General features: G+C 73.2%; 98 protein-coding genes, 1 pseudogene and 1 riboswitch (1 of these 100 only partly in view). Of the genes and pseudogenes, 52 read left to right on the forward strand and 47 right to left on the reverse strand.

Annotated features, from left to right (window positions below; all coding sequences use genetic code 11):
• The 11 genes from ABZ915_RS03015 to ABZ915_RS03065 all read left to right on the forward strand — a co-directional run.
• A protein-coding gene (locus tag ABZ915_RS03015; RefSeq protein ID WP_361794769.1) for a M1 family aminopeptidase crosses the window boundary here: on the forward strand, positions 1–969 show its 3' portion. 888 nt of this gene lie to the left of the window's left edge; only the last 969 of its 1857 coding nucleotides appear in the window; its start codon lies off the left edge, out of view; it ends in the stop codon at positions 967–969.
• 103 nt (positions 970–1072) lie between these two features.
• Positions 1073–1483: a hypothetical protein gene (locus ABZ915_RS03020; RefSeq protein ID WP_361794772.1), complete on the forward strand. Its 411-nt coding sequence runs from the start codon at positions 1073–1075 to the stop codon at positions 1481–1483.
• On the forward strand, positions 1480–3396 hold the full coding sequence (locus ABZ915_RS03025; RefSeq protein WP_361794775.1) for a GMC oxidoreductase: 1917 nt from the start codon (positions 1480–1482) through the stop codon (positions 3394–3396). The genes ABZ915_RS03020 and ABZ915_RS03025 overlap by 4 nt, the downstream gene beginning before the upstream one ends.
• Entirely contained in the window at positions 3393–5225 is a 1833-nt protein-coding gene (locus tag ABZ915_RS03030; RefSeq protein WP_361794778.1) for a peroxidase family protein, read from the forward strand. Before ABZ915_RS03025 ends, ABZ915_RS03030 begins: the two co-directional genes overlap by 4 nt.
• Position 5226: 1 nt before the next feature.
• Positions 5227–7257: a serine protease gene (locus tag ABZ915_RS03035; protein ID WP_361794781.1), complete on the forward strand. Its 2031-nt coding sequence runs from the start codon at positions 5227–5229 to the stop codon at positions 7255–7257.
• Between the two features lie 208 nt (positions 7258–7465).
• Positions 7466–9004: an acyl-CoA carboxylase subunit beta gene (locus ABZ915_RS03040; protein WP_361794784.1), complete on the forward strand. Its 1539-nt coding sequence runs from the start codon at positions 7466–7468 to the stop codon at positions 9002–9004.
• Between the two features lie 48 nt (positions 9005–9052).
• Positions 9053–10801, forward strand: a complete 1749-nt coding sequence (locus ABZ915_RS03045; protein ID WP_361794787.1) for a fatty acyl-AMP ligase — start codon at positions 9053–9055, stop codon at positions 10799–10801.
• Positions 10798–14835, forward strand: coding sequence for a type I polyketide synthase (locus tag ABZ915_RS03050; protein WP_361794790.1), 4038 nt, complete (start codon positions 10798–10800; stop codon positions 14833–14835). The genes ABZ915_RS03045 and ABZ915_RS03050 overlap by 4 nt, the downstream gene beginning before the upstream one ends.
• 19 nt (positions 14836–14854) lie before the next feature.
• A complete protein-coding gene (locus ABZ915_RS03055; protein WP_361794793.1) occupies positions 14855–15796 on the forward strand; it encodes an alpha/beta hydrolase family protein in 942 nt (313 codons plus the stop codon).
• Between the two features lie 122 nt (positions 15797–15918).
• Positions 15919–17184, forward strand: coding sequence for a helix-turn-helix domain-containing protein (locus ABZ915_RS03060; protein WP_361794796.1), 1266 nt, complete (start codon positions 15919–15921; stop codon positions 17182–17184).
• An 82-nt stretch (positions 17185–17266) separates the two neighbouring features.
• Complete coding sequence (locus tag ABZ915_RS03065) at positions 17267–17908, forward strand: cutinase family protein (protein ID WP_361794799.1); 642 nt, start codon at positions 17267–17269, stop codon at positions 17906–17908.
• Between the two features lie 72 nt (positions 17909–17980).
• Here the strand turns inward: ABZ915_RS03065 and ABZ915_RS03070 are convergent, their stop codons facing one another.
• Positions 17981–19651, reverse strand: coding sequence for a hypothetical protein (locus tag ABZ915_RS03070; RefSeq protein ID WP_361795780.1), 1671 nt, complete (start codon positions 19649–19651; stop codon positions 17981–17983).
• Positions 19652–19827: 176 nt separating this feature from the next.
• Positions 19828–20706 carry an alpha/beta hydrolase gene (locus ABZ915_RS03075; protein WP_361794802.1) on the reverse strand — a complete coding sequence of 293 codons (879 nt, stop codon included), beginning with the start codon at positions 20704–20706 and terminating at the stop codon, positions 19828–19830.
• A gap of 110 nt (positions 20707–20816) precedes the next feature.
• On the opposite strand from ABZ915_RS03075, the gene ABZ915_RS03080 reads away from it, so the two are divergent.
• The 3 genes from ABZ915_RS03080 to ABZ915_RS03090 all read left to right on the forward strand — a co-directional run bounded on the left by ABZ915_RS03080 (position 20817) and on the right by ABZ915_RS03090 (position 24124).
• Positions 20817–22754, forward strand: coding sequence for an AfsR/SARP family transcriptional regulator (locus ABZ915_RS03080; RefSeq protein ID WP_361794805.1), 1938 nt, complete (start codon positions 20817–20819; stop codon positions 22752–22754).
• 220 nt (positions 22755–22974) lie between these two features.
• Entirely contained in the window at positions 22975–23121 is a 147-nt protein-coding gene (locus tag ABZ915_RS03085; RefSeq protein WP_361794808.1) for a hypothetical protein, read from the forward strand.
• Between the two features lies 1 nt (position 23122).
• Complete coding sequence (locus tag ABZ915_RS03090) at positions 23123–24124, forward strand: peptidoglycan-binding protein (protein WP_361794811.1); 1002 nt, start codon at positions 23123–23125, stop codon at positions 24122–24124.
• A 46-nt stretch (positions 24125–24170) separates the two neighbouring features.
• Here ABZ915_RS03090 and ABZ915_RS03095 read toward each other — a convergent pair whose 3' ends face one another.
• Both ABZ915_RS03095 and ABZ915_RS03100 read right to left on the reverse strand, forming a co-directional pair.
• Positions 24171–25052, reverse strand: coding sequence for a YegS/Rv2252/BmrU family lipid kinase (locus ABZ915_RS03095; RefSeq protein WP_361794814.1), 882 nt, complete (start codon positions 25050–25052; stop codon positions 24171–24173).
• Positions 25053–25109: 57 nt separating this feature from the next.
• Positions 25110–26705, reverse strand: coding sequence for an FAD-binding oxidoreductase (locus ABZ915_RS03100; protein WP_361794817.1), 1596 nt, complete (start codon positions 26703–26705; stop codon positions 25110–25112).
• A gap of 48 nt (positions 26706–26753) precedes the next feature.
• Between ABZ915_RS03100 and ABZ915_RS03105 the strand changes: the two genes are divergently transcribed.
• From ABZ915_RS03105 to ABZ915_RS03115, 3 genes are all read left to right on the forward strand, one after another.
• Entirely contained in the window at positions 26754–27353 is a 600-nt protein-coding gene (locus ABZ915_RS03105) for a TetR/AcrR family transcriptional regulator (protein ID WP_361794820.1), read from the forward strand.
• Positions 27350–28936: a glycerol-3-phosphate dehydrogenase/oxidase gene (locus ABZ915_RS03110; protein WP_361794823.1), complete on the forward strand. Its 1587-nt coding sequence runs from the start codon at positions 27350–27352 to the stop codon at positions 28934–28936. Before ABZ915_RS03105 ends, ABZ915_RS03110 begins: the two co-directional genes overlap by 4 nt.
• 116 nt (positions 28937–29052) lie before the next feature.
• On the forward strand, positions 29053–29544 hold the full coding sequence (locus ABZ915_RS03115) for a MarR family transcriptional regulator (RefSeq protein ID WP_361794826.1): 492 nt from the start codon (positions 29053–29055) through the stop codon (positions 29542–29544).
• A 171-nt stretch (positions 29545–29715) separates the two neighbouring features.
• On the opposite strand, the gene ABZ915_RS03120 is transcribed toward ABZ915_RS03115, so the two are convergent.
• The 6 genes from ABZ915_RS03120 to ABZ915_RS03145 form a co-directional block, all read right to left on the reverse strand.
• Entirely contained in the window at positions 29716–31443 is a 1728-nt protein-coding gene (locus tag ABZ915_RS03120) for a GAF domain-containing SpoIIE family protein phosphatase (protein ID WP_361794829.1), read from the reverse strand.
• Positions 31440–32501: a SpoIIE family protein phosphatase gene (locus ABZ915_RS03125; RefSeq protein WP_361794832.1), complete on the reverse strand. Its 1062-nt coding sequence runs from the start codon at positions 32499–32501 to the stop codon at positions 31440–31442. The genes ABZ915_RS03120 and ABZ915_RS03125 overlap by 4 nt, the downstream gene beginning before the upstream one ends.
• On the reverse strand, positions 32498–32947 hold the full coding sequence (locus tag ABZ915_RS03130) for an ATP-binding protein (protein ID WP_361794835.1): 450 nt from the start codon (positions 32945–32947) through the stop codon (positions 32498–32500). Before ABZ915_RS03130 ends, ABZ915_RS03125 begins: the two co-directional genes overlap by 4 nt.
• Positions 32944–33357 carry an STAS domain-containing protein gene (locus ABZ915_RS03135; RefSeq protein ID WP_361794838.1) on the reverse strand — a complete coding sequence of 138 codons (414 nt, stop codon included), beginning with the start codon at positions 33355–33357 and terminating at the stop codon, positions 32944–32946. Before ABZ915_RS03135 ends, ABZ915_RS03130 begins: the two co-directional genes overlap by 4 nt.
• Positions 33354–34253 carry an STAS domain-containing protein gene (locus tag ABZ915_RS03140; RefSeq protein WP_361794841.1) on the reverse strand — a complete coding sequence of 300 codons (900 nt, stop codon included), beginning with the start codon at positions 34251–34253 and terminating at the stop codon, positions 33354–33356. Before ABZ915_RS03140 ends, ABZ915_RS03135 begins: the two co-directional genes overlap by 4 nt.
• A gap of 148 nt (positions 34254–34401) precedes the next feature.
• On the reverse strand, positions 34402–35562 hold the full coding sequence (locus tag ABZ915_RS03145) for a PP2C family protein-serine/threonine phosphatase (protein WP_361794844.1): 1161 nt from the start codon (positions 35560–35562) through the stop codon (positions 34402–34404).
• Positions 35563–35707: 145 nt separating this feature from the next.
• Here ABZ915_RS03145 and ABZ915_RS03150 point away from each other — a divergent pair, with 145 nt between their 5' ends.
• Positions 35708–36193 (forward strand): MarR family transcriptional regulator, encoded by a 486-nt coding sequence (locus ABZ915_RS03150; RefSeq protein ID WP_361794846.1) that lies wholly within the window; start codon positions 35708–35710, stop codon positions 36191–36193.
• Positions 36194–36341: 148 nt separating this feature from the next.
• Here ABZ915_RS03150 and ABZ915_RS03155 read toward each other — a convergent pair whose 3' ends face one another.
• The 4 genes from ABZ915_RS03155 to ABZ915_RS03170 form a co-directional block, all read right to left on the reverse strand.
• Entirely contained in the window at positions 36342–37520 is a 1179-nt protein-coding gene (locus ABZ915_RS03155; protein WP_361794849.1) for an SGNH/GDSL hydrolase family protein, read from the reverse strand.
• Between the two features lie 17 nt (positions 37521–37537).
• Positions 37538–38131, reverse strand: coding sequence for a WHG domain-containing protein (locus ABZ915_RS03160; protein WP_361794852.1), 594 nt, complete (start codon positions 38129–38131; stop codon positions 37538–37540).
• 70 nt (positions 38132–38201) lie between these two features.
• On the reverse strand, positions 38202–38789 hold the full coding sequence (locus tag ABZ915_RS03165; protein WP_361794855.1) for a class I SAM-dependent methyltransferase: 588 nt from the start codon (positions 38787–38789) through the stop codon (positions 38202–38204).
• A gap of 48 nt (positions 38790–38837) precedes the next feature.
• A complete protein-coding gene (locus ABZ915_RS03170) occupies positions 38838–39425 on the reverse strand; it encodes a 3'-5' exonuclease (protein ID WP_361794858.1) in 588 nt (195 codons plus the stop codon).
• Positions 39426–39533: 108 nt separating this feature from the next.
• Here ABZ915_RS03170 and ABZ915_RS03175 point away from each other — a divergent pair, with 108 nt between their 5' ends.
• The 3 genes from ABZ915_RS03175 to ABZ915_RS03185 all read left to right on the forward strand — a co-directional run bounded on the left by ABZ915_RS03175 (position 39534) and on the right by ABZ915_RS03185 (position 43355).
• Positions 39534–40265: a response regulator transcription factor gene (locus ABZ915_RS03175; RefSeq protein WP_361794861.1), complete on the forward strand. Its 732-nt coding sequence runs from the start codon at positions 39534–39536 to the stop codon at positions 40263–40265.
• Positions 40266–40369: 104 nt separating this feature from the next.
• Positions 40370–41809, forward strand: a complete 1440-nt coding sequence (locus ABZ915_RS03180) for an ATP-binding protein (protein ID WP_361795783.1) — start codon at positions 40370–40372, stop codon at positions 41807–41809.
• 193 nt (positions 41810–42002) lie between these two features.
• Positions 42003–43355 carry a DUF3500 domain-containing protein gene (locus ABZ915_RS03185; RefSeq protein ID WP_361794864.1) on the forward strand — a complete coding sequence of 451 codons (1353 nt, stop codon included), beginning with the start codon at positions 42003–42005 and terminating at the stop codon, positions 43353–43355.
• A gap of 24 nt (positions 43356–43379) precedes the next feature.
• Here ABZ915_RS03185 and ABZ915_RS03190 read toward each other — a convergent pair whose 3' ends face one another.
• From ABZ915_RS03190 to ABZ915_RS03200, 3 genes are all read right to left on the reverse strand, one after another.
• Positions 43380–43814, reverse strand: a complete 435-nt coding sequence (locus ABZ915_RS03190) for a hypothetical protein (protein WP_361794867.1) — start codon at positions 43812–43814, stop codon at positions 43380–43382.
• A gap of 384 nt (positions 43815–44198) precedes the next feature.
• The gene (locus ABZ915_RS03195; protein ID WP_361794870.1) at positions 44199–45158 is read right to left on the reverse strand and encodes an SMI1/KNR4 family protein; all 960 of its coding nucleotides are present in this window, start codon (positions 45156–45158) and stop codon (positions 44199–44201) included.
• Between the two features lie 28 nt (positions 45159–45186).
• A complete protein-coding gene (locus ABZ915_RS03200; RefSeq protein WP_361794873.1) occupies positions 45187–46125 on the reverse strand; it encodes a helix-turn-helix domain-containing protein in 939 nt (312 codons plus the stop codon).
• A 133-nt stretch (positions 46126–46258) separates the two neighbouring features.
• Here ABZ915_RS03200 and ABZ915_RS03205 point away from each other — a divergent pair, with 133 nt between their 5' ends.
• Positions 46259–46570 carry a DUF3817 domain-containing protein gene (locus tag ABZ915_RS03205; protein ID WP_361794876.1) on the forward strand — a complete coding sequence of 104 codons (312 nt, stop codon included), beginning with the start codon at positions 46259–46261 and terminating at the stop codon, positions 46568–46570.
• The gene (locus ABZ915_RS03210) at positions 46567–46983 is read left to right on the forward strand and encodes a DUF6010 family protein (protein ID WP_361794879.1); all 417 of its coding nucleotides are present in this window, start codon (positions 46567–46569) and stop codon (positions 46981–46983) included. Before ABZ915_RS03205 ends, ABZ915_RS03210 begins: the two co-directional genes overlap by 4 nt.
• On the opposite strand, the gene ABZ915_RS03215 is transcribed toward ABZ915_RS03210, so the two are convergent.
• From ABZ915_RS03215 to ABZ915_RS03240, 6 genes are all read right to left on the reverse strand, one after another.
• Positions 46977–48539, reverse strand: coding sequence for a hypothetical protein (locus ABZ915_RS03215; RefSeq protein WP_361794882.1), 1563 nt, complete (start codon positions 48537–48539; stop codon positions 46977–46979). The genes ABZ915_RS03210 and ABZ915_RS03215 overlap by 7 nt on opposite strands.
• Positions 48540–48657: 118 nt before the next feature.
• On the reverse strand, positions 48658–49359 hold the full coding sequence (locus ABZ915_RS03220) for a ferritin-like domain-containing protein (RefSeq protein WP_361794885.1): 702 nt from the start codon (positions 49357–49359) through the stop codon (positions 48658–48660).
• A gap of 101 nt (positions 49360–49460) precedes the next feature.
• Positions 49461–50474 carry an MASE1 domain-containing protein gene (locus ABZ915_RS03225; RefSeq protein WP_361794888.1) on the reverse strand — a complete coding sequence of 338 codons (1014 nt, stop codon included), beginning with the start codon at positions 50472–50474 and terminating at the stop codon, positions 49461–49463.
• A 72-nt stretch (positions 50475–50546) separates the two neighbouring features.
• On the reverse strand, positions 50547–51377 hold the full coding sequence (locus ABZ915_RS03230) for a PP2C family protein-serine/threonine phosphatase (RefSeq protein ID WP_361794891.1): 831 nt from the start codon (positions 51375–51377) through the stop codon (positions 50547–50549).
• 91 nt (positions 51378–51468) lie between these two features.
• Positions 51469–51789, reverse strand: coding sequence for a hypothetical protein (locus tag ABZ915_RS03235; RefSeq protein WP_361794894.1), 321 nt, complete (start codon positions 51787–51789; stop codon positions 51469–51471).
• 29 nt (positions 51790–51818) lie between these two features.
• Positions 51819–52724: an NAD(P)H-binding protein gene (locus ABZ915_RS03240; RefSeq protein ID WP_361794897.1), complete on the reverse strand. Its 906-nt coding sequence runs from the start codon at positions 52722–52724 to the stop codon at positions 51819–51821.
• Between the two features lie 141 nt (positions 52725–52865).
• Here ABZ915_RS03240 and ABZ915_RS03245 point away from each other — a divergent pair, with 141 nt between their 5' ends.
• Positions 52866–53738 (forward strand): LysR family transcriptional regulator, encoded by an 873-nt coding sequence (locus ABZ915_RS03245; RefSeq protein WP_361794900.1) that lies wholly within the window; start codon positions 52866–52868, stop codon positions 53736–53738.
• Here ABZ915_RS03245 and ABZ915_RS03250 read toward each other — a convergent pair.
• The 3 genes from ABZ915_RS03250 to ABZ915_RS03260 all read right to left on the reverse strand — a co-directional run bounded on the left by ABZ915_RS03250 (position 53714) and on the right by ABZ915_RS03260 (position 56862).
• Positions 53714–54442: a VCBS repeat-containing protein gene (locus ABZ915_RS03250; RefSeq protein WP_361794903.1), complete on the reverse strand. Its 729-nt coding sequence runs from the start codon at positions 54440–54442 to the stop codon at positions 53714–53716. The genes ABZ915_RS03245 and ABZ915_RS03250 overlap by 25 nt on opposite strands.
• Before the next feature lie 17 nt (positions 54443–54459).
• Positions 54460–55221 (reverse strand): lysozyme, encoded by a 762-nt coding sequence (locus tag ABZ915_RS03255; protein WP_361795786.1) that lies wholly within the window; start codon positions 55219–55221, stop codon positions 54460–54462.
• Between the two features lie 159 nt (positions 55222–55380).
• Entirely contained in the window at positions 55381–56862 is a 1482-nt protein-coding gene (locus tag ABZ915_RS03260) for an MFS transporter (RefSeq protein ID WP_361794906.1), read from the reverse strand.
• Between the two features lie 185 nt (positions 56863–57047).
• Between ABZ915_RS03260 and ABZ915_RS03265 the strand changes: the two genes are divergently transcribed.
• Genes ABZ915_RS03265 through ABZ915_RS03290 form a run of 6 tightly spaced genes read left to right on the forward strand, consistent with a single transcriptional unit; the run spans position 57048 to position 62467 of the window.
• Positions 57048–58652, forward strand: coding sequence for an ATP-binding protein (locus ABZ915_RS03265; RefSeq protein ID WP_361794909.1), 1605 nt, complete (start codon positions 57048–57050; stop codon positions 58650–58652).
• Positions 58649–59056, forward strand: a complete 408-nt coding sequence (locus tag ABZ915_RS03270; RefSeq protein WP_361445394.1) for a roadblock/LC7 domain-containing protein — start codon at positions 58649–58651, stop codon at positions 59054–59056. The genes ABZ915_RS03265 and ABZ915_RS03270 overlap by 4 nt, the downstream gene beginning before the upstream one ends.
• On the forward strand, positions 59053–59400 hold the full coding sequence (locus tag ABZ915_RS03275) for a DUF742 domain-containing protein (RefSeq protein WP_361794912.1): 348 nt from the start codon (positions 59053–59055) through the stop codon (positions 59398–59400). Before ABZ915_RS03270 ends, ABZ915_RS03275 begins: the two co-directional genes overlap by 4 nt.
• A 13-nt stretch (positions 59401–59413) precedes the next feature.
• Positions 59414–60007: an ATP/GTP-binding protein gene (locus ABZ915_RS03280; RefSeq protein WP_361795789.1), complete on the forward strand. Its 594-nt coding sequence runs from the start codon at positions 59414–59416 to the stop codon at positions 60005–60007.
• A complete protein-coding gene (locus tag ABZ915_RS03285; protein ID WP_361794915.1) occupies positions 60004–61212 on the forward strand; it encodes a cytochrome P450 in 1209 nt (402 codons plus the stop codon). Before ABZ915_RS03280 ends, ABZ915_RS03285 begins: the two co-directional genes overlap by 4 nt.
• Positions 61213–61240: 28 nt before the next feature.
• Positions 61241–62467 (forward strand): cytochrome P450, encoded by a 1227-nt coding sequence (locus ABZ915_RS03290; protein ID WP_361794918.1) that lies wholly within the window; start codon positions 61241–61243, stop codon positions 62465–62467.
• Between the two features lie 6 nt (positions 62468–62473).
• On the opposite strand, the gene ABZ915_RS03295 is transcribed toward ABZ915_RS03290, so the two are convergent.
• The 3 genes from ABZ915_RS03295 to pgm all read right to left on the reverse strand — a co-directional run bounded on the left by ABZ915_RS03295 (position 62474) and on the right by pgm (position 66534).
• The gene (locus ABZ915_RS03295; RefSeq protein ID WP_361794921.1) at positions 62474–64177 is read right to left on the reverse strand and encodes an FAD-dependent monooxygenase; all 1704 of its coding nucleotides are present in this window, start codon (positions 64175–64177) and stop codon (positions 62474–62476) included.
• Between the two features lie 218 nt (positions 64178–64395).
• The gene (locus tag ABZ915_RS03300) at positions 64396–64842 is read right to left on the reverse strand and encodes a hypothetical protein (protein WP_361794924.1); all 447 of its coding nucleotides are present in this window, start codon (positions 64840–64842) and stop codon (positions 64396–64398) included.
• 51 nt (positions 64843–64893) lie between these two features.
• A complete protein-coding gene (gene pgm / locus ABZ915_RS03305; protein WP_361794927.1) occupies positions 64894–66534 on the reverse strand; it encodes a phosphoglucomutase (alpha-D-glucose-1,6-bisphosphate-dependent) in 1641 nt (546 codons plus the stop codon).
• 120 nt (positions 66535–66654) lie between these two features.
• Here pgm and ABZ915_RS03310 point away from each other — a divergent pair, with 120 nt between their 5' ends.
• Positions 66655–67629: a MerR family transcriptional regulator gene (locus ABZ915_RS03310; RefSeq protein ID WP_361794930.1), complete on the forward strand. Its 975-nt coding sequence runs from the start codon at positions 66655–66657 to the stop codon at positions 67627–67629.
• On the opposite strand, the gene ABZ915_RS03315 is transcribed toward ABZ915_RS03310, so the two are convergent.
• Both ABZ915_RS03315 and ABZ915_RS03320 read right to left on the reverse strand, forming a co-directional pair.
• The gene (locus ABZ915_RS03315; protein ID WP_361795792.1) at positions 67571–68362 is read right to left on the reverse strand and encodes a hypothetical protein; all 792 of its coding nucleotides are present in this window, start codon (positions 68360–68362) and stop codon (positions 67571–67573) included. The genes ABZ915_RS03310 and ABZ915_RS03315 overlap by 59 nt on opposite strands.
• Before the next feature lie 131 nt (positions 68363–68493).
• Positions 68494–69375 carry a helix-turn-helix transcriptional regulator gene (locus ABZ915_RS03320; RefSeq protein ID WP_361794933.1) on the reverse strand — a complete coding sequence of 294 codons (882 nt, stop codon included), beginning with the start codon at positions 69373–69375 and terminating at the stop codon, positions 68494–68496.
• A 134-nt stretch (positions 69376–69509) separates the two neighbouring features.
• Between ABZ915_RS03320 and ABZ915_RS03325 the strand changes: the two genes are divergently transcribed.
• From ABZ915_RS03325 to ABZ915_RS03370, 10 genes are all read left to right on the forward strand, one after another.
• Complete coding sequence (locus tag ABZ915_RS03325; RefSeq protein WP_361794936.1) at positions 69510–70292, forward strand: SDR family oxidoreductase; 783 nt, start codon at positions 69510–69512, stop codon at positions 70290–70292.
• A gap of 46 nt (positions 70293–70338) precedes the next feature.
• The gene (locus tag ABZ915_RS03330; RefSeq protein WP_361794938.1) at positions 70339–70554 is read left to right on the forward strand and encodes a tautomerase family protein; all 216 of its coding nucleotides are present in this window, start codon (positions 70339–70341) and stop codon (positions 70552–70554) included.
• Between the two features lie 54 nt (positions 70555–70608).
• Complete coding sequence (locus ABZ915_RS03335) at positions 70609–71499, forward strand: hypothetical protein (protein WP_361794940.1); 891 nt, start codon at positions 70609–70611, stop codon at positions 71497–71499.
• Between the two features lie 217 nt (positions 71500–71716).
• The gene (locus ABZ915_RS03340) at positions 71717–72853 is read left to right on the forward strand and encodes a SchA/CurD-like domain-containing protein (protein WP_361794943.1); all 1137 of its coding nucleotides are present in this window, start codon (positions 71717–71719) and stop codon (positions 72851–72853) included.
• 30 nt (positions 72854–72883) lie between these two features.
• Complete coding sequence (locus tag ABZ915_RS03345; protein ID WP_361794946.1) at positions 72884–73321, forward strand: cupin domain-containing protein; 438 nt, start codon at positions 72884–72886, stop codon at positions 73319–73321.
• Positions 73318–74586 carry a beta-ketoacyl-[acyl-carrier-protein] synthase family protein gene (locus ABZ915_RS03350; RefSeq protein WP_361794949.1) on the forward strand — a complete coding sequence of 423 codons (1269 nt, stop codon included), beginning with the start codon at positions 73318–73320 and terminating at the stop codon, positions 74584–74586. The genes ABZ915_RS03345 and ABZ915_RS03350 overlap by 4 nt, the downstream gene beginning before the upstream one ends.
• Positions 74583–75833 carry a ketosynthase chain-length factor gene (locus ABZ915_RS03355; protein WP_361794952.1) on the forward strand — a complete coding sequence of 417 codons (1251 nt, stop codon included), beginning with the start codon at positions 74583–74585 and terminating at the stop codon, positions 75831–75833. The genes ABZ915_RS03350 and ABZ915_RS03355 overlap by 4 nt, the downstream gene beginning before the upstream one ends.
• 44 nt (positions 75834–75877) lie before the next feature.
• Positions 75878–76135 carry an acyl carrier protein gene (locus ABZ915_RS03360; RefSeq protein ID WP_361794955.1) on the forward strand — a complete coding sequence of 86 codons (258 nt, stop codon included), beginning with the start codon at positions 75878–75880 and terminating at the stop codon, positions 76133–76135.
• A gap of 1 nt (position 76136) precedes the next feature.
• Positions 76137–76616: an SRPBCC family protein gene (locus ABZ915_RS03365; RefSeq protein ID WP_361794959.1), complete on the forward strand. Its 480-nt coding sequence runs from the start codon at positions 76137–76139 to the stop codon at positions 76614–76616.
• 19 nt (positions 76617–76635) lie between these two features.
• Entirely contained in the window at positions 76636–76968 is a 333-nt protein-coding gene (locus ABZ915_RS03370; protein ID WP_361794962.1) for a TcmI family type II polyketide cyclase, read from the forward strand.
• 91 nt (positions 76969–77059) lie between these two features.
• Here the strand turns inward: ABZ915_RS03370 and ABZ915_RS03375 are convergent, their stop codons facing one another.
• The 6 genes from ABZ915_RS03375 to ABZ915_RS03400 form a co-directional block, all read right to left on the reverse strand.
• Positions 77060–78088, reverse strand: a complete 1029-nt coding sequence (locus ABZ915_RS03375; RefSeq protein WP_361794965.1) for a methyltransferase — start codon at positions 78086–78088, stop codon at positions 77060–77062.
• A gap of 41 nt (positions 78089–78129) precedes the next feature.
• Positions 78130–79194, reverse strand: a complete 1065-nt coding sequence (locus ABZ915_RS03380) for a right-handed parallel beta-helix repeat-containing protein (RefSeq protein ID WP_361794968.1) — start codon at positions 79192–79194, stop codon at positions 78130–78132.
• Positions 79195–79315: 121 nt separating this feature from the next.
• Positions 79316–80389 (reverse strand): LacI family DNA-binding transcriptional regulator, encoded by a 1074-nt coding sequence (locus ABZ915_RS03385; protein ID WP_361794971.1) that lies wholly within the window; start codon positions 80387–80389, stop codon positions 79316–79318.
• Positions 80390–80465: 76 nt separating this feature from the next.
• Complete coding sequence (locus ABZ915_RS03390; RefSeq protein ID WP_361794974.1) at positions 80466–81713, reverse strand: MFS transporter; 1248 nt, start codon at positions 81711–81713, stop codon at positions 80466–80468.
• Positions 81714–81797: 84 nt separating this feature from the next.
• Entirely contained in the window at positions 81798–82007 is a 210-nt protein-coding gene (locus tag ABZ915_RS03395; RefSeq protein ID WP_361794977.1) for a DUF6417 family protein, read from the reverse strand.
• A 68-nt stretch (positions 82008–82075) separates the two neighbouring features.
• Entirely contained in the window at positions 82076–83218 is a 1143-nt protein-coding gene (locus ABZ915_RS03400; RefSeq protein ID WP_361794980.1) for a low temperature requirement protein A, read from the reverse strand.
• 240 nt (positions 83219–83458) lie between these two features.
• Here ABZ915_RS03400 and ABZ915_RS03405 point away from each other — a divergent pair, with 240 nt between their 5' ends.
• Positions 83459–84037 carry a DNA starvation/stationary phase protection protein gene (locus ABZ915_RS03405; protein WP_361794983.1) on the forward strand — a complete coding sequence of 193 codons (579 nt, stop codon included), beginning with the start codon at positions 83459–83461 and terminating at the stop codon, positions 84035–84037.
• A gap of 38 nt (positions 84038–84075) precedes the next feature.
• Here ABZ915_RS03405 and ABZ915_RS03410 read toward each other — a convergent pair whose 3' ends face one another.
• Positions 84076–84444, reverse strand: coding sequence for a MerR family transcriptional regulator (locus ABZ915_RS03410; RefSeq protein WP_361794986.1), 369 nt, complete (start codon positions 84442–84444; stop codon positions 84076–84078).
• 99 nt (positions 84445–84543) lie between these two features.
• On the opposite strand from ABZ915_RS03410, the gene ABZ915_RS03415 reads away from it, so the two are divergent.
• From ABZ915_RS03415 to ABZ915_RS03425, 3 genes are all read left to right on the forward strand, one after another.
• Positions 84544–84978, forward strand: a complete 435-nt coding sequence (locus tag ABZ915_RS03415) for a hypothetical protein (protein ID WP_361794989.1) — start codon at positions 84544–84546, stop codon at positions 84976–84978.
• A gap of 102 nt (positions 84979–85080) precedes the next feature.
• Positions 85081–85371, forward strand: coding sequence for a DUF3040 domain-containing protein (locus ABZ915_RS03420; protein WP_361794992.1), 291 nt, complete (start codon positions 85081–85083; stop codon positions 85369–85371).
• A 63-nt stretch (positions 85372–85434) separates the two neighbouring features.
• Positions 85435–85902 (forward strand): pyridoxamine 5'-phosphate oxidase family protein, encoded by a 468-nt coding sequence (locus tag ABZ915_RS03425; protein ID WP_361794995.1) that lies wholly within the window; start codon positions 85435–85437, stop codon positions 85900–85902.
• A gap of 2 nt (positions 85903–85904) precedes the next feature.
• On the opposite strand, the gene ABZ915_RS03430 is transcribed toward ABZ915_RS03425, so the two are convergent.
• Positions 85905–86852 (reverse strand): DUF1731 domain-containing protein, encoded by a 948-nt coding sequence (locus ABZ915_RS03430; RefSeq protein ID WP_361794998.1) that lies wholly within the window; start codon positions 86850–86852, stop codon positions 85905–85907.
• Positions 86853–86947: 95 nt separating this feature from the next.
• Between ABZ915_RS03430 and ABZ915_RS03435 the strand changes: the two genes are divergently transcribed.
• Positions 86948–87589 carry a GNAT family N-acetyltransferase gene (locus ABZ915_RS03435; RefSeq protein ID WP_361795001.1) on the forward strand — a complete coding sequence of 214 codons (642 nt, stop codon included), beginning with the start codon at positions 86948–86950 and terminating at the stop codon, positions 87587–87589.
• Positions 87590–87634: 45 nt separating this feature from the next.
• On the opposite strand, the gene ABZ915_RS03440 is transcribed toward ABZ915_RS03435, so the two are convergent.
• From ABZ915_RS03440 to ABZ915_RS03450, 3 genes are all read right to left on the reverse strand, one after another.
• The gene (locus ABZ915_RS03440; RefSeq protein ID WP_361795003.1) at positions 87635–88450 is read right to left on the reverse strand and encodes an SAM-dependent methyltransferase; all 816 of its coding nucleotides are present in this window, start codon (positions 88448–88450) and stop codon (positions 87635–87637) included.
• Between the two features lie 99 nt (positions 88451–88549).
• Positions 88550–88762, reverse strand: a complete 213-nt coding sequence (locus ABZ915_RS03445) for a DUF397 domain-containing protein (protein ID WP_361795795.1) — start codon at positions 88760–88762, stop codon at positions 88550–88552.
• A 25-nt stretch (positions 88763–88787) separates the two neighbouring features.
• Positions 88788–89663: a helix-turn-helix transcriptional regulator gene (locus ABZ915_RS03450; RefSeq protein ID WP_361795006.1), complete on the reverse strand. Its 876-nt coding sequence runs from the start codon at positions 89661–89663 to the stop codon at positions 88788–88790.
• 322 nt (positions 89664–89985) lie between these two features.
• On the opposite strand from ABZ915_RS03450, the gene ABZ915_RS03455 reads away from it, so the two are divergent.
• The 3 genes from ABZ915_RS03455 to ABZ915_RS03465 all read left to right on the forward strand — a co-directional run bounded on the left by ABZ915_RS03455 (position 89986) and on the right by ABZ915_RS03465 (position 94386).
• Positions 89986–90585, forward strand: a complete 600-nt coding sequence (locus ABZ915_RS03455; protein ID WP_361795009.1) for an ATP-binding protein — start codon at positions 89986–89988, stop codon at positions 90583–90585.
• Between the two features lie 321 nt (positions 90586–90906).
• Complete coding sequence (locus ABZ915_RS03460) at positions 90907–91533, forward strand: DedA family protein (protein WP_361795012.1); 627 nt, start codon at positions 90907–90909, stop codon at positions 91531–91533.
• A gap of 384 nt (positions 91534–91917) precedes the next feature.
• Entirely contained in the window at positions 91918–94386 is a 2469-nt protein-coding gene (locus ABZ915_RS03465) for a Helicase associated domain protein (protein WP_361795015.1), read from the forward strand.
• 82 nt (positions 94387–94468) lie between these two features.
• Here ABZ915_RS03465 and ABZ915_RS03470 read toward each other — a convergent pair whose 3' ends face one another.
• On the reverse strand, positions 94469–94927 hold the full coding sequence (locus ABZ915_RS03470) for an NAD(P)H-dependent oxidoreductase (protein WP_361795018.1): 459 nt from the start codon (positions 94925–94927) through the stop codon (positions 94469–94471).
• A gap of 49 nt (positions 94928–94976) precedes the next feature.
• Positions 94977–96302, reverse strand: coding sequence for a lipase family protein (locus ABZ915_RS03475; protein ID WP_361795021.1), 1326 nt, complete (start codon positions 96300–96302; stop codon positions 94977–94979).
• A 237-nt stretch (positions 96303–96539) separates the two neighbouring features.
• On the opposite strand from ABZ915_RS03475, the gene ABZ915_RS03480 reads away from it, so the two are divergent.
• The gene (locus tag ABZ915_RS03480) at positions 96540–97292 is read left to right on the forward strand and encodes a lipoprotein (protein ID WP_361795798.1); all 753 of its coding nucleotides are present in this window, start codon (positions 96540–96542) and stop codon (positions 97290–97292) included.
• Positions 97293–97308: 16 nt separating this feature from the next.
• On the opposite strand, the gene ABZ915_RS03485 is transcribed toward ABZ915_RS03480, so the two are convergent.
• The 3 genes from ABZ915_RS03485 to ABZ915_RS03495 all read right to left on the reverse strand — a co-directional run bounded on the left by ABZ915_RS03485 (position 97309) and on the right by ABZ915_RS03495 (position 101383).
• Positions 97309–97932, reverse strand: coding sequence for a GNAT family N-acetyltransferase (locus ABZ915_RS03485; RefSeq protein ID WP_361795024.1), 624 nt, complete (start codon positions 97930–97932; stop codon positions 97309–97311).
• 113 nt (positions 97933–98045) lie between these two features.
• Positions 98046–100064, reverse strand: a complete 2019-nt coding sequence (locus tag ABZ915_RS03490; RefSeq protein WP_361795801.1) for a DUF1996 domain-containing protein — start codon at positions 100062–100064, stop codon at positions 98046–98048.
• Between the two features lie 251 nt (positions 100065–100315).
• Positions 100316–101383: a hypothetical protein gene (locus ABZ915_RS03495; protein WP_361795027.1), complete on the reverse strand. Its 1068-nt coding sequence runs from the start codon at positions 101381–101383 to the stop codon at positions 100316–100318.
• 143 nt (positions 101384–101526) lie between these two features.
• On the opposite strand from ABZ915_RS03495, the gene ABZ915_RS03500 reads away from it, so the two are divergent.
• The gene (locus ABZ915_RS03500; RefSeq protein ID WP_361795030.1) at positions 101527–102756 is read left to right on the forward strand and encodes a SpoIIE family protein phosphatase; all 1230 of its coding nucleotides are present in this window, start codon (positions 101527–101529) and stop codon (positions 102754–102756) included.
• Between the two features lie 193 nt (positions 102757–102949).
• A riboswitch (cyclic di-AMP (ydaO/yuaA leader) is annotated at positions 102950–103120 on the forward strand.
• 8 nt (positions 103121–103128) lie between these two features.
• Positions 103129–104345 (forward strand): annotated as a pseudogene (locus tag ABZ915_RS03505) (hypothetical protein); the annotation flags it as partial.

Here is a 104345-nt window from a genome sequence, read left to right on the forward strand (position 1 = left end):
TTCGACCTGGGCATCACCGTGCCCAGCGGCGCCGACCGTTTCGGCTACGACGGGGCCTTCAGCTTCATCGGCAACGCCCTGCCCGTGCTCGCCGTCAAGGACGGGGCCGGCTGGCACCTGGACCCGTACACCAACAACGGCGAGTCGTTCTACTCGCTGGCCGCCGACTTCCGGGTGACCCTCGACCACCCCACCGCCCTGCTGGTGCCCGCCACGGGTACCTCGGTCGACACCCCCGGCTCCAGCGGACGCACCGTCACCACCGCGACCGCCGCCAAGGTCCGTGACTTCGCCTGGGCCGCCGGACCCTTCACCAAGATCTCCGGCACCTCGGCGACCGGTGTCCCGGTGAACGTCTACTCCGTCTCCGGCATCAGCTCCTCCAGCGCCCAGTCGATGCTCACCACCGCGAAGTCGGCCGTGGACGCCCATGCGGGGAGGTTCGGCGCCTACCCGTACGGCGAGCTGGACGCGGTGCTCGACAACAACTTCTGGTTCGGCGGCATGGAGTACCCCGGCTTCGTGCTGGACCTGGTCAGCACCACCGCGCTCACCCACGAGACCGGCCACCAGTGGTGGTACGGCATCGTCGGCGACGACGAGTACAACAGCCCCTGGCTGGACGAGGCGTTCACCGACTACGCCACCGACCTGGCGCAGGGCAAGACCGGCACCGGCTGCTGGAGCAGCGTCTCCTGGGCCTCGTCGGCGGAGAAGATCACCAACTCGATGGCCTACTGGGACGCCCACTCCTCCCGGTACTCCACCGTCGTCTACGGCTACGGCAAGTGCGCCCTGCACGACCTCCGCCGCGTCCTGGGCGACACCGCCATGGCGAAACTCCTGAAGGACTACGCCAGTTCGCACTGGTACGGGGTCTCGACCACCGCCGAGTTCAAGGCGGCCGCGCAAGCCGCCACGACCACGGACCTGACCTCGTTCTGGTCCACCCACCGCATCGACGGCTGACCCGGCACCGGACGGGCGCGTGGCCCGAGGTGCGAGGGAGGATTCATGACCATATCGTGGTATTTGGAGTGCTTCCAGGGTGTTCCTCTCCCCAGGAGCCGTCATGGCCACGAAATCCGCCTCCCCTCGTTCCGCCTCGGTCTACGCGCTCGCCGGAATCCGGCTGTTCAACGGCGCGACCGGACTGCTCGCACCCGATCTGCTGATCCGGCGCCTCGACCCCGACCGTGAGCCGCCCAGCCCGGCGGCCATCTACGCCTTCCGGCTGTTCGGGATCCGTACGATCCTGCTCGGCCTCGACCTGCTGACCAACCGCGGCGAACGGCTGCGGGAGGACCTGCGCGAGGGCATCCTCATCCATGGCAGCGACACCGCGACGGCGGCCTCCCTCGGGCTCGGCGGCCGGCTGCCGCCGCGTACGGCGGTGCTGACCACCCTCATCTCGGCCGTCAACACCGCCCTGGCCGCCACCGCGGCCGACTCCTTCGGAGAACCGAAGGGCAAGCGGAAGTGACCGCGGAGCCGCTTTCCGCCGGTCCGGCCGAGACGGGCTTCGACTACGTCGTCGTCGGTGCCGGTGCGGGCGGCGGCCCGCTCGCGGCCAACCTCGCCGCCGCCGGGTTCCGCACCCTGCTGCTCGACGCGGGCGGCGCCGAGGACGACGACAACTACGCGGTCCCGGCCTTCCACGCGGACGCCTCCGAGGACCCGGTCCAGTGCTGGAACTACTTCGTCCGGCACTACGCCGACGAGCAGCAGCAGCGGCGCGACAGCAAACTCGTCCCGGACCGGGGCATCCTCTACCCGCGCGCCGCGGCCGTCGGCGGCTGCACCGCGCACCACGCGCTGATCACCGTCTACCCGTACAACCGCGACTGGGACGCCATCGCGGAGGAGACCGGCGACGCCACCTGGCACAGCACTCCCATGCGCCGGTACTTCGAGCGGCTGGAACGGTGCACGTACCGGCCGAGACCCAAGGAACCACCGCGCAACGCCCTGCTGGCGGCACTGCTGAAGGCCCTGCCCGCCACCGGCGCCCGTTACCGCAACGACGCCCGGCACGGCTTCGACGGCTGGCTGCCCACCGCGCTCGCCGACCCCGGACTGGCGGTCACCGACACGCAGTTGCTGAAGGTGGTGCTCTCCGCCGCCGAGGACACGCTCGCCGGCTTCCTCGACCGGCCGCTGTCCCCGCTGGAGGGGTTCGGGTCCTTCGTCGACCCCAACGACTGGCGGGTGCAGCAGCGGGCGCTGCAAGGTCTGTGGCAGATCCCGCTCTCCACGGCCGGCGGACGGCGCAGCGCCGTACGCGAGCGCGTCCAGGCCGTGCGGCGCGAGCACCCGGACCGTCTGGTGGTCCGTACGCACGCCCTGGCGGCCCGGGTCGTACTCGACGAGGGCGGCGCGGCGACCGGAGTCGACTACCTGGACGAGGCCCACGCCTACCGGGCCGACCCCCGCAGCCGGCCGGCCGCCGGGCCGCCGGTCACCCACCGGGTCCTCGCCTCCCGCGAGGTGATCCTGGCCGCCGGCGCCTTCAACACGCCCCAGCTGCTGATGCTTTCGGGCATCGGACCGCGTGAGGAGCTGCAACGGCACGGCATTCCGGTGGAGGCCGACCTCCAGGGTGTGGGAGCCCATCTCCAGGACCGCTACGAGGTCGGTGTGGTCAGCCGGACGGAGCGTCCGTTCCGGATCGTCGAGGACTGCGGCTTCCACGCCCCGGCGCCCGGAGCCGAACCGGATCCCTGCTACCGGGCCTGGCGGCGCGGCGAGGGCCTCTACACGACCAACGGCGCCGTCGTCGGCATCACCCGCAAGTCCCGCCCCGAGCTGGACGCCCCCGACCTGTTCATCTTCGGCGGCCCCTTCGACTTCCGCGGCTACCGCCCCGGATACTCCCTCGAACTGACCCGCCACCGGGACCGCTTCACCTGGGCCATCCTCAAGAGCCGCACCCACAACACCGGGGGCCGGGTGCGGCTGCGCTCCACCGACCCCCGTGACACGCCCCTGGTGAACTTCCACTCCTTCACCGAAGGGACCGACAAGGACGGCGTGGACCTCGAAGCGATGGCGGGTGCCGTGGAGTTCGTGCGCGGGATGAACCGCAAGGCCTCGCCCGTGATCCGCGAGGAGCTGTGGCCCGGCGAGCAGGTCCGGGGCCATGACGCGATCCGCCGTTTCGTCCAGGACGAGGCCTGGGGTCACCACGCGTCCTGCACCTGCCGGATGGGACGGGCGGACGACCCGTCGGCCGTCGTCGACAGCCGTTTCCGGGTACGCGGTGTGGACCGCCTGCGGATCGTCGACGCCTCGGTGTTCCCCCGTATTCCCGGCTTCTTCGTCGCCGCGCCCATCTACATGATCAGCGAGAAGGCGAGCGACGTGATCCTCGAATCCGCACAAGGAGTACCACGATGAGCACGCAACGAGCCGGCTACCGTACCTCACTGCCCTGGCGGATCCTCACCACCGTCGCCGAGAAGGTCGACCGGCGGATCGGCTGGGACAAGCTGCCCGTCATCGCGGGCCTGCTCACGCTGTTCGGCCTGCGGGTCAGGCTGCGGCAGAAGAACCTCCAGGACACCAGCCACCTGCCCTCGGTCAACCTGCCGGACCCCGCTCCCCCGTCCGCGAGCAACAAGGTCAACCGCACTGCCAACGGCAGCCACAACGACCTCGGCGAACCCCGGATGGGCATGGCGGGCAGCCGCTTCGGCCGCAACATCCCGCTCGAGAAGATCGCCCCGGCCACGCCCGCGGACGTACTGTCCACTCCGAACCCGCGCGAGGTCAGCCGGGCCGTGCTCACCCGCCGGGAGCTGGTCCCGGCCGAGTCGGTCAACTCGCTGGTCTCCGCCTGGCTCCAGTTCATGATCCGGGACTGGTTCAGCCACGGGACCAGCCCCGCCGACCGCCCCTGGGAGGTCCCGCTCATGGACGACGACCCGTGGCCGGAGCACCCCATGCGGATCATGCGGACCCCGGACGACCCGACCCGCGACCCCCAGGCACCGCCCGGAACGCCCGACACCCGCGTCAACGTCTCCTCCCACTGGTGGGACGCCTCCCAGATCTACGGCTCGAACGAGACGGAACAGCGGCTGATGCGCACCGGCGAGCTGGGCAGGCTGCACCTGTGGGACGACGAGCAGTCCCCCATCCCCTCGGACCCCTCCCGCGACCCCTCGCAGGTTCCCGGCTTCTGGCTGGGCCTCGCCATGATGCACGACCTGTTCACCCGGGAGCACAACGCGATCTGCGACCATCTGCACGCCGCGTACCCGTCCTGGGGCGACGAGGAGCTGTTCCAGCGGGCCCGGCTCGTCAACGCCGCCCTCCTCGCCAAGATCCACACGGTGGAGTGGACCCCGGCCGTGATCAGCCACCCCACCACCGTGAAGGCGCTGCGCGCCAACTGGTGGGGTGTCGCGGGCGAGCGCGTCCACAACCTGTTCGGCCGGATCAGCGACAGCGAGGTCCTCAGCGGCATACCCGGTGGCGAGACCGACCACTACGGCGTCCCCTACGCCCTCACCGAGGAGTTCGTGGCCGTCTACCGCATGCACCCGCTCATCCGCGACGAGTGGCATCTGCGCTCGGCCGCCGACGACTCGACGCTGCGCCACTGCACCCTCCGCGACATCTCGGGCCCCGGGGCGCTGAAGTTCCTGGAGACCACGGAGATGACCGATCTGCTCTACAGCTTCGGCACGCTCCACCCCGGGCTGGTCACCCTGCACAACTTCCCCAAGTTCCTCCAGGAGTTCGAGCGTCCCGACGGTCATCTCCAGGACCTCGCCGCCACCGACATCCTGCGCTCCAGGGAACTCGGCGTACCCCGCTACAACGAGTTCCGCCGGCTGCTGCGGCTGAAGCCCGCGGAGAGCTTCACCGAGCTGACGTACGACCCGCAGTGGGCGAAGGAGATCGAGCGGCTCTACGACGGTGACATCGAGAAGGTCGACCTGTCGGTCGGGCTGTACGCGGAGAAGCTGCCGCGCGGATTCGCCTTCAGCGACACCGCGTTCCGCATCTTCATCCTGATGGCCTCGCGCCGGCTGAACAGCGACCGCTTCTTCACCGAGTACTACACCCCCGAGGTGTACTCGAAGGCCGGCCTGGCCTGGATCGACGACAACAGCATGGTGACCGTGCTGCTGCGCCACCACCCCGAGCTGCGCACGGCCCTCGCCGGACTGGACAACGCCTTCGTGCCGTGGCACACCGCGGCGAGGGCGGCGAGCTGACATGGGGGCCGCGGACAGGTCCCGCGAGGAGTTGCGGCGCCACATCGCGGCGGCCGCCGACCGGTACCGGGAGACCAGCGACGAGCGGCAGGCGGTCGAACAGCAGCAGGACGCCGGGGTGGAGTTCCCGGACTCGCAGGAGCACCTCGCCGCGCGCGCCGCGCGCCTGCTCGACCGGCAGGCGGTACCCGCCGCCCTGGTGGTCGAGGCCGTACGCGCCGAACCGCTGGCCCCGCCCGCCGCGTACGAACGCATCCTCGGCGCGTCCAAGGACCTTCAGGCGTGGAGCTTCCTGCCGCGCGGCGCCCGGGCGGCGCGTACCGTCGCCCGGATCTCGGTGCGGGACGGTGGCCGTGAACTGCCGCTCGGGACCGGATTCCTGGTGTCACCGAGCCTGCTGATGACCAACCACCACGTACTCTTCGACGCGGCGGCGGCCCGGCAGTGCTTCGTGGAGTTCGACGCCCAGGTGACCGTCGACAACGCGCCGCAGGCCCCGGCACGGCTGGAACTCGACCCCGACGGGTTCTTCCTGGCGGACCAGGGCCTCGACTTCGCCCTCGTCCTGGTCGCCGCCGGCCCGGACGGGCGGCCGCCGGGGGAGACGTTCGGCTGGAACCGGCTCAGCGCCCAGCCGGGAAAGCTGGTCATCGGCGAGCCCGTCAACGTCGTCGGGCACCCGATGGGGCGGCTGAAGGAGATCGCCGTCCGCGACAACACGCTCCAGGTCCGGCTCGACGACTTCCTCCACTACAAGACGGACACCGAGCCGGGCAATTCGGGTTCCCCGGTCTTCAACGACCAGTGGGAGGTCGTCGCGCTCCACCACAGCGGTGTGCCCAGAACCGACGACCAGGGCCGGATCCTGCGTACGGACGGACAGCTGTGGCAGCCCGGTGACGGCGACGACGCGATCGACTGGGTGTCCAACGAGGGCGTACGCGTCAGCTCGATCCTCCGACACCTCGCCGCCCTGCCCCTGACCCCGCGGCAGCGGTCGCTGCTGGCGGAGACGGGACCGGAGTCCGGCCTCCAGGCGGTCCAGGCCCCCGCCGGTCCCACGGTGACCGCCGCCGTCACCGTGCCGCCCCCGGCCCCCGAGCGGGCCGCCACAGGTGCGGCGGGCCTGCCCGCGCGGGCCGGCGCGTTCGGCGGCGACCGGCATCTGGTCTTCCTGCACGGCCGCTCCCAGGAGGGCAAGGACCCGGAGAAGCTGCGCCGCGAATGGGCGGCAGGACTCAACCAGGGACTCGTCGGCGCGGGACTCCCGCCGGTCGATCCGGCCGACGTCTGGTTCCCCTTCTACGGCGACCGACTGGTGCAGGCCCTCGCCCCGCACGAGGCCGCCCCCCGCGCCGTGGAGGCCACGGCCCTCGCGGCCGCGGAGGCGGTCGCGCCCGCCGATCCCTACGCGCACGCGGCGTACGAGGACATCCTCGGCGAGGCCGCCGCCAAGTGGGACATCCCGCGGGAGGGGCTGCCGGTCGCGGAACGGATCGGCCTGCCGGACGTGGTCGGGGCCCTGCAACGGCAGCTCAGCTGGCTGGCCGCCAGGAGCGACCTCGACGCGCTGACCATCAGCCTGGTCTTCCATGACGTGGCCGCCTACCTGGAGGAACCACGCGTCCGCAAGGACGTCCTGGACTGCGTGCTGGAGACGATGCCGGACGCGGGAGAGGTGGTGCTCGTCAGCCACAGCCTCGGCACGGTCGTCGGCATGGACCTCACCACCCGGCTGTCCCCCGGCGTGAAGGCGATCCACCTCACCACCGCGGGAAGTCCGCTGGGCCTGGACAGCGTGTACAGCAGGCTGCTCATCGGCGGGCCGAAGCGTCCGGACAAGGTGGTGGACTGGCTCAACGCCTGGTGTCCGACGGACGCGGTGGCCATCGGCTGCCCGCTGGCCGACGACTGGGCGGACGGCCTGATGGACCTCGCCGTCCTCAACGCCCGTGACCGGGCGCACAGCATCGTGGAGTACCTGTCGCACGCCGAGGTCGCCTCGGGGATCGGCAAGCACCTTCTCGGCTGAATCCGCACATCAGGGGCCGCCGCCGGGCGGCCCCTTGTCACGCCAGGACGAACCCAGCTCCCCCGGGACTCACATCCGGCACACAGAAAGGCGTTCCTCTCGGCCAATTCCTGAGTCGCTGCCATATTCGAAAGCCACTTCGGAGGTGGCTGTGACGACCGAGGCAACGACATCCGAGGCGCGGGACACGCGGGAGACGGAGCCCCACGTGTCCGACCGCACCGCCGACCGCACCGCCGACCGCATCACCGAGCTGGAACACCGCCGAACACGCGCGGTGGCGGCGGGCGGGCCGCGAAGACGGGGGGAGTTCACCGCCCGGGAGCGGATCGGCCTGCTGCTCGACGCCGGTTCCTTCACCGAGACCGGCCTGTTCGTCCGGGCCCGGCCCACCGGGGACGGAGCCCGCCGCCCGTACGGCGACGGGGTGGTCACCGGGCACGGCACGGTGGACGGACGCCCGGTGTGCGTCTTCGCCCAGGACGCCACCGTCTTCGGCGGCAGCATGGGCGAGGCCTTCGGGGAGAAGGCCGTCGCGCTGATGGAGCTGGCCCTGAAGACCGGCTGTCCGGTCGTCGGGCTCAACGACGGAGGCGGCGCCCGCATCCAGGAGGGCGTCGCCTCGCTCGCCCTGTACGCCGAGCTGGTGCACCGCAACGTGCAGGCGTCCGGCGTGATCCCGCAGATCTCCGTCGTCCTGGGACCGTGCGCCGGCGGGGCCGCGTACTCACCCGCCATCACCGACTTCACCGTGATGGTGGACGGCGCCTCGCACATGTTCGTCACCGGGCCCGACGTCATCGAGACGGTCACCGGCGAGCGCACCAGCGCCGAGGACCTGGGCGGCGCCCGCACCAGCAACACCGTCAACGGCAACGCGCACTTCCTCGCCGCCGACGAGGAGGACGCCCTCGACACCGTACGCGACCTGCTGTCGTACCTGCCCGCCAACAACCTCGAACCGCCACCGCGGTACGCCCCGGGCGCGTCGCCCGGCGACGGGCGGCTCGACGGAATCGTCCCGGACCGGCTCGGGCGGGCCTACGACATGCGCGAGATCCTGCGCGCGGTCGTCGACGACGGCGAACTGCTGGAGATCCAGGAGCTGTTCGCGCCGAACATCGTCTGCGCGCTGGCCCGGATCGAGGGCGGTTCGGTCGGCGTCGTCGCCAACCAGCCGCTGCACGCCGCCGGCGTCCTCGACATCGACGCCTCCGAGAAGGCGGCGCGCTTCGTGCGGTTCTGCGACGCGTTCGGCATCCCGCTGCTGACCTTCGCGGACGTCCCCGGCTATCTGTCCGGTGTGCGCCAGGAGCAGGGCGGGATCATCCGGCGCGGCGCCAAGCTGCTGTACGCCTACGCCGAGGCGACCGTACCGAAGGTCACCGTCGTGGTCCGCAAGGCGTACGGCGGCGGGTACGCGGTGATGGGCTCCAAGCACCTGGGCGCCGACATCAACCTGGCCTGGCCCACCGCCCGGATCGCCGTGATGGGCGCCGAGGGCGCGGTGGGCGTCCTGCACCGGCGGGAACTCGCCGCCGCCGAGGACCCCGAGGCGCTGCGCGCCCGCCTCGTCGCCGCGTACGAGAGCACCCACGGGACGCCCTACCTCGCCGCAGAACGCGGATACGTGGACGCCGTCATCGCCCCGCGCGAGACCCGCGCCCAGGTGTGCCGGGCGCTGCGGGCGCTGCGCGGCAAGCGTGCCCCGATGCCGGAGCGCCGGCACGGCAACATCCCGCTCTGACCGCCCCGCCCCGCAAGCCCGTTCCCGTGACGTGAGGAGCCACGCCCGATGGACAGCCGCCGCCCCCCGCTCGCGCCCGCGTACCGGACCCTGCCGGAGTACGTGCGGCACTGGGCCGAGACCACCCCGGACCGCCGGGCGTTCACCTTCGTCGACCATCCCGCCCCGCACTCGCGGGGTGTCCACCGCACCCTGACGTGGCGGCGCCTGGACCTCAGGGTGCGGGCGCTGGCCGCCCGGCTCGCCGAGGAGGCCGGGCCGGGGTCGCGGGTCGCGCTGCTGTGCCCGCAGGGGACGGAGTACGTGACCGCCTTCCTCGCGGCGCTCGCCGCCGGCCTGGTCGCCGTGCCGCTGTATCCGCCCGGTCTGCCCGGGCAGGGCGACCGGCTCTCGGCGGTCCTGGCCGACGCGCGTCCGGCGGCCGTCGTGACGACGAGCCCGGTCCTGGAGGAGGTACGGGAGGTCTGCGCGGGCGCACCGGTGCGGATCGTCGTCGCGGACCAGGTGCCCGACGACGCCGCCGGCACGTGGCGGCCCGGCCCGCCCGACGAGACGGCGATCGCCTACCTCCAGTACACCTCCGGCTCGACCCGCACCCCGGCCGGCGTGGAGATCGGCCACGCCAACGTCGTCGCCAACGCCCGGCAGGCGCTGACCGCCTACGGCGCCGACGACCGTCCGGTCACCTGCGTGGGCTGGCTGCCGCTCTACCACGACATGGGACTGGTGCTGAGCGTCGCCGCCCCGGCGGTGCGGGGTCTGCTGTCGGTGCTCATGGATCCGGTCGCGTTCCTGCACGAGCCGGCGCGCTGGCTGCGGCTGCTCGGGGCGCATCCGCGTGCGCTGAGTGCCGCGCCGAACTTCGCCTACGACTACTGCGCCTCGGCCGTCACCGACGCGCAGAAGACCGGTCTGCGGCTGGACGGCGTCGCCGCGCTGATCAACGGCAGCGAGCCGGTCCGCCCGGCCACCGCCGACCGCTTCCACGAGGCCTTCGCCGCGCAGGGTCTCGCGGCGGACACCCACTGCCCGTCGTACGGGCTCGCCGAGGCGACGGTCTTCGTCAGCGCCGCCCGGCCCGGGGAGCCGCTCCGCCGGTTCGCGCTGGACCGCGACGCCCTCGCCGCCGGAAAGGCGCTGCCCGCGCGGCCCGACGACGCCACGGCCGTCCTGCTGGCGGGCTGCGGCACATCGGCGGGCCAACGGGTCGGTATCGCCGATCCCGTGTCCCGGGCCGCGCTGGCGGAGGGGGCGGTGGGGGAGATCTGGGTGCGGGGGCCGAACGTCGGGCGCGGTTACTGGCACCAGCCGGAGCAGACCCGGCGGGTCTTCGGCGCCGCCCTCGCCGGCGAGGCGGCCGGTGGGGGCGGCTGGCTGCGCACCGGCGACCTCGGGACGGTCCTGGACGGGCAGTTGATCGTCACCGGCCGGCTGAAGGACCTGATCGTCGTCGACGGCCGCAACCACTACCCGCAGGACGTGGAGGCCACGGCCCAGGAGGCGCATCCCGCCGTGCGGCGCGACCGGCTCGCCGCCTTCGGTGTGCCGGGCCCCGACGGGGAGCGGGTGGTCGTGGTGGCCGAGCGCGTGCGGACCGCGAGCCACACCGGGATCGACGTGCCGGAGCTGGTGCGGGCCGTGCGCGCGGCCGTCTCCGCCCGGCACGGGCTGCGGCTCGCCGATGTCGTCCTCGTCGCGCCGGGCACCGTTCCCCGGACGTCCAGCGGGAAGGTGTCGCGGGCGCGGGCCCGTGCGCGGTACCTGGAGGGCGGCTACGCGGCGGAGGGCGCACGGTGAGCGCCGTCGACGAGAGCGCCCTGCGCCGCCTGATCGCGCGGCGGGTGGCCGCCTGGAACGGCGGCGCCGTCGAGGACGTCCCCATGGACCGGCCGCTGGCGGACCTCGGCATGGCCTCGCGCGACGCGGTGGTCCTGGCCGGGGAGCTGTCCCGGCTGACGGGCCGTGAGCTGCCGTCGACCCTGCTGTGGGAGGCGCCCACCGGAGACGCCCTGGTGGCACACCTGTGCGGCCCGGCAGGACCGGCAGGTTCGGCAGTCCCGGCGCAGGACGTCGCACCGGCGGCGCCGGAGCTCCCGGCCGTCCCGCCGGCCCCCGGTGAGCCGGTCGCGGTCATCGGGATCGGCTGCCGGCTGCCGGGAGGGGTGCACGGCCCGGACGACTACTGGCGGCTGCTGAGCGAGGGCGTCGACGCGATCCGGCGGGTCCCCGAGGACCGGTGGCGGGACTTCACCGCGTTCCCGCCCGCGGACGCGCCCCGCCACGGCGGCTATCTGGACGACATCGCCGGGTTCGACGCGGACTTCTTCCGCATCACCCCGCGCGAGGCCGCCGTGATGGATCCGCAGCAGCGGATCCTCCTGGAGGTCGTCCACGAGGCCCTCGACCACGCCGCCGTCCCGGCCGCCTCCCTCGCCGGCACCGCCACCGGCGTGTTCGTCGGCGTCTCCGCCCCGGAGTACGGCCGGCTGACCGTCGCCGACCCGGCCGGCGTCGACCCGTGGGCCCCGGCCGGGGCGGCGCTCGGTGTCACCGCGGGCCGACTGGCGTACGTCCTCGACACGCGCGGGCCGAGCATGGCCGTCGACACCGCCTGTTCGTCGTCGCTGGTCGCCGTGCACCAGGCGTGCGTGAGCCTGCGTACGGGCGAGAGCGACATGGCGATCGCCGCCGGGGTCAACGTGCTGCTCTCCCCCGCGGTCACCGTCGCGTTCCGGCGTGCGGGGGCCCTCGCACCGGACGGGCGGTGCAAGCCGTTCTCGGCGGCGGCCGACGGCATCGGGCGCGGCGAGGGCTGCGCGGCCGTACTCCTCAAGCGGCTGTCCGACGCCGAACGGGACGGCGACCGCGTCCTGGCCGTGGTCCGGGCCACCGCCGTCAACTCCGACGGCCGCTCCAACGGCCTCCTGGCGCCCAGTCCGGCCGCCCAGCAGGCCCTGCTGAGGACCGCGTACGCGCGGGCCGGACTCGTCCCCGCGCATGTCGACCTCGTCGAGGCGCACGGCACCGGCACCCCGCTCGGCGACCCGATCGAGGCGGGCGCGCTCGGGGCCGTGCTCGGTCCGGGCCGCGACCCGGACCAGCCGCTGCTGCTCGGCTCGGTCAAGGGCAACCTCGGCCACCTGGAGTCGGCCGCGGGCATCGCCGGGCTGGTGAAGACGGTGCTGGCGCTGCACCACGACCTCGTTCCGCCGTCCCTGCACTGCGCCGAGGGCAGTTCCCCGGTCGACGCGCGGCTGCGGGTGGTGACCGAGCCGGAGCCGTGGCCCCGCTACGGCGGCACCGCCATCGCCGGGGTCTCGGGGTTCGGCTTCGGCGGCACCAACGCCCATGCGGTACTGGAGGAATGGCGGCCCGGCACCCTGGCGCCGGCCCCGGCCGAGGGGCCGGCCGCCCGGCTGCACCCGCTCTCCGACATCGACGCGGAACGTGTCCGGGACACCGCCGCCCGGCTCGCCGACTGGCTCCTCACCCCCGACGGAGGCGCCGCGCACCCCGCCGACGTGGCGCGTACGCTCGCGGGGCGTACCGGGCGCGGACCGGTGCGTGCCGCCGTCGTCGCCCGTGACCGGGAGGAACTCGCTGAGGGGCTGGTCGCGTTGGCGGGCGGCCGGCCGCACGCGCGCGTGGTGACCGACGACCGCGAACTCGTCGGGCGCGGGCCGGTGTGGGTGTTCTCCGGGTACGGCAGCCAGTGGCCCGGCATGGGGCGCCGGCTGCTGGCGGAGGAGCCCGCCTTCGCCGCCGCCGTGGAGAAGCTCGACGCGCAACTCGCCGCGGAGTGCGGCCTGTCCCTGTACGACCAGCTGGCGTCCGGAGCCGTCCTCGACCGGCTGGAGGTGGCCCAGCCCGTCCTGTTCGGCGTCCAGGTGGCGCTCGCCGAGCTGTGGCGGTCCTACGGGGTGGAGCCCGGCGCCGTCATCGGTCACTCCATGGGCGAGGTGGCCGCCGCGGTGTGCGCGGGCGCCCTGGAGGTGTCGGACGCGGCCCGGGTCATCGCCGTACGGGCCCGGCTGCTCAGCGGGCTGCGCGGGGGCGCGATGGCCGTGGTCGACCTCGACGACGGCGAACTGGACACCCTGGAACGGGACTTCCCGGGCGTGCACGTCGCCGTCCACTCCTCGCCCGGCCAGAAGGTGGTCACCGGCGAGGAGCCCGCGGTGGCCCGGCTGGTACGGCGGTTGGAGCGGGAGGGCCGGGCGGCGCGGGCCATGCGGGTCGTCGGCGCGGGGCATTCGCCACAAGTAGACGAACTGCTACCGGAGTTGACGGATGCGCTGGCCGACGTCCGGGGCACGGCGCCGCGCGTGCCCGTCTACTCCACCGTCCTCGACGACCCGCGCGGCACCTGCGCGTTCGACGCCGCCCACTGGGCCGCGAACCTGCGGCGGCCCGTGCGCCTGGACCGGGCCGTGGCGGCAGCGGCGGCCGACGGGCACACCGCGTTCGTCGAGATCTCCCCCCATCCGGTGCTGACCCGGCCCGTCGCGGACACCGCGCCCGGCGCGCTCGCCGTCGGCACACTGCGCCGCGATGCGGACGGCGGGGCCGACTTCCTGACCCGACTGGGTGCCCTGTACGCGGCGGGGGCACGCCTGCCGCTGCCGGCCGGCCGGGTCGTCGACCTGCCCGGACCGCGCTGGCGTCATGTCCGGCACTGGTGGACGGACGGCCGCCCGGCCGCCGCGGCCGGGCCCGCCCCCGCCCCGGCCCCCGCCCCGGCCGCTGCGCTCGCGGAGGAGTCCACCGGGGCGGACGACACCTCCGTCCTCGCGCGCCTGTGCCACCACATCGCCGCCGTCACCGGCCATCCGGCGGCCCGTGTCACCCCCGCCACCGCGCTCGCCGACCTCGGGCTGGACTCGCTGATGGCGGTCCGTATCCGGGCTGCCGTGGAACGCGAGTTCCGGGTCGGGCTCCCCCTGCGCGACCTGCTCGGCGCAACGACGGTCGAGGAGGCGGCCGTCCGCATCCGACAGGCCCTCCCCCAGGCCCTCTCCGGGGACACGCTCCGCCCCCTGCGCGCCACCGGCTCCCGCCCCCCGCTCTTCCTCGTCCACGCCGCCGGCGGCACCACCGACGTCTACCGCGCGCTCGCCGACCGGCTCGGGGACGACCGGCCGGTGTACGGACTCGACCGGGTCGAAGCGGCCCGGACGGTACCGGAGAAGGCGCGGCACTACGCCGAGGCGGTCGCCGCGGCGCATCCGGACGGCCCCTGTCTGCTGGGCGGTTGGTCCTTCGGCGGCTTCGTCGCGCAGGAGACCGCGCGCCGGCTCACCGCCGCCGGGCGGGAGGTGGAACTGGTGGTGCTGATCGACTCCGTACGGCCCCTCCCCCAGCCGGGCCGCACCCCGGCCGACCGGATCCGCGCCCACCTCACGGGCTTCGCCCGGCACGTGGCCGACACCTACGGGGTCCGGCTGGAGCTGCCGTACGACGAGCTCGTCGCGATGGACGACGACGGCGAGCGCATCGACGCCGTACTGCGTGCCCTGCGCGGGGCCGCCGACGTGCCGGCCGCCGCGCTGGAGCACCAGCGCGCCTCCTATCTGGACCTCAGGACCGGCGAGGCCCACCGCCCGGGCCGCCACGACGGGCGGGTGGTGCTGTACCGGGCCACCGAGCCCGCCCCGCACACCGTGCGCGACCCGGCGTACGAGCGGGACGACGAGGCGCTCGGCTGGGACGAGGTGTGCCCCCGTCTGACGGTCGTCCCGGTCGCGGGCCACCATCTGTCGCTGCTCGACCCCCCACACGTCGACGAGATCGCCGCCCACCTGCGGCGCGAACTCGCCGCGCAGAGCCGCTGAACCGGAATGAGGAGCCGCCATGCCCCACCCCACCACCGGAGTGTCCCGACGCGCCGTCGCCAAGGCCGCGGCCGCCGGCTCGCTGGCCGTCCTGTTCGGCGCCGCCGGCACCGCACGGGCCGAGGCCGCGACCCAGGTCGGGCCGCGCACCTTCGACCTCACCGTGTCCTCCGCCGCGCTCGGCCGCGGCGCGCCGCTACGGCTGATCCTGCCGACGGACTTCGCCACGCAGACCGGGCGCACCTACCCCGTGCTGTACCTGCTGCACGGTGCCCACGACGACTACACCTCGTGGACCCGGGAGACGGACATCGAGGCCTTCACCGAGGGCCGCGACCTGATCGTGGCGATGCCCCACGGCGGCCCCACCGGCATCCCCACCGACTGGCTCAGCGGGCCCGACTACGAGACCTTCCAGCTCACCGAGGTACCGGCGCTGCTCGCCCGGGACTACCGGGCCTCCGGCGTGCGGGCCGTCGCCGGGGTCTCCACCGGAGGCTACGGCGCCATGGCCCACGCGGCCCGCCACCCGGGCGCGTTCACCGCCGCGGCCTCCTACAGCGGGATCCTGGACACCACCGCGCTCGGAGTGCCCCCCATCGTGGACGCCATCGTGGCCCGCGAGAACCTGCTGCCCCTCACGCTCTGGGGGAACCCGATCCTGAACCTGCTCACCTGGCAGGGCTTCAACCCGCGCGCCCGCGCCTCGGGGCTGCGCGGCACCCCCCTGTACGTGTCCAGCGGCAGCGGACTGGCCGGCGGCACCGACGAGTTGCTGCCCGAGGCGCTGGAGAGCGCCCTGTGGCTGTCCGCCCACGCCTTCACCGACACCCTCACCCTGCTGGGCATCCCGGTCACCACCCACTACTACACCGGAGGGGCACACAGCTGGACGTACTGGAAACGGGAGTTCACCGCGTCGTGGCCGATGCTCGCCCGTGCACTGGGAGTGCCGGAGTGATGTCGGTGCCGTCGGGGCACGGAACGGAGCGCAGGGGACGTCCGTCCAACACGGGACATCTCCCTCGCCCCACGGGCAACGGCCCTAGGGTGAGCCGGTTCCGGGTGAAAGGAGTGTCCGCGATGGCGGTCCCCACCCCGCGCGGAGTGCCGGCCGGTCCGTCGGCCCCGCCGTTGCCGCCCGGTCTGGCCGAGCTGCTGCGCGCCCAGCTGGAGACCGTGGCCGACGAGGTGGAGGAGGAGGTCCGCGGTCAGGTTCCCGAGTACGCGCGGCCGGCCGACGGGAACTACCGCAGGAACCTGCGGGCCGGGGTGGAGCTGGCGCTGACCCTGTTCGTCGACCACATCGCCGACCCGCGCGGCCGGGGGGACTCGATCGCCGCGACGTACTACGAGCTCGGGCGCGGTGAGGCCCTGGAGGGCCGCAGTCTGGACGCGCTCCAGTCCGCGCTGCGCGTCGGGGGGCTGCACGCCTGGCGGCTGATGGGCCGTACGGCGGAGGAACTGGGGCTGGACTCCGCGGTGGTGGCCGCGCTGGGCGAGCTCGCGTTCCGGACCGTGCACGAGGTCGCGGAGGCCGCCGCGGCCGGGTACGCCGAGGCCCGGTTACGCAGTACGGACGAGCTGGAGCGCCGCCGCCGACGGCTGCTCGACCTGCTGCTGGGCGACGGGCCGGTGTCACCGGAGGCCGTGCAGGACCTGGCGCACGCCGCACGGTGGCCGGTGCCGCGGCACGTCGCCGTGGTCGCGCTCGCGGCCACCCCGGAGCAGCGCGAGGAGGACCGGCCCCTGGCGGCGGCCGGCGCACTGGTGGACATGGGATCGCGGCCGCCGCGGATGCTGATGGCCGACCCGGACGGCTCGGGCCGCTTCGGCGGGCGGGCGTTCGCCCTCGCGCTGCGCGGCCGCCCGGCCGCGATCGGTCCGACGGTCCCGCTCACCGAGGCCGCGCAGTCGCTGCACTGGGCGGCGCGGGCGCTGGGGCTGATGGGGCGCGGGATCCTGCCCCGCCAGGGCGTGCTGCGCTGCGCCGACCATCTGTCGACCCTGCTGCTGCACAGCGACGAACCGCTGCTGGCCCAGCTGGAGGCGCGGGTCCTCGCCCCCCTCGACTCGGTCTCCGACGGCCAGCGCGCCCGGCTCGCCGAGACGCTGCTGGCCTGGCTGCTCAGCGGCAGCAACGTGCCCGATGTCGCCGCACGGCTGCACGTCCACCCCCAGACGGTCCGCTATCGCCTGCGCCAGCTGGAGAAACTGTTCGGCGACTCCCTGCACGACCTTGGCACTCGGCTGGACCTCATTCTGGCACTACGCGCCGTGGAGTTGCGGGAACCTTCCGTACTCACGTCGGCAACAAAAAACATGGAATCTCTGAATTCCCGTCCATAACAGCCCGTCAGTGAACGCGAATACCTTCGGGACGTCCTTTTCCGCAGGCGCGTCAAAGCGCCCCACCCCGCAAAGGATCCCCATGCGTATCCGCTTGTGCCTCGCCGCGCTCTCGCTGCTCGGCGGGGCCGGACTGACCACTCTCTCGGCGCCCACGGCCTCGGCCGCCACCTGCTCGGACATCGACGTCGTCGCCGCCCGCGGCACCTTCGAGCCCGGCACGCTCGGCCTGATCGTCGGCGACCCGATGTATTCCGCGCTCCAGAAGAAACTGACGGGCAAAAACCTGTCCAGCTACAAGGTGAATTACCCCGCCGACCTTTCGCTCACCTCGGCCGCGCAGGGCAACGCGGACGTGGTGAACCACGTCGTCGGCCAGGCCGCGGCCTGTCCGAATCAGCGTTTCATTCTCGTCGGCTATTCGCAGGGCGCGAACGTCGTCGACAACTCCATCGGCATCAGCAGCGACGGCGCGGTGGTCGGCAGTCCCATCGTGGCCACCATCCCCGCCGCGCTCGCGCCGAGGGTCGCCGCGGTGCTGCTGTTCGGCAACCCGATCCGCGCCCTCGGCAAGAGCGTCACCGGCACCTACCAGAGCCGCACCATCGACTTCTGCGCCAAGGGCGACCCCATCTGCGAGAACGGCGGCGGTGACGTGCTGGCGCACCTCGGCTACAGCGCCGACGCCGACGCGGCGGCCACGTTCGCCGCGGGCAAGGTCTGATCCGCGTAACACACCAGGGGCCCGGGAGGAGATCCGGATCTCCTCCCGGGCCCTTCGGCATGGCCGGTGCGGCTACCGCGGTGTCTGCGCGAACCGGGCGAGGCTGGTGGAGACCGGCTCGGGCCGCCCGTCGTTCTGCGCCGGCGCCGCGGTCAGCACGTCGAGGTGCTGGTAGCCGTCGGCGACCACGGGGTGCAGATCGGCCGGGATCCGGCCCGCCAGCAGTCCGTCGCCCGCGAGCACCGTGAGCGCCGGGTCGGCGGTGAGTCCCTCCGGGTGCGCGACGAGCCGCTTCACCTGCGGTGAGGTGGCGAGTTCCAGATCGGTGACCAGCTTGGTCGGGAAGTACTGCTCGGTGAAGTCCAGTGGCTGCTCGGCCAGGCTGCGGGCCAGTTCCCGGATGTCGGTGACCTCCTTGCCGGCGTTCGTGAAGGGCGTGCCGTCGGCCGACCGGTACCCGGGGTCGTCCGGGTCGCCGACACGGTCGTAATTCCGCCATGTGTACAGCGGCCCGTGCGGCTGGTCCGGGATGGCCTTGTACTCGACCCCGAACAGCGCGGGCTGCCGCGAACCGCCGTTGGCGACGGGGAAGTTCTTGTCGGCGATCGGCCCGCCGTCGAAGAAGCCCACGCTGCTCTGCAGGAACGCCAGGGGTACGGAGTTGTCGTCCATCAGCGCCCCGAGCACGGCGTCGTTGGTGAGCCGGAAGTCCTTCACCGCGGGTGAGCCGGTGAGGAAGGTGGCGGCGTCCTTGGAGAACAGGAAGCGGTTGGTCGCCTCGATGTTGCTGTTGGCGGGCAGGTAGGAGGGCAGGTCGGCCTCGCCGTCCGGGTCCTGTACGGCGCCCACGCCGGCGATGGCCAGGAGGGTCATGGTCTCGGGGTTGAGCAGGACCGGCGCGGACAGTGAGCGCGGGAACACTCCGCTGTCGAGGCCGGCCTGCACGACACCGTAACCGAGGCCGATGTCGGGCAGGTCGGTGTCGTCCGGGATGCTGCCGCTGAGGGCCCCCAGGTCGGTGGAGACGGTGGTGTCGAGGGCGAAGTAGCCGGCGCACTGGTTGTATCCGGCGTCGGTCGTGGTGGCGGCGTCGCCGTCGAAGTCGGCGGTCGCGAAGTACCCGGTGATCACCCCGCCGAGGGAGTGCCCGCCGCACAGCACCTTCCGTTTGCGCAGGCCCTGGTCCGGCAACTCGGCGGTGAGCAGGTCGTACTGGTCGCGGACGGTCTGCTCGATGCCGAGCTTCGCCATCCAGCCCAGCTGGTCGTTGCCGGCGAACCCGGCGAAGGTACGGCCGTCGACCTGCCTGCCCCGGTAGTAGTAGTCGACGGCCGTGTGCTGGTCGCTGGAGTCGATGCCGGTGTGGTCCTCCAGGCAGTTGGAGCGCCGGTCCAGGGCCCAGAACTCGATGTGCTTCCCCTGCTCGGCGGCGCGCGCCACGGTGTCCCGGGCGACGCTGTCGAACGCCCCGGCGCCTTCCAGGATGCCCGGCTGGGCGACCAGGATCCGGTCGGCGTCGGCCGACGCGGCCGGTCCGTCAAAGGCGCGGTAGCGCAGGTACGACAGCCAGTCGCACGCCGCCGGCCGGGTCCCGAAGGAAGCCGGCAGCGGCACCTTCACCCGTATCACCGACTCGGTCACCCCGGTCACCGGACTCGTCGACGCCACGGGCGTCTCGGTCCGCGTAACCGCTGCCCGCGCGCCCGGGGCCACCGCGGTGAGCGCCCCGGTGGTCAGCAGCACCGCCAACGCGGCGCGGGGCAGGGCCTTCACGGTTCTTCCTCTGCTGCGACTCGTGTTGCCGCGACTCGTGTCCATAGCCGGACGGTAGGACCGCGCGTGCGCTGCGATCGGGCGTTGCTCACAACAACGCAGCGGCCGGGGGCGCCTTTGTCACGGCGGCAGCAGCCGGCGGTGGCTCAGCGGGCCAGCAGGTCCTGGATCGCCGCGGTGATCTCGTCGGGTGCCTCCTCGGCCATGAAGTGCCCCGCTCGGGTCAGCCGGTGGTCCAGGTCCGGCGCCCACGCCCGCCACACCCCGGCGGCGTCGTAGCCCAGCCGCGCGCCCCAGTCCTGCTGGACGACGGTCACGGGCATGGCCAGCTGTGATCCGGCGTCCAGGTCCGCCTGGTCGTGCACCACGTCGATGCCCGCCGAGGCCCGGTAGTCCGCGACGATCGACGTCACCGCCGCGGCGCTCGCCCGCAGGTATGCGGCACGCACCTCCTCCGGCATGGCGGTCGGATCGCCTGCCCAGGCGTCGAGGAACGAGCCGAAGAACGCGTCCGCGCTGTTGGCGATCATCGTCTCCGGCAGGCCCGGCGGCTGTGCCATGAGGAAGAGGTGGTAGCCGACCGCCGCCGAGACGCCGTGCAGGACGTGCCACATGTCGAGCGTCGGCACGATGTCGAGGATGCCCAGGTGCGTGACGGTCTCGGGGTGGTCCAAGCCCGTCCGGAAGGCGACCAGGGCGCCCCGGTCGTGGCCGACGAGGGCGAAGCGCTCGTGTCCGAGCGCCGCCGCCACGGTCACGACGTCGGCGGCCATCGTGCGCTTGGCGTACACGTCGGGGCCGGCGGCCGCCGGCTTGTCGCTGGCGCCGTAGCCCCGCAGGTCGGGGCAGATCACCGTGTGCTCGTCGGCGAGCCGCTCGGCGACGTGCCGCCACATCAGGTGGGTCTGGGGGAAACCGTGCAACAGCACGACCGGGCTGCCGCTGCCGCCGACCGCGGCGGCCAGCTCCACACCGTCCGCGACGGGCAGGCGGATGTGGTCGAAGCCGGGAATGGTGAGCGTCATGAGGGCCCTCTTTCCGGGTGGGGGACTGACGGGATCAGCCTGGACGAAGGCGATCAGCAGCCGATCAGTACGGTTGGGCGCGGCCGTCCCCCGGCACGGAGGATGAGGGCATGCGAATCGACGTGCTCGGCGCCGTGCGGGCCCTTGGCGACGACGGCAGCCCGGTCGACCTGGGCGGGCCCCGCCATCGTGAGGTACTCGCCCGGCTCGTCGCCGCCGAGGGACGGATGGTCACCACCGACACCCTCGTCGACGACCTGTGGACCGATCCGCCGGCCCGCGCCGTGGGCGCTCTGCGTACGTTCGTCGCCGCGCTGCGCCGCGCCCTCGAACCCGACCGGCCGCCCCGCGGTGCGCCGCGCGTACTGGTCACCGAAGGTCCCGGCTACGCGCTGCGCCTGCCGCGCGAGGAGGTGGACGTCCATCGGTTCCTGGACGTTCTGGCCCGCGCCCGGCGCGACCCCGACGCGGTGACCGGCCTCGGCGCTGCACTCGCGGCCTGGCGCGGACCCGCCTACGCCGATGTGCCCGGTTCCGCTTGGGCGCAGCGCGAGCGGATCCGGCTTCAGGAGCTGAGGCTGGAGGGGGTGGAACTGCGCGCCCGCATCCTCCTCGACTCCGGGGAAGGTGCCGGTCTCGTCCCCGAACTGGGTGCGCACGTCGCCGAACATCCGTGGCGCGAGCCGGCCTGGGGGCTGCTTGCCCGCGCGCTCCACCGCGCCGGACGCCGGGCGGACGCGCTGGCCACCCTCCGCCGCGCCCGCGCGATGCTCGTCGATCAACTCGGGCTGGACCCCGGTGCCGGCCTCCAGCGCCTGGAGACGGACATCCTCAACGGGTCCCTGCCCCTCGAAGACGCACCCACCGCGTGGACCGGCCCCGGTGTCCGGCTCGGCCCGCGCACCACCGTGGATCTGGCCCGCACCCTCGCACTGGCGGGTGGCGACGCCCTCGTCCGCTCGCGGCGCGACCGCCTCGCCGCCGTCCGGGCCGCGGAACGCACGGGAGACGTCTCCCTGACCGCCCGGATCATCGGCGCCTACGACGTGCCCGCCGTCTGGAGCCGGGCCGACGACCCCGAGCAGGCCCGAGCCGTCGTCGCGGCCGCCGAGCGCACGCTCACCGCGCTCGGCCCCGGCGGCCCCGCCGACCTGGCCGCCCGCCTCCTGGCCACGGTCGCCGTCGAGAGCCGCAGCGCCGATCTGTCCGGGACCGGGCTGGAGCGCGCGCGGCAGGCGGCACGGCAGGCCGAGGCGCTGGCACGGGACCTGGCCGATCCCGCCCTGCTGGCGTTCGCGCTCAACGGGGTGTTCCTGCAGTCCTTCACCCGCCCCGGGCTCGCGGCGGTGCGGGACGGGATCGGCGCCGAGATCCTCGACCTGGCCACCCGGCACGCGTTGCCGAACTTCGCCGTACTCGGCCGACTCGTCCGCCTGCAATCCGCCTCGTCCCTCGGCGACCTCGACGCCGCCGACTCGCACGCCCGGGCCGCCGAACAGCTCGCCGCCACCACCGAGGCGTCCCTCGTGCCCGTCCTCACCGGGTGGTTCCGGGCCCGGGTCACGGCCGCCCGCAGCACCGAACCCGGCGGACCGGCCGCCGCCACGGCCGCGGAGCACTACCGCGCCGCCGAGGACGCCCTCCGGACGGCCGGGATGCCGGGGCTGCACCGTGGCCTGTTCCCGCTCGCCCTGCTGGGGCTGCGCCTGCTGCACGACCGGCCCGCGCCCACCGACCCGCGCCTCGACTGGGGCCCGTACCGGCCCTGGGCGCGGCCCCTCGTGCTGCTCGCCCAGGACCGGTGCGAGGAGGCCCGTGCCGCCCTCGCCGCGGTGCCCGAACCACCGCGTGACCACATGCAGGAAGCCATGTGGTGCCTGACCGCCCGCGCCGCCGTACGCCTCGGCGAGCCCGCAATCGCCGCACGCTCCGCGGCCGCCCTGCGCGGCGCCCGTGCGGAACACGCCGGCGCCGCGAGCGGAATGCTGACCCTGGGTCCGGTGGCGCGCTACCTGGCGGAAGCGGAGGAGTGCGCCGGAAAGGGGTGAGCGGCCCGCGGCGTACGCACGCCCATGACCTGCGGGACCGCCATTGATCAGGGTGGCGAAGACGGCTGCCCATTCAATTCCCGGGCCGCTGAACTCGGTGGTGCAAGGCGGTCGCACAGCCTCTGGCGCCGCCCTCCCGGACGTCCGGCGTCCGGGAGGGCACACCTGGGCGGCGCGGTCGCCGGCCATCCGCAATCAACCGATTTCAGGAGACGCGCTCATGAGTGAGAGCGAGCAGACCCCGCCGTACCCGGCCGCGGGTGCCGGGGTGTTCGACGTCGACCCGGACCAGTCCGGCGTCAGCCAGGACCCGAACCACGAAGTGACCTCCGACCTCGACGCCCTCGACGAAGACTGGGAGCTGTGACATGGGAACCGCCAACGGCATGATCGCCGCCGCCCGCAAGCTGCTGGGCACCACCGAGCACCCGCCCGGCTCGAACCACAACATCGTCACCACCTGGTACGGCTTCTCCGGCGCGTGGTGCGACATGTCCGTCAGCTACGAGGCCGCCCACTCCGACAACCTCAAGGCCGTGATGGGCAAGTTCGCCCTCACCACCGCCCACGCCCGCGCCTTCCAGAGCCACGGCCGCTGGCACTACGGGATCGGCGGCATCCGGGCCGGCGACGTCGTCTTCTTCGACTGGTCCGGCGGCCGGTCCATCGGCGGCATCGACCACGTCGGCCTGGTGGAGGCGGTGCACTCGGGCGGCACCATCACCACCCTGGAGGGCAACACCTCCGACGCGTTCCGCCGCCGCCTGCGCAACTCCGCCTGCGTGGTGGGTTACGGCCGGCCGGCCTACGACGGCGCCGCCCCGATGCCCTCCCACGACGGAATCCTGCGCAAGGGCTCCACCGGCAAGGCGGTCAAGGCCCTCCAGAAGAACCTCAACACCGTGCAGAAGGCCGGCCTGACCGTAGACGGTCAGTTCGGCGCCGCCACCGACAAGGCGGTGCGGGTCTTCCAGACGCAGCACAAGCTGACCGTCGACGGCGAGTACGGGCCGCACACCGCCGCGGTGATGAAGGCAGCCCTCGCCGGGAAGCCGGGCGTCATCAAGCCCAGGGCGCTCGTCGCGGCGGCCGCGCCGCTCGACGTGGACGGCCAGTTCGGGCCGGCCACCTGCGCGGCCCTCCAGCGTGTCCTGAACGGCAAGGCCGGTGCCGGGCTCGACGTCGACGGCGCTTTCGGCCCGCTGACGGTCAAGGCCCTCCAGGCCTACGTCGGGGTCACGGCCGACGGGGTCACCGGGCCCGACACGGCGACCGCCCTCAACAAGCACCTCGGGCTCCCGCCGCACGACAGCTGGGACGACGCCACCACGGCCCAGCTCCAGAAGGCCCTCAACGCCGGCGCCTTCTGACCGCGGGCGGGCCGGCCGCCCCCGTACCCACGGGGGCGGCCGGCCGTCAGTACAGCATCCTCAGCGCGCCGGGCAGCACCTTCGCCGTGACGGGCAGGACCGCCTCGACCTCTCCGTCGGCGCCGTAGGGCACCTCGCGGTCGGCTTCGATACGGATCTCCCGGCCGCGCAGGATGTGCACCTCGGGCCGTTCGACGTGGGCGCCGGAGGCCAGTTCGTTCATCAGGGTGAAGAACAGCCGGCGTGGCGCCGCACGGATCATCACGACCTCCAGCAGGCCGTCGTCCACACGGGCGGCGGGGGCGATCATGCGTCCGGAGCCGTAGTAGGGGGAGTTGGCGGCGACGACGGTGTAGCCGCGGTGTGCGTGGGGCCGGCCGTCGACGGTGACCAGGTAGTTCACCGGGCGCCAGGTGGTCACGGCCCGCAGGCCGCCCGCGTAGTAGGAGGCGGCGCCGCGCAGCAGGCGGGCGTGGTTGGCGTGGCGGTTGGCCAGGGCGTCGACCCCCGCGTACACGCTGCCCAGCACGGCGGTCCCGGCGTGGACGGCCGAGCGCAGTTCGATGGTGTCCACCGCGCGCGGCTCCCTCTCCAGCAGGAGCCGGGCGAGGGCGTCGGGGTCGGCGGGCAGGTCCAGGGCCCTGGCGAAGTCGTTGCCCCGCCCGGCCGGGACCAGGCCGAGCACGGAGTCGGTGCCGCTCAGCGCGCCGCCGATGCCGCCGGCGATGCCGTCGCCGCCGACCGCCAGCACCACCCGCCCCCGCTCCCCCGCGCGGCGGGCGATGTCCTGGGCGTGCGCCAGGCTGCGGCTGTACTCCGTCTCCAGTTCCGCCCCGGCCTCCCGGAGCACGCGGGCCACCCGGAGCAGGGCGGCCGCCGCGCCGGCTGAGCCCGCGGTGGGGTTGACGACGGCGGTGAACTGTCGCATCGGGTGCGCCTCCGGGGCGGTGTGTGCGGGCGGGGTCGAGGGGTGCGGCCGGGCGGGTCAGTCCGTGGGCAGCAGGACGCCGGGGTTGAGGATGTTCCCGGGGTCCAGGCGCTGTTTGACGGCCCGGAGGGCGTCGATGCCCAGCGGGCCGGCCTCGCGGACGTACCAGTCCCGGTGGTCGGTGCCCACGCCGTGGTGGTGGCTGATCGTGCCGCCCGCGGCGAGGATCGCCTCGCCCGCCGCCCGCTTGGCCGGGGCCCAGTGGGCGACCGGGTCGTCGCCCTGGGCGGAGACGACGGTGAAGTACAGCGAGGCGCCGTTCTCGTAGACGTGCGAGATGTGGCACATGACCAGGGGCGGGGTGCCCGCGTCGGTGAGCGCGGTGGTCAGTGCGGTGCGGACGGCGGCGTACAGCTCGGGGACGCGCGACCAGAAGACGGCGGTCTCCAGCGTTTCCGCGAAGGCCCCCGCGTCGAGCAGGGAGTCCCGCAGGTACGGCGCCGAGTAGCGGCCGTGCGCCCAGCGTACGCCCGGCTCCTCACCGGCGTACGTGCCACCGCACTCGCGCAGGACGGCGGCGGCCCGCTCCCGGCGGCGGGCGGTGTCCTCCTCGGTGCCCTCGTGGCCGACGATCGCCATGCAGCCGGCGGCGGGCGGTGTCCCCTCCGCGCCGATCGCGTCGGGCTGGGCGAGGCCGATCAGTGTCTCGGTCTCGTCGGACAGGCGCAGCACCGTGGGGCGCGGGCCGTCCTGGGCGAGCCGTCGCAGCGCCGTGGCGCCCTCCTCGAAGGAGGCGAAGCGCCAGCCCTCGTACCGGCGGACGGCGGGCAGGGGGCGTACGCGGACGGTGACGGAGGTGATGACGCCGAACGCGCCCTCGGAGCCGAGGATCAGCTGGCGCAGGTCGGGTCCGGCGGCGGAACGGGGAGCGCGGCCGGCCTCAAGGGTGCCTTCGGGGGTGGCGAGGGTGAGGCCGAGCACCATCTCGTCGAAGCGTCCGTATCCGGCGGAGGCCTGTCCGCTGGAGCGGGCCGCGGCGAACCCGCCGATGGTGGCCCACTCGTAGGACTGCGGGAAGTGCCCCAGCGTGAAGCCGTGTTCGGCCAGGAGCGCCTCGGCCTGTGGTGCGCGCAGGCCGGGTTGCAGGCGCGCGGTGCGGGAGACGGGGTCGACGGCTAGCAGCCGGTTCATGCGGCGCAGGTCCAGGGCGACGAACGGCTCCCGCCGTGCGGGGGCGAGGCCGCCGACGACGGAGGTGCCGCCACCGAACGGGACGGCGGCGAGGCCGTGTTCGGCGCAGGCGCGCAGCACGGCGAGTACGTCGTCGTGCCCGGCGGGGAGGACGACGGCCGCGGGCGCGTCCTGGACGTCCCCGGCCCGGATCCGGAGCAGGTCGGGCGTGGACTTGCCCCGGGTGTGCCGGATCCGGGTCTCCGGGTCCGTGCGGACGTGTTCGGCGCCGCCCACGGCCGTGGCCAGCGCCTGGCGGGCGGCGGGGTCGAGCGGGGCGTCGGGGACGGGGAGGTCCGCCGGCCGAAGCGGTTCGGCCGGGCGCGGCTCGACGCCCAGCAGATCGCGCAGCAGGCCGGTCACCGTCTCGGGCAGCGGTGCCGCCTTGGCCGGGTCGCCCCAGCCATTCCACAGCATGTCCATGACGGTTCGTCCTCATCGCTCGTTTCTGGGGGCGTTACACTGTGACACATGACGCCTATTCGTCACAACAACCAGGACAGCGATCAGGTGCTCGACGCGGTGCGCGACTGCGTACTGGCCGTCGGTGTCCGTCGCACGACCCTGACCGACGTGGCACGCCGGGCAGGGGTCTCGCGCATGACGCTGTACCGGCGCTGGCCCGACGTCCGCTCCCTCGTCGGGGACCTGATGACGCGTGAGTGGGTCGACGTGGCCACGCGGGCCATGCCGGAGCCCGGGCCGGACCGGTCCGCGCGCGACCTGGTCGTCGACGGGCTGGTGGACGGGGTGGAGGCCTTCCGGGCCCACCCGCTCTTCCGCAAGATCGTCGACGTCGATCCGGAACTTCTCCTGCCGTACGTGCTGGACCGCCGCGGCGCCAGCCAGGACGCCCTGCTGGAACTGCTGACCGGCGGCCTGCGCGACGGGCACGCCGACGGTTCGGTGCGGGCCTGCCACCCCCAACGGCAGGCCCGCTCCCTGCTGTTGATCGTCCAGTCCTTCACCCTGTCGCTGCGGACCATGACCGACGAGGACGACCCGGACCTGACCACCGCCGCCTTCCTCGCGGAGCTGCGGACCATCCTGGAGAGGACCCTCACGCCATGAGCCCCAGCAGCAGCTCGTCCCTGTCCGCCGGGCGCCGGCGACGTGAGCTCGCCGAGACCGTCGGCGGCCCGGTGGTGGACGTTCTGGTGGTCGGCCTCGGTGCCACCGGCGCCGGAGCCGCCCTGGACGCCGCGGCCCGAGGGCTCTCGGTCGTCGCCGTCGACGCCCACGACCTCGCCTTCGGCACCTCGCGCTGGAGCTCGAAGCTCATCCACGGGGGCCTGCGCTATCTGGCGTCCGCACAGCTCGACGTGGCCCACGAGAGCGCGGTGGAACGGGGTGTGCTGATGCAGCGCACCGCGCCGCACCTGGTCCGGGCCCAGCCGTTCGTGCTGCCGCTCACTCCCCTGGTCTCGCGCGGCCAGGCCGCCCTCGCGCAGGCCGGATTCCGGGCCGGCGACGCCCTGCGCCTGGCGGCCCGCACGGCCCGTGCCACCCTGCCCGCGCCCCGCCGGCTGTCCGCCGTGGAGACCCGTCACCTGGCCCCGGCGCTGCGCACCGACGGCCTGCGCGGCGGCCTGCTGTCCTGGGACGGCCGGCTCACCGACGACGCCCGCCTGGTGACCGCGCTCGCCCGCACCGCGGCCGCCCACGGCGCACGCGTCCTGACCCGGGTACGGGCGCTTCGGCTCTCCGCCGGCGGCGCCCGCGTCCGTGACGAACTCACCGGCGAGGAGGGCGAGATCAGGGCCCGCACGGTGATCAACGCCTCCGGCGTATGGGCGGGCGGCCTGGTCGACGGCATCCGGATCCGGCCCTCCCGGGGCACCCACCTGGTGCTGCGCGCCGAGCGGCTCGGCCCGTTGCCGGCGGGACTGCACATCCCGGTCCCCGGCGAGACCAACCGCTTCGTGCTCGTCCTGCCGCAGGGCGACGGCCGGGTGTACGTCGGTCTCACCGACGAACCCGTCGAGGGTCCCGTCCCCGACGTCCCCCAGGTGCCGGAGACGGACATCGGCTTCCTGCTCGACGTGCTCGGCTCCGTCCTGGACGCCCCGGTCCACCGCGACGACGTCGTGGGCGCCTTCGCCGGGCTGCGCCCCCTGCTGGACACCGCGCCGGAGCGGTCGGGCGAGGCGGCCAGGACCGCCGACATCTCCCGGCGGCACGCGGTACTGACCTCCCCGGAGGGCGTCGTCACGGTGGTCGGGGGCAAGCTCACCACGTACCGGCGCATGGCCGAGGACGCCGTCGACGCCGCCGTCTCGGCCGGCCGGCTGCCGGCCGGCCCCTCCCCCACCGCCGCCCTCCCCCTCGTCGGTGCCGCGGCGCCGACGCGGCTGGGCACGCTGCCCGCGCCCCGGCGCCTGGTCCGGCGCTACGGCACCGAGGCCGTGGCGGTGCACGCCCTGGCCGCGGAGGACCGCCGGCTGGGCGAACCCGTCGTGCCCGGTCATCCCGTCACCGGCGCCGAACTACTGTGGGCCGTACGCCACGAGGGCGCGCTCGACACGGCGGACCTGCTCGACCGCCGTACCCGCATCGGCCTCGTCCCCGAGGACCGCGCGGCGGCGCTGGCCACCGCCCGCCGGATTCTGGACGACACCCGGGCACACCTGACTGACGCGGCGGATCGGGGGTAACCCGCGATGTCATGAACGCGTTGAGGGAACGGTCGAGGAACCGTCAGCCCCATGTCGCCGGCCCGGCCGAAGGGACCTGATCGCCGTACGGCGCGGAGCTGAGGGAAAGTGATGTCGTGACCCGCGGGCCCGGCGAGGAGCGCGCGGCGGGACCGGGTGACGGCCCGGAGGCCATCGCCGCGGAGATCTCCGACGCCGTGGAGAACCTGACGACCCTGTGGTCACTGGCCGCTCAGGGGGCGGCCCTGCGCCTGTCCCCGCACCAGTTGCGCGCACTGCGGGCCCTCGAGGCGGCGCCGGGTGTGAACCTGACCGCTCTGGCGCAACGGCTGGACATAGGAATGCCGACCGCCAGCCGGCTGTGCGACCGGCTGGAGGCGGCCGGACTGCTCGAACGCGCCCTGCATCCGCGCAGACGACGCGAGGTCCGGCTGAGCCTCACCACCCACGGGCGGCGTGTGCTGCGCGATGTCGCGGCCCGCCGCGAACAGGCCCTGGCGACGGCCCTGGCGGCCATGCGACCCGCCGAACGCACCGCGCTGAGGCGCGGCTTGAGAGCCTTCCTCGCGAGCCGGGACACCGGGCGTCCCGGGGGCGGCGGACGCTAGGGCCGGTCGTCACATTCCCGTCGTCGCCCGAAGGGCGGCTCCGCGACGTCTGGGGCGTGCTCTCGCCGTGCCGGGCGGAAGTCCTCGTACTGGACGTACTTGGGCTTTCGCCCGGTGCGGCGAGAGTGCGTGCCAGGCGTCGCGGGGCAGACGGGAATGTGACGACAGGCCCTAGGCCCCTTCGGGTGCGGTGCGGCACAGCAGGAGGCAGATGTCGTCGTCGCGTTCGGAGTCGTGCAGCATCGGCTTGAGCAGGGAGTCGGCGGAGGTGTCGAGGTTCTCCAGTTCCGCCGGGCTCAGCGCGGCCAGGGCGTGGGCGAGGCGGTCGATGCCCGGATCGATGCCCTGCGCCCGGCGCTCGACCAGTCCGTCGGTGTAGAGGGCGACGGTGGAGCCGGGCCCGACATGGACGACGTGGTCCTCGTACTCGTAGGCGAGCGGCACCCCGAGCATGATGCCGGGCTTGGTGTCCAGCACCCGTACCTCGCCGTCGGGCGAGCGCACCACGGCCGGCGGGTGCCCGGCGGCCGCCCAGACGACGTCGGGGTCGCCGGGCCGGAACCGGGCGATGACGGCGGTGGCGTACAGCTCGGGCTGCTGGTGGCGGAGCATGTGGTGCAGCCGGGTCAGGATCCGGGCGGGGCTGTCGCCCTCGACGGCGTAGGCGCGCAGCGCGGTGCGCAGTTGCCCCATGATCACTGCCGCGCGCAGCCCGTGCCCGGTGACGTCCCCTATGACGGCGAGCACGCTGCCGTCGGGCTGGGCGAAGGCGTCGTACCAGTCGCCGCCGATGTTGAGGCCGTGGGTGGCGGGCAGATAGCGCGCGGCCAGGAACAGCCCTTCGGAGGCGGGGAGTTCGGTGAGCTGCGCGCGCTGGAGGGCCTCGGCGGTGTCCCGGTGCTGTTCGTAGCGGCGGGCGTTGTCCAGGGCGGTGGCCAGGCGCCGGGCCAGTTCCAGGAGCATGACGCAGGTGTCCGGGTCGAAACGGGGACCGGGCGCGGTCAGCGTCAGTACGCCCAGGACGCCGCGCGCGGTGAGCGGAACGCACAGCAGCGGCCGGTCCGGGGAGAGCACGGAGGGCGGGTGGTCCTCGACGCCGGGGAGGCCGCCGGGATGGTCGGCGGCGTGCTGGGGGCGACCGGTGCGGGCGGCGGTGACGGCGGCGGCCGGCCGCCCGCCGTGGCGGGGTACCTGGTCGTCGTCGAAGATCCAGATGTCGGCCCGGTCGGCGTACTCGGGGACGAGGAGCCGGGGCAGCCGGCGCACGATGTCCTCGTGGTCGAGCGAGGTGGTCACGACGGCGCTGGCGGTGGTCAGGAAGGTCAGCAGGCGCCGCGCGTTCTCGGCCGCGGCCCGCGCGGTCCGTTCGGCGTCGAGGAGTTCCCGCTGGGCGCGGGAGGCGGCGTCGAGCTCGGCGTGGAGGGCCAGGACGCCCTGGTTCGTCTGGTGGAGTTCCTCGCGGTGGAAGCGGACCAGTTCCTCCAGCTCGTCGAGTCTGTCGAGGGCGGCCGCGGTGTCCTCGTCGGCGGCCAGGAGGGCTTCGGCGAGCTCCGTGCCGTCCGGGACGGCCGGGTGGCCGGCCGGGCCGGACGGTCGTACGGGACGGGGGCAGGTCAGTGTGAACTGCCAGGCCGGGGTCCCCTCCGCGGGCAGGCGGGCCGTGCGTACGTCCACCCGTAGCCACCGGTCCGGGTCCCCGGTGGCCTGCTCGGTGGTGACGACGAGTTCCGCGCCGCCCTGGGCGAGGCACTGCCGCAGCCGGTCGGTGAGGGCCGTCAGGAAGCGGGCGCGTTCGAGGGCGGGCGCGCCGGCGGCCACCGCGAGACGTGCGGCGGCGGCCCGCGCACGGGCCGCGTCGGATACGGATGCGATGTGCCAGACATCAGAAGCTGTGGTCATGGATGCGGGTCCGGCGGTCGGGGGGCGAGTACGGCCACACTGGTGTCGTCGCGGACGGGTCGGGCGGGGCTGCTGGCGTCCCGCAGGATGACCGCGGCGACCACCGCCGGGTCGTGGGTGAGGAGTCGGGCGTCGTCGGGTGGTGTCCAGCGGCTGGGCAGCCCGTCGCTGTGCAGGACGAGCAGACTGTCCGGATGCCACGGCACCCGCCGCAGGGGCACGCCGGCCGGGAAGTGGGCACCGACGATGCCGGGATGGGAGACGAGCGGCTGCCAGCTGCCGCCGTCGTGCAGCCGGGCGCCGATGTTCCCGACGCCGGCGAAGCGGAGTTCCCCGGCGTCCTCGTCCAGCTGGGCCACCGCGACGGCCGCGCCCCGGGTGCGCCGCAGGGCCGTGTGCAGGTGCCGCAGGAGTTCGGCGGGCGGCAGGTGTGCCGTGCGGCGCAGCTCGTCGACCGCGGTGGCCGATGCCTCGGCGGCCTTGACGCCGTGGCCGAGCCCGTCGGCGAGCATCAGGGTCGTACGAGGTCCGGAGCGCGCCCAGCTCCAGGCGTCCCCGGAGTGCTCGGCCCGGCCGAGGGGCACGTTGATGCCCCCGGCCCGGGTACGGGACGCGCCGCCCGCCCGCGAGTCGGTGGACCGCCCGTCGATGCGGGCCGTCACCACGGTTCCCCGGCCGTGTGCGCTGTGCAGGTCGAAGGCGCTGGACATGCGCAGGCAGGTGCCCAGGCCCGCGCCGAGCGAGGTGTCGACGGTGGTGTAGCCGTCGCGCATGGCGGCCCCGATGTCGGGGATGCCCGGGCCGTGGTCGAGGGCGAACAGCTGCACCGACGGTCCGCGGGCGCCGTCGTCGGCCGGTGGCAGCTCGACGAGGTTGATCAGCACCCGGCCGCCGCCCGCGTGTTTGAGCAGGTTGGTCGCCAGCTCCGTGGCGGCCAGCGCCGCGACCGCCGTGCGGTGCGCGTCGAGGCGGGCGTGTGCGCCGGCCTCCTCGGCCGCGACCCGGACGTCCCGTACCCGGGTCGAGTCGTGCACCGGGATGTCCCAGACCCGGCTCATCCCGGCTCCGGGCGGGAGGCGGGCACGCCGGTGACCCAGGCGACGACGGTGACGGTGGTGCCCCGGCCGGGCTCGGTGTCGACGGCGAACTCGTGCACCAGCCGCTTCGCTCCGCTCAGGCCGAGACCCAGGCCGCCGCCGCTGGTGTAGCCGTCGGTCATCGCCAGTTCCAGGTCCCGGATGCCGGGGCCGTCGTCGGTGAAGGACAGCCTGAGGCCGCGCGCGCGTCCGCTCTCCAGGGGCGTGATCTCCGCCTGTCCCCCGCCGCCGTGGACGAGGGTGTTGCGGGCCAGTTCGCTGGCGGCGGTGACCAGTTTCGTCTGCTGCACCAGGCCGAAGCCGAGGTCGGCCGCCGTCTGGCGCACCTGCTGCCGTACCCAGGCCAGGTCCGCGTCCGAGCCGATGGGCAGCGTCATGGCCGCGGCGCGGCGGGAGGTCGGCGTCATGTGCCTCCCTTCCTTCCGTCGGCGAAGGCCGTCGGTACGGGGACGGGCTGCCCGAGCAGCTCCATCGCGCGTTCGACGTCGAGGGCGGTGGTCAGTCCGGGCAGGGTGAGCCCCAGTTCGACCAGCGTTATCGCCACGGCGGGCCGCATCCCGGCCAGCACCGTGCGGGCCGCCAGCAGCCGGGTGCTGGAGGCGATCTCGGCGAAGATCCGGCCGAGGAAGGAGTCGACGATGTCCACGCCGGAGACGTCGATCACCACGCCGGTCGCGCTGCTGCGGGCGATGCGTTCCGTGATGTCCTGCTGGAGCTGCTCGGCCATCCCGTCGTGCAACTCTCCCTGGACGCTGACCAGCAGAACGTCGCCCAGTGCCAGCACCGGGACCGTGGGACCGGGGTGACCGGCGCTCACCGCGCGCTCACCGCGGCGTCCGCGGCCGGGGAGATCTGGATGCCCTGCCGGCCGAGCGCGTAGGCCAGGGCGTCGGCCAGGGAGGCGCGGGTGAGCACCGAACCCAGGTCGATGCCGAGGTGCACGATGGTCTGTGCGATCGCGGGGCGGATGCCGGAGACGATGCACTCGGCGCCCATCAGCCGGGCCGCGGCCACCGTCTTCATCAGGTGCTGGGCGACGAGCGAGTCGACCGTGGCGACGCCGGTGATGTCGAGGATGGCGTACCGGGCGCGCTGGTCGACGATCGCCTCCAGCAGGCTCTCCATGACCACCTGGCTGCGGGCGCTGTCCAGCATGCCTATGAGGGGCACGGCGACGATGCCCTCCCACAGTTTGATCACCGGGGTGGCCACTTCGAGCAGTTGCTCCCGCTGACGTGAGATCAGTTCCTCGCCCGCGCTGAGGGCGGTCTCCATCACCACCAGGCGCAGGGTGTCCAGCAGCACGGTCAGGGTCAGCAGGCTCTCGGTGGCCTCCGGGCCGGACGGGTCGGCGAACTCGGCGCGCAGCAGCTCCAGGGACGGGCGGCGCAGGCCGGCGACCTCGTTGGCGATGTGCGCCGGGCTGAATCCCGCACGGGTCAAGGACGCTGACATCCGGCCGAGTTGGTCGCGCACCTGGTCGAAGCCGGTCGCGGTGACGTCCTCCGGCCTTCCGGCGCGGCCCACTTCGGACAGCGCGTCCACCACGGCCCCGCACGCCTCCACCGCCTCGTCGCGGGACACGGTGAAGACCGTACGGAACAGGGGGGCGTCCGCCCAGCGCTGGGCGATCTGCTCACGGCGCCGCTCCAGGAACTCGCCCACCTGGCGTGCCGTCGGCTCGTCCGCCGCGTGCTGGTCCGACACTTGCATCGTCTCCCTACTGCACCGGCGGGTGCCTGCCGGTCGTCGTCGGCCGCCCGGCCGATCATTGCCGTATGACAAACATTAGCGCCGCGCGTACGACGCCAACAACACGTGATCGTCGCGGCCACGCGGCCCTCTCTTCTTGCTCTGCCCGTCAACGCCCGTGCCAGTCCAGACAGACCACCAGAGCGTCGTCCAGCGCCTCGCTCCCGCCGCGGTGGCCCGACAGTTCGCGCAGGACGGCGCGCGGGACCTCGGCCGCGGGCAGCAGCCGCGTGGCGGTGATGGCCCGCGTCAGGGCGCTGTCCCCGTAGGTCTCTCCGCCGGGGGAGGCGACCGTGTGGACGCCGTCGCTGACGAAGACGAGGCGGTCGCCGGGCTCGACCTGGAACTCCTGTGCCACGTAGTCGGTCTCCTCGAACATGCCCAGCGGCAACTGGGCGTCGAGAGTGACGCGTTCCACGGTGCCGCCGCGCAGCCGCAGCATCTGCGGGCTGCCCGCGTCGACCACCCGGGCGTGTCCCGTGGCGAGGTCGAAGTCGAGCAGGAGCACGGAGAGGTAGCAGCGGCCCCGGTAGTGGGCGTAGACGGCCTGGTCGGCCAGGGCCGCCTGGTCGGCGATCGGGATGCCGGCCCGCCGCGCGTTGCGCAGGGCGTTGATGGCCAGGTTCGTCAGCAGGGAGGCCTCTATGCCCTCCCCCATGCCGTTGGTGACGTACAGCATGAGGTGGTCCGCCGTCGCCGACCAGTCGAAGTTGTCACCGAAGACGGCGTACGCCGGTTCCAGTTGCGCGCCGAGTTCGTACTCGGGGCGCGCGCAGGCGCGACCCGGGAGCAACTGCCACTGCATCTCGGCGGCGAGGGTGAGCCGGTCCTTGCGCATCGCCCGCAGGTACACGTCGGTGTCCCGGGTGGCGACGATCAGCTCGTGGCCGAGCACCTCCGCGACGTCCGCCAGCTCGTCCAGGCAGTCGCGCACGTGTTCCCCGTCCGGCAGGGTCACCGACAGCACACCCAGCCGGTCGCCCCGTACGGTGACCGGGAGGTGCGCGCGTGCCCGGCCGCCGTGGACGGTTTCCACGTACGGCTCCTGGGCGCCGAAGGCGCGGCCGGCCGGACTGTTGTGCACCGGGACCGGCTCGGGCCGGTCCGGCGGCGCGGACACCGGTTGCAGTATGGTCCGGCCGTAGTCGGCCATGAGCAGCTCGACGGACGCCGCCGCGTACTGATCCGTCAGTACGCGGCGGGCGGCGTCGAGCAGGGCGTGGGGTGCCGCTCCGCGCAGAGCGCGCTCGGCGGCCACAAATCTGTTCACGATGGTAAACGCACCAATCCTTCACCGAACACTTACAGGTCTCGTTCCCCGTGGAGGGCCGTTCAGTTCCACCGGGCGACGACTCGGGCCTCTCCGGCCGGACGGGTCCTAGTAGGCTGACGACCGTCCCAGCGCCTGCGAGAGTGTGACCGTGACTGCCTTCCGCCCCCGCCCGGAGCCCGCCGAGGTCGCGCGGGTGACCGCGACGGCCGCGGAGCTGCTGGAGGTCCTGTGGGGCCGGGCGTCGACCGCGCCCGCGTCGGCCTCGCAATTGCGTGTGCTGCTCATCCTGGAACACCACGAGGGCATCAATCTGCGCACGCTCGCGGATTCCCTCGCCTCCACGCCGCCCTCGACCAGCCGCCTGTGCGACCGGCTGGAGGCCGCCGGCTTCGTCCGGCGCGTGATGAGCCCGGCCGACCGGCGCGAGGTGCGCCTGCACCTCAGCGGCCGGGGCCGTGCCTTCCTCGCCGATCTGCGGACGCGCCGGGAGAGCACCCTGGAGACGGTGCTGGAACTCATGCCCGCCGCCCAGCGGACCGCGTTGCTGGAGGGGCTGGAGGCGTTCTGCGACGCGGCCGCCGCGCAGATACACGACGAAGCCGAGGGCCCCGGCAGCCGGACCGCCTGAACATCCCAGATCCTTCCCCTCCGCGGTATGCCTGTCCGCACTCCGTGTACCCCGGCTCCGGGCTCCTCGGCTCCGGTGTGGTCAAGATCTCGGACACCGGAGAGGGGTCAGAAGGATCAGGGGAGGCGTCTGAGGGATCAGGGAGGCATCAGGCAGTGCCGAAGACGCCGCCAGGGGCGAAGGCCAGCTCGGCGAAGCGCTCGCCGATGCGGCGGTGGGTGGCCGCGTCCGGATGGAGCTCGTCGGGCAGCGGCAGCTCGGCGGAGTCGGCCTCTCCGTAGAGCTCGCGGCCGTCGAGGTGGTGCAGGTGCGGGTCGTCGGCCGCCCGCTGCGCCACGATCCGGGCCAGCTCGTCCCGGATGACGCCCAAGGTCAGTTTCCCGGCGGCGACTTCCGCCGGGTCGCCCGCGGCCCGGAACCGCAGCTGTCCGGTACTGAGCGAGCCGAGGTCCGGGAGGCTGGGGCCGGGCGTGTCCTCGTGGATGGGGCACAGCAGGGGTGAGACGACCAGCAGGGGTGTGGTGGGGTGCCCCTCGCGGATGGTGTCGAGGAAGCCGTGGACGGCTGAGGTGAAGGCGCGCAGCCGCATCAGGTCGGTGTTGACCAGGTTGATGCCGATCTTGACGCTGATCAGGTCGGCGGGGGTGTCGCGCAGGGTGCGGGCGGTGAACGGGTCGAGCAGGGCGCCGCCGCCGAGGCCCAGGTTGATCAGCTCGACGCCGCCGAGGGAGGCGGCGAGCGCGGGCCAGGTGGTGGTGGGACTCGCGGCGTCGGAGCCGTGGCTGATCGAGCTGCCGTGATGCAGCCACACCCTGCGGTCCGGGTCGGGTGCGGGTTCGACGGGGGCGTCGGTGCGCAGGGCGACGAGTTCCGTGGTCTCGTTGTGCGGGAGCCAGATCTCGATGTCCTTGACGCCGTCGGGCAGGCCGGTGAAGCGGAGGGTGCCGACGGGGCCGGGCTGCCGCTCGGCGGTCCAGGTGGTCATGTCGACGGTCACGGTGTCGCCGCCCGCCACGCTGCCCCGGCCGGCCGGGCGGCCGTTCACGAGGAGGTCGTACACGCCGTCGGGGCGGGGCGGGGCTCCCGGGTACACGCGCTTGGTCGGCAGCGTGTCCAGTTCGACGGCGGTGGCCCGGGTGCGGAAGACCAGGCGTACGCCGGAGGGCTGGGCCTCGGCCATGGCCAGTTGGGGGTCGGCGCACTGGGCGCGGGCCCGGGCGGGGAGCCGGTGCGGCAGCAGGCCGCGCTCGGTGCGCTCCGCTTCGAGGGCACCGCGCAGGAGGTTCCCGGTGACGGGGGTGGTGATCCAGTGGTCCTGGGTGGGCATGGCGAAAACCTGTTCGTTCAGGGGGTCTGGTTCCAGGAGGTCTGGTTCGCGGGCCAGTTCCGCAGCAGGGCGTCGAGGGCGTCGAGGATGCGGGACCAGGTCTCCTGCGAGTCGGGGGCGCTGTGGCTGAACCCGCCGGCCTGCTCGAGACTGACGTAGCCGTGGAAGACGCTGCCCAGCAGCCGGACCGCGTGTGTCTGGTCGGGCTCCGTCAGGTCGTAGCCGCGCAGGATCGCCCGCGTCATCGCGGCGTGCCGGCCGCCCGCACTGGCGGCGGCCGTCGCCGGGTCGAGTCTGAACTGGGCGGAGCTGTACCGGCCGGGGTGCTCGCGGGCGTAGTCGCGGTAGACGTTCGCCAGGGCGGCCAGGGCGTCCTTGCCGGCCCGTCCGGCCAGCGCGGCGGCGCCCCGGTCGGCGAGTTCCTCGAGGGCGAGCAGGGCGATCCTGGCCTTGAGGTCCTGGGAGTTCTTCACGTGCGAGTACAGGCTCGCGACCTTGACGTCGAACCGCCGGGCCAGCGCGGAGACGGTCACCTGGTCGAAGCCGACCTCGTCGGCCAGTTCCGCGCCCGCCAGGGCGAGGCGTTCGGGGGTCAGTCCTACGCGCGCCACGGCTCTTCCTCTCGTTCGACAGAGCCGATTATGCGATTGCCTAAAACCTTTAGGCAAATCCCATACCCTCTTAGGCGCGCCTGACCGCCGTGAGCAGCCCGTCCCCCACCTCGTGCAACTCGACGGCGAAGGCCCCGTCCCGCCGCACCAGCTCGTCGAACGCGGTGAGCTGCTCGCGGTGGCTCGTCGCGTTGTCGACCGCCACCAGCCCGTGGGGGGTCAGTACCCGGCGCAGGTGAGGCCAGTACTCCACGTAGGCGGGCCGTTCGGCGTCGAGCACGACGGCGTCGAAGGCGGCGTCCGGGGCCTTCGCCAGTACCTCCGCGCCGTCGCCGTGCACCACGTCCACGTGGTCCGCGAGTCCGGCGCGCGCGAGATTGCGCCGCGCCACGGCCACCCGCTCCGCGTCGATCTCGACGGTGGTCAGCCGCCCTCCGGTGTCCCGCAGCGCGTCGGCGAACCAGAGCGCCGAGTAGCCGTTGGACGTGCCGATCTCCAGCACGCGCCCGCTGCGCTGGACGCGGATCAGCAGGGCGACCAGTCGTGCCGCCGCGGGCGTCATGTTGCGCAGCCGCAGCAGCCGGTCGGCCAGCGGCTCGTCGTGCGCACGGCCCTCCGCGTACAGATCGTCCAGCAGTTCGGCCAAGTGGTGGTCCACGGCGGCTCCCCGAATACCTTCGACGCGTTCTCCAGCTGTTGATCACATTCAACAGGCAGTCACCGGCGCGGTCCCCGGATCCGGCCAGGCGTCCTGCCGGGCGAGGCCGAGGACCAGGGCGGCGATGTTCCAGGCGTCGTCCTCGCCCCGGTGGTGACGGCCCTCCAGCGGCAGACCCGCGACCCGCAGGGCCTCGGCCATGCCGGGACGCCCGCGCAGTCCGTGCGCCGCGGCGAAGACCTCCTTGGCGTTGACGTGCCGCCGTCCGAAGGGGTACGTCACGCTCGTCGCCCGGCACTGCCGCTGGAACTGGCGGCGGTCGTACTCCCCCCAGCTCGTCCAGGGCCGGATCCCGGACCGGTGCTCGGTGGCGAGCAGCCGGCACGCCTCGCCGAAGGACAGTCCCTGGTCCACCTCGGCCTGTGTCAGCCCGGTCAGCTCCGTGCAGAAGCCGCTGACCGTGGACCGTACGGGCCGCACCAGGACACCGTGCCGCCCGGTCCGCTCACCGGTCGCCAGATCGACGACGGTCAGTCCGATCTCGATGATCTCGCTGACCGCCCCGGCCGGCGGGCGGCCCTCCCAGCAGGTCGCCTCCACGTCGACGACGTTCCACACTGTCTCCCCCTCTTCCATGCCGCCGAGCGTAGGCGGCCGGCGCCACACCCATCACCTGCATTTCCCCACGGCTCGCGCTCGGGCGGCGCACAGCGCCCGCACAGCTCACCGTGGCAGGGTCACGGCATGTCTCGCACCCCCGTGGCCCGCGAGGACGCGGTCCGTGTACTGATCGTCGACGACGAGCCCGAGCTCACCGAGTTGCTGTCCGCGGCGGTCGCCGAGGCCGGATGGCGGCCCCTCACGGCTCAGGACGGGCGCGGCGCGCTGCGGATCGCGCGCGGCTGCGCGCCGCACGCCGTCGTCCTCGACGGGATGCTGCCGGACGTGGACGGGGTGCAGGTGCTGCGCAGTCTGCGGGACGAGAACGCGGGCCTGCCCGTGCTCATGCTCACCGCCCGCGACGCGCTGGAGCACCGGATCGACGGGCTGTCGGCGGGCGCCGACGACTACGTGACCAAGCCCTTCTCGCTGGAGGAGGTCATGCTGCGGCTGCGGGGGCTGCTGCGGCGCGCCGGCGCCCGGGGCGCGGCCGAGGGCGAACCCGTGCGGATGCTGGGCGACCTCGTGCTCGCCGGGAAGACCCGCGAAGTGCGGCGGGGCGGCGCCCTCCTCCCGCTCACCGCCAAGGAGTTCGACCTGCTGTGGTTCCTCGTGGGCCACCCGCACCAGGTGCTCAGCAAGGCGCAGATCCTCGACCACGTCTGGAACGCCTCGTTCGACGGCGAGGGAAACCTGGTGGAGGTGTACATCTACAGTCTGCGCGCGAAGCTCGACAAGGGCCGGGCTCCGATGATCCACACCGTGCGCGGAGTCGGGTACGCGATCAGGGCCGTGGACGACGGAACCATACGGTGACGGAGGGGCCGGAGGCGACAGAGGCGACAGAGGCGACGAAGGCGGCGGCTCGGCCGCGCGGGCGGTCGTTGCGGGCCCGCCTGGTGCTGTTCCTCTCCGTGACCATGGTCGTCGTCTGCGCCGCCATGGCGCTGACCACGGTCCTCGTGCAGCGCGTCTATCTCCTCGGGGACCTGGACCAGCGTGTCACCGACGCCGCCGAACGCAGCCAGGGCGGACTGCAACACCGTGCGGGCGGCGCGCGGGACCTGGGCTTCCTCAACGAACGCGGGCAGCCCGTCGGCACACTCGCGGCCCGCTTCGCCTCCGACGGGCGGATCCTGGCCGCCGAGGTGGTCACCCAGGACGGCCTGCAGCGGGTGCTGACGGCCCGTCAGCGCGCCGCCCTCGACGGCGTCACCCCGGACGGCTCGCTGCACACCCGGACCGTCCCCGGCCTCGGCACGTACCGGGTGACCGCGCTGGGCGGCGACGGGGTGCCCGTGCTGGCGGGGCTTCCCGTGGACCGGGTGCAGCGCATGATGAACGCGCTGGTCACGGCCGAGTCCGTGATCGCCGCCGTGGGGCTGGTTGCCGCGGCGTGCGTCTCGGCGGTCGTCGTACGGCGGCAACTGCGCCCCCTCGGCCGGGTCGCCGCCACCGCGGCCGAGGTGGCCCGCGCGCCGCTGGAGCGCGGCGAGGTCACCGGGCTCACCCGGGTCCCCGCCCGGGACACCGACGCCGGCACCGAGGTCGGCCAGGTCGGCGTCGCCCTCAACCACCTCATCGACCATGTCGAGCACTCGCTCGCCGGACGCCAGCGCACCGAGCAGCGCATGCGCCGCTTCCTCGCCGACGCCAGCCACGAACTGCGCACGCCGCTGGCGTCGATCGCCGGATACGCCGAGCTCATGGACCGCGGCTCGCGGAAGATCGAACCGGGGCTGGCCTGGCGCCGGGTGCTCGCCCAGTCGGCCCGGATGACCGGGCTGGTGGAGGATCTGCTGCTGCTCGCCCGCCTCGACGAGGGACGGCCGCTGCGGTCGGACCAGGTGAGTCTGGCGACCCTCGTCGCCGAAGCGGTGTGGGACGCGCGGGCGGCGGGCGGCGGCCACGAATGGCGGCTCGCGCTGCGCGTCGAGGGGTCCGCGACGGTGCTCGGGGACCAGGCCCGGCTCCAGCAGGTGCTGGCCAACCTGCTGGCCAACGCCCGGGTGCACACCCCCGCGGGCACCAAGGTGACGGTCGTCGTAGAGGCCACGGACACACAGGCCGTGATCCGGGTCCGCGACGACGGCCCCGGCATCCCGCCCGATGTCCTGCCCACGGTGTTCGAGCGTTTCACCCGGGCCGGCACCTCCCGCTCCCGCGCCCCCGGCCGGGAGGGCGGCGCGGGGCTGGGCCTGGCCATCGCCGCGGCCATCGCTCAGGCGCACGGCGGTCGCATCGACGTGGACAGCGGGCCCGGCGGCACGGAGTTCACGGTCACGCTCCCCGCCGCGGGCGCGCCCGGCCGCCCGGCCGACGCGGGCCCGGCCCTCGCGTCGGCCCCCGTCCCCGACTGACGCGTCCCGGCCTCCGCGAACTCCCGGCACGCGCACACAAGCGCAGGCCGGGCACGCTCCGCGCGGGCGCGAGGCACCTGTTCCGGCCGGCGGGCCGGGCGCGGTTCAGGTGAGCCTCAGTTCGCTGATCCACAGTGGTCGCCCGTGCGGCCGTCCACCGGGGACGCGCCCCCGACGAAGGGATTCAGCGAAGATGACCGAGCTCGACACCGGGGAGCCGACCGCCCGCGAGCCGCAGCCCGAAGCCGGCCCCAGTGCCCTCGCGAACCGCCGGAACTTCATGCGGAAGGTGTTCTTCGCCGGCGGTGCCACGGCGGTGGCGACGATGGGCGGCGCCGGAGCCTGGACCGCGCTCGCCGACGACACCACCGGCACGGCCGACGCCTCGGCCAGTCCTTCGGCCGGCGCTTCGCCCAGCGGTGCGCCCACCGGAGGCCCGGGCGGCGGCCCCGGGGGTCCCGGGAACCAGTCCATCACCGAGGAGTTCTTCGGCCTGACCACCGACGGCAGGCGGATCGACGACCTGTTCACGATCCACTCCACCGGCGTGGTCACCGCACCCGTGATCTCCGCGGCGAACGCGTTCCTGGACGGGCTCACCGACACCCAGAAGGCCGCGACGCAGTTCACGGTCCACTCCACCGAGTGGCGGCTGTGGAGCAACATCGACTCCTACGCCCGCCAGGGCGTCTCCCTCGCCGACCTGACCGACGACCAGAAGGCCCTCGGCACCGCCCTGCTGAAGGCGGCCCTGAGCGCCGACGGCCTGGAGACCACCGAGAAGATCCGCCGGATCAACCAGGCGGCGGGCGAGGCGATCGGCAACACCAAGTCCTTCAACGAGGACGCCTACTACTGGACCCTGATGGGCAGCCCGTCGGCCACCGAGCCCTGGGGCTTCCAGTTCGACGGCCACCACCTCGTCATCAACTACTTCGTCCTCGGCGACCAGGTCGTGATGAGCCCCTGCTTCTGGGGCTCGGAGCCGACCTCGATGGAGATCGACGGCGAGACGGTGACGGTCTGCCACGAGGAGGTCGCCGCGAGCATCGCCTTCATCAACTCCCTCAGCGAGGCCCAGCAGAAGGTCGCCATCGCCTCCGCCACCAAGTCGAACGAGTCGATGAAGGCGGGCGCGTTCTCCGACAACACGGTGCAGGCGTACCAGGGGCTGCGCGGCAACGCCCTCACCGGCGCCCAGAAGAAGAAGCTGCTCGGCATCGTCGAGGCCTTCGCCGGCCGGGCGAAGGCGGACGTGGCCAGGGTGCGGATGGCCGAGGTCCGCGCGCACCTCGACGACACCCACGTCACCTGGGCCGGGGGCACCGGCGACACCGACGCCTTCTACGTCCGGGTGCACAGCCCCGTCGTATGGGTGGAGGTCGACTGCCAGGCCCCGGGCCCGCTGGCCGGGGCGTACGGCGCGTCGCAGGGCGGCACCCCGACGCAGAAGCACGTCCACTCCATCATCCGCACGCCCAACGGCAACGACTACGGAAGGGAGTTGCTGCGGCAGCACTACCTGACCTCGCCGCATCACCGGTGACGTGAGCGGCTGTGGTTCCCGCCGTCAGGCCCCCTCCAGGTCGGCGGCCAGTTCGGTCCGCCAGCGCACGGACATCCGGTGGAAGAGGATGGTCGCGGCCGCGGCGGGAACCGGCAGCCGAACGAACTCACGGAGCGCGCGGGTGGCCTCCGCCCGGGTGGCCCAGGCATTGAAGTCGTCCTGCGCCACCGGCTCCTCGCGCCGGCGCCCCGCCCCGCACACCAGCTGCCGGGCCGCCCACGTCTCGGCGCCGATGGTGCGGATACGCAGGTCCAGGGGGCCGTCGGGTGTCAGGTCGACGCTCTCACCGCGCCGGATCTTCGCCAGGGCGCCGGCGATCTCGTCGTAGCCGTCGACGCCGGTCTCCGCCGCCAGCCGCGCCAACTGGGCGGCCATGGCCGTACGCAGCCGCTGCGGCGGGGTCCGCTTCACGAGCCCGGCCAGGTCGAAGTCCCGCACCTCGTCGACGTACCGGTGTGCGTCCGGGTCGATGTCGTCCAGCAGCGGCAGGAGCAGCCCACTTCTCAGCTCGGCGTCCGCGTCGTCCTCCGGCCGGTACCGGATGCCGAAGTCCCGCTCGAGTCCGGTCAGAAAGCGGGTGTACGCCGCCGAGGACCCGGGCCACGGATCCGCGCCGCGGTCCTCGCGCGGCGAGTCGGCACGGCGGCCCTCCTCCGGACGCGGGGCGCCGTCCTCGGTGACGGTGACCCGTACCTCCGGTCCCCCCTTGGTCAGGGCGACGGCCCGGGTGCCCGCGGACGCTCTGCGCAGGACCTCGGGCCGTAGGAGCTGGGGCGCGACCCCGTCCTGCGTCCGCGTCCCGTACGCGCCCTCCTGCGTCGCCTACGCCCAGCCACCGGCCGTGCCCGCACGCACCATCGGACGGTACGCCGCCCACGGCGAGTCCGCGGACTCCCGCGCCCGCTCCCGGGTGCGGGGCCGAAGCGTCCCGGGCATCGCGCCCAGCCTGCGCAGCAGTTCGTCCGGGGTGATCGCCTCGGCGAAGACCACGTCGGGCTGGACCGGCGCGGGGGCCGGCGGACCGCTGTGGCGGGTCCTGACGAAGAACAGCCGCTGCCCGCCCTCCGGCATCCCCGCGGTGACCGGGTCCAACGCCCCCGGGGCGGGCGGCTCCGGCTCCGGTTCGGCGGTCGCGGCGGCGAGCGCGAGCGGGGAGACCGGGTCGGGGACGGCGGTCTTCTCGTCGTCCCACAGCAGGACACCGTCCACGGCCAGCGGGGTACGGCCGTTGAACGTGGTGCCGTTCTCCAGCGCGTCAGCGTAGTCGGCCAGGGCGTGGCGCAGGGACGGCCACGGGGTGAAGCCGGGGGCGTACTCGTCGAAGTAGCGGCCTACGCGGCCCCAGTTGGGCCCGGGACGGCAGGAGAGGAAGAGACCGTCGGAGGACTGCCGGCCGATGCCGAGGGTGATCAGCAGCCAGTCGTGGTGCCAGTACTCGGCCAGCTCGTCGTAGTCCTCGTCGTCCTCCTCCAGAGCTTCGCTCGGCTCGACGTCCTCGCCGATCTCCCGCAGGAACTCGGTGCTCCTGACGATGTCCGCGACGCGGGACGGCGGCCCGTAGTACGCCAGCACGGGCGCCCCGTCCTCCAGCTCCACGCCGTCGTGACAGCGCAGCGACGCTCTCAGGTCGGGATGGAAGGCGACGCCCAGCGCGCGCTCGGCGGCCTCGATGTCCGAGGCGGCGGCGGGCGGGCGCAGCCGGGTGTGGCTGACCGGGGCGTGCCGGGCCAGCCATGCGTCGATGCGGGCCCAGGAGTTCTCGACTGCGGCGGGAATGCTCATGGTTGGACCATAGGGTCCGCCACTGACATCAGCTGAAGGTGCGGCGGTAGGTGTGCGGGCTGACGCCGGTGGTGCGTTTGAAACGGTCGCGGAAGGCGGTGGGTGAGCCGAAGCCCACCTGGCCGGCGATGCGTTCGACCGAGTGCTGCGTGGTCTCCAGGAGGTGCTGGGCCTGGCGGATGCGGGCGCGGTGCAGCCATTGCAGCGGGGTGGTGCCGGTCTGTTCGCGGAAGCGGCGGATGAGGGTCCGGGTGCTGGTTCCGGCGTGGGCGGCGATGTCCGCGAGGGAGAGGTCGCGGCCGAGGTTGTCCTGGAGCCAGGTGAGCACGGGTTCGAGGACGGAGCCCTGGGGGGTCGGCGCGTGGTCGTGGACGATGAACTGCGCCTGGCCGCCCTCGCGTTCGAGGGGCATCACGGACAGCCGGGCCGCGTCGGCGGCGACGGCCGAGCCGTAGTCGCGGCGGATCAGGTGCAGGCACAGGTCCAGTCCCGCGGCGGCACCGGCCGAGGTGAGGAACTGGCCGTTGTCGACGTACAGGACGCCCGGGTCGACCTCGATCCGCGGGTGGGCGGCGGCCAGCAGGTCGGCCGCGGTCCAGTGGGTGGTAGCCCGCAGCCCGTCCAGGAGGCCGGTGGCGGCCAGCGGGAAGGTGCCCGAGCAGATGGAGGCGATGCGCGTGCCGTCCTCGGCCGCCGCGCGCAGGGCGTCACGGACGGCGGGCGGGAGCGGGGCCGCGGGGTCGGCGGTTCCGGGCACGATGATCGTGTCCGCGTCCTCGAGCCCGTCCAGGCCCCAGGGTGCGCGCAGGACGAAGGACCCGGCGTCGGTCTCCGGCTGCTCGGCGCACACACGGATCTGGTAGCCGGGGCGCCCGTCCGGGAGGCGGGTGCGGGTGAAGACCTCGATCGGTGTGGACAGGTCGAAGGGGATCACCTGGTCCAGCGCGAGAACGGCGACGGTGTGCATGGCCAGACCCTACCTGTCGCTATCTCGTTGGAAGGTGTCGTTAATGCCACTGGGGCGGCGGGGCGCCGGCTGATTGGCTTCAGGGCATCAGCCGGCACAGGCCGGTCTCCCCGTACCGAATGGACCATCGAGAATGCCCGCGCACCTGCGGCCCCTGCGTATCGCGGCACACGCCGAACTCATCTCACTCGTCATCCTGTTGGGCAATCTCGCCACCGCCCACCTCAAGCCGGTCTCCTCGCTGGTGGGACCGGCCCACGGCTGCGCCTACCTGTTCGTGGTGGGCGCGACCTGGCGCCTGAAGGGGGCCGACCGCACCGCCGGAGCAGCCGCCTTCCTGCCCGGCGTCGGCGGCCTCCTCGCGCTGCGGCTCCTCACCGGCCCGGACACGGCCCGGCACCACACCGAGAACCGGCAGCACACCGAGAAAGCGACCCGGTCTTGAGCTACATCGCCCCGATCCTGATCGGCATCGTCTACGTCCTGCTGATGTCACTGGTCCGCCGTCCGGACAGCCGCCGCCGTCTCAACGCGCTGATGGTGGGCGGCGCCGGGGCCGCCTACCTCAGCGGCGGCGGCTTCGGCGGCTGGGAGTTCCTCTACACCGTCGTGGCCACGTACGTCGCCTACCGCGGCCTGGAGTCCTGGACCTTCATCGGCATCGGCTGGCTGATGCACACCTCGTGGGACCTGTTGCACCACTTCAAGGGCAACCCGATCGTGCCCTTCGAGCACGGCTCCTCCATGGGCTGCGCGATCTGCGACCCGGTCATCGCGCTGTGGTGCTTCCGCGGCGGTCCCCGCGTCACGATCCCCTGGCGGGCGTCACGGACGCGGGAACCGGTCGCCCCTCAGTAACCGCTTCCGAGGGTCTGCTTCGTGTAGGCGCATTCCGTGTAGATGTACCCGGAGCGGAGCTTGGCGGTGTCCGAGGCGGGCGTGGCGGTGCTGTCACCGTGCGGCTTGTGCACGAAGTACGTGGTGCCGACCGGGAGGCTGATCGTCCGCTGCGGATAGTTCTTGCCGCTGCTACAGGGCTTGAACCCGATCCGGATCGTGTCGGCGAAGGTGTAGGTCTTGCAGCTGCCGCATCCCTTGAGCGTGAAGCTGCCCGTGACCGGACCGGTGTAGAGGACGGTGACGTCGTGCGGGCTGTCGTTCTTGACCGTGACGGAGATGCTGCCGCCGGAGGAGGTGGTGGGCAGCTTCTTCCCGGCGGCCGGGAGCGTCTGGGCGACCTCGGCGGCGATGGACACCTTCTTGGCGCGGTCCAGGTTCTTGCTGTGCTTGTTGTCGGCGACGAACTGGTCCATGGTCTTCTGGGCCTCGTCGAAGTCGCCGTCCTTGTACTGGTCGACTCCGCAGGCGTACTCCCCCGCGTCGCCGCTCCGGTCGGCCCGGTCGGCGGCCTTTCCGAGGCCGTCGGCCACGCCCTGGGCCGTCCCCGACAGTTCGGTGATCCGGGTGTTCAGGCCGCGCAACTGCTCGACGGCCGTGCAGGGTTCGCTTCCGCCGACGGCCTTCTCCGCCGTCTTCACCGCCGAGTCGACGGCGGGTACGACCCTGCCCGCCGGCTCGGACTGCGGGAACGTGTCCAGCAGGTCGTCGAACCGCGTGACCCAGTCCGCCTCGCCGCCCGCCAGGCTGCTGGAGCCGCACTCGTACAGCGAGGTGGCCAGCCGGTCGTCGGGCCATCGCGTCAGCGAGCCCAGCTGCTTCTTCGGCATGGTGCGGGGCACCGTACGCAGGTACTTCAGCGGCTCGACCGCGGCGCAGTAGTCCTTGTGGCCGTACGCGGCGCCGACCGTCTCGTAGTAGGTCCGCATCCGGTCGGGGACCTGCCCGGCCGCGCGGGAGCCGGAGTGGTTGACCGCGAGGTCCTTGTACACGTCCAGGGCGGTCCCGTAGTCGGACCTGGCCGCGGTGAACGTGTGCCGGCTGCCCGCGGTCACCAGGTGGTCGGCCCGCTCCAGGCGGTCGAGGAGCGACTGCTCCACGGCTTCCTTGTGCGCGCCGTCGTATCCGACGGCGGCACCGGTCGGTACGGCGAGGAGCAGCAGGCCCAGCAGCAGCGCCAGCGGCGCTCTCCCGGGCCAGGTCAGCCGGGTGCGCAGCCCGGCGACGGCGCCGTGCCCGGCCGCCAGCAACAGGATCACGGCGTAGCCGGCGAGTGCCGCCCCCGGGACACCGTCGGCGTCGGCGGGCAGCGCCACGAGGAGCAGTACGACGGTCGCCACGCAGCACGCGGCCATCGGGATCCATCTTCGGATCAACGCGTACCCGAGGCCCAGTCCGCTGAGGTTGAGCAGTGCGACGGCGGCCGCCCGCAGGCGGTCCGGCGGTGCCGGCGGCGGGCTCGACGGCATGGGTGGTACGGCGAACTGCTGATACGGACCGTACGGATTCCCGGACATGGTGGCTCCCCCCATATAACTACGCCCGCATGTCTGCGGGTTGGCAGTGTACGGCCAGGGGCGCGTACCCGACAGAGGTGTCCATAACGGCGGCCCGCGCCACCGTGCGGCGGCGAGATCAAGCCAAGATCGTACCAACCACGCTCTTCGACGACGCCATGACGTCGGCCACGAACCGCAGGCGGGCGACGCCGAGTTCACGCAGGGCCACGCCGTGGTCGGCGGCCACCACGAGGCAGACCCCGCACAGCAGCAGCTGCCAGGCGACCGTCACCGGGCGGCGCAGCGGACGGGACAGGTCACGGAAGGAGGCGTGCAGCCGCTCGCAGTGGAAGGGCACGTGACGCTGCTCGTCGGCCAGGATGCGGCCCGCCACGTCGGAGGTGAGCGGATCCCCGGCGCCGTCGCGCAGGACCCGGTAGTACCGCAGGGCCACCACTTCCGCGATCATCAGCACCAGCAGCTCCGTGCGCAGCCCCATCATGCGCCGCAGCCGTACGAAGGCCCGGTCGCTCCAGTGGCCGTCCAGTTCCGGCCTGCCGCCGGCGGTCAGCAGGCGGGCCAGCAGCCGGGCGTGGTTCTGCTCCTCGGCGACGAACAGCTTCACCGCGTGCGCGTAGTCGGGGTCACCGGCCTCCTCCGCCTTGGCGATGAGGTTGGCGCCGTCACCGTCCTCGCCGACCTGGAAACGCTGGATGCTCGCCCACACCGCGCGGTGGAGGGAAGCTCCCTGTGCCCAGTGCGGGTCCGGCTCGGCCCGTCTGCGCTGGTCCTCCTCCTCGAAACGACGTGTCCAGTCCGCGAATCCGCCCGTCGGCACCCGGCCTCCCCTCGCCTTTCGGGCACCGTCGCGTGCCCTGGTCGAGAAGGACGCGGACGGTGGCCGAATCGTTCCGCCGGGGCGCCGGGCCGCGTACCGGTTCAGGTCTCGCCGGCCCGGCGCCGTCCCTCGTCGGTGTCCGTGGGTGCGCGGCCGTGCGGGACGTCGCCCGCGGTGAGGTGCTCCAGCACTTCGGCCAGTTCCTGACAGGCACGCTCCACGGACGTTCTCATGGTGTGCCGCTCGGTGATCACGGCCGAGAGCAGGAGGGCGGTCAGGGCCATCGTGCCGTTGAAGGCCTGGAGCTTCATCATCACCTCGACACCGGACAGTCGTTCGAACGCCCCGATGCGCTGTGTGGCCGCGACGGTGGCCAGGACCGAGGTGAGGAGGGCGCACAGCATGCTGCCGGCCAGCCGGAAGCGCAGCGCTGCCCAGACGAGCAGCGGATAGACGAGGAAGAGCAGACTGGCGTGGCTGCGCGTGGCCAGCGGTACGAGAGCGCAGGCGACGAGCACCACGATCGAGGCCTCCGGCCACCGCCCCATCCGGGGCGGGCGGCGCCTCCGGTACAGCACCAGCAGGATCGGGGTCACGATCAGGACGCCCATCGCGTCGCCCACCCACCAGGCCAGCCAGACGAGCCAGAAGTCCTGGCCGGCGAGCTTTCCCGCGAGGACCAGGAGACAGGCACCGACGGTCGCGCTGATCAGCATGGCGGCCAGCGCCCCCAGGAACACCAGTACGAGGCCGTCCCGCAGCCGGCCGAGGTCGGTCCGGAAGCCGACCCGGCGCAGCAGGAGACACGCGCACACGGGGGCGGCGGTGTTGCCCAGGACGATGCCGACGGCGTCGAGCTCGACCGCCGGGAGGGACATGACGATGAAGAGGGCCCCGAGCGCGATACCGGGCCACACCCGCATCCCGAGGATCAGCAGACAGGCCACCGCGACGCCGGCCGGCGGCCAGATGGGTGTCACCACGGCGCCCTCGACGACCAGCCGGCGCAGCAGCCCGACGCGCCCTGCCGCGTAGTAGCAGACGGCGACGGCCGACGTCCACAGAGCGAGGACAGCCGGCCGGCTCAGATCCCGAACACCCACCACAGCAGCCATCAGACACCGCCGCCGCCCGGTCGGCGAGGCGAGAGCCGCCACGCCCGCCCGTACGCGTGCCCGGACGGTTCGCTACGGTTCGAAGTCGATGCCGCCGTGGCCCACGACCAGTACGGCCGCGTCGTCCTCGTGTCCCACCTGGTCGGCGCCCTTGATCACGGCGGCGGCGAGCGCGTTCGCGTCGAGGCCTGCGACCGCGGCGATTCCGGCGAGCCGTGCCACCTGGTCGAGTCCCTCCCCCAGGCTCAGGTCGGGCCCCTCCACCACGCCGTCCGTCAGCAGGACGAACACCCCGCCCGGGTCGAGCCGGAACCGGGCCACCGGGTACTCCATCCCCTCGGCGATGCCGAGCGGCGGTCCGCACTCGTCCTCGGCCGTGCCGGACTTCCCGTCGGCCGTCGCCCACACGAAGGGGATGTGACCGGCCCGCGCGCTCTCCAGCACCCCGGTGGACGGGTCGAGCCGTACGAACGTGCAGGTGACGAACAGGTCGCCGCCCAGGGAGAGCAGCAGCTCGTTCGTGCGGGCGAGGAGCTCGCCCGGTTCGCTCGTGACGGAGGCGAGCGCGCGCAGCCCGGCCCGGACCTGGCCCATGAAGGCGGCCGCCTCGGTGTTGTGGCCCTGGACGTCGCCGATGGACAGGCCGAGGCGGCCGTCGGGCAGGGTGAAGGCGTCGTACCAGTCGCCGCCCACGTGGAGCCCGTGGCAGGCGGGCGCGTAGCGCACGCCCAGCCGGACCCCCGGGGCGGTGGGCAGGTCCCCGGGGAGCATGCCCCGCTGGAGCGCGATGGCCAGTTCGACCTGGGAGCGCTGGAGCTCCGCGCGCTGACGCGCCTGGGCGGTGAGCGATCCGAGTCTGGCAAGCAACTCGTCGCCGTCGTCCGTTGAGCGCTTGCGGGGCATCGATCTCTCCGGCGGGGCTGCGGCCTTTCTAGGGCAAAACCCCTTCTTCTACCCTTCGAGGATCATAACGACCCGGGTGCCCGGCCCGCAGTCAGCCGACGTCGGAATCGATGCCGGTGATCACCGCGGGCCCCAGCGGCGCATTGCTCGGATCGAGCCCCGCGTCGCGCAGCGCGGAGTCCGCGAGGTCCCGGGCACCCTCCTCGGCATGGGCGCCGCTGTCCGCCTCCACGGACAGCCGGATGGTGAAGGTGTTGTCCTCATTGACGGTGAGGGCGTCCAGGTCCTGGGTGCTGCCCGTCCGAGTGGTGTGGGGATCGGCCGGCCGCAGTGCCCGGCTCAGCCGTGTCCGCTCGCCCTCCTCGATCCCGGTGGTGAAGGTGCCGGGAACGGTGATCAGGTACGTGGTCATGACGATCCTTTCCTCGGATGTCACACCGCCTACCCCTGAGAGCCCGTGGCCATCACGGCCGGCCGGAGTACCTCCTCGCACCACTGGCGGAATCCGGTGGGCGCGGTCTCGGGAGTGCTCGGCGCGCCGGCGCCGTAGAAGCCCTGGTCGCGCAGGGCGTCCACCATGTCGGCCAGCCCCCGCGACCAGGCCTCGCTCACGCCATGGCTGAGCAGCGTCGCCTTGTAGTCCGCGCTGCTGACGGCCTGGAAGCGCACCGGGCGGTCCAGCACCTCGGAGACGACCCGTGCCATGCCCTCGGGGGTCAGGTCGTCGGGTCCGACCAGCGGGACGTCGTCCTGCCCGGTCCAGGTGCCGTCGAGCAGCAGCCGGGCCGCCGTGGCGCCGATGTCCCGGGTGGCGCAGGTGCGCAGCACCCGGTCCTCGGCCGCCGCCAGGAAGAACACACCAGAGGTGCCGATCGACTCGGCCTGGCCCAGCAGGTTCTCCATCAGGAACGGCGGGCAGAGTGCCCGGTAGTGCACCCCCATGGCGGCGATCGCCTCGTCCATGGCGAGCGACGCCGATATCTGCCCGGCGTTCTTCGCCACCGGGCGGCCCAGCGTCGAGACGCCGACGATCCGTTCGACGCCCTGGCCCGCGGTCACCTCCCGCAGCGGCTCGGTGAAGGCGCGGAAGTGGCCCTCGACGCTGTCGGCCGAGGGGGTCGGGGGCACCAGCCAGAACAGGCGGTCGGCGCCGGCGCACGCCTCCTTCAGAACGACGGGATCGGCATGCGACCCCGGCACCACCTCGACCCGCTCGCGCACCCGTGCGGGAAGGCGAGCGGGGTCGCGGGCGATCACCCTGATCCCGGGCGCACCTTCCAGGGCGTCGAGGAGGCGGTCGACGACCTCCCGGCCGATCTGACCGGTGGGCGTGGTGACGACGATCATGAAAAACTCCAAGTCGGGCTGTTTCTCCGGGTGTTCCGGCTGCCGTCGAGCCTGCTGCGTCACCCGCGTGAACTGAAGGACCGATCCGCTCCCGCTTGTTACCCTGACGGTCATACCGACGGGCCGAAAGAGAGGAGAAGCGTGGAATCCCGCCTGCTGCGCTACTTCGTCGCCGTCGCCGAGGAACTCAACTTCGCCAGGGCCGCCGAGCGGCTGGGCATGTCCCCGCCGCCGTTGTCCCGTGCGATCCGCCAACTGGAGACGGAGCTGGGCGTCACCCTTCTCGAGCGGACCACCCACAGCGTGGCGCTGACCCCGGCCGGATCGGTGCTCCTCGGGGAGGCGCGGATCGCCCTGGACGCCCTGGAGGCCGCGGGCCGGCGGGCCCGGCGCGCGGCCGCCCCGGAGCCGAAGCTGGTCCTGGCCGTCAAGGCCGACGGGGACGGGGGGCTGCTGGAGCCGATCCTGGCGCGCTTCGCGGCCGAGCCCGAGGCCGTACCGGTCGCCGTCCGGCTGTGCGGCTGGCAGGAGCAGCCGCAGCTGCTGCGCCGGGGGGAGGCCGACGCGGCCCTGGTGTTCGAGCCCTTCGACCGTACGGGTCTGGACGCCGAGACGCTGGCCGCCGAACCGCGCGTCGTGGCCCTCGCCGCCGGGCACCCGCTCGCCGCCCGGGACCGCCCGGTCCTCGCCGATCTCGGACTGCGTCCCGGCGATGTGCACCGGTTCATCGACGAGACCCGCGGCGTGGGCCGTGACCTCGCGCAGCTGCTCACGCTCGTCGGTCTCGGCGATCTCACCCCGCTGCTGCCCGCGTCGGTCGCCGCGCGCTACCCGCGCCCCGGCGTCGTCTACCGGCCGGTCCCGGACGCGCCGCCCGTGGTCTTCGCCATCGCCTGGCCGCAGCAGTCCCGTTCGACGGCCGTGGCGGCACTCGTCCGTGCGGCCTCGGCCGTGGCCGAGGCCGGCCCGGGGACCGCACGGGAGGAGAGCTACTCCCCCGCACACCGCGGGTAGAACGGACTCAGCCCGGGATAAGGCATGTCGGTGGGCGTGGGATCGTCCGTCTGTTCCGCGGTGACGACGTACTTGCCGGTGTATCTCCCGATGCCCGCGGACTTCTCGCCGAGCCGGCCCCGGGTCTGGTACACGCCGTCACCGTCGTAGATGTAGGCGGCGAGGTCGGGGTACCGGTCGTGGTTGTAGTCGGCGACGGCGACGCCGCGGGTCTCGCCGAGGTCGAGGTGCCGGGGGTCGTGGCCGCGGCCGGTACGCGCGAAGGGGCCGCGCCTGAGTTCGGCGAGGCGCGGCTCGATCGGGTCGTCGCCCTGCCACTTGCCCGTGGCCACCACGACGAGGTCCGCCCATCCGTCGCGGTCGAAGTCCGCCACGGCGGCCAGATCTGTCTCCTTGGGCCCTTGGCCGCCGACCAGGTCACGGACGCCGACCCGCTTCCCGGCGCCGGACGCGGTCCCGAACGTGATGGTCAGCCGGGCACCGGCACCGGAGGGGTCGGACACCCGGTCGGCGTGGCCGTCGGCGTCCAGGTCCGCGATGAGGTCGCCGGACCCGGTCACGCACGACTTGATCGCGGACGGCGCCACCGGACGCGGCGGCGCCGTTCCCCGGAAGGTGTTGAACGAGCCGGCGAAGACCGCCAGGGCCGCCGCCACGACGGCGACGACCCGGCGCGGCCGAATTGTGTGCGCTGTCAGGGGCATCCGGGCATGATGCCATGTCAGCCCTTGGCAAAGTCCCGCAGTTTGTCGGCGGACCCGTTGAACCTGTCGTGGTCGCCCACCGTCGCCCCGGTCGAGGTGTACTGCCACATGGTGTACGAGGACCAGCCGGGCGGCAGGTCGCCCACGGTCGACGCGTACCGGGCGATCCACAGCGGGTTGGCCGCGGCGAAGCCCGCGTAGTTGCCCGTACAGGTGTTCCACCAACTGGTGGCGGTGTAGATCACGGCGGCTCGGCCGGTGCGGGACTTGTACCGGTTCAGGAAGTCACGGATCCAGGTCACCATGGCGCTCGGTGTCTTGCCGTAGCAGTCGGCGCCGTACGGGTTCCACTCGATGTCCAGCACGCCGGGCAGGGTGATGCCGTCCTTGCTCCAGCCGCCGCCGTGATCGACGAAGTAGTCGGCCTGGGTGGCGCCGCCCGTGGTGTCGGGGGTGGCGAAGTGGTAGCCGCCGCGGACCATGCCGACACCGGTCGCGCCGGTGTACTGACCGGAGAAGGAGGGGTTGGTGTAGTAGGTGCCCTCGGTGGCCTTGGTGTAGGCCCATCTGACGCCGCTGTTCCACAAGGTGGACCAGGCGACGTCGCCCTGGTAGCTGGCGACGTCGACGCCTTCGGTCTGGCCGGCGCGCGGGCCGCCCGGGGCGGGGCTGGAGCCGTCGTGGGCCTCGACTCCCATGCCCATGTGGGCGGAGCCGCGGGCCGGGGTGTCGTCGGCGGAGGCGGGGACGGTGAACGGGGAGGTGAGCAGCGCCAGCAGGGCGGCCGGAACGGCGGCGGCGAAGAGGCGGGCGCGCTTGGGGTGAAGGGCTATGAGTGGTCGCACAGACATCATCCGACCCGCTGCCGGTCCCCGTCGCACGCCAAGTACCGCCGTATGACGGCCCGTCGGGCCCAGAAGGCCTCCGTACGAGTGATGTCAGCCCTGGCCGGCGTGGGTGTGGCTGTGCGGCACCTCGGGCTTGCGGGGCGGCGAGGCCACCCTGCGGTCGCGAAGCCAGTCGTGGACCGCCAGACCCAGTGCGCACAGCACGGGCAGGACCCCGCAGCCGACGGCCAGGGCGACGGCGGTGCGGTAGTCGTGGGGGTGTGCGCCGAGCACCACGTAGAACAGGCCGGGCAGTGCCGCCGTACCGACCGCCCCGCCCAGCCGCTGCCCCGTCTGGAGCGCCCCGCCGGCGGCTCCCGCCATCCGCACCGGGACGTCCCGCAGCGTCATCGTCACATTGGGGGAGATCACGCAGCCGCTGCCCACGCCGCCGAGGAACAGGGCGGGGAGGACGAGCCACACCGAGCTGTCGCCGGGCGCGAGGCGCAGGACCAGGGCCGTCGCGCCCAGTCCCAGGACGACGGCGGCCAGGCCCCACACGGTCAGCAGCCGGCCGAACCGCTCCACCAGGCGGCCGGCGATCGCGGCGGCCAGGGCGGAACCGATGGCGAACGGTGTCACCGCGAGCCCGGACCGCAGCGGGCTGTAGTCCTGGCCGTTCTGGAAGAAGAGGGCGAACACCAGCCACACCCCGCTGAAGCCGACGAAGTACAGCGTGGCGATGGCGGCGCCGACGGCGTACCCGCGGGTCCGGGTCACCAGCCGCGGGTCGAGCAGCGGCCGGCCGTCACGCACCGCGACCCTCCGCTCCCACCGGGCGAACGCCCCCAGGAGGGCGAGCCCGAGCAGGAACAGCCACCACAGCCGCCGCACCCCGCCCGATTCCGCCAGCACCAGGGGGAGCATCAGCGCCAGGACCCCGCAGCCCAGGAGCAGCACACCGCCCAGGTCGAGCCGCTCGCGCCGGCCCGGGGCCACCTTGGGCAGCAGCCGGAGGCCGAGGAGGAGTGCGAGGACGCCGACCGGTACGTTCACGTAGAAGATCCAGCGCCAGCCCTGGGGGCCGTCCGCCAGCCTGAGGATCAGCCCGCCGGCGACCGGGCCCACGGCACTGGAGATGCCCACGGTCGCCCCGAAGAGGCCGAAGGCCTTGCCGCGGTCGGCTCCGCGGAACATCTGCTGGATGAGGGCGGAGTTCTGCGGGGCGAGACAGCCCGCGGCGACCCCCTGGGCCAGCCGGGCCGCGACGAGCAGGGCGATCGTGCCGGCCGCGCCCGCCGCGGCACTGCACACGACGAACGCGCCGAGCGCCAGCAGGAAGACGCGGCGCCGGCCGACCGTGTCCCCGATCCGTCCGGCGGTCACCAGCACCAGGGCGAAGGCCAGGGCGTAGCCGGATACCACCCACTGGATGGCCGGTGCCGACGCGTGCAGGTCCCGCTGCATGGAGGGCAGCGCGACCGCGACGATCGTGACGTCCAGCAGGCTCATGAACCCGGCGACCAACGTGACCGCCAGGGCCTTCCAGCGCCTGGGATCGCGCCCGTCGTCCGCCCGTGTGCCCGGTTCCACTGGTTTACTCCTGTGCCCTTTCGTCACGTCATTGGGGCGAGTACCCATTTGTTTTGCGCAATGACTTCAGAACCTTTCCAATCCGATCAAGAACTCTCGTATAGTGACGCCCTGTTGAGCACCAAGCGTCACCACTCACTCACATCTGCCGGCGATCACACCAGCAGCTGCCCTAGGACCCACTGATGACCGCGCCCACGCCTGACGGCGAACGCCCCACATTCCGCACGATCGCCCCCGCACTGGCGCTGACCGGCATCCTGTCCGCGTTCGTCATCGTCACGGCGGTCGACCTGGCGCCGACGTCGGTACGTACCCCGCTCGCCTGGGCGGCGAGTGCCGCGGCACTGGTGCTGTGCGCGGCGGTGGCGTCCGCCGTGCACGCCGTACAGGGCGAGCGCAGTGCCCGGCGCAGGCTGGAGACCGTGACCCAGGACCTCGGCCGGCTTCTTCAGCAGCAGGCTCGGGCGACCGAGGAGTCCCGGCAGGAGCAGCAGCACCTGATCGACGAACTCGCCGAGCAGCGCGCCGAGTTGACCGCGTCCTTCGACCAGGAGCGGACCCGGGTCGAGACGGAGGCCGCCCAGGAGCTCGACCACCTCGACCGGGACAACACGCGCCTCGCCGCGGAGCTCGAGCGCGCCACCCGGGAGCGGGCGGCGGCGATCGCCGCGACGTCCAGCGCGGCCGGCCGTATGCAGGCCCTGGCCACCGCCACCCTCGCCGACCTGCGCGCGATGGAGGACCGCCACACCGACGAGGAGGTCCTCGCCGACCTCCTCCATCTCGACCACCGCACCGCGCAGGCCGGCCGGCTGGCCGACTCGATCGCCGTGCTGACCGGCGCGCGCTCCGGCCGGCGCTGGGCGCGGCCGATCGCGATGGAATCGATCCTGCGCGGGGCGATGGGCCGGATCAGCGGTTACCAGCGGGTGCGGGTGCACTCGGTCAGCGACGAGGCCGTCGCCGGTCACGCGGCCGAGGGCGTGATGCACGCGCTGGCCGAGCTGCTCGACAACGCCGCCAACTTCTCGCCCCCGACGGCCGAGGTCCACGTGTACGTGGAGGAGGTGCCGGCCGGCGTCATCGTGTCCGTCGAGGACAGCGGACTGGTGATGGGGGACGTCCAGCTGCGCCGCGCCGAACAGGCGGTGGCCGGTGACAGCTCCGAGTTCGGCGGTCTGACCGGCACCCGGCTGGGACTCGCCGTGGTGGGCCGGCTGGCCCGCAAGCACGGTCTGACGGTGTCCTTCCGGCCGTCCGCGCGCGGCGGCACGGGCGTACTGATGCTCATCCCGCAGGAGATCCTGACCAGCCCGCACACGGCCGAACCGCCTTCCGCCGTCGCGTCGCCCGCCGCCGAGCGGACACGTCCCGCCGAGCCGGACGCCCCGGCCGCCGAGGTGATCGTGACGGACCCCACCCCGGTCCACGAGACTGCGGACGGCGACACGGCCGGCCGGGACGACACAGACGGCACGGACGACGAGGCCGACCCGTCGGCGGCCCTGCCCAAGCGGCGCCGGGGCCGCACCCTCGCCGCCGCCGAGCGCTCGAAGCCCGCGCCCGGGACCGCCGCGCCGGACCGTACTCCCCCGGCCGCCGACGACGCCAAGGTCCGTGCCGCCCGCTTCAGCAGCTTCCGTCAGGCCGTACGCGCACCGGCCGCGGACCACACCGTGGCCGACGTGGCCGACGTGGCCGACCACACCGCCTCCGACGACACCGCGCCGCCGAGCACGAACCCCTCCCACCCGCAGGCACACCCGGAAGGCGACACCACTTCATGACCGGCAGAACCACCGCCGACGAGAAGCTCACCTGGCTCATCGAGGGTCTTCTGGAGCGCACCCCGGGCGCGCGCCACGCGCTCGTGCTCTCCCGGGACGGGCTGAAACTGTGCCGCACCCCGGAACTGACCGTCGACCAGGCCGACCAGCTCGCGGCGATCGCGGCCGGCATCCAGTCGCTGTCGCACGGGGCGTCCGTGGAGTTCGGCGACGGCAGCGGAGGCGTGCGGTCGGCGATGACCGAGTTCTACGGGGGCGTGCTGTTCATCGTGGAGGCCGGCGAGGGTGCCCACCTCGCCGTCGTGACCACCGAGGACGCGGACCCCGGGCTGGTGGGGCACAACATGAGCGAACTGGTGGAGCAGCTCGGCGAGCACCTGAGCGCTCCACCCCGTACCTCATGAGCCGCCCCGGCCGGGACGACGCTCCCGACCGCCTCTACACCATCACGGGTGGGCGCAGCCGGTCCGCTCCCGACAACCCCTTCGACCTGGTCACGCTCGTCGTCGCCGAGTCGGCGCCGGCCCCCGGGATGCAGTCCGAGCTCGCGGCGATCCTGCGGCTGGCCGAGTCCCCCACCTCCGTGGTGGAGATCGCCGCCGAGCTGCGGCTGCCCGTGAGCATCACCAAGGTCCTGCTGTGCGACCTGCTGGCGGCGGGCCGCGTCAGCGCCCGCCACCCCCGCACGGCGGCCGTTTACGACCCCGACATCCTGGAGCAGGTGCTCGTTGGACTCCGTAACCTCTGACGCGCGCACCCCGCTGGGTGCCTCCGCCGACAACGGTCTGAAGATCGTGGTCGTGGGCGGTTTCGGCGTCGGCAAGACCACCCTGGTCCGCTCGGTCAGCGAGATCCGTCCCCTCAACACCGAGGAGACGATGACCCAGGCGGGCGAGGCGGTCGACGACATCCGGGAGGTGCGCGGCAAGACCGCCACCACCGTCGCCTTCGACTTCGGCCGGATCTCGCTGGACGCGCGCAACGTGCTGTACCTGTTCGGCGCGCCCGGCCAGGAGCGGTTCTGGTTCCTGTGGGACCGGCTGTTCTCCGGCACACTCGGCGCGGTCGTCCTCGTCGACACCCGGCGGATCGACGACTCCTGGTACGCCATCGACCGGCTCGAGCACCACGGCACGCCGTTCATCGTGGCCTGCAACGACTTCGGCGGCCCCGCCCACGCGCCGGACGCGGTCCGCGAGGCCCTCGACCTGGACCCGCACGTGCCGCTGATCGACTGCGACGCCCGCTCCCGCGAGTCGAGCAAGCACGTGCTCATCACCCTGGTCCAGCACATCCAGCAGCACTACGCCGGCCGGTCCGCCCCGGCGGCCCTGCCCCGACAGGAGTTCGTGTGACCCCCGACGCCGTCCCCCTCAGCGGCCCCCGGTTCCAGACCGAGCCCGCCCGTCTGTACCGGGAGATGCGGCGCGAACACGGCGCCGTCGCCCCGGTGCTGCTCGACGGCGACGTGCCCGCCTGGCTGGTGCTCGGCTACCGCGAACTGCACCAGGTCACCGGCGACCCGGTACTGTTCAGCCGCGACTCCGACCTGTGGAACCAGTGGGACATGATCCCCGCCGACTGGCCGCTGCTGCCGATGATCGGCCGCAAGCAGCCGTCGATCCTCTACACCGTCGGCGAGCGCCACCGGCAGCGTGCCGCGATGATCAGCAACGCCCTGGAGGCGGTGGACCCGTCCGCGCTGCGCGGCCACGCCGAACGGTTCGCGGACGAACTCGTCGACGCCGTGTGCACCGTGGGCACGGCCGACCTGATCGGCCAGTACGCGATGCTGCTGCCGGTGCGCGTCCTGGCCCGGCTCTACGGCTTCTCCGACGAGGAGGGGCCGGGCCTCGTCACCGCCCTCAACGACATGATCGACGGCCGGGAGCGGGCCATCGCGGGCCAGACCCATCTGGCCGGCTCGATGGTGCAGCTGCTCGCCGACCGCCGGGCTGCACCGGCCGACGACGTGGTCTCCCGGATGCTCGCCGACGAAAGCGGCTTCAGCGACGAGGAGATCGCCCAGGACCTGATGGTGATGATGGCGGCCGGGCACCAGCCGACCGCCGACTGGATCGGCAACTCGCTCAGGCTGATGCTCACCGACGACCGCTTCGCCGCCTCCCTCTTCGGCGGGCGCAACAGCGTCGGCGAGGCCATGAACGAGGTGCTGTGGGAGGACACACCCAGCCAGAACATCGCCGGCCGCTGGGCCTCCCGCGACACCCACCTCGGCGGCCGCCGCGTCCGGGCCGGCGACCTGCTGCTGCTCGGCCTTCAGGGCGCCAACTCCGACCCGCAGGTCCGCACCGACGGCTCGGCCCTGACCGGCGGCAACAACGCGCACTTCTCCTTCGGCCACGGCGAGCACCGCTGCCCGTTCCCCGCGCAGGAGGTCGCCGAGGTGATCGCGCGGACCGGCATCGAGGTCGTACTCGACCGGCTGCCGGACATCGACCTGGCGGTGCCCGCCGGGTCCCTCACCCGTCGGCCCTCGCCCTGGCTGCGGGGTCTGACCGAGCTGCCCGTGCGGTTCACGCCCGTACCCGCCCTCTGATCCCGCCTGCCCTGGGAGGCATGTCACGATGACGACCGGCACCGAAGCATCCCGGATCGCCCTCGACCCCTTCGTCACCGACCTGGACGGCGAGAGCGCGGCGTTACGCGCGGCCGGCCCGCTCGCCGCCGTCGAACTGCCGGGCGGCGTCCCCGTCTGGGCCGTCACCCATCACGCCGAGGCCAAGGCGCTGCTCACCGATCCGCGTCTGGTGAAGGACATCAACGTGTGGGGCGCCTGGCAGCGCGGGGAGATCCCCGCCAACTGGCCGCTGATCGGCCTGGCGAACCCGGGCCGTTCCATGCTGACCGTGGACGGCGCGGACCACCGCCGGATGCGCACACTGGTCGCGCAGGCGCTCACCCCGCGCCGGGTGGAGCAGCTGCGGGAGCGGATCACCAAGCTCACCGAGGAACTGCTCGACCGGCTGCCCGCGGATGCCGCCGTCGTCGACCTCAAGACGGACTTCGCCTACCCGCTGCCCATGTACGTCATCGCCGACCTCATGGGCCTCGACGAGGCCCGGCTGCCCCGGCTGAAGGTGCTGTTCGAGAAGTTCTTCTCGACCCAGACGCCGCCCGAGGAGGTCATCGCGACCCTGACGGAGCTGGCGCAGATCATGGCGGAGTCGGTGGCCGCCAAGCGGGCGGCTCCGGGCGACGATCTGACCAGCGCCCTGATCCTCGCCTCCGAGGACGGCGACCGGCTCACCGACGAGGAGATCGTCTCCACTCTCCAGCTGATGGTCGCCGCGGGCCACGAGACGACCATCTCCCTGATCGTCAACGCCGTCGTCAACCTCTCCACCCACCCCGACCAGCGTGCCCTCGTGCTGTCCGGCGAGGCGGACTGGTCGGACGTGGTCGAGGAGACCCTGCGCTGGTCCACGCCGACCTCGCACGTCCTGATCCGCTTCGCGACCGAGGACGTGCCGGTCGGCGACCGGGTGATCCCCGCGGGCGACGCGCTGATCGTGTCGTACGGCGCGCTGGGCCGGGACGAGCAGGCGCACGGGCCGACCGCGGGTGACTTCGACATCACCCGCGAGTCGACAAACCGTCACATCTCCTTCGGCCACGGCCCGCACGTCTGCCCGGGCGCGGCCCTGTCCCGGCTGGAGGCCGGGGTGGCGCTGCCCGCGCTGTACGCCCGTTTCCCCGGCCTCGACCTGGCGGTACCCGCGTCGGAGCTGCGCAACAAGCCGGTGGTGACGCAGAACGACCTGTTCGAGCTTCCGGTACGGCTCAACCCCTAGCAGCCCCTAGGAGGCCCCTGGGAACCTCTGGTCCTCGGGCTTCCGGACCCGGGCGAGGACGGTGTTCAGGACGTCCTCCAGGGTCGTCGCGGGTTCCTCCGCCGGGCCCGGCGCACGCCAGGCCACGAACCCGTCGGGGCGGACGAGCACGGCGCCCCCGGGTGTCGTGCCGTGCCGCTCCGCCCAGTGCACGTCGTCCTCGGGGGCCAGCTCGGCGCCGGGTCCGGTGCCCACGCGGTACGAGGTCAGCGGGATCGACATCTCTTCGGCGAGGCGGGTGGCGGCCTCGTGCCAGCCGCCCGTGCCGCCCCGCTCGCCCGCGTCGCTGAGCAGGACCAGGTCGCGCTCGTAGAGGTCGAGGGTGGAGATCCGCTCTCCGTCCCGCCGCACCCACATGTGCGGGGCCCTGCTGCCCGGTTCACCGGTCAGGTTCAGCGCCTCGGGGACGACCGGGGTGGTGGGGTCGGCGTCGACGACGGCGCCCTGCGGGTAGCGGTAGCCCAGGGCGACGTTGAGGATGCCGCGCTGGGGGCCGCCGCTGCCCATGCCGGGCGCCGGGGCGAACCCGGGGTGGCTGTGCTCCACCGAACGGTTGGCGGCGCGGGCGCTGGTCGCCTCCGCCACCGGGCGGCGCTCGGCGTCGTAGCTGTCCAGCAGCCCCTCCCCCGCCCAGCCGCCGAGCACCGCGGCCAGCTTCCACGCGAGGTTGTGCGCGTCCTGGATGCCGGTGTTGGAGCCGAACGCCCCGGTGGGGGACATCTCGTGCGCCGAGTCGCCGGCCAGGAAGACCCGCCCGGACTGGTAACCGCGGGCCACGCGCTGGGCGGCGTGCCAGGGCGCCCGGCCGGTGATCTCCACGTCGAGGTCCATGTCACCGACCGCGCGGCGGATGTGGTCGATGCACCGCTCGTCGGTGAACTCCTCCAGCGTTTCGCCGTGTTCGGGGTGCCAGGGGGCGTGGAAGACCCAGTTCTCCCGGTTGTCCACCGGCAGCAGCGCCCCGTCGGCGTCCGGGGTGGTCAGGTAGCAGACGATGAAACGGCGGTCCCCCACGACGTCGGCGAGACGGCGGGAGCGGAAGGTCATGCTGATGTTGTGGAACAGGTCGCCGGGGCCGCTCTGCCCGATGCCGAGCTGTTCGCGGACGGGGCTGCGGGGGCCGTCGGCGGCGACGAGGTAGTCCGCGCGGATGGTGGTGTGCTCGCCGGTGTCGCGGCTCTTGACCACCGCGGTGACACCGGTGGGATCGGCGTCGAACGACATCATCTCGGTGTGGTACCGCAGGTCGCCGCCGAGGCGGACGGCGTGGTCGAGGAGGACCGGTTCCAGGTCGTTCTGGCTGCACAGGCACCAGGAGCCGGGGCTGAAGCGGGCGAGGCCGCCGCCCGGGTCGATCTCCTTGAACAGCCATTCGCCGGCGTCGCCGACCAGGGTGGGCGTCTGCAGGATGCCGTGGTTGCCGGCCAGCGTGGCCGCGGCCTGCCGGATCCCGGCCTCGACGCCGGCCACCCGGAACAGCTCCATCGTCCGTACGTTGTTGCCGCGCCCACGGGGGTGGATGGACGTGCCGGCATGGCGTTCCACCAGCGTGTGCGGCACCCCCAGCCGGCCCAGGAACACCGAGGTCGACAGGCCGACCAGGGAACCGCCGACGATGAGGACGGGTACCCGGTGAGTGCCGGGTTCGGCGGAATCGGCTCTTTCCTTCATCACTCGCCTCCAGCGCGTCGTGTGCACCGACTCGGCCGGATACGGCCGCAATTCTCATGCATGCCCCGCGAGGCGTGGGCGGGCTCGGGTTTCTTCACCCGCCCGGAGGGCGTCCGATCCGGGTAGTTGGTGGTTTGAGCCGCGCGTACGGCGACACCGGCCCGGCGCGGGAGCACCGGCCGGTTCCCCCGGGACCGGCCGAGGCCGGCCCCGGGGTGTCAGATCCGTCCGCCGGTGAGACGGGTGAGGGGGCCCTGCGCGGGCCGTCCGGCGCGGCGGCCCACCGCGTACGACGCGGCGCTCATGGCGGTCAGGCCGGTGCCCACCGCCACGGCGACGAGCTTGCGGTGGGCGATCACCGTCCAGGCCGTCCTGGCCGTGGCCGCCACCTGGCCGGAGGCCGCGACGACCGCGCGGCGGCCCGCCTCGAGCTTCTCGGCCCCGGCGTGCACGGCCCCGGTCGTCGCCTCGGCCGCCGTGCCGACGGCGCGCTCGGTGCCGTCCTTGGCCGTTGACGCCACGTCATCCGTCTTCGCGGCGGCCTTCTTCGCGCCCCGGGAGACGGGGGCGGTCGCGTCTGCGGCGGTCCGCCGGGCCTTGGCCGCAGTGGCCTGCTGGGCGTCGGCGTTTCGCTTCGTGTCGCTGTTCGATTCAGTCATGGACATCGCCTTGCCGGTCCGTCCTCCGGCAAACAGGCCCGGCCCGCTCGAAGTGCCTCAGCCGCCGAGTGCCGCCAGGACCACGGACTTCGCCTCCTCCTGCACCTGGGCCAGGTGCTCGGGGCCGCGGAAGGACTCGGCGTACACCTTGTAGACGTCCTCCGTGCCGGAGGGCCGGGCCGCGAACCAGGCGTGCTCGGTGGTCACCTTGATGCCGCCGATGGCGGCGCCGTTGCCCGGGGCCTCGGTGAGCACGGCGGTGACCGGCTCCCCGGCCAGGGCCGTCGCGGTGACCTGAGCCGGTGAGAGCTTGGCCAGCAGGGCCTTCTCCTCGCGGGAGGCGGGGGCGTCGATGCGCGCGTACGCGGGTTCGCCGAAGCGGCCGGTCAGTTCGGCGTAGTGCTCCGAGGGGGTCCTCTCGGTGACCGCGGTGATCTCGGAGGCGAGGAGGGCCAGGAGGATGCCGTCCTTGTCCGTGGTCCACACCGAGCCGTCCCGGCGCAGGAAGGACGCGCCGGCCGACTCCTCGCCGCCGAAGCCGAGGGTGCCGCCGAGCAGTCCGTCCACGAACCACTTGAACCCGACGGGCACCTCGACCAGTTCGCGCCCGAGGTCGGCGGCGACCCGGTCGATCATCCCGGAGGACACCAGCGTCTTGCCGATCCCGGTGCCGGCGGGCCACTGCTCACGGTGCCGGTAGAGGTAGGCGATGGCGACCGCGAGGTAGTGGTTGGGGTTCATCAGGCCCGCGTCCGGGGTGACGATGCCGTGACGGTCGGCGTCGGCGTCGTTGCCGGTGGCGATGCGGAAGCGGTCGCGCTGCTCGATGAGCGAGGCCATCGCGTGCGGCGACGAGCAGTCCATGCGGATCTGACCGTCCCAGTCCAGCGTCATGAACCGCCAGGTGGGGTCGGTGTGCGGATTGACCACCGTCAGGTCGAGACCGTGCTGCTCGGCGATCCGGCCCCAGTAGGCGACGGACGCCCCGCCCAGCGGGTCGGCGCCGATGCGCACACCGGCCGCCCGGATCGCGTCCAGGTCCAGGACGCTCGGGAGATCGGAGACGTATGTGCCCAGGAAGTCGTACCGGCCGGTCGTGTCCGCGGCGAGCGCCTTGGCGTAGGAGAGGCGCCGTACGTCCTTCAGGCCGCCCGCGATGATCTGGTTGGCGCGGTCCTGGATCCACGACGTCGCGTCCGAGGCCGCCGGTCCTCCGCTCGGCGGGTTGTACTTGAATCCGCCGTCGGCGGGCGGGTTGTGCGACGGGGTGACCACGACCCCGTCGGCGAGCCCGGCGGTGCGGCTCCGGTTGTGGGCGAGGATGGCGTGCGAGACCGCCGGCGTGGGCGTGTACCCGTCGGCGCTGTCGATCAGCACCGTCACGCCGTTCGCGGCGAAGACCTCCAGCGCGGTCACCTTCGCGGGCTCCGACAGCGCGTGGGTGTCGGCGCCCAGGAAGAGCGGGCCGTCGGTGCCCTGGCCTTCCCGGTACTCGCAGATGGCCTGGCTGGTGGCGGCGATGTGGTCCTCGTTGAACGCGCTCGCCGTCGACGATCCGCGGTGTCCGGACGTACCGAACGCCACCCGCTGACCGGGCTCGGCCGGGTCCGGGTGCAGCGCGTAGTACGCGGTGACCAGCCGGGCCACGTCGACAAGATCCTCGGGGCCGGCCGGCGTGCCCGCTCGCTCGTGCGGCATGGGTGCGTTCCTCCGCTTCGGTTCTGATGTAGCGCTCGGCGTCTCATCTTTCCCCCTCGGGACGCCGGTACGCGAGTACCGGCTTGAGTCTCCCCCGGGGGGAGACGGGAAAGTGGGGCCATGGACGGCGACACCCTGTACCCGATCGGTGAACTGGCGCGGCGCACCGGGCTGACGGTCAAGACGATCCGCTTCTACTCCGACCGCGGCATCGTGACGCCGGCCTGCCGTACCGACGCCGGCTACCGCCGCTACGGCCCACAAGCCGTGGCCCGGCTCGCCCTGGTGCGCACGCTGCGCGAACTGGGGCTCGGCCTCGACACGATCCGCCGGGTCGTGGACCGGGAGCTCTCGCTCGGCGAGGTCGCCGAACGGCACGCCGCCGCCCTGGAGGCGCAGATCGGCGTGCTGCGCCTGCGGCACGCCCTGCTGACGGCGGTGGCCAGGCGCCGGCCCACCTGCGAGGAGTTCGAGGAGATGGAACGCGTGCACCGACTGGTCCGGCTCTCCGGAGCCGAACGTCACCGGCTGATCGACGATTTCCTGGCCGACGTCTTCGACGGGCTCGACGGCGGCCCGGTCCACACCGCGGCCCGGCGCTCCATGACACCGGAGCTGCCCGACGACCCCACGGACGAACAGGCCCAGGCGTGGGTGGAGCTCGTCGAGCTGTCCCTCGACCCGGAGTTCCGCGCCGGCCTGCGGCGGGCCGCTGGGGACCACGCGGCCGTCTTCTCCGGCACCGGCACCGCACCGCCGCGCCCCGACGCCGTGGCGCTCGTCCGCGAGCATGCGACGGCCGCCGTCCGGTCGGGCGTCGAGCCCGGCTCGCCCGAGGCCGGAGCCGTCGTCGCGGCACTCACCGCGCACTGCGCCCGCGCCTTCGGCCGTCCCGACGACGCCGGGCTGCGCCGGTGGCTGCTGCGACGCCTGTCGGCCGCGAGGGACACCCGCCGCGACCGGTACCTCGAACTGCTCGCCCTGGTCAACGGCTGGCCGGCCCCGGAGAGTCCGACCCCGGCGATCGACTGGACCGTCACGGCGCTGCGCGCGTCGAATTCTCGTACCCGACCGTGCGCGGGCCCGGCCGCGTAGTGGCTCCGCGCACGACGGTGCCGGTCCGCGGCAGGGTGCGCTCGCGCAGGTGGAACAGCCCCAGGACGATCGCCATGCCCACCGCGATCAGGTGCTCGCGGCCCGCCAGGTTGGGCACCGCGATCGACTCCCACACCATGGACCCGCCGGTGAGGGTGAAGACCACGGGGGCCCGCCGGACGACCGAGATGTAGGTGAACAGCCCGACCACGGCCGCCGACGGCCCGGTGTCGAGCACCCGCCCGCAGGCCGCGGGCAGGCCCAGACCGCCCCAGCCGGGACCGATGGCGATCATCACGCGCGCGGTGAGCGTCCCGGCCAGCGTGGTGACGTAGGCGATGACGAGTGTCCTGGCCCGGCCGAGGATGAGTTCGGCCAGGGCGAAGGCGAGGAACAGCTGGGTGATCCCCGCCCACACCGGAAGGTCGAGCGCCGGCACGTACAGGGAGATCGGGGTGCGCAGCAGGGCCAGCCACAGCGGCAGGTCGGCCTTGACGCCGCCCAGCAGCCACACCAGCCGCGCGCCGCCCGGCCGTTGCGCCAGGTCGTGGAAGAAGATCACGCCGAATGTGGCGACGAAGGCCAGGGTCAGCGCGGGCAGTCCCCGACGCCACAACTGCCGTACGGGATCCACGACGATCCCCTGCCACTCGCCCAGGATCGTCTGTCCGACGAACGAGGCGGCCCTGCGGGCCACCGAACGCGGCTGTTCACCCCCGCCGCCCACCGCCATCCCCGCGCCCCCGTTGTGGTCGCTGTGCCCCGCGTCGTGCGAGGCCGTGGTCAAGGCCTCGACTCACAGGACCGGAAAAGCGCGCGATAAGTTGCCTCACAGTGTGGTTTGTCGGGCAGAATCCAAAGAATTCACTCTCGCCGGAGGATCTCGTCCGGCAGGGACCGGTTCCCTTCCGTCAGATCCTGGGTGCCGATGACCGAGAGCAGCTCCAGCTGGGCGGCACCCTCGGTGCCGGGCGGGGCGGTGAACCACAGCAGGCGCTGACGGCCGTCCTCGCTGAACAGGGAATGGCAGTCCAGCTCGATGACTCCGAGTGCGGGATGGACGATGCGCTTGTGGTCCGTGCGGCGCAGGGCGACGTCACGGGTCTCCCACAGGGTCACGAACTCCGCGCTGTGCCGGCGCAGCGCGGCCACCGTCCGGACCACCTCGGAGTCCTTGCCGCGCCGGGCGGCGACCGCCTGGAGGTCGGCGACGAACACCCGGGAGTGATGGGGGTGGTCCTCGGCCGGGTAGACCGCGCGGGATTCGGGGTCGGTGAACCAGCGGTACACGAAGCTCGCGGCGGGCCCGGTCGTCGCCGGGGGCGGCCCGAGCAGCGCCCTGGCCAGGGGGTTCTGTACGAGCGTCTGGTGCAGGTCGGTGATCACCTGGGCGGGTGTGGTGGTGAGCCGGTCCAGCAGGCCGAGGAGGGCGGGCTGGACGTGCGCCGTCGGACCGTGCGCCGCCGGGGGGAGCGGGCGGTCGGCGAGGTGGAAGAGGTGGTCGCGTTCGTCGCCGTTCAGCCTAAGGGCGCGGGCGAGTGCGGCCAGGACCTGGGCGGAGGGCTGGGCGCCGCGGGCGCGTTCCAGCTCGGTGTAGTAGTCGGCGGACAGCCCGGCCAGCTGTGCGACCTCCTCCCGCCGCAGTCCGGGCACCCGGCGCCGGGGGCCGGTGGGCAGGCCGACGTCGGCCGGGCGGACCCGGTCGCGCCGGGACTTCAGGAAAGCGGCGAGCTCCGACTGGTTCACACCGCCATGATCCCGCGTGCCGGTCCGCCGAGCCAGGGGTCGCCGACCCCAGGGTGGGGACAGCCGTGGCTGCCGTCGGCTCATCGGCCCAGGCTGGAGGCGCAAGACCGTCCGTCACGTTCACAGGAGTCGACATGTCCACCCAGGAAACGACCATCGGCGCCGGTGCCCCGGCCCAGGGCACCGGCCCACGCCGCGTCGCCGTCGTCACCGGCGGTTCGCGCGGCATCGGCCGCGAGTCGGTGAGCCGGCTGGCCGCCGACGGACACGCCGTGGTGGTCGGCTACGCGGGCAACCGCGATCTCGCCGAGGCCGCCGTCAAGGAGGTCACCGCCGCCGGTGGCCGGGCGGTCGCCGTCCGGGCCGACGTCGCCGACGAGGAGGACGTCGCCGCGCTCTTCGCCACCGCGGAGTCGGAGTTCGGCGGGGTCGACGTGGTCGTCCACGCGGCCGGCCGCATGTACCTCTCGCCGGTCGCCGAACTGGACCTGGCGGAGCTGGACGCGATGCACCGCACCAACATCCGCGGCACCTTCGTGATCGCCCGGCAGGCCGCCCGGACCCTGCGTGCCGGGGGCGCGCTGATCACCTTCTCCACCTCCGTGGTGGGCCTGGCCTTCCCCGCGTACGGCGCCTACAGCGCCAGCAAGGGCGCGGTCGAGGCGCTCACCATGGTCCTCGCGCGAGAGCTGCGCGGGCGGGACGTCACCGTGAACGCCGTCGCCCCGGGGCCCACCGCGACGGACCTGTTCCTCGAGGGCAAGGACGAGGAGACGGTCGCCCGGCTGGCCGCCCAGCCCCCGCTGGAGCGCCTCGGTACCCCGGCCGACATCGCGGCGGTGGTGTCCTTCCTCGCCTCGCCGGCCGGTCACTGGGTCAACGGCCAGGTGATCCGCGCCAACGGCGGCATCGTCTGACGGCCGCCACCGAACAACCATCCGAACCCACCCAAGGAGAACCGTCATGCCGTTCGCGAACTTCAAGGTCCCCGCCGGAAGCCTCGACGACAAGCAGAAGGAGGAGATCGTCACCCGCACCACCCAGCTGTACGTCGACCTCTACGGCGAGCGAGCCCGCGCCAACACCCTCGTACTGGTCGAGGAGGTCACCGACGGCGGCTGGGGCATCGGCGGCAACGTCCTGACCCTCGCCATGCTCCAGGAGACCGCCGAGGACTGACGCACCGGCCCGCTGCGGGTGCGCGGCGGCCGGGTCCGGCGGAGTCTGGGGGTCATGCCCCCCAACGCGGTGGAGCCGGAGCTCGACGAGCTCTACACCACCCCGCCGGCCCGGTTCGTCACCCGCCGGGAGGAACTGGCGGCCGCGGCCAGGGCGGACGGGCGCGCCGACGACGCCCGCCGGATCCGCGCCGCCCGCCGCCCCACCCTGGCCGCCTGGGCCGCGAACCTGCTGCTGCGCTCCCGTCCCGAGGAGAGCCGGCGGTTCCTCGAACTCGGCCGGGCGCTGCGCGAGGCGTACCGCACGCTGGACGCCGCCGGGCTCAAGGAGCTGTCCGCGGAGCGCCGGCGGATCGTCTCCGCCCTGTCCGGGCAGGCGGCCCGGCTCGCCCGGGAGGCCGGGCACGAACTGTCGGGCGGGGTGCGGCAGGAGGTCGAGTCCACCCTGCGCGCGGTCCTGGCCGACCCCGACGCGGCCGACCGGTGGGCCGGCGGCCGCCTGGAGAGCGCGCTCACCCCGCCGTCGGAGTTCGACACCGCCCGGATGCCCGACGTACCCCCGGCCCGGCGGACCACCGCACCGCCGGCCGCGCCCGAGGCGAAGGACGAACTCGCCGAGCGGCGCCGCCGAAGGCGGGCCGGGCAGCTCGACCGCGCCCGCGAGGCCGCCGACCGGGCCGTACGCCGGCTGCGCCAGAGGCGCACGGCGCAGACGGAGGCCGAGGCAAGGCTGACGCGAGCCCAGGACCGTCACGCCGAGGCGCTGGACCAACTCTCCACCGCCGAGCGGCAACTGGACCGGGCGCGCGAGACGCTCCGGAGTGCGGAGCGCGAACGGCGGCATGCGGAGGAACACCGCGCGTCCGCCGCCGAAGCCCTGGCGCGGGCCGAACGGGAGGCCCGCGAGGCCGCCGAGAAGGCCGACCGCCTCGCCACCGACTCCTGACGGGGCGGGACCTCGTGCCGCCCCCGTCCGGGCGAACCCGTATGGAGCACCCTTCACCCACTTACCCCGCTGCGTTCGTGGTGTGGCACGGCACGGCGCAAGATCGTGCCCATGCGATCGGCGCGCTTCCTTGCGCGGCGTGCCGGTCGCTGTCCCGTTCCGTCCACCGGCCGTCCCTGGCCACAGGCGCAGGGCCCGCGAAGGAGATGCGCGCAGGATGACCCTCACCTCCGAACGAGTTTCAGAACTGTCGGCACGACAGGTGTCGCACAATGTCTCCCAGTCCGTGTTCGACGGCTCCAGGCTCCGGGTCGTCCTGCTGGTGGACGTCTACGACGGAGCCCAGCAGCAGTTCCTGGAGGCGTACGAGCAACTGTGCAAGCAGGTCGCCTCCGTGCCCGGCCACGTCAGCGACCAGCTGTGCCAGTCGATCGAGAACCCCTCCCAATGGCTCATCACGAGTGAGTGGGAGAGCGCCCCGCCGTTCCTGTCCTGGGTGAACAGCGAGGAGCACGTACGGATGGTGGAGCCGCTGCACAGCTGCGTCCGGGACACCCGGTCGCTGCGCTTCCACATCGTCCGCGAGACCGGCGGCCCGGCCACGGACGCCGCTGTCGGCAAGCGCCGGCTCCAGTCGTCCCCGCGGATCGGCGACGGCGTGGTCCGCCACGCGCTCACCTTCACGGTCAGGCCGGGCAGCGAGGAGAAGGTCGCCGGGATCCTCGCCGACTACGCCTCGCCCGAGCCGCAGGTCGACGACGCCACCCGGCTGTGCCGCACCTCCCTGTTCATGCACGGCAACCGGGTCGTACGGGCCATCGAGGTACGCGGCGACCTGCTCACGGCGCTGCGCCACGTCGCACGGCAGCCCGAGGTACGGGCCGTCGAGGAGGCCATCAACCCCTATCTGGAGCAGGACCGGGACCTCGACAACCCGGAGTCCGCCCGGGTGTTCTTCACCCGCGCGGCCCTGCCCGCCGTCCACCATGTGACGCACGCCAAGGACACCCCGGAGGCGGAGCGGCACGCCCTGTACTACCCGGCCCGGGAGGGGCTCGGCATGCGGCTGGCCGAACTCCTCGCCCAGCAGGACGCGGTGGCGGCGAAGGACTCGCGCAGCCCGATCCTGCGCAGCACGGTCTTCGAGCGCGACGACGTCGTCGTCCGGCTGATCGACGTGCGGGGGTCCCTGGAGGCGGCCGACCCCGTCGTCGTCCTCGGTCTGCCCGAGCCCTCGCAGGCGGCCGAGCTCACGACGCTTCTCGACGCCGGTGCGAAGAGCGGTGACCCCGCGCGTCTGCTGGAGTCCGCCCGCATGGCCCTCATCACCGACCGCCGGTCCCCCGAGTCCTGACCGGCCGCAGCACAGCATCGGAGGAACGTCGTGATCAAACCCCGTCCCAAGATCGTGGACCTCGGCGAGGTCGAGCCGAACGTCAGGCGCGGCGGCGACCTGCGCGCCATGCTCACCCCCGCCACGGTCGGCTCCACCAGCGGTTTCATGGGCGTGGCCATCGTGCAGCCCGGTGACCGCATCGGCGAGCACTACCACCCGTACTCCGAGGAGTTCGTCTACGTCGTCTGCGGCCGCCTGGAGGTGGACCTGGACGGCGAGCCCCATCCACTGCGGCCCGAGCAGGGGCTGATGATCCCCGCCCACATGCGCCACCGCTTCCGCAACGTCGGTGACGTGGAGGCCCGGATCGTCTTCCACCTCGGCCCGCTGGCCCCGCGCCCGCAGCTGGGCCACGTCGACACGGAGGAGACCGAGCCCGTCGCGGTCGCCGCCGAGCCGGCCGACACGGGCGGGAGCCGGTCATGACCAGGCGGGTGGCGGTCACCGGCATAGGCATCGTCGCGCCCGGCGGCATCGGCGTCCCGGCCTTCTGGGATCTGCTCGCCAGTGGCCGTACCGCGACCCGGGGCATCACCTTCTTCGACCCGGCCGGGCTGCGCTCCCGGATCGCCGCCGAGTGCGACTTCGACCCGGCGGCCCACGGGCTGGACACGGAGCAGACCGCGCGGGCGGACCGCTACATCCAGTTCGCCCTGGTCGCGGGCGAGGAAGCCGTCCGCGACTCCGGCCTCGACCTCGCCGGGGAGAACCCCTGGCGGGTCGGGGTGTCCCTGGGGACCGCCGTCGGCGGCACCACCCGGCTGGAGCACGACTACGTGCTGGTCAGCCATCGCGGAGAGCGCTGGGACGTGGACCACCGGGAGGCGGAGCCGCATCTGCACCGGGCGTTCTCGCCGAGCACGCTCGCCTCGGCGGTCGCGGAGCGGTTCGGGGCGTGCGGTCCGGTGCAGACCGTCTCCACGGGCTGCACCTCGGGTCTCGACGCCGTCGGGTACGCCTTCCACACCGTCGAGGAGGGCCGGGCCGACATCTGCATAGCCGGTGCCTCGGACTCGCCGATATCGCCGATCACCATGGCGTGCTTCGACGCGATCAAGGCGACCTCCCCCAACAACGACGATCCCGCCCACGCCTCCCGTCCCTTCGACAACGACCGTGACGGGTTCGTCATGGGCGAGGGCGGCGCGGTGCTCGTCCTGGAGGAGCTGGAGCACGCCCGGGCCCGCGGTGCCCATGTGTACTGCGAGCTCGGCGGCTATGCCACCTTCGGCAACGCCTACCACATGACCGGTCTGACCAGCGAGGGCCTGGAGATGGCCCGGGCGATCGAGGACGCCCTGGACCACGCCCGGCTCGACGGCAGCGCGATCGACTACGTCAACGCGCACGGCTCGGGCACCCGGCAGAACGACCGGCACGAGACGGCCGCGGTGAAACGGGCCCTGGGGCAGCACGCGTACGACACCCCCATGAGCTCCATCAAGTCGATGGTGGGTCACTCGCTCGGCGCGATCGGGGCGATCGAGGTCGTGGCCTGTGTGCTGGCCCTGGCCCACCAGGTGGTACCGCCCACCGCGAACTACGAGACCCCCGACCCCGAGTGCGATCTGGACTACGTCCCGCGCGTCGCCCGCGAACGGAAGCTGAGCAGCGTCCTGTCCGTGGGCAGTGGGTTCGGCGGCTTCCAGTCCGCGGTGATCCTGACCCGGACTGGGGAGAGGACACCATGAGCGAACCGTATCCTCGGCGCGCGGCCGTCACCGGAATCGGGGTGGTCGCGCCCAACGGAACCACCGTGGAGGCCTTCTGGAAGTCCACCCAGGAGGGCATGAGCGTCCTGGACCGGGTCAGCCGCGAGGGCTGCGAGCACCTGCCGCTGCGGGTGGCCGGCGAGGTCCGTGGCTTTGAACCGGCGTGTGCGGTCGAGGAGCGTTTCCTCGTCCAGACCGACCGGTTCACGCACTTCGCGATGGCCGCGGCCGATCTGGCGCTGGAGAACGCCCGCCTCGGGCAGGCCGACACCGACGACGCGCCGTTCTCGGTGGGCGTGGTCACCGCGGCCGGTTCCGGCGGCGGCGAGTTCGGCCAGCGTGAGCTCCAGCAACTGTGGGGCAAGGGCAGCCGGTTCGTCGGTCCGTACCAGTCGATCGCCTGGTTCTACGCCGCCAGCACCGGCCAGGTCTCCATCCGCCGCGGCTTCAAGGGGCCCTGCTCGGTGGTGGCCGCCGACGAGGCCGGCGGGCTGGACGCCCTGGCGCACGCGGCACGGGCCGTGCGCCGCGGCACCGAGGTGATGGTGGCCGGCTCGACCGAGGCGCCGCTGGCGCCGTACTCGATGGTCTGCCAGCTCGGTTACGAGGAGCTGAGCACCGTCGACGATCCGGCGCACGCGTACCGGCCGTTCACCGACCAGGCCTGTGGGTTCGTGCCCGCGGAGGGCGGCGCGATGCTCGTCGTGGAGGAGGTGGCCTCGGCCTGGGAGCGGGGGGTGCCCGTGCGGGCCACCCTCGCCGGGCACGCGGCGACCTTCACCGGTGCCTCGCGCTGGGCGGCGTCCCGGGAGGGACTCGCCGAGGCGATCCGCGGGGCCCTGGACGAGGCCGGCTGCGCCCCCGAGGAGGTCGACGTCGTCTTCGCCGACGCCCTCGGGGTGCCGGCCGCGGACCGGGCCGAGGCGCTGGCGATCGCCGACGCCCTGGGCGCCCACGGCAGGCGGGTGCCGGTCACGGCACCGAAGGCGGGCACCGGACGGGGCTACTGCGCGGCGCCCGTGCTGGACACCGCGGCGGCGGTGCTCGCCATGGAGCACGGCCTGGTCCCGCCCACCCCGAACGTCTTCGACATCTGCCACGACCTCGACCTCGTGACCGGCCGCGCCCGCGCCGCCGAACTGCGCACGGCGCTGGTGCTCAGCCGGGGCCTCATGGGGTCGAACTCGGCGCTCGTGCTTCGGCACGGCGCCGCCGACGCCTCGTAGCGAGGTCGCCGGAGCGAAACACAGCAAGGAGAGAGAGGAACGACATGAGTGCCCAGATCACCGTCGAAGAACTGTCCGAACTCATGAAGAAAGCGGCCGGGATCACCGTCAGCCCGCAGGAGCTGGCGGACCGGCCCGACACCGCTTTCGGCGAGTTCGGCATCGACTCGCTCGGCCTGCTCGGCATCGTGGGCGAGCTGGAGAACCGGCACGGCACGCCGATGCCTCCCGACGCGGAGCGCTGCAAGACCCCCCGGCAGTTCCTCGACCTCGTCAACAGCACCCTTCTGGCAGGAGCCTGACATGGCCGGACACACGGAGAACGAGATCACCATCACCGCACCGCTGGACCTGGTGTGGGAGATGACCAACGACGTGGCGAACTGGCCGCAGCTGTTCAGCGAGTACGCCTCCGCCGACATCCTGTCCCAGGAGGGCAACAGGACCACCTTCCGGCTGACCATGCACCCCGACGAGAACGGCACCGTGTGGAGCTGGGTCTCGGAGCGGGAGACCGACCGCCCGTCCCTCACCGTCAAGGCCCGCCGGGTGGAGACCGGCCCCTTCGCCCACATGAACATCCGGTGGCGCTACGAGGAGGTCCCCGGCGGTACCCGGATGGTCTGGACGCAGGACTTCGCGATGAAGCCCGAGGCGCCGGTCGACGACGACTGGATGACCGACAACATCAACAAGAACTCCAAGGTCCAGCTGGCCCTGATCCGCGACCGGATCGAGAAGGCCGCCGCCGAGCAGGGGGCCCAGCCGGGCCTGACCGACTGAAGCCGGACGGAGAGAGCCCATGCACCAAGCCCTGATCGTGGCCCGGATGGCCCCCGGATCAGCGCCCGGCATCGCCAGGATCTTCGAGGACTCCGACCGAGGGGAGCTGCCCCGCCTCGTCGGCGTGAGGCGGCGCAGCCTCTTCCAGTTCGGTGATGTGTATCTGCACCTCATCGAGTCCGAGAAGGACCCCGGCCCCGCCATCTCCAAGGTGACCGGCCACCCGGAGTTCGTGGACGTGAGCGAGCGGCTCCAGGCGTACGTCAGCGCGTACGACCCGGAGACCTGGCGCTCGCCGAAGGACGCGATGGCGCAGCGCTTCTACCTCTGGGAGCGTGACCGAGCCGTCTGACCCGCCGTCCGTCCCCGCGGACGGCCACACCGGTCGCCGGGCCCGCAGCGTCGCGGGCCCGGCGACCGGTGTTCGGGGCGCGTGGGTGGGGTCACGCGGGGACGGTGCAGTCGAACGCGTGCAGATAGGGGTTGACCGGGCTGATGTCGTCGATGACCAGGCCCGCGGCGGTCAGCCGGCTGACCATGCTCTCGGTGGTGTGCTTGGCCCCGCCGACGTTCATGAGCAGCAGCAGGTCCATGGCGGTGCTGAACCGCATCGACGGGGTGTCGTCGACGAGGTTCTCGATGACCACGACCCGTGCCTTGGGCCCGCCCGCCTCCATGACGTTGCGCAGGCAGCGGGCGGTGCTCTCGTCGTCCCACTCCAGGATGTTCTTGATGATGTAGACGTCCGCCCGCACCGGGACGGCCTCGCGGCAGTCGCCGGGCACGATGCTCACCCGGTCGGCGAGCGAGCCGCCCTCGCGCAGCCGGGGATCGGCGTTCTCCACCACGCGCGGCAGGTCGAGCAGGGTTCCGTGCATCGACGGGTACTTCTCCAGCAGCCGGGCCACCACATGGCCCTGGCCGCCGCCGATGTCGGCGACCGACTTCGCCCCGGACAGGTCCAGCAGTTCGGCGACCTCCCGCGCGGACTGCTTGCTGGAGGTCGTCATGGCCCGGTTGAAGACGTCGGCGGACTCGGGCGCGTCCTCGTTGAGGTAGGTGAAGAACTCCTTGCCGTACAGGTCCTGTACGACGTTCCGGCCGGTGCGCACCGCCTCGTCGAGGCGCGGCCAGGCGTCCCAGGTCCACGGTTCGGTGCACCACAGCGAGATGTAGCGCAGGCTGTTCGGGTCGTCCTCGCGCAGCAGCCGGGACATGTCGGTGTGCGCGAAGGTCCCGTCCTCGCGCTCGGCGAAGACGCCGTAGCAGGACAGGGCCCGCAACAGCCGTCCGAGCGGCTTCGGTTCGGTCTTCACCGCGGCCGCGAGGTCCGCCACGGCCATGGGGCTCTCCCCCAGCGCGTCGGCCACGCCCAGCCGGGCGGCCGCGCGGAGGGCGGCGGCACACGCCGCCCCGAAAACGAGCTCCCTCAGCCGCATGGACGGCGGTGGGGCAGTGGGTGCGGTCGTCATGTGCCGCCTCTCCTCCTCTGGTTACGGACGGGTACGGCCGGTCAGCACAGGCCTGCGGGCTTGGACCTGACGCAGTGGTTGCGGGTGAAGGTGTTCCCGCGCTTGGCGGGTTCCTGGTTGACGACGTCCGCCGGCGCGTTGCCCGACAGCCTGTTGTCGGTGACCCGGTTCCGTTCGCTGGTGGTGCCGACGAAGCTCTTGTAGACGACGACGCCGCCGGAGAGCGGGGACTTGCCGGCGTTGCCGGTGATCTCGTTGCCGGTCACCAGGGTGTCCTCGGCGCCGGTGATGACGACGCCGGAGCCCTGGAGGAAGGGCAGCCGGGCGGTCTTCTCGCAGTACTTGTTGTTCTTGACGATGCGGTTGGCGGCCACGGTCACCTTGCCGGCCTTGGGCTTGTTCTCGTCGCCGACGACGAACACCCCGGCGCAGTTGCCGGTCACGTCGTTGTGCGTGACGGTGAGGTCGCGCAGGCGCCGGACGGTGACGCCGATGCGGTTGCCCGTCAGCACGTTGCCGTCGACGATCGTGCCCTTGGTGTCCTTGGCGCCCGCCTCGGTGAGGATCGTGTTGGCGAGGAACACGCCCGCGTCGCCGTTGTCGCGGACCGTGTTGGCCCGGACCAGGCTGCGCTCCGACCGCTCCTCGGCGATGCCCCACAGCTTGTTCTTCTCGGCGGTCACGTAGCGTACGGCCAGGCGGTCGGTGCCCACGGCGAACACGCCGGCCCGGGCGAAGCCGGTCACCCGCAGGTTCTCGACGGTGACGCCGTCGAGGCGACGGCTCTTCGTCCCCACGACGCAGATGCCGTTGCCGTTCTCGGCACAGGCGCTGGTGGACGTCTTCTTGCCGGGTTCGATCACCGTGCTCCGGCCCTGGCCGCGCAGGGTCAGCCCGCGCGTGGTCACCTTCACGCTCTCGTGGTAGGTGCCGGCCATCACCAGCACGGTGTCCCCGGGCTTGGCCGCGTCCACGGCTTTCTGGATCGAGTGGCCCGGACGCACGACATGGAGCGTGGGGCAGCCGGCGGCGGGCGAGGCCGCGCCGAGTCCGACCACGGTGAGCGCTGCGGTGCAGGCCGCGAAGACCGTATGACATTTCTTCATATTCCGCACGTTACGACTCGAAAGCGGACGAATGCCCCGGATGGGCCGTCCGGCGGCGTGTCACGTGCGGGGGGGTCACGCGCGGCGTGTCACGTGTGACGGGCGGCTCGTGGACACGCGGTCATTCCCCGGGTGCCGGGCCCGTGCTGCGGCGGACGATGAGTTCGACGGGGACGACGGGGTCGACGGGGGCGGAGCGGGGCCCGGTGGTGCCTTCGAGGCGGTCGAGGAGGAGGCGCAGGGAGCGGGTGCCGATCTCGGCGAAGTCGGTGCGCACGGTGGTCAGCGGGGGCAGCAGGTGGGCGGCCTCGGGGATGTCGTCGTAGCCGACCACGCTGACCTCGTCGGGGACCGGCCGCCCGGCCTCGTGGAAGGCGCGCAGCACGCCCAGGGCCATCTGGTCGTTGGAGGCGAAGACGGCCGTGACGTCGGCGTGTGCGGCCAGCCGGCGGCCCAGTTCGTACCCGGAGTCGGCGCTCCAGTCCCCGAAGAGCGGCTCGGGGACGTGCGCCCCCGCCGCCCGCAGGGTCGTCCGCCAGCTGTCGGCGCGCGCGTCGGCGGACGTCCAGCCGGCCGGGCCCGCGATGTGCCGGACGGTGCGGTGGCCGAGGCCCAGGAGGTGCTCGGTGGCCAGGCGGGCCCCGTTCATGGAGTCCGCGGTGATCAGGGGCGTGCCGTCGCCGAGGTCGTTCTCCAGCACCACGAGAGGGGTGTCGAGGTGTGCCTCCGCCAGGGCACGGCCGATCCGGCGCTGCGGGGCGATGGCGATCACACCGTCGGCGCCCTCGGCCGAGAGACGGTCGGCGGCACGGACCACCGTGTCCCGGTCGGCCGTGTCGAGGGCGATGGAGCTGACGAGGTAACCGGCGTCCTGCGCCGCGGAGTTGATCGCGGTCAGGATGGAGGCGGGCCCGAACCGCGCCGCGTCGAAGGAGATCACGCCGAGCATCCGGGTCCTGCCGCTGGCCAGCGAGCGGGCGCTGCGGCTGGGCCGGTAACCGAGCGAGCGCATGGCGGCCTGTACGGCCTCGCGGGTCTCGGGGCGGACGGCCGGGTTGTCGTTGATCACCCGGGACACGGTCTGCTTGGAGACGCCCGCCAGCCGCGCCACGTCGTCCATCACGGGCCGTGCGCCGGCGAAGTTGCGCCGGCTGCGCCGCGGGGGGACCGGGCTGTCGGCGGTGCTGCGGGGCATGACGGGTCGCTTCCTCGGGGCCGGTCCCGGCGGTCCTTCCCGCCCGGCGGATCCACAGGATAGGCCGGGGAGCCGCTCAGGTACTCGAACCGGTCGGGGCGGCCGCACCCCGGGCCGGGACCGCGCCCCGGGTCCGTGTGCCGTGGATCAGCCACAGCGTGGCGGCCAGGCACAGGGCGGAGAGCGCGCAGAGCAGCAGCGGCACCGCGCGGATCCCGGACCACTCGATGGCCTTGCCCAGCAGCGGGCCCGCCGCCACCCCGCCCACCATGGAGGCGGCGATGACCAGCGCGCCCGCCCGGCGGACCCGGGGGGCCGCCCGGTGCAGCCACGGCAGACCGGTGGGGAAGATCGGCGCGATGAACAGGCCGACCCCCGCGTAGGCGTAGGGCGCGAGCCCGGGTACGGCGGCCAGCAGCAGGCACACGGTCATTCCCGCACAGGAGACGGTGATGAGCGACTGGGCCGTGCAGCGCAGCGCGAGCGGTGCGACGAGGAACCGGCCGACGGTCATCATCAGCCAGTACACCGAGGTGGCGGTCGCGGCGGCCCCGGCACCGTAGCCGACGGTCTCCAGATGGGTGGGCTCCCAGCCGCCGACACCCGCCTCGATGCCCACGTGGAGGACGTAGAGCGCGACGAACACGGCGAGCACCGACGCCAGACTGCGGGCCAGGACGGGCCCGCCGCCGGGCTCCCCCGCCGCGCCGGCCGGCTGGGGCGCCCGGTCGCGTACGCCCTTCAGGCACAGCAGCAGCGGCAGGTTGGCGAGCGCGAAACCGAGGAAGACGGCCGGGTAGTGCTCCGCGCCGACCGCGCCGATCAGCGCGGGGCCGAGGATCGCGCCGATGCCGAAGTGCGCGTTGAGGACGTTCAGCATCGCGGTGGAACGGTGCCCGAAGCCGACCGCGAAGAGCTGGTTGAGGCCGTAGTCGATGCCGCCGAAGCCGAGTCCGGCCAGCAGCGCCGCGGCGAGCGCGGCGGGCCAGTTCGGCGCGAGCGCGAAACAGGCCGCGCCGAGCGCCATCAGCAGGTGGGAGGCGGCGAGGATCCGCCGGTTGCCGATCCGGCCGTACAGCCGGTCGAAGAGCAGCACCCCGCTCACCCCGCCGACGAAGTGGGCGCTCAGCCCGAGACCGGCGGCCGAGGGGCTGAGCCCGAACTCCCGGCGGAAGGCCGGGATGGCGGGGCCGTAGAGGGCCTGGAGCGCGCCGATGAGGACGAAGCCCACGCAGGAGGCGACGACGGCGGCCGGGCTGAAGACGGGGGCGTCCGCGACCGCGCGGGCACGGGTGCGGGGCGGTCGGGTGGTCGGCTCGGTCACGCCGCCGAGTGTTACCGGTAACAATGCACGCGTCAAGGCCCCGGCGCACCGCCGGTTCGATCGCTGCCGCGCCGACGCCGCCGGTCAGTTCGGCGACGGGATGCGGGCGGCGATCTCACGCGCCACGCGATGGGCCTGCGGTGACACGGGCGGGCCGCCCCGCGCCGTGCCCGCCTGTAGCAGGTCCAGCAGGTCGTGCGCCTCCTCCTGGTGCAGCTCCGCCAGCCGCCCGGCGGTTCTGCCCCCGGGCACGAAGCCGATCTCGTCCAGGTCTGGGGGGTCGTAGCCGTCCATGACGGGGCAACGTACCCGGTACGGGCCGGGTCACGCAGCCTTGACCGGCCGTACGTCCTCTCCGCGCGTCAGCGTGGCCCGGCCGGTGTCGACGTCACGGCGACCAGCGTCGCCAGCAGGGCGCCCGCGACGAGGGCGGGGGCCGGGGACCAGGCGGCCGGCAGCAGGGCGGCCGCGGTGACGGGGTACGGGAGCCACTCGGCGGCCCTCTTGTGGTGGGGGCGCAGATGCACGGCCCACACCGTGACCAGGAAGACGGCCGCCGGTACGGTGACCGCCGCTCCGGCGGCCGGGGCCGACGCGCCGGTGTGCCGCGTCACATGGTCGGCGTACGCGGCCAGGCCCGCCCCCTCGGCGGTCGCCGCGGCGAAGACCAGGTAGTGGCCGTAGGCCCAGGGGAACCTCCTGCGGTCGGCCTGGTGCGTCGTGGCGAGCAGCGTGCGCGCGGGGCGGGCGAAGTACAGCCACCACAGGGCGTAGGCGATGAGCAGGCCACCGGCCGCCACCGCGGCGAGGGCGCCGCTGCCGTGGTGCCGGCCGAAGGCACTGCGGACGGCGACGGTGGCGGCGGCGACGGACTCGCCGAGCACGATGAGGGTGAACAGTTCGTAGCGCTCGGCGATGTGGTGCGGATGCCAGGGAGTCATCCCGGCGGACTGCGCCCACACGGGCACGCAGAGCTCGGCGGCGATCAGCACGCCGATGCCGGGCAGTCGCAACGAGGGCGGGACACCGAGCAGGCCCACCCAGCCGAGCTGGCACACCGTCACTCCCACGGCGAAGCGCAGCCCCGTCCGGCGGCGGACGGGGTCGGACACCGCCGCCCGGAGCCACAGGGCGGCCAGGGTGGTCCGCAGGACGACGTACCCGAGTGTGACGATCCGCAGGTCGCCGTCCTGGAACGCCCGGCCCACGCCGGCCGCGAGGACGAGTGAGCCGGTGATCTGGGCGAGCACCGTCAGCCGGTACGGCACGTCGTCGGGGTCGTAGGCGGAGGCGAACCAGGTGAAGTTCATCCACGCCCACCAGATGGTGAAGAAGACCAGCGCGAAGCGCAGGGCACCGGTGGCGTACTCCCCGTGGGTGAGCGCCGTGCGCAGGCTCGCGGACGCCTGGGCCACCGCGATGACGAAGCACAGGTCGAAGAAGAGTTCCAGTGGGGTGGCGGACCGGTGCGGTTCGCCGGGGTCCCGGCCCCGCATGGTGCTCATGCCTCTCCTCGCTGCGCCGGTACTCCCCGGGCGTCGGCCGTTCCGCCGAGGCTAGGGCGGCCGGCGGCCGGTCCCTTGTCCGACGGCGCACCGGTATGTGCCCGAGAGCGCACGGCCGGTGCGGTGCGGCGAGGGTGTGCACGGGCGGGCAGCACGGCGTGCGCTGCCGGACAACACCGTGCCCGCACGGGGCCTTGGCGTCCCCGGGTACGCACCACACGGCACCGCAGGAGGCGGAACATGACCACCAGCTCCCGGCCCGGGACCGGCAGCCAGCCGTGGCTGCACCAGAAGGGCGAGGTGATCCAGGATTTCGGGACCGTCAAGCAGTTCCCCGTCGGCCTGTCCCACGAGGCGCGGATGTACTCCTGCCAGCGTCTGAACAAGGTGCTGGCGGACACGCAGATCCTCCACGGCCTCTACAAGAAGCACCACTGGCTGATGCGCGGCGCGACCTTCTACCAGCTGCACCTGGTGCTGGACAAGCACGCGGGGGAACAGCTCGAGATCGTCGACACCGTCGCCGAACGCGTCCAGTCGCTGGGCGGGGTCGCGGTCGGCGACCCCCGGCACGTCGCCGAGATCACCTCGATCCCCCGGCCGCCGGACGGGGTGGAGGAGGTCCCGGCCATGCTCTCGCGGCTGCTGGAGGCCCACGAGAGCATCCTCGTCGACGCCCACGACGCCGCGGCGCGGGCCGCCGAGCTGGGTGACGACGGCACCAACGACCTGCTGGTGTCACAGGTGATCAGGACCGGCGAGCTGCACGCGTGGTTCCTGGCCGAGCACCTGGTCGACACCCCGTTGGTCCGTGCCTGACCGGAACCGCGCTCGCGCCCGCCCGGCCCGGCGGCCGGTCAGCCGGACTGACCGGCCGCCGCCCGCAACGGGCATCCCGTGCCGACACGCTCCGCCAACTCCGACCGCAGGGCCACGAGTTCGGCCATACGGGCATCGACGATCCGGATCTTCTCCTCGAGCAGCGCGGACAGGGCCGCCGCGGAGTCCGGGGCGTGGAGCAGTTCCTCGCCGTGCCGTGCGATCTCCGCCAGGGAGAAGCCCAGGGTCCGCGCGGTGCGGACGTAGTCCAGCCAGGGCACCGTCTCGGGCGGGAAGTCGCGGTAGCCGTTGGGCAGTCGCCGGCCCCTGACCAGGCCGGCCTTCTCGTAGAACCGGATGCCGTCCCTGGTCATACCGGCCCGCTCGGCCAGCTCTCCGATCAACATGACACCCCGTCAGTTCACCTGTGCGGACTTGACCTTGGACCCTACTCCACTGTTTAGCGTGACGGGCGTCGCTGTCGTGCAACCACCAGGAGCAGCACCGTGATCCGTCTCCCCGGCCCGTCCCACCCCTCCTACGCGCGAGTCGTCCGCGCCAGTGCCCGGTACGACCTCGTCGTCACCGCCGGATTCGCGACGCCCTGGACGTACGCCCTGGTGCACCGCGCGCTGTCGTCGCTGGGCGGCACGCTGCGACTCGGGTCCCTGCCGGCCCTGGATCCCATGCAGACGCTGTACGCGAACCTGATGGGTTCGGTCGTGGTCGTCTGGGCCCTGCTGCGCCTCTTCCGGCCGCTGCCGGCGCACGGGCTGTACGACGGTGTGGCCCGCGTGCTGTTCGCGACGTGGCAGGCGTACGCGCTCGCCCAGGGGGCCACGCGGCTGCTGTGGCCGTTCCTCGTCGTCGAGATCTCCTTCGGCATCGCCCAGCTCCTGCCGTGGGCGCGCCACGGAGGGCTCGAGGAGAGCAGGGCGTGAGCGGGTGGCGCGCGATCGATCGCCGGCGGGCGAGCGGGGTGGGGTCGGACAGCCCGCGTCCGGATGGGTATCGGATGGCGCTCTGGGGGAACCCGGTGCGCCATGAACGACCGGAGCCACTCGGATGACGTCGAACTCACCACCCACGAACTGCTGGCCCTGTTCCGCATCGAGGCGGAGCTGCGCCGTGACCGTCGCCTCGCCCGCCGGATGGGCGCCTCGCACCGTCGGGTGTGGCTGCCCCTGACGGCCGCGCTCCTGATGTGCGCGTCCATCACTCTGGGCGTCCTCGGCTTCCGTACCTCGGACCCGGCGCTGGTGTGGGGGTTCGCCGTGATCTGGCCGCTCACCCTGCTCGCGGCCTTCCGGCTGCTGTGCCGCGCGTCCAGGTAGGTCCGGGGCCGTAGGACCATCGCCCGAGGCGGCGCGACCCCGCGGTCGGTACCGTCACCGGGTATGAAGATCACCGAGGAGCCGCGGGACGCCGCTCGGCGTCGGCGTGACGTGCTCGCGAAGCTGCGCACCCGCACGGACACCTGGGTCGCCACATCCGGCGCGGACGGTCAGCCGTGCCTGGTCCCGTTGTGGTTCCTGTGGGACGGGGCCGCCCTGTGGCTGTCGACCAGGATCACCAGTCCGACGGGACGCAATCTGCGCGACACCGGCCGGGCTCGTCTCGCGCTCGGCGACACGCAGGACGTCGTCCTGATCGACGCCGCGGTGCGGACCTTCACGGCTCAGGAGGTGCCGGCCGTCGCCGCGGACGCCTTCGCGGAGCGGTGGGGCTGGGACCCGCGCCAGGATCACCCCTCCTACGCGTACTTCGAGGCGCTGCCGCGGGCGATCCAGGCCTGGAACGGCGTGCACGAGCTCAAGGGGCGGCACGTGATGCGCGACGGGGAGTGGGCCGCCCCGCCGCCGTGACGTCAGGGGCGGCGGTCGCGCACCCGTCGTACGAGGTCGGCGGCGGCCCCCGGCCACTGCGGGTGATCGAAGGCGAAACCCGCCTCCTGAAGGCGGCCCGGGACGACGCGCCGGCTCTTGAGCAGCAGTTCGGTGTCCGAGCGCAGCACGAGGGCGCCGATCTCCGCCATCCACGCGGTGGCGGGCAGGCCGACCGGCATGCCCCAGGCCTTGCGCAGCGTGCGCATGAAGGTGCGCTGCGGCAGGGGGGCGGGGGCGGCCAGGTTCACGGGTCCGGCGAGGCCGTCCCGGCCGGCCAGGAACTCGACGGCGCGCACGAAGTCGCGGTCGTGGATCCAGGACACGTACTGGGCGCCCCCGGCGACCGGTCCGCCGAGACCGAGACGTGCCAGCCGCAGCAGGACGTCCAGTACACCGCCCCGGTCGGGGCTCATCACCATCGCGGAGCGCAGGGCGACCTTGCGGGTGTGCGGGGTGTCGGCCCGCTCCTGTTCGCGCTCCCAGGCCTTGGCGATGTCGACGCTGTACGCCCAGTAGCCGGGCACGTCCGGTTCGGCGCCGCCGATGACACCGGTCGCCTCGTCGTTGGGCGCGTCGAAGCGATGGGCGTAGACGGTGGCGGTGCTCATCTGGAGCCAGACGCGGGGCGGCCGGGCCGCGGCGGAGATGGCCTCGCCGACGACCCGGGCGGATTCCACCCGTGAGTCCATCATGGCTTTCAGGTTGACCGGGGTGTAGCGGCAACTGACGCTGCGTCCGGCCAGGTTCACCACGACGTCGCTGCCGTCGACCGCCTCGGCCCAGGGGCCGAGGGTCCGCCCGTCCCAGGCGAGTTCACCCGGGCCGGCCGGCCGTCTGCTGAGCACCACCACCTCGTGACCGGCCGCGGTCAGCGCGCGCTTCAGGACCGTACCCACCTGTCCGGTGCCTCCGGGCAGCACGAACCTCATCGGGACCTCCCCCTCCGTCACTGGACACGACCCTAGCCCAGAGTTGAACATGTTCAAAACGATGTCCGGAGGAACGACGAGGAAAGAGAGGCGACATGGGCCCGACCCTGGCTGGCATCCTGGACGCGGCCGCGCAGGGGCGCTTTCCGCCGCCCGACGGCGGTACGACCGTGGTGCCGCAGGCCGGCCACCGCGACGCGGGGGTGCTCGCCTTCACCGCGCACTCGGTCGTGTTCACCGACGAGGAGCCCCGGTGGGTGTACGACACCCTGGCCGCCCTCGACTGCGACGCGCTGGCGGCCACGATGAACCCCCGGTTCCTCGCGGCGTTCCTGGACCGCACCGGCCGGTCGACGGACACCGTCGACCTGCTCACCGTGGCGAGCGCCCTGCCCGGTGAACCACCGCTGGAGCTGCATGAGTTGACGGATCCCGAGCACCCCCGGGTGGCCGGCTCCCGAAAGCGCCGGGACGACGTCCGGGTCTGGGCGGCGAGAGGCGGGGTGGTCGTCCTCGGCCGGGGCGTGGCCGGCCGCTGGGAGACGGCGGTCGAGGTCGACGAGGACGTACGCCACCGCGGCCTGGGCCGGGCCCTGGCCACGGCCGCACGGCATCTGGTGCCGGACGGGCGGCCGGTGTGGTCGCAGCAGGCGGCGGGAAACGCCCGCAGCGTGCGCGCCTTTCAGGCGGCCGGATACCGGCCGGTGGGTGCCGAGGCACTGCTCATCGCGCTCTAGGCGCAACTGCCGCGGGGCCGGGGCGGCACCCCGGCCCCGCCGCGGTCACGGCTTGCGGGCGACCGCTCCGTACATCGCGATGTCCTCGTCGCGGATGTCCTGCTCGCCCGTGCCGTCCGGGTGCCACTTGTGCACCTGGACGATGCCGGGTTCGACCAGTTCCAGACCGTCGAAGAACGCGTGGGCCTCGTCGATGGTGCGCAGCCGCATCGGCATGTTGCGGGCCGCGTACTCGCGGGCGACGCGGCCCACCTCCTCGGGCGCGAACTCCGCGGTGCCGATGGACATCGCCAGGTAGCTGCCCGAGGGCAGCGGCTCCAGCAGGCGGCGCACGACACCGACCGCGTCGTCCGCGTCGAGCATGAAGTGCACGATGGCGATCACCGTGAGGGCGACCGGCTTGCCGAGGTCGAGGGTCTCGCGCAGCTCGGGGGCGTCCAGGATGGCCGCCGGGTCACGGAAGTCGGCCTCGATGTACGACGTCCTGCCCTCGGGCGCGCTGGACAGCAGGCCCTGGGAGAGGGTGAGGACGATGGGGTCGTTGTCGACGTAGACCACCCGGGACTCGGGAGCCACCGACTGGACGATCTCGTGCAGGTTCGGGGAGGTGGGAATGCCGGTGCCGATGTCGAGGAACTGGCGCATGCCCGCCTCCTCGGCCAGCCAGCGCACCGCGCGGTTCATCCAGTCGCGGTTGGCCCGCATGTGGATGGGGAGGGCGGGCCACTCCCGGGACATGGCGTCGCCGGCCTCCCTGTCGGCGGGGTAGTAGTCCTTGCCGCCCAGGATGTAGTCGTAGATCCGGGCGGAGTGGGCGTTCTCGGTGTCGATGCGGTCGGCCGGCCATCCGTTGTCGGGCAACGCCGTGTCTCCCATTCGGGTCGGGGGGAAGTCATAAGGATCCGAAGCGGATCCATGATCCAGGAGAATCGGGGCAACGCTCAGCAGAACAAGGGGAGTTCACAGGAGAAAGTCCGCGTCACCCGCCTTCACGCCGGTCAGGAAGTCCGTCATCTCGCGCGGGGTGAAGACCAGCGCGGGCCCGTCCGGGTCGGTCGACTGACGTACGGCGACTCGTCCGTCGGCGAGTCTCTTCACTTCCACGCAGGCGCCTCCGGCGTCGTCGCTCCACGGCTTGGTCCAGCCGCGTGCGCCCAGGTCCCGGGACGGCATGCCGTTGCGTACGGGGTGGTGCACCTCAGATCTCCTTGCGAATCGAACCGAGGATGGCCTCGGTCTTCCTGGCGGGCGCCGCCTGGGCGCCCAGCCGGTCCAGGGCCTCGCGGTACACCACGACGTCGTCCGACTTGTCGAGGTAGACGGCGCCGACCAGTCCGTTGAGGTAGACGATGTCGGGCAGTTCGGGGGCCCTGAACCGGAAGAGGTGGTACGCGCCCGCCCGCATCGCCGGGTGCGGTCCGTTGGCGAACGGCATGATCTGGAGGGTCACCTGGGGCAGCCGGTTGACCTCGATCAGGTGGTCGATCTGCGCGCGCATCACACCGGCGCCGCCGACCGGCCAGCGCAGCACGGTCTCGTCCATCACCACCCACAGCCTCGGCGGCGCCTGACGCGACAGCAGCTCCTGGCGGCGCATGCGCAGCGCGACCCGGCGCTCCGTGGCCTGGCCGGAGGCGTGCGGGTTGCCCGCGCCCAGCAGGGCGTGCGCGTACTCCGTGGTCTGCAACAGCCCGTGGACGAACTGGTTCTCGTAGGCGCGGATCTGCAACGCCGCCTGCTCCAGGCTGAGATACGCGGCGAACCAGTCCGGCATCACATCGCGGTAGGTGTGCCACCAGCCGCGTTTGTTGGCCTCGCGGACCGACTGGAGGAAGGTGTCGATCTCCTGCCGGTCCGTCACGCCGTAGGTCTGGAGCAGCTTCTCGGCGTCCGCCAGCCTGAGCCGGGCGACCTTGGCGGCCTCCATCCGGCGGATCGTGGAGTGGCTGAGCCCGATCGCCGCGCCCGCCTGCTCGTAGGTGAGGCCGGCCCGGGTCCGCAACTCCTCCAACTGCCTGCCGAGGATCATGCGCAGGACGGAAGGCGCGCCACCCCAGTCGGTCTCCGCGGTCACGCCTTACCCCCTCACACCGTCGGTTGCAGGGTCACCGTCTCACGCGATCGTTCGGCAGGCTCATTCGATCACCGATTGCCGGAAGCAGCATGCACGTGACTACTTGCAAATTTCAACTTGCCGGTTGCGAGCCGTTGTTGGCAGGTGTCACAGTGGACTCACTGCTCCGGCCCATGAAGGAGCAGGCGGAGCAGCCCAGTTGGGGGAGACCGGGTTGTGATCGGGCGTCCCGTGCCCAGGTCACCGTCTGCGTCCCGAAGGGGCCGGTGGACGCGACAACAGCACACCCCCCACGACGCGAGCCGGACGAAAGGCGATGGCGATGCCCCCGCCCTCCCTCCCCCAGCCCCTGCACCGACTGCCCGGCGCCGAACCACTGGAGCCGCTCTCCCCGGACGGGCGTCCCCACCGGCCGTCGGAGGCAGTGCGCTCCACCCGACCACCCGGAGGCGAGCACACCGGTCGACTCCCTGGGCCCGAGGGCCCCGACCGGCTCGCCTCCGGGGCCGAACCACCCCGCCGGACGCGCGCGTTCGTCTTTCCGGCGGCCCCCGCCTCGGTGGCCCCGGCGCGTGCGGGCGTACGCGAGACGCTCACCGCCTGGGGCATCGACGGGGACGCGGCCGACAGTGCCGTCCTGATCACCTCCGAGCTCGTCACCAACGCGCTCACGCACTCCGCGAGCGAGCGGATCGTGTGCCGGCTGCTCGCCACCCCCGGGCGGCTGCGCATCGAGGTCGAGGACCAGAACCGCGGGTCCTTACGTCCCGTGCCCCGGCAGGCGGGTCCCGACGACCAGAGCGGCCGCGGGCTGATGCTGGTCGAGGCGCTGAGCAGCGACTGGGGCGTGGCGGGCCTCGCCCACAGGTACGGGCGCGCCGTCTGGGCCGAGCTGACGACCGGCCCGCCCGCCATCCCCTGATCAACCGGCCCCAGGGCTCCTCCCCCGCCCTGTGGCCGCACCGGCCCATCCCCCACTCGGCCGAAGGACACCTGCCTGATGATCCGACCGCACATCCCCCTCCCCCACCACTCCCGCTCCGATCTCCTCCCCACCCCTCCGGCTCAGCCCCGCGTCCGCGTGGCCGACCCGTCCTGGACCCGTACCCGCCCCAGGCCCGGCGGCCCGGACCACCCGCAGCGGCGCCCGGGGGCCGCGTCCTAGCCGTCCCCACGCCACGGGCTCCGCTTCCGCCCCGTGACCGTGCGTCAGGGCGTTCCGGCGGCGACGTACGGTGGAGGCATGGCCCCTCCGCTTCCGGGTCCGCTGGCCCATCTGGAACCGCTGCTCGGCCACTACGGGTACTGGGCCGTCGGTGCCGTGGTCTTCGTGGAGGACTTCGGGGTCCCCGCGCCGGGCGAGACGATGCTGATCGCCGCGGGGGTGTACGCCGGGGCGGGGCGGCTCAACATCGTGGCCGTGGCGGTCATCGCGTTCACCGCGGCCGTGCTCGGGGACAACGTGGGCTATCTGATCGGCCGGTCCGGCGGCCGTGCCCTCGTGCACCGGTGGGGCCGGTACGTGTTCCTCACACCGAAGCGCTTCCACGCGGCCGAGGAGTTCTTCACCCGGCACGGCGGCGAGATCGTCACCGTCGCCCGGTTCGTCGAGGGGCTGCGGCAGGCCAACGGCATTGTCGCGGGCACCACCGGCATGCCCTGGCGGCGCTTCCTGGCCTTCAACGCGCTCGGCGCGGCGCTGTGGGTCGGCCTGTGGGCGACCCTCGCCTACCTGGCGGGCGGCCACATCGACGCGATCTACGAGGAGATCACCCGCTACCAGCTCTACGCGCTCCTCGCCCTGGCCCTCCTGGCCGCCGCGTTCCTCACCCGCCACCTGCTGCGCCGCCGACGCCGACGCCGGGCCTGAAACCGTCCGCTCCGGCACGATCCGCCGGGCGGACGCCCGCACGGCGGCTGTCGCCCCAGGCCGAACCCCCGGCCTCGTCGCTCCTCGCCCTCGTCACTCCTCGCCCCCGGCAGGCCGCCGGCCGGCGCCGGCGCCCGGCACGAAACCGGGCTCTGCGGCACGATCCGCCGTGCGGACACCGGCACGGTGACTGTCGGCTCACGCCGAACCCCGGCCTCGTCACTGCTCGCCCCCGGCACGCCGCCCGCCACGTACCTCGCCCCGCCTGCTGCGCCGCCGCGCCGGCGTCAGCGCCCGTCCGGTGCGGAAGGGTGTGCCGGGTCCCGGGCCTTCGCGCGTGATCCGCCGGGCCGGTGCCGACGTGGGCGGCGCTATCGTCGTCCCGTGAGACTCCGTCCCCACCAGCGTGAGGCCGTGGATGCCGTGGTGCGCGCGCTCCAGTCGCCGGCCGGCGCGGCCCTGCCGCCGCGGGGGCTGCGCACCCAGGTCGTCATGGCCACGGGGTCCGGCAAGACCCTCGTGGCGGTCCGCGGCGCCGAGGAACTGCGCGCTGGCCGGGTGCTGGTGCTGGTGCCGTCGCTGGACCTGCTCGCGCAGACCGAGGGCGCCTGGCGGGCGGGCGGCCGGACGGGGCCGATGATCGGGGTGTCCTCGCTGCGCGGGGACCAGGCCGCGTTCCCCAACACCACCGACGCGGGCGAGCTGGTCGCCTGGGTGCGGCCCTTCGACCGGGTCACCGTCTTCGCCACGTACGCCTCGCTCGGCCTCGGCACCCTGGAGCGGGCGCACGCGGCCGGGCTGCCGGGCTGGGACCTGATCGTCGTGGACGAGGCCCACCGGACCTCGGGACGGATCGGCAAGCCGTGGGCGGTGGTGCACGACAACGCCCGGATCCCGGCGTTGCGGCGGCTGTACATGACCGCCACCCCCCGCCTGTGGCAGCCCGACGAGGAGACGGGACAGGGCGCGCCCGGCGAACTCGTCGCGTCCATGGACGACGACCCGGACGGCCCCTTCGGCGCCCGCTGCCACACCCTCACCCTGTCGGAGGCGATCGACCGCGGGATCTGCGCGCCCTACCAGGTGGTGTGCGTCGACGTCACCGACACCCAGTTGCAGGCCGCGCAGCTGCTCGGCATCGAGGGCCGTACGGACGAGATGCGGGGCGCGCGGCTCGCCGCGTTGCAGGCCGCGCTGCTGAAGGCGGCGCGGGAGGAGGGGCTGAGGCGCACGCTGGTCTTCCACCACCTGGTGCGGGAGGCGGAGGCCTTCGCGGCCGGGCTGGGCGAGGTCGCGGGACGGCTGCACGCGGCCGAACCCCGGCGGTATCCGCGGGCGGTCTGGGCCGACTGGCTGTGCGGCGACCATCCGCCCCCGCACCGGCGCCGGGTCCTGGACACGTTCGCCCGGCCAAAGGCCGCCGACGGGACCCGGGTGCGCAGGGCGTTCCTCAGTTCGGTGCGGGTCCTCGGGGAGGGCGTCGACACCCGGCACTGCGACTCGGTGTACTTCGCCGACGTACGCGGCTCCATGCCGGACCTCGTCCAGGCGGTGGGGCGGGCCCTGCGCATCCGGCCCGGTGAGGGCAAGACGGCGTCGCTGGTGGTGCCGGTGCTGCTCGGGCCGGGCGAGACACCGGACACCATGCTCAGCAGCAGGGCGTACGCGGGGCTGGCCCGGCTGCTGGAGGCGCTGCGCGCCCATGACGCGCGCATCGTGGAGCGGCTCGCCGAACCGCAGGCGCCGAGCCGGGCCGCCAAGGGCCGCACCGTCGCCGAGGAGGAGCACGCCGAGCCGGGCCTCGCGGGTGTGAGCGCCCCGGCCCGGGCACTGCTGAAGTTCTCCACCCCGCGCGACCCGGCGCAGCTGGCCGCGTTCGTCGAGCTGCGGGTGATCAACCCCGAGCACGCGCACTGGCGGCGCGGTGTCGAGGCCGCCGCGCTGTACGCCCGTGTCCACGGCGGTCTGCGGGTGCCGTTCACCTTCCGGGTGCCGGAGGGGGAGGCGGCCGAGGACGACGACTGGCCCGCCGCGCTCGCGGGGTTCCCGCTCGGGCAGTGGATCGCCGACGCGCGCCGCTTCCACGCGCGCGGCTCCCTCGACGCCGACCGGGTCCGGCAGTTGGAACGGCTCGGCATGGTCTGGTCGCACTTCGACGTCGCCTGGGACGAGGGCCTCGCGGCGGCCCGCGGCTGGGCCGCCGAGCACGGCCACCTCCTCGCCCCGCACGACGCCGTCCACCAGGGCTGCAAGGTCGGTATCTGGCTGAAGAACCAGCGGGCCGCGGCCCGCAGGGCGGCGGAGGACCCGGCGGCCGAAGCGGCGCCCGGCGCGCTGTCGGAGGAGCGCCGGGAGCAGTTGGAGGAGATCGACCCCGCGTGGTGTCCGGCCTGGCCGGTGGAGTGGCAGCGCCGCTTCCACCTCACCCGGCTGCACCTCGCGGAGGGCGGCCGGCTGCCCCTGGCGCCGGGTGAGGCCGTACGCCAGGGCGAGGACCTCGGCCGGTGGGTCCGCGCGCAGCGGCTGGGCTGGGCCGGGCTGACGGCCGGGCAGCAGTGGCTGTGCGAGCACGTGCTGGGCATCGAGCCCGCCGCCGAGGAGGAACGCCCCCGGCCGCGTGTCTCCCACGCCGCCACATGGACGGTCAGCCTTGCCGCCGCCACGCAGTTCTACCGGCGCGAGGGCCATCTGATCGTGCCCCGCAGACACGTCGAGACCGTCGTCCTGCCCGACGGCGGACAGGAGCGCCCGGTCAGGCTGGGCGCCTGGATCAGCAACCAGCGTTCCCGCGCCGCCACGCTGGCCCCCGAACGGGTCGCGCAGCTGTCCGGCATCGGGATGCGCTGGGCGTAGGGCGGTCGTCGCGGCCGGCGGTTCGCTCCGGTCGCCGGGGTCTGCGCCCGCGGCGGCACGCGGGGCGCGGCCCGGGTGCGGGTCAGGACTGGTCCATCAGCCCCGCGGCGATCGTCGCGCCGAGTTCCCAGCAGGCCTCGACGTCGGCCTTGGCGGGCTCGCCGGTGACGGTGACCGGGTCGGCCGCCCGCCGCCAGCCCAGGCCCGTCGTGATCGTGTCGATCGCGCGGAGCGCGCCGGTGACGTCGCTGCCGCCGTGTACGTAGGTGCCGAAGGGGCGGCCGCGCGTCTCGTCCAGGCACGGGTAGTAGACCTGGTCGAAGAAGTGCTTCAGCGCCCCGGAGATGTAGCCGAGGTTCGCGGGCGTGCCGAGCAGGTATCCGTCGGCGGCGAGCACGTCGGACGCGGTGGCGGCGAGCGCGGCGCGGCGGACCACTCGGACCCCCTCGATCTCCGGGGCCGTCGCCCCGGAGACGACGGCCTCGAAGAGGGCCTGGCAGTTGGGCGAGGGCGTGTGGTGGACGATCAGCAAGGTGGGCACACCCGCACCCTGCCCCGGCCCGCCGTCCGCCCGCAAGGCCGCTCACCCGTCAGGGCTGTACGGGCAGACTCCAGCAGTTGGAGAGGGTGGGCCTGCCGGAGAGGCGGTCGGTCAGCCAGGAGAGCGCGTCGCCCTGGTCGACGAGCAGCGGGCCGAGGTGGTTGAGCAGACCGCTGCCCGTGCCGGGCACGGCGAGCGGCGCGTAGGTGACGTCGCCACCCGCACGGCACCAGTCGACGGCGAGCCGGCGTGCCTGCGCGTGCGGTACCAGGTTGTCGTTGATGCCGGTCGCCACCCGGACCGGCCCCGCGGGCTTGGTGCGGCCGATGCGCTGGTCGTCCAGGAAGGCGCTCAGCACGGGCTCGGACCGGATGATGTCGCCGAGCGACGTGCCGTCCTTCGTCCAGGCCGTGCTGTGCGCGGAGCCGTAGGCGAACAGTGCGTCGCCGACGCACATGGTGGACAGGTCGGCGAGCGCGGCCTTGCCCGCCGCGTTCAGATGGGCCTCGGCGATCGGTTTCAGGGCCGGGTCGGACTGGAGGAAGCCGTTGACCGCCCAGCCCAGCGCGCCGGCCAGGTCGCTGCCGTCGATGGCCTCGGTGACCTCGGTCAGGTCGGCGGGCGGCGCACCCGCGTAGGTGCCGGCGAGGACGACGTCGGACGCGTAGGAGGGCTGGAGTTCGGCGGCCGCCGCGGTCGCGCCGCCGCCCTGGCTGTAGCCGTACAGGCCGACGCGCGAGCCCGCGGTGACCGAGGAACCGGTGAGCCCACGGGCGGCGCGTACGGCGTCCAGCACGGCGTGGGCCCCGTCGACGCGGTTGACGTAGGTGTGCAGCCGGTCCGTCGCGCCCAGGCCGACGTAGTCGGTGACGACCACGGCGACGCCCTCGGCCAGCAGTCGGTAGATCGACAGGTCCTCGTAACCGACCGACACCGTCCGGCCGTTGAGCTGGAGCGGATGTTCCAGGCCGAGGGAGGCGGCACACTGGTCGCCCTGCCCCATCGTGCCGGGGGCGACGGCGACGAGCGGGCGTGCTCCCCCGCCCTTCCAGCCGGCGGCGGGTTCGATGTAGGCGCCGGTGACGGCGACCGGATCGCCGCCGGAGTCGGTGGACTTGTACATCAGGCGGGTCGCCCGGCCCGGCAGCGGGCCGGGGATGCCGGGCAGACTCAGCGCGAGCGGCAGCGGTTCGCTGCGGATCAGGGCGCCGTCGGCCGCGGGCAGCGTGGCGGGCGGGTCGTAGAAGGCGGGGATCGTGACGCCGCGGGACACCACGGTGTCCGACGCGGCGGCGGGTACGGCCGGCAGGGCCTGCGCGCCGAGACAGGCGGCGGCTGTGACGGCGAGGGCCAGTAGACGGGTTCGGGCGGGCATGGCGGACCTCCTGAGTGGGGTGAGGAGGAGCTGTCGTTCCGAAGCGACTGGGCGGAACCGTACGTCAGAGGGTGTTACCGGCGGTAGCATCTGGGATGTTACGGTTCAGTAAGGTGACCGACCGTCAACGATTGTCCGATCCGGCGGTGGCTCCCCGTAATCGCCTACGCCGCTGTCAGTGCCCTCGGTTACAGTGAGCGACCTGGACAGGGGGGGGATACGGCGGTGCGCGTCGAGGTGGGGGCCGTGCGGGGCAGAGTGGTTCAGATGCTGGTGCTGGCGGCGGTGTTGGGGGGCTGCGCGGGCTCGCCCGACGGGGACGATCCGAAGTCGTCCTCGAGCGCGTCGGCGGCGAGCCGGGGCAGCGGAGCGGCGGGCACGGCCGCCAGGGCCGGCGGCAGCATAGGCGCGTCCGGTTCGGCCTGTGAGCTGCCCGTCACCTTCGACATCGCGGAGGACTGGAAGGCCGAGGCGGTCGACGCGGGAACGTCCGCGAACGCCTCCGGCGACTCCGGCGGCTCGGGCGGCTCGGGCGGCTCGGGCGGCTCGGGCGGCTCGGGCGGCTCGGGCGGCTCCGGCGGGGACGACGAGCCGAGCGGCGACCTCACCGACGCGCTGCTCCGCCAGGGCCCGGTCACCCTCGCCTGCGAGGTCGATGCGAAGCCGGCCGGGAACATCGGCTTCCTGCGCGTGTGGAAGGGCAAGCCGGGCGGCGCGGACGCACGTGCCGTGCTGCGGGCCTTCGTGGCGGCGGAGGACAACACGAGCAAGGAGAAGTACCGCGCCTTCAAGGCCGGCGGTGTCTCCGGCGTCGAGGTCGAGTACGTCTACACCAGCAAGCTCCTCGACGAGTCCAAGAAGGAGAGCGCGCTGGCCGTCACCACCGAGGACGGCCCGGTGGTCCTGCACCTCGGCGGGATGGACAGCGAGGAGCACGAGGAGATGCTCCCGGCGTACGAACTGGCGAAGCGGACCCTGCGCATCGCCTGAGCCCGGCGCCCGGCCGTCACAGCGGGCGGGTGGACCGGCCCAGGTAGGTGAGGGGACCGGGGTCCGGCACCGGTATCACCTCGAAGCCGAGGCGGTCGTAGAACGCGCGGGCGGCGGTGTTCGCGGTCACCATGCCCAGATGGACGGCCGGAACTCCGCGCTCGCGCAACGCGGAGAACAGGGCGTCCATCAGCCGGCGCCCGTGGCCGCGCCGCTGCCATCGCGGCAGCAGGTCGATGTGCAGGTGCGCGGGATGGCCGGTCAGTTCCGGCAGCAGCATCCGCTCGGGCCGGTGCAGCAGTGACACCATCTCCTCGCTCGGCGTGCGCGGCGCCGCCGATGTTCTGGGGTAGCGGTCGGCCACTCGGGGGATCCAGCTGTCACGGAAGGCCTCGACGAACTTTCCCGTGTCCGCCGTACCGACGACGTATCCCACCGGCCGCCCCTGCCCGTCGTCCAGGACGAAGGCGAGCTCCGGCTCCAGGAAGCAGTAGGGCTCGACGAAGAGAGTCGGCATCAGGCGCTGGTCCGGATACAGGGCCCGCGAGTCACCGCCGTTGTGGGCGGTGCGGACGCAGACGTCGGCGACGGCGGCGCGGTCGGAGGGGCGGTACGGGCGCAGGTGGGGGCTGGAGTCCATGAACGGCATCCTGGCGCCATGGGAGCGCTCCCACAACCCCATTCGCATGGGCATCCGGGGACTTCGCACCCCCGGATGCCCGGCTCAGCGGTCCGGCCTCGGCCGGACGGACGTCACCTCGCGGAGCGCCCGCCGCGGCGCAGCACTACGAAGCCCGCGATCAGGAGCACCGCGCCGAGCGCGCCGGGCCACAGGTGTGCCCCCGTCTCGGCGAGGCCGCCCTGGACGGCCTGCGGTTCGGTCTGCGGTTCGGTCTGGGCTCCGGTCTGCGGTGCCGTCTGTCCGGCGGTGCCGGACGGCGCCGGCTCAGCGGAGGCCGACGACTCGGCGGAGGCCGACGGCTCGGTGGACGGGGTGGACCGGCCAGCGCCGCCGTGGTGCGAGCCGTGCCGGGGCGGGGCCGCCGCGGGGTTCCGGGTGGACGACGTCGTCGTGAAGACCCGGGGTGCCTTGGTGGTGGGGGCCGGGGCGGAGGCCGTAGCGGGCTCGTTCGCCGGCTGCGTGCTCGGCGCCTCGGAGGACGGTGCTTCGGAGGCCGGCGCCTCGGAGGACGGCTGCTCCGTCGGCGGCTGCTTCGAAGGCTGCTGCTCGGAAGGCTGCTCCGTGGGCTGCGCTCCGCCGCCGTTGCCCGGGGTGGCCTGGCCGCCGTCGCCGGGTGAGGCGTCGGCGCTCGGCGACGGTGTGCCGCCGGACTCCCCGCCCGCGCCGCATGTACGGCCCGAGTTGATGCAGTCGACCATCTCCCGCATCAGACCCTCGTCGAAGACGTTGATGAAGTCGCCGTGGTCCGTGACCGGCTTGTGCTGCTGTTCCGGGAAGGAGTCGACCGCGAACAGCGGATGCGTCCGGCCGCCGTCCTGAAGGCTCGGCGCCGTGACGTCGTACACGATGCGCTGCACGAGTTGCGGGATGGCCTGGAAGCCGTTCGGGCACGTGCCCTCGGCGTCGGCGAACGCCACGTGGGTGCGGTGGTTGGCGCTGTCGATGTTCCGGCCGTCCCAGCAGCTCTGGAACCGGAAGGTGCGCACCACGTCGCTGCCGGACGGGCACAGCGGGTACTTGTCCTTCAGCTGCCGGTCCTCGTAACCGGTGCAGCTCCAGGAGGCGTTGGCGTTCGCGGGGCCGTTGACGAAGGCCTTGGCGTCCCCGGTGATGATGCGCAGCAGACGCGGCATGGCCGTGACCTTGCCACGAGGGCTGCCCTCGAAGGTCAGCGTGACGTCCTTCGCCGTGACGATCTGACCGGCGTTGCCCTCGGTTCCGCCGCCGGCGGCGTCCGCGTCGCGTTCCTTGGTGCCGTTCTGGAGGCGCAGCACCGGCCAGTAGTACGTGGACTTGTCACCCTGGTCCACGCAGCTGGTGTCGCCCTTGGCGAGGTCCTCGTCGCTGGCGAAGGCGTTGTTGGCCTGGTTGCCGATGTAGTCGTGGAAGTGGTGGGCACCGTTGGTGACACCGGGGGCGACGATCACGTTGTCGGAGTTGAACAGGCCGTTCGCGTTGACGCCACAGCTGGAGCTGAAGGTGCCGCGCGAGGCGTCGGCCTGCGGGGCCGGGGTCCGCACGTTGGGCTGGACGGTGGTGATGTCCGTGTAGTCGGCGGCCACGGGGCCGTTGCCGCCCTGGCCTGAGCCGCCGTTGCCGTTCTGGCCGTTGCCGTTCTGGTTCTGGGTGCCGCTGTTCTGGCCGCCCTGGGTCTGGTCGCCGCTGCCCGGGGTGCCGCCCTGCCCGGCGGGCGGGCGCAGGGTGCACGCGGCCATGTCCTCCAGCCCCTGCGGGCGGTCGCCGACACGGTCGATGGCGGTGGCGATGCGCTCGATGGCCGCGCTCCGCTTCTCCTTGAGCGGGTTCATGATCGTGCCGTCGGCGGAACCGGGGTCCTGCCTGACGGCCTGCGCGGACGCCTGGAGTTGCTGGTAGGCGGCGGACACCTGCTGGTCCAGCAGGGCGAGTTCGCGGTCGACATCCGCCCTGGCGTCATCCGGCACGGAGGTCAGGCGGCTGCCGACGTCCGGGCAGTCGATGGTGGCCGCCCCCGAGCCCCAGCCACCCGCCTGGAGCACCCGGGCGTTCGTGCCGTCCTCGGTCGCCGACGCGTAGACGTTCGCCGCGACCAGTCCACCCCCGCCCAGCATCAGGGCGACCGCGGCGAAGGTCGCCCGCCGTGCGCCTGTCGGCCGTCTGCGCCTGTTGCGTCCCACAGAACCACTCCCACACCTCGTGGCCGGCCCGGCATGGCAAGCCCCCGTCCCATACGGAGCCGGACGCAGGTGTGTTCAAGTGCCGCACGGATTCATCGTGAACTCACAGGAAACCCAGGTCACGCAGAGCCGGTCCGGTAAGACTCACGGCCGGTCCCGTACGGCTCACAGCGGGTCCGTACGGCTCACAGCCGGTCCGGCGCCGGACCGGGGTTGGCGGCGGCCGGCCGGCTTCCGGGACCCTTGACCCTGTCCAGCAGGGACTGGCCCTGCCGGTCGACCGCGCGCGTGACGGACTCCTGAAGAATGCCGAACGCGAAGGCCCAGGCCACGATCTGCGTCGAGGTGTTCAGGCTCGTCAGGCCGGGGAAGAATTCACCGCTCATCAGCAGTAGCCCGGCAGCCGCCACCAGGGCGCCGACAGGAAGCCGAAGGACGATCAGCCCGGTCGCCACGTGATACGGCCCCGAGGTACCCCTGACGTCTCGCAGCGACACCGCGCCCGCTATGGCCGCCGCGCACATACCGATGAATTCGAGAAAGAAGACACTCCCCGATGTCGGTGCGTCCCCGAGAGGGCAGGCCATCACCGCATCGGGGCCGGTGGCGTTCTTGTCCGGCGGGAAACAGAATCGCTGGGCCACGGCGAGATCCAGCGCCGCCCAGACGCCCAGACCGACCGCCATCACTCCCAATGCGCCGGCGGCGACGACCACGATCCGGATAAAGCTGCGAACCCTGGCCCTTTCCGCTTCCTCGGCCTGATAGGCGGAGTGCAGCGTAATGGCGGCCAGTTCTCTCAGCTCCCCGGCGGGTGCTTTCTCGGCGGCTTCCAGATGCTGGAGGCACACATCGTCCTTCGGCAGGTGGAGTCTCGCGTGCGACAGCACGTACAGCCGCTTGTTCGGGAGTTCCTCGTCCGGGGCTATGCGCAGCAGAGCCACCTCGGCCTCGTGCATGTTGGCCAGGGCCCGGTCCGCCGAGGCACCCGACATCCGCCAGAACCAGCCCTTGACCCCCCGGCGCCGCAACGCGTTCCGGGCCGCCTCGAGATGCGTTCTTATTTTCTTCACGACCTCGATATCGGGCGCGGATATACCCCCCGGAGCCGCTTCGCGCATTTTCAGAAATTTATTGAGCTGCCCTTGGAGATGCGCAACATGGGCATTTGTTCGTTGAAACCAAGACGATCCTGCGAATGCGACATCCCTGTCACCGTCCACGGCGGAAGATTCGTTGCCCACGTCCACCATGAGTGAAGCCTCCTCGGCAGGATCCCCTTTTTCCAGTTGACACCTCCCGCAGCAGGGGCGGCAACCGCTCCCGCCCCCACCGCCCACGCTACGGTTTCGTGGGAAACTGAGCCCGTACCGGTGGTCGGATTGGGCGGCGGGCCATGGCGGATACGGAGATCGACTACGCGGCGGTGTTCCAGGCGCTGCCGGGCATGGTCGCCCTGCTGACGCCGGACCTGGTGTACGCGGAGGCGAACGAGGAGTTCCTGCGCATGGCCGGGCGCAGCCGCGAGGAGGTGGTGGGCCATCACCTGTTCGAGGTTTTCCCGGACAATCCCCACGACAACGGCGCCACGGGCATGCGGAATCTGGACGCCTCCCTGCGCCGGGTGCTGGACACCGGCGAGCGCGACACGATGGCTCTCCAACGGTACGACGTCGAGTTCCCCGACCGGCCCGGACACTGGGAGGAGCGCTACTGGAGCCCGGTGAACGCGCCGGTGCTGGGACCGGACGGGACGGTGGTGCTGCTGGTGCACCGCGTCGAGGAGGTGACGGAGCTGATCCGGGCCCGAAGCGGCACGGACAGCGACCGGACGCAGGTGCTGGAGGCCGAACTGTACCGGCGCGCACGGGAGTTGCAGGAGCTGAACGAGCGACTGCGCCGGGCCCAGGCCCGTGACCGGAAGGTGGCACTCGCCCTCCAGGAGGCGATGCTCCCCACCCGACGGTGGGTGGGAGACCACCGGGCCGCCGTCCGCTACCGGCCCGCGGTGAGCGCGCTGAACGTGTGCGGGGACTGGTACGACCTGGTCGACCGGGGCGGCGGCGACTGCATCGGCGTCTCGGTCGGTGACGTGGTCGGGCACGGTCTGCAGGCCGCGTGCGTGATGGGGCAGCTGCGCAGCGCGCTGAGCGCCGCCTGCCGCGTCGCCGACGGCCCCGCGCAGGCCCTGAACGCCCTGGGGGAGTACGCCCACGTACTCGACGGCGCGGAGTCGGCGACGGCGGTGACGACGTTCATCGACTTCGAGCGGCGCACCCTGATGTACAGCAGCGCCGGCCACCCGCCGCCCGCACTGGTCCATCGCGACGGCACCGTGGAGTTCCTCGACCGGGCCACCGACACGCCGCTGGACGCCCTGCCCGACCCCCGGCCCCGGCCCGAGGCACACACCGGGTTCACCGAAGGGGCCCTGCTCGTCCTGTACACCGACGGCCTGATCGAGCGGCGCCGCGAGGACATAGACGTCGGGCTGGCACGCCTCGCCGACACCCTCGGCCGGCACCGGGACGCGGACCCGGAGGACCTCGCCGACGCCGTGCTGCGGGAGTTGCTCCCGAGGGAGGGTGCGACCGACGACACCGCGCTCGTCATCATGCGGTTGTGAGGCGTCATCATGCGACGGTGGGGCGGGATTTCGCGCGCCACTCCGGGCACCTTCACCGGATGGTCACGAGCGTCAGGATGAATATCACAATTACGTATCGGACATTCCGCGCTTCAACCTTCACACCAGCCACACAAGTTGGCTAAGTTGGCGTCCAGACCGCACGGCTCCCCCCGGCGAACCCCGCCGGGCCGCGCGGCCTCCGCCGAATCCGGTGTCCCCGCGGGGCAACGGAGCCGGGGACCCGACCGACTTGGGGTGAATCGGCCCGACCGCCCGACGGGGCAGGGCCGTAGGGCATGCCTTCCACCATCGACCGCCCGAACCCGCCAGCTAACCCGGTAGGCGGAGCACGGAAGGAGTACGTCCCCCATGGCGCGCGAAAGCCGCGACGAGGTTCGGCAGCGAATCGACAGCCTTTACGACCAGACCGAGAGCGCCACGGGGAATTTCAACGCGACCCGCTCGTCATCGGCGGGAACGCCCGGTCGTGGTGTGCGCCTCCGCAGGTCGGACAGGGGGACCGATTCCGGTCTGGACAACATCGCCCAGCAGTGGATGACCGGGGCCCGCTCCAAACTCGGCCCCACCTCGCCCGCCGTGCTCCCGGCGGACCGGCCTTCACAGCGCTCGACCAGCCCCGCCGGTCTGGACAACATCGCCCGGCAGTGGATGACGGGGGCCCGCTCCAAACTGGGCCCCTCCGTTCCCGCCGTACTGCCCTCGGACCGGTCGTCGCAGCGCCCGGCCTCATGGCGCCCCGACGTCCCGATCCCGAAGGAGCTGCTGGAAGCGGCCGAGCGCATCCTGCCCGAGCTGACCGCCGGGCCCTCCGGGCAGGCGGGCGGACGCGCCGTGCCGGAGCTGACGGCTCGCCCCAGGGCGGAGCTGACCGCCGGGCCCGTCGCCGCGCTGCCCGCCGCGCCGGAGCCGCGGCAGGCGGCTCCCCTGGCGCTGCCCGCGGCCGAGCCGCGGCGGTCCTCGCCGCTGGCCTCGAAGGAGAAGAACCAGAAGAAGCTCGCCGCGGCCCGGGACCTCCTCTCCCGCCGGATCGCCCAACCGGGCGCGCCCGCACCCCAAGCGGCGGCCGAGCCCGTGGCTCCCGCCCCTCAGGCCTGGCGTGGCGACCCCGAGCAGGCCCTTCAGCCCGCGGAGCAGGAGTGGCTGCGCCAGCAGTGGTCCGGACTCAGTGGGGGCTTGTCCGCCATGGGTGGGGCGACGGCCCGCAGAGGTGCGCCGGCCGGGACGGGCGCGATGGCCGGGGCCGGCATGGCGACCGCCCAGAGCGCGACGCCCATGACCGGCACCGGAACCTTCAGCGTCCCCAACCCGCTGACGGACAGCGGCGCTTTCAGCGTCCCCAACCCCGTCGCGAACACCGGGACCTTCAGCGTTCCCAACCCGCTGACGGACAGCGGCGCTTTCAGCGTCCCCAACCCCGTCGCGAACACCGGGACCTTCAGCGTTCCCAACCCCCTCACAGACAGCGGGGCCTTCAGCGTCCCCAACCCCGTCGCGAACACCGGGACCTTCAGCGTTCCCAACCCCCTCACAGACAGCGGGGCCTTCAGCGTCCCCAACCCCGTCGC

Origin of the sequence: Streptomyces sp. NPDC046915, assembly GCF_040644935.1 — a bacterium.
Lineage (GTDB): Bacteria > Actinomycetota > Actinomycetes > Streptomycetales > Streptomycetaceae > Streptomyces.

Coding starts and splice junctions, on each gene's coding strand:
- ABZ915_RS03020 (WP_361794772.1), top strand. CDS start 1,073: ATGGCCACGAAATCCGCCTCCCCTCGTTCCGCCTCGGTCTACGCGCTC.
- ABZ915_RS03030 (WP_361794778.1), top strand. CDS start 3,393: ATGAGCACGCAACGAGCCGGCTACCGTACCTCACTGCCCTGGCGGATC.
- ABZ915_RS03035 (WP_361794781.1), top strand. CDS start 5,227: ATGGGGGCCGCGGACAGGTCCCGCGAGGAGTTGCGGCGCCACATCGCG.
- ABZ915_RS03045 (WP_361794787.1), top strand. CDS start 9,053: ATGGACAGCCGCCGCCCCCCGCTCGCGCCCGCGTACCGGACCCTGCCG.
- ABZ915_RS03055 (WP_361794793.1), top strand. CDS start 14,855: ATGCCCCACCCCACCACCGGAGTGTCCCGACGCGCCGTCGCCAAGGCC.
- ABZ915_RS03060 (WP_361794796.1), top strand. CDS start 15,919: ATGGCGGTCCCCACCCCGCGCGGAGTGCCGGCCGGTCCGTCGGCCCCG.
- ABZ915_RS03065 (WP_361794799.1), top strand. CDS start 17,267: ATGCGTATCCGCTTGTGCCTCGCCGCGCTCTCGCTGCTCGGCGGGGCC.
- ABZ915_RS03075 (WP_361794802.1), bottom strand. CDS start 20,706: ATGACGCTCACCATTCCCGGCTTCGACCACATCCGCCTGCCCGTCGCG.
- ABZ915_RS03080 (WP_361794805.1), top strand. CDS start 20,817: ATGCGAATCGACGTGCTCGGCGCCGTGCGGGCCCTTGGCGACGACGGC.
- ABZ915_RS03085 (WP_361794808.1), top strand. CDS start 22,975: ATGAGTGAGAGCGAGCAGACCCCGCCGTACCCGGCCGCGGGTGCCGGG.
- ABZ915_RS03090 (WP_361794811.1), top strand. CDS start 23,123: ATGGGAACCGCCAACGGCATGATCGCCGCCGCCCGCAAGCTGCTGGGC.
- ABZ915_RS03095 (WP_361794814.1), bottom strand. CDS start 25,052: ATGCGACAGTTCACCGCCGTCGTCAACCCCACCGCGGGCTCAGCCGGC.
- ABZ915_RS03100 (WP_361794817.1), bottom strand. CDS start 26,705: ATGGACATGCTGTGGAATGGCTGGGGCGACCCGGCCAAGGCGGCACCG.
- ABZ915_RS03105 (WP_361794820.1), top strand. CDS start 26,754: ATGACGCCTATTCGTCACAACAACCAGGACAGCGATCAGGTGCTCGAC.
- ABZ915_RS03110 (WP_361794823.1), top strand. CDS start 27,350: ATGAGCCCCAGCAGCAGCTCGTCCCTGTCCGCCGGGCGCCGGCGACGT.
- ABZ915_RS03120 (WP_361794829.1), bottom strand. CDS start 31,443: ATGACCACAGCTTCTGATGTCTGGCACATCGCATCCGTATCCGACGCG.
- ABZ915_RS03125 (WP_361794832.1), bottom strand. CDS start 32,501: ATGAGCCGGGTCTGGGACATCCCGGTGCACGACTCGACCCGGGTACGG.
- ABZ915_RS03130 (WP_361794835.1), bottom strand. CDS start 32,947: ATGACGCCGACCTCCCGCCGCGCCGCGGCCATGACGCTGCCCATCGGC.
- ABZ915_RS03140 (WP_361794841.1), bottom strand. CDS start 34,253: ATGCAAGTGTCGGACCAGCACGCGGCGGACGAGCCGACGGCACGCCAG.
- ABZ915_RS03155 (WP_361794849.1), bottom strand. CDS start 37,520: ATGCCCACCCAGGACCACTGGATCACCACCCCCGTCACCGGGAACCTC.
- ABZ915_RS03170 (WP_361794858.1), bottom strand. CDS start 39,425: ATGGAAGAGGGGGAGACAGTGTGGAACGTCGTCGACGTGGAGGCGACC.
- ABZ915_RS03175 (WP_361794861.1), top strand. CDS start 39,534: ATGTCTCGCACCCCCGTGGCCCGCGAGGACGCGGTCCGTGTACTGATC.
- ABZ915_RS03180 (WP_361795783.1), top strand. CDS start 40,370: ATGGTCGTCGTCTGCGCCGCCATGGCGCTGACCACGGTCCTCGTGCAG.
- ABZ915_RS03185 (WP_361794864.1), top strand. CDS start 42,003: ATGACCGAGCTCGACACCGGGGAGCCGACCGCCCGCGAGCCGCAGCCC.
- ABZ915_RS03195 (WP_361794870.1), bottom strand. CDS start 45,158: ATGAGCATTCCCGCCGCAGTCGAGAACTCCTGGGCCCGCATCGACGCA.
- ABZ915_RS03200 (WP_361794873.1), bottom strand. CDS start 46,125: ATGCACACCGTCGCCGTTCTCGCGCTGGACCAGGTGATCCCCTTCGAC.
- ABZ915_RS03205 (WP_361794876.1), top strand. CDS start 46,259: ATGCCCGCGCACCTGCGGCCCCTGCGTATCGCGGCACACGCCGAACTC.
- ABZ915_RS03215 (WP_361794882.1), bottom strand. CDS start 48,539: ATGTCCGGGAATCCGTACGGTCCGTATCAGCAGTTCGCCGTACCACCC.
- ABZ915_RS03225 (WP_361794888.1), bottom strand. CDS start 50,474: ATGGCTGCTGTGGTGGGTGTTCGGGATCTGAGCCGGCCGGCTGTCCTC.
- ABZ915_RS03230 (WP_361794891.1), bottom strand. CDS start 51,377: ATGCCCCGCAAGCGCTCAACGGACGACGGCGACGAGTTGCTTGCCAGA.
- ABZ915_RS03235 (WP_361794894.1), bottom strand. CDS start 51,789: ATGACCACGTACCTGATCACCGTTCCCGGCACCTTCACCACCGGGATC.
- ABZ915_RS03240 (WP_361794897.1), bottom strand. CDS start 52,724: ATGATCGTCGTCACCACGCCCACCGGTCAGATCGGCCGGGAGGTCGTC.
- ABZ915_RS03250 (WP_361794903.1), bottom strand. CDS start 54,442: ATGCCCCTGACAGCGCACACAATTCGGCCGCGCCGGGTCGTCGCCGTC.
- ABZ915_RS03265 (WP_361794909.1), top strand. CDS start 57,048: ATGACCGCGCCCACGCCTGACGGCGAACGCCCCACATTCCGCACGATC.
- ABZ915_RS03270 (WP_361445394.1), top strand. CDS start 58,649: ATGACCGGCAGAACCACCGCCGACGAGAAGCTCACCTGGCTCATCGAG.
- ABZ915_RS03275 (WP_361794912.1), top strand. CDS start 59,053: ATGAGCCGCCCCGGCCGGGACGACGCTCCCGACCGCCTCTACACCATC.
- ABZ915_RS03290 (WP_361794918.1), top strand. CDS start 61,241: ATGACGACCGGCACCGAAGCATCCCGGATCGCCCTCGACCCCTTCGTC.
- ABZ915_RS03295 (WP_361794921.1), bottom strand. CDS start 64,177: ATGAAGGAAAGAGCCGATTCCGCCGAACCCGGCACTCACCGGGTACCC.
- ABZ915_RS03300 (WP_361794924.1), bottom strand. CDS start 64,842: ATGTCCATGACTGAATCGAACAGCGACACGAAGCGAAACGCCGACGCC.
- pgm (WP_361794927.1), bottom strand. CDS start 66,534: ATGCCGCACGAGCGAGCGGGCACGCCGGCCGGCCCCGAGGATCTTGTC.
- ABZ915_RS03310 (WP_361794930.1), top strand. CDS start 66,655: ATGGACGGCGACACCCTGTACCCGATCGGTGAACTGGCGCGGCGCACC.
- ABZ915_RS03315 (WP_361795792.1), bottom strand. CDS start 68,362: ATGGCGGTGGGCGGCGGGGGTGAACAGCCGCGTTCGGTGGCCCGCAGG.
- ABZ915_RS03325 (WP_361794936.1), top strand. CDS start 69,510: ATGTCCACCCAGGAAACGACCATCGGCGCCGGTGCCCCGGCCCAGGGC.
- ABZ915_RS03330 (WP_361794938.1), top strand. CDS start 70,339: ATGCCGTTCGCGAACTTCAAGGTCCCCGCCGGAAGCCTCGACGACAAG.
- ABZ915_RS03335 (WP_361794940.1), top strand. CDS start 70,609: ATGCCCCCCAACGCGGTGGAGCCGGAGCTCGACGAGCTCTACACCACC.
- ABZ915_RS03340 (WP_361794943.1), top strand. CDS start 71,717: ATGACCCTCACCTCCGAACGAGTTTCAGAACTGTCGGCACGACAGGTG.
- ABZ915_RS03350 (WP_361794949.1), top strand. CDS start 73,318: ATGACCAGGCGGGTGGCGGTCACCGGCATAGGCATCGTCGCGCCCGGC.
- ABZ915_RS03355 (WP_361794952.1), top strand. CDS start 74,583: ATGAGCGAACCGTATCCTCGGCGCGCGGCCGTCACCGGAATCGGGGTG.
- ABZ915_RS03360 (WP_361794955.1), top strand. CDS start 75,878: ATGAGTGCCCAGATCACCGTCGAAGAACTGTCCGAACTCATGAAGAAA.
- ABZ915_RS03365 (WP_361794959.1), top strand. CDS start 76,137: ATGGCCGGACACACGGAGAACGAGATCACCATCACCGCACCGCTGGAC.
- ABZ915_RS03370 (WP_361794962.1), top strand. CDS start 76,636: ATGCACCAAGCCCTGATCGTGGCCCGGATGGCCCCCGGATCAGCGCCC.
- ABZ915_RS03375 (WP_361794965.1), bottom strand. CDS start 78,088: ATGACGACCGCACCCACTGCCCCACCGCCGTCCATGCGGCTGAGGGAG.
- ABZ915_RS03380 (WP_361794968.1), bottom strand. CDS start 79,194: ATGAAGAAATGTCATACGGTCTTCGCGGCCTGCACCGCAGCGCTCACC.
- ABZ915_RS03385 (WP_361794971.1), bottom strand. CDS start 80,389: ATGCCCCGCAGCACCGCCGACAGCCCGGTCCCCCCGCGGCGCAGCCGG.
- ABZ915_RS03395 (WP_361794977.1), bottom strand. CDS start 82,007: ATGGACGGCTACGACCCCCCAGACCTGGACGAGATCGGCTTCGTGCCC.
- ABZ915_RS03400 (WP_361794980.1), bottom strand. CDS start 83,218: ATGAGCACCATGCGGGGCCGGGACCCCGGCGAACCGCACCGGTCCGCC.
- ABZ915_RS03405 (WP_361794983.1), top strand. CDS start 83,459: ATGACCACCAGCTCCCGGCCCGGGACCGGCAGCCAGCCGTGGCTGCAC.
- ABZ915_RS03410 (WP_361794986.1), bottom strand. CDS start 84,444: ATGTTGATCGGAGAGCTGGCCGAGCGGGCCGGTATGACCAGGGACGGC.
- ABZ915_RS03420 (WP_361794992.1), top strand. CDS start 85,081: ATGAACGACCGGAGCCACTCGGATGACGTCGAACTCACCACCCACGAA.
- ABZ915_RS03425 (WP_361794995.1), top strand. CDS start 85,435: ATGAAGATCACCGAGGAGCCGCGGGACGCCGCTCGGCGTCGGCGTGAC.
- ABZ915_RS03430 (WP_361794998.1), bottom strand. CDS start 86,852: ATGAGGTTCGTGCTGCCCGGAGGCACCGGACAGGTGGGTACGGTCCTG.
- ABZ915_RS03435 (WP_361795001.1), top strand. CDS start 86,948: ATGGGCCCGACCCTGGCTGGCATCCTGGACGCGGCCGCGCAGGGGCGC.
- ABZ915_RS03445 (WP_361795795.1), bottom strand. CDS start 88,762: ATGCCGTCCCGGGACCTGGGCGCACGCGGCTGGACCAAGCCGTGGAGC.
- ABZ915_RS03455 (WP_361795009.1), top strand. CDS start 89,986: ATGCCCCCGCCCTCCCTCCCCCAGCCCCTGCACCGACTGCCCGGCGCC.
- ABZ915_RS03460 (WP_361795012.1), top strand. CDS start 90,907: ATGGCCCCTCCGCTTCCGGGTCCGCTGGCCCATCTGGAACCGCTGCTC.
- ABZ915_RS03475 (WP_361795021.1), bottom strand. CDS start 96,302: ATGCCCGCCCGAACCCGTCTACTGGCCCTCGCCGTCACAGCCGCCGCC.
- ABZ915_RS03485 (WP_361795024.1), bottom strand. CDS start 97,932: ATGGACTCCAGCCCCCACCTGCGCCCGTACCGCCCCTCCGACCGCGCC.
- ABZ915_RS03490 (WP_361795801.1), bottom strand. CDS start 100,064: ATGCTGGGCGGGGGTGGACTGGTCGCGGCGAACGTCTACGCGTCGGCG.
- ABZ915_RS03495 (WP_361795027.1), bottom strand. CDS start 101,383: ATGGTGGACGTGGGCAACGAATCTTCCGCCGTGGACGGTGACAGGGAT.
- ABZ915_RS03500 (WP_361795030.1), top strand. CDS start 101,527: ATGGCGGATACGGAGATCGACTACGCGGCGGTGTTCCAGGCGCTGCCG.